The 80,875-nt window shown below is 70.6% G+C and carries 75 protein-coding genes and 2 pseudogenes; 48 read left to right on the plus strand and 29 right to left on the minus strand.

All coding sequences use genetic code 11. From position 1 onward, the window contains the following. Window positions 1-195 precede the first annotated feature (195 nt). The 5 genes from ACZ3TS_RS27130 to ACZ3TS_RS27150 all read left to right on the plus strand — a co-directional run bounded on the left by ACZ3TS_RS27130 (window position 196) and on the right by ACZ3TS_RS27150 (window position 4,834). Window positions 196-1,656: an aldehyde dehydrogenase family protein gene (locus tag ACZ3TS_RS27130; protein WP_467622767.1), complete on the plus strand. Its 1,461-nt coding sequence runs from the start codon at window positions 196-198 to the stop codon at window positions 1,654-1,656. A 127-nt stretch (window positions 1,657-1,783) separates the two neighbouring features. Continuing rightward, on the plus strand, window positions 1,784-2,332 hold the full coding sequence (locus ACZ3TS_RS27135; RefSeq protein ID WP_467622770.1) for a DinB family protein: 549 nt from the start codon (window positions 1,784-1,786) through the stop codon (window positions 2,330-2,332). Window positions 2,333-2,356: 24 nt separating this feature from the next. Continuing rightward, window positions 2,357-2,998: a PadR family transcriptional regulator gene (locus ACZ3TS_RS27140; RefSeq protein WP_467622772.1), complete on the plus strand. Its 642-nt coding sequence runs from the start codon at window positions 2,357-2,359 to the stop codon at window positions 2,996-2,998. A 73-nt stretch (window positions 2,999-3,071) separates the two neighbouring features. Then, window positions 3,072-4,028 (plus strand): ATP-binding cassette domain-containing protein, encoded by a 957-nt coding sequence (locus tag ACZ3TS_RS27145; RefSeq protein WP_467622775.1) that lies wholly within the window; start codon window positions 3,072-3,074, stop codon window positions 4,026-4,028. A 77-nt stretch (window positions 4,029-4,105) separates the two neighbouring features. Further along, a complete protein-coding gene (locus tag ACZ3TS_RS27150; protein ID WP_467622939.1) occupies window positions 4,106-4,834 on the plus strand; it encodes an ABC transporter permease in 729 nt (242 codons plus the stop codon). 72 nt (window positions 4,835-4,906) lie between these two features. Here ACZ3TS_RS27150 and ACZ3TS_RS27155 read toward each other — a convergent pair whose 3' ends face one another. Together ACZ3TS_RS27155 and ACZ3TS_RS27160 are read right to left on the minus strand one after the other, a co-directional pair. Further along, window positions 4,907-6,319: a glutamate decarboxylase gene (locus ACZ3TS_RS27155; protein ID WP_467622778.1), complete on the minus strand. Its 1,413-nt coding sequence runs from the start codon at window positions 6,317-6,319 to the stop codon at window positions 4,907-4,909. A gap of 160 nt (window positions 6,320-6,479) precedes the next feature. Further along, window positions 6,480-7,763 (minus strand): annotated as a pseudogene (locus tag ACZ3TS_RS27160) (ion channel protein). Window positions 7,764-7,906: 143 nt separating this feature from the next. Between ACZ3TS_RS27160 and ACZ3TS_RS27165 the strand changes: the two are divergent. Together ACZ3TS_RS27165 and ACZ3TS_RS27170 are read left to right on the plus strand one after the other, a co-directional pair. Further along, a pseudogene (locus ACZ3TS_RS27165) lies at window positions 7,907-8,670 on the plus strand (MerR family transcriptional regulator); the annotation flags it as partial. Between the two features lie 290 nt (window positions 8,671-8,960). Continuing rightward, the gene (locus ACZ3TS_RS27170; protein WP_467622781.1) at window positions 8,961-9,881 is read left to right on the plus strand and encodes a DedA family protein; all 921 of its coding nucleotides are present in this window, start codon (window positions 8,961-8,963) and stop codon (window positions 9,879-9,881) included. Window positions 9,882-9,907: 26 nt separating this feature from the next. Here ACZ3TS_RS27170 and ACZ3TS_RS27175 read toward each other — a convergent pair whose 3' ends face one another. Then, window positions 9,908-11,695, minus strand: coding sequence for a threonine/serine exporter family protein (locus ACZ3TS_RS27175; RefSeq protein ID WP_467622783.1), 1,788 nt, complete (start codon window positions 11,693-11,695; stop codon window positions 9,908-9,910). A gap of 101 nt (window positions 11,696-11,796) precedes the next feature. Beyond that, window positions 11,797-12,288, minus strand: a complete 492-nt coding sequence (locus tag ACZ3TS_RS27180) for an inorganic diphosphatase (protein WP_234512613.1) — start codon at window positions 12,286-12,288, stop codon at window positions 11,797-11,799. Between the two features lie 79 nt (window positions 12,289-12,367). Between ACZ3TS_RS27180 and dacB the strand changes: the two genes are divergently transcribed. From dacB to folE, 6 genes are all read left to right on the plus strand, one after another. After that, window positions 12,368-14,068, plus strand: a complete 1,701-nt coding sequence (gene dacB / locus ACZ3TS_RS27185) for a D-alanyl-D-alanine carboxypeptidase/D-alanyl-D-alanine endopeptidase (protein WP_467622786.1) — start codon at window positions 12,368-12,370, stop codon at window positions 14,066-14,068. A gap of 94 nt (window positions 14,069-14,162) precedes the next feature. Then, entirely contained in the window at window positions 14,163-15,287 is a 1,125-nt protein-coding gene (locus ACZ3TS_RS27190) for a zinc-dependent metalloprotease (RefSeq protein WP_467622788.1), read from the plus strand. Between the two features lie 191 nt (window positions 15,288-15,478). Beyond that, complete coding sequence (tilS, locus tag ACZ3TS_RS27195; protein WP_467622791.1) at window positions 15,479-16,510, plus strand: tRNA lysidine(34) synthetase TilS; 1,032 nt, start codon at window positions 15,479-15,481, stop codon at window positions 16,508-16,510. Between the two features lie 227 nt (window positions 16,511-16,737). After that, a complete protein-coding gene (hpt, locus tag ACZ3TS_RS27200; protein WP_467622793.1) occupies window positions 16,738-17,298 on the plus strand; it encodes a hypoxanthine phosphoribosyltransferase in 561 nt (186 codons plus the stop codon). A gap of 221 nt (window positions 17,299-17,519) precedes the next feature. Further along, window positions 17,520-19,544, plus strand: coding sequence for an ATP-dependent zinc metalloprotease FtsH (gene ftsH, locus ACZ3TS_RS27205; RefSeq protein WP_467622796.1), 2,025 nt, complete (start codon window positions 17,520-17,522; stop codon window positions 19,542-19,544). Between the two features lie 143 nt (window positions 19,545-19,687). Beyond that, a complete protein-coding gene (folE, locus tag ACZ3TS_RS27210; RefSeq protein ID WP_467622798.1) occupies window positions 19,688-20,293 on the plus strand; it encodes a GTP cyclohydrolase I FolE in 606 nt (201 codons plus the stop codon). Between the two features lie 20 nt (window positions 20,294-20,313). Here folE and ACZ3TS_RS27215 read toward each other — a convergent pair whose 3' ends face one another. From ACZ3TS_RS27215 to ACZ3TS_RS27240, 6 genes are all read right to left on the minus strand, one after another. Further along, window positions 20,314-20,799, minus strand: a complete 486-nt coding sequence (locus tag ACZ3TS_RS27215; protein WP_467622801.1) for a DUF3180 domain-containing protein — start codon at window positions 20,797-20,799, stop codon at window positions 20,314-20,316. An 81-nt stretch (window positions 20,800-20,880) separates the two neighbouring features. After that, entirely contained in the window at window positions 20,881-21,492 is a 612-nt protein-coding gene (folK, locus tag ACZ3TS_RS27220) for a 2-amino-4-hydroxy-6-hydroxymethyldihydropteridine diphosphokinase (protein WP_467622803.1), read from the minus strand. Beyond that, the gene (folB, locus tag ACZ3TS_RS27225) at window positions 21,489-21,848 is read right to left on the minus strand and encodes a dihydroneopterin aldolase (protein ID WP_467622806.1); all 360 of its coding nucleotides are present in this window, start codon (window positions 21,846-21,848) and stop codon (window positions 21,489-21,491) included. The genes folK and folB overlap by 4 nt, the downstream gene beginning before the upstream one ends. Before the next feature lie 260 nt (window positions 21,849-22,108). Next, window positions 22,109-22,612 (minus strand): nuclear transport factor 2 family protein, encoded by a 504-nt coding sequence (locus tag ACZ3TS_RS27230; protein ID WP_467622809.1) that lies wholly within the window; start codon window positions 22,610-22,612, stop codon window positions 22,109-22,111. Continuing rightward, window positions 22,609-23,469 (minus strand): dihydropteroate synthase, encoded by an 861-nt coding sequence (folP, locus tag ACZ3TS_RS27235; RefSeq protein ID WP_467622812.1) that lies wholly within the window; start codon window positions 23,467-23,469, stop codon window positions 22,609-22,611. The genes ACZ3TS_RS27230 and folP overlap by 4 nt, the downstream gene beginning before the upstream one ends. A gap of 598 nt (window positions 23,470-24,067) precedes the next feature. Then, on the minus strand, window positions 24,068-25,903 hold the full coding sequence (locus ACZ3TS_RS27240) for a phosphatidylglycerol lysyltransferase domain-containing protein (RefSeq protein WP_467622814.1): 1,836 nt from the start codon (window positions 25,901-25,903) through the stop codon (window positions 24,068-24,070). A gap of 204 nt (window positions 25,904-26,107) precedes the next feature. On the opposite strand from ACZ3TS_RS27240, the gene ACZ3TS_RS27245 reads away from it, so the two are divergent. Beyond that, on the plus strand, window positions 26,108-27,229 hold the full coding sequence (locus ACZ3TS_RS27245; RefSeq protein WP_467622817.1) for an alpha/beta hydrolase: 1,122 nt from the start codon (window positions 26,108-26,110) through the stop codon (window positions 27,227-27,229). A gap of 448 nt (window positions 27,230-27,677) precedes the next feature. After that, the gene (locus ACZ3TS_RS27250; protein ID WP_467622819.1) at window positions 27,678-29,141 is read left to right on the plus strand and encodes a hypothetical protein; all 1,464 of its coding nucleotides are present in this window, start codon (window positions 27,678-27,680) and stop codon (window positions 29,139-29,141) included. A 70-nt stretch (window positions 29,142-29,211) separates the two neighbouring features. Here the strand turns inward: ACZ3TS_RS27250 and ACZ3TS_RS27255 are convergent, their stop codons facing one another. Then, entirely contained in the window at window positions 29,212-30,555 is a 1,344-nt protein-coding gene (locus ACZ3TS_RS27255; protein WP_467622942.1) for a PH domain-containing protein, read from the minus strand. Continuing rightward, window positions 30,540-31,031: a PH domain-containing protein gene (locus ACZ3TS_RS27260; protein ID WP_467622821.1), complete on the minus strand. Its 492-nt coding sequence runs from the start codon at window positions 31,029-31,031 to the stop codon at window positions 30,540-30,542. The genes ACZ3TS_RS27255 and ACZ3TS_RS27260 overlap by 16 nt, the downstream gene beginning before the upstream one ends. Before the next feature lie 31 nt (window positions 31,032-31,062). Between ACZ3TS_RS27260 and ACZ3TS_RS27265 the strand changes: the two genes are divergently transcribed. Continuing rightward, window positions 31,063-32,214 carry an NADH-quinone oxidoreductase subunit D gene (locus ACZ3TS_RS27265; protein ID WP_467622824.1) on the plus strand — a complete coding sequence of 384 codons (1,152 nt, stop codon included), beginning with the start codon at window positions 31,063-31,065 and terminating at the stop codon, window positions 32,212-32,214. Here ACZ3TS_RS27265 and ACZ3TS_RS27270 read toward each other — a convergent pair. Continuing rightward, window positions 32,179-33,204, minus strand: coding sequence for an SAM-dependent methyltransferase (locus ACZ3TS_RS27270; protein WP_467622827.1), 1,026 nt, complete (start codon window positions 33,202-33,204; stop codon window positions 32,179-32,181). The genes ACZ3TS_RS27265 and ACZ3TS_RS27270 overlap by 36 nt on opposite strands. Window positions 33,205-33,394: 190 nt before the next feature. Here ACZ3TS_RS27270 and ACZ3TS_RS27275 point away from each other — a divergent pair, with 190 nt between their 5' ends. From ACZ3TS_RS27275 to ACZ3TS_RS27285, 3 genes are all read left to right on the plus strand, one after another. Further along, window positions 33,395-34,600 (plus strand): sensor histidine kinase, encoded by a 1,206-nt coding sequence (locus ACZ3TS_RS27275; RefSeq protein ID WP_467622830.1) that lies wholly within the window; start codon window positions 33,395-33,397, stop codon window positions 34,598-34,600. A 68-nt stretch (window positions 34,601-34,668) separates the two neighbouring features. Next, complete coding sequence (locus tag ACZ3TS_RS27280; RefSeq protein WP_467622832.1) at window positions 34,669-35,340, plus strand: response regulator; 672 nt, start codon at window positions 34,669-34,671, stop codon at window positions 35,338-35,340. A 46-nt stretch (window positions 35,341-35,386) separates the two neighbouring features. Then, the gene (locus ACZ3TS_RS27285) at window positions 35,387-36,019 is read left to right on the plus strand and encodes an AAA family ATPase (protein WP_467622835.1); all 633 of its coding nucleotides are present in this window, start codon (window positions 35,387-35,389) and stop codon (window positions 36,017-36,019) included. A gap of 37 nt (window positions 36,020-36,056) precedes the next feature. Here the strand turns inward: ACZ3TS_RS27285 and ACZ3TS_RS27290 are convergent, their stop codons facing one another. Continuing rightward, window positions 36,057-37,163: a DUF5937 family protein gene (locus ACZ3TS_RS27290; RefSeq protein WP_467622838.1), complete on the minus strand. Its 1,107-nt coding sequence runs from the start codon at window positions 37,161-37,163 to the stop codon at window positions 36,057-36,059. Window positions 37,164-37,324: 161 nt separating this feature from the next. On the opposite strand from ACZ3TS_RS27290, the gene ACZ3TS_RS27295 reads away from it, so the two are divergent. After that, window positions 37,325-37,540: a hypothetical protein gene (locus ACZ3TS_RS27295; protein ID WP_467622841.1), complete on the plus strand. Its 216-nt coding sequence runs from the start codon at window positions 37,325-37,327 to the stop codon at window positions 37,538-37,540. A gap of 45 nt (window positions 37,541-37,585) precedes the next feature. Here ACZ3TS_RS27295 and ACZ3TS_RS27300 read toward each other — a convergent pair whose 3' ends face one another. Next, on the minus strand, window positions 37,586-38,737 hold the full coding sequence (locus tag ACZ3TS_RS27300; RefSeq protein WP_467622945.1) for a threonine aldolase family protein: 1,152 nt from the start codon (window positions 38,735-38,737) through the stop codon (window positions 37,586-37,588). A gap of 301 nt (window positions 38,738-39,038) precedes the next feature. Between ACZ3TS_RS27300 and ACZ3TS_RS27305 the strand changes: the two genes are divergently transcribed. The 10 genes from ACZ3TS_RS27305 (at window position 39,039) to ACZ3TS_RS27350 (ending at window position 47,466) form a co-directional block, all read left to right on the plus strand. Beyond that, entirely contained in the window at window positions 39,039-39,959 is a 921-nt protein-coding gene (locus ACZ3TS_RS27305) for a Rossmann-like and DUF2520 domain-containing protein (RefSeq protein ID WP_467622843.1), read from the plus strand. Further along, a complete protein-coding gene (panC, locus tag ACZ3TS_RS27310) occupies window positions 39,956-40,975 on the plus strand; it encodes a pantoate--beta-alanine ligase (RefSeq protein WP_467622845.1) in 1,020 nt (339 codons plus the stop codon). Before ACZ3TS_RS27305 ends, panC begins: the two co-directional genes overlap by 4 nt. Further along, window positions 40,972-42,690, plus strand: a complete 1,719-nt coding sequence (locus tag ACZ3TS_RS27315; protein ID WP_467622847.1) for an L-aspartate oxidase — start codon at window positions 40,972-40,974, stop codon at window positions 42,688-42,690. Before panC ends, ACZ3TS_RS27315 begins: the two co-directional genes overlap by 4 nt. Window positions 42,691-42,695: 5 nt before the next feature. Continuing rightward, on the plus strand, window positions 42,696-43,673 hold the full coding sequence (gene nadC, locus ACZ3TS_RS27320; RefSeq protein ID WP_467622850.1) for a carboxylating nicotinate-nucleotide diphosphorylase: 978 nt from the start codon (window positions 42,696-42,698) through the stop codon (window positions 43,671-43,673). 9 nt (window positions 43,674-43,682) lie between these two features. Beyond that, entirely contained in the window at window positions 43,683-44,480 is a 798-nt protein-coding gene (locus ACZ3TS_RS27325; protein WP_467622852.1) for a type III pantothenate kinase, read from the plus strand. A gap of 197 nt (window positions 44,481-44,677) precedes the next feature. Beyond that, the gene (locus tag ACZ3TS_RS27330) at window positions 44,678-45,334 is read left to right on the plus strand and encodes a hypothetical protein (RefSeq protein WP_467622854.1); all 657 of its coding nucleotides are present in this window, start codon (window positions 44,678-44,680) and stop codon (window positions 45,332-45,334) included. Between the two features lie 98 nt (window positions 45,335-45,432). Next, window positions 45,433-45,612 carry a hypothetical protein gene (locus ACZ3TS_RS27335; protein WP_467622857.1) on the plus strand — a complete coding sequence of 60 codons (180 nt, stop codon included), beginning with the start codon at window positions 45,433-45,435 and terminating at the stop codon, window positions 45,610-45,612. A 166-nt stretch (window positions 45,613-45,778) separates the two neighbouring features. Then, entirely contained in the window at window positions 45,779-46,339 is a 561-nt protein-coding gene (locus tag ACZ3TS_RS27340) for a BlaI/MecI/CopY family transcriptional regulator (RefSeq protein WP_467622946.1), read from the plus strand. Between the two features lie 9 nt (window positions 46,340-46,348). Next, window positions 46,349-46,879 carry an amino-acid N-acetyltransferase gene (locus ACZ3TS_RS27345; RefSeq protein WP_467622859.1) on the plus strand — a complete coding sequence of 177 codons (531 nt, stop codon included), beginning with the start codon at window positions 46,349-46,351 and terminating at the stop codon, window positions 46,877-46,879. 248 nt (window positions 46,880-47,127) lie between these two features. Next, a complete protein-coding gene (locus tag ACZ3TS_RS27350; protein WP_467622862.1) occupies window positions 47,128-47,466 on the plus strand; it encodes a histone-like nucleoid-structuring protein Lsr2 in 339 nt (112 codons plus the stop codon). On the opposite strand, the gene ACZ3TS_RS27355 is transcribed toward ACZ3TS_RS27350, so the two are convergent. Next, window positions 47,445-48,065, minus strand: coding sequence for an SCO3374 family protein (locus ACZ3TS_RS27355; protein ID WP_467622864.1), 621 nt, complete (start codon window positions 48,063-48,065; stop codon window positions 47,445-47,447). The two genes, ACZ3TS_RS27350 and ACZ3TS_RS27355, sit on opposite strands and share 22 nt — an antisense overlap. Window positions 48,066-48,495: 430 nt before the next feature. Here ACZ3TS_RS27355 and ACZ3TS_RS27360 point away from each other — a divergent pair, with 430 nt between their 5' ends. Further along, on the plus strand, window positions 48,496-51,021 hold the full coding sequence (locus tag ACZ3TS_RS27360; protein ID WP_467622866.1) for an ATP-dependent Clp protease ATP-binding subunit: 2,526 nt from the start codon (window positions 48,496-48,498) through the stop codon (window positions 51,019-51,021). Window positions 51,022-51,407: 386 nt separating this feature from the next. Continuing rightward, window positions 51,408-52,103 (plus strand): M23 family metallopeptidase, encoded by a 696-nt coding sequence (locus ACZ3TS_RS27365; RefSeq protein WP_467622869.1) that lies wholly within the window; start codon window positions 51,408-51,410, stop codon window positions 52,101-52,103. Window positions 52,104-52,110: 7 nt separating this feature from the next. Here the strand turns inward: ACZ3TS_RS27365 and ACZ3TS_RS27370 are convergent, their stop codons facing one another. Then, window positions 52,111-52,695, minus strand: a complete 585-nt coding sequence (locus tag ACZ3TS_RS27370; protein ID WP_467622949.1) for a TetR/AcrR family transcriptional regulator — start codon at window positions 52,693-52,695, stop codon at window positions 52,111-52,113. A gap of 180 nt (window positions 52,696-52,875) precedes the next feature. Here ACZ3TS_RS27370 and ACZ3TS_RS27375 point away from each other — a divergent pair, with 180 nt between their 5' ends. The 3 genes from ACZ3TS_RS27375 to ACZ3TS_RS27385 all read left to right on the plus strand — a co-directional run bounded on the left by ACZ3TS_RS27375 (window position 52,876) and on the right by ACZ3TS_RS27385 (window position 55,500). Continuing rightward, complete coding sequence (locus tag ACZ3TS_RS27375; protein WP_467622871.1) at window positions 52,876-54,459, plus strand: MDR family MFS transporter; 1,584 nt, start codon at window positions 52,876-52,878, stop codon at window positions 54,457-54,459. 103 nt (window positions 54,460-54,562) lie between these two features. After that, entirely contained in the window at window positions 54,563-54,997 is a 435-nt protein-coding gene (locus ACZ3TS_RS27380; protein WP_467622874.1) for a helix-turn-helix transcriptional regulator, read from the plus strand. Window positions 54,998-55,053: 56 nt separating this feature from the next. Further along, on the plus strand, window positions 55,054-55,500 hold the full coding sequence (locus ACZ3TS_RS27385; RefSeq protein WP_467622877.1) for a VOC family protein: 447 nt from the start codon (window positions 55,054-55,056) through the stop codon (window positions 55,498-55,500). Window positions 55,501-55,536: 36 nt separating this feature from the next. Here ACZ3TS_RS27385 and cseC read toward each other — a convergent pair whose 3' ends face one another. The 5 genes from cseC to ACZ3TS_RS27410 all read right to left on the minus strand — a co-directional run bounded on the left by cseC (window position 55,537) and on the right by ACZ3TS_RS27410 (window position 60,123). Beyond that, complete coding sequence (cseC, locus tag ACZ3TS_RS27390; RefSeq protein WP_467622880.1) at window positions 55,537-56,877, minus strand: two-component system sensor histidine kinase CseC; 1,341 nt, start codon at window positions 56,875-56,877, stop codon at window positions 55,537-55,539. 8 nt (window positions 56,878-56,885) lie between these two features. Continuing rightward, window positions 56,886-57,590: a two-component system response regulator CseB gene (cseB, locus tag ACZ3TS_RS27395; RefSeq protein WP_467622882.1), complete on the minus strand. Its 705-nt coding sequence runs from the start codon at window positions 57,588-57,590 to the stop codon at window positions 56,886-56,888. A gap of 9 nt (window positions 57,591-57,599) precedes the next feature. Then, the gene (locus tag ACZ3TS_RS27400) at window positions 57,600-58,256 is read right to left on the minus strand and encodes a hypothetical protein (protein ID WP_467622885.1); all 657 of its coding nucleotides are present in this window, start codon (window positions 58,254-58,256) and stop codon (window positions 57,600-57,602) included. Continuing rightward, window positions 58,244-58,783: a SigE family RNA polymerase sigma factor gene (locus ACZ3TS_RS27405; RefSeq protein WP_467622886.1), complete on the minus strand. Its 540-nt coding sequence runs from the start codon at window positions 58,781-58,783 to the stop codon at window positions 58,244-58,246. The genes ACZ3TS_RS27400 and ACZ3TS_RS27405 overlap by 13 nt, the downstream gene beginning before the upstream one ends. Before the next feature lie 389 nt (window positions 58,784-59,172). After that, window positions 59,173-60,123 (minus strand): HhH-GPD family protein, encoded by a 951-nt coding sequence (locus ACZ3TS_RS27410; protein ID WP_467622888.1) that lies wholly within the window; start codon window positions 60,121-60,123, stop codon window positions 59,173-59,175. A gap of 557 nt (window positions 60,124-60,680) precedes the next feature. On the opposite strand from ACZ3TS_RS27410, the gene ACZ3TS_RS27415 reads away from it, so the two are divergent. Continuing rightward, complete coding sequence (locus ACZ3TS_RS27415; protein WP_467622890.1) at window positions 60,681-61,487, plus strand: hypothetical protein; 807 nt, start codon at window positions 60,681-60,683, stop codon at window positions 61,485-61,487. A 7-nt stretch (window positions 61,488-61,494) separates the two neighbouring features. Here ACZ3TS_RS27415 and ACZ3TS_RS27420 read toward each other — a convergent pair whose 3' ends face one another. The 3 genes from ACZ3TS_RS27420 to radA form a co-directional block, all read right to left on the minus strand. After that, complete coding sequence (locus tag ACZ3TS_RS27420) at window positions 61,495-61,854, minus strand: DUF6204 family protein (protein ID WP_467622893.1); 360 nt, start codon at window positions 61,852-61,854, stop codon at window positions 61,495-61,497. 71 nt (window positions 61,855-61,925) lie between these two features. After that, window positions 61,926-63,050 carry a DNA integrity scanning diadenylate cyclase DisA gene (gene disA / locus ACZ3TS_RS27425; RefSeq protein ID WP_467622895.1) on the minus strand — a complete coding sequence of 375 codons (1,125 nt, stop codon included), beginning with the start codon at window positions 63,048-63,050 and terminating at the stop codon, window positions 61,926-61,928. An 81-nt stretch (window positions 63,051-63,131) separates the two neighbouring features. Continuing rightward, a complete protein-coding gene (gene radA, locus ACZ3TS_RS27430) occupies window positions 63,132-64,541 on the minus strand; it encodes a DNA repair protein RadA (RefSeq protein WP_467622897.1) in 1,410 nt (469 codons plus the stop codon). A gap of 282 nt (window positions 64,542-64,823) precedes the next feature. Here radA and ACZ3TS_RS27435 point away from each other — a divergent pair, with 282 nt between their 5' ends. Continuing rightward, complete coding sequence (locus ACZ3TS_RS27435; RefSeq protein WP_467622900.1) at window positions 64,824-66,554, plus strand: RNA polymerase sigma factor; 1,731 nt, start codon at window positions 64,824-64,826, stop codon at window positions 66,552-66,554. A 64-nt stretch (window positions 66,555-66,618) separates the two neighbouring features. Here the strand turns inward: ACZ3TS_RS27435 and ACZ3TS_RS27440 are convergent, their stop codons facing one another. Beyond that, complete coding sequence (locus ACZ3TS_RS27440) at window positions 66,619-67,467, minus strand: DUF3109 family protein (RefSeq protein ID WP_467622903.1); 849 nt, start codon at window positions 67,465-67,467, stop codon at window positions 66,619-66,621. Between the two features lie 71 nt (window positions 67,468-67,538). Here ACZ3TS_RS27440 and ACZ3TS_RS27445 point away from each other — a divergent pair, with 71 nt between their 5' ends. The 4 genes from ACZ3TS_RS27445 (at window position 67,539) to ilvD (ending at window position 72,155) form a co-directional block, all read left to right on the plus strand. Further along, window positions 67,539-68,471: a Ppx/GppA family phosphatase gene (locus ACZ3TS_RS27445; protein WP_467622905.1), complete on the plus strand. Its 933-nt coding sequence runs from the start codon at window positions 67,539-67,541 to the stop codon at window positions 68,469-68,471. A gap of 214 nt (window positions 68,472-68,685) precedes the next feature. After that, window positions 68,686-69,510, plus strand: coding sequence for a sugar phosphate isomerase/epimerase family protein (locus ACZ3TS_RS27450; protein WP_467622907.1), 825 nt, complete (start codon window positions 68,686-68,688; stop codon window positions 69,508-69,510). A 16-nt stretch (window positions 69,511-69,526) separates the two neighbouring features. Then, window positions 69,527-70,156 (plus strand): TetR/AcrR family transcriptional regulator, encoded by a 630-nt coding sequence (locus ACZ3TS_RS27455; RefSeq protein ID WP_467622909.1) that lies wholly within the window; start codon window positions 69,527-69,529, stop codon window positions 70,154-70,156. 145 nt (window positions 70,157-70,301) lie between these two features. Then, window positions 70,302-72,155: a dihydroxy-acid dehydratase gene (ilvD, locus tag ACZ3TS_RS27460; RefSeq protein WP_467622911.1), complete on the plus strand. Its 1,854-nt coding sequence runs from the start codon at window positions 70,302-70,304 to the stop codon at window positions 72,153-72,155. 74 nt (window positions 72,156-72,229) lie between these two features. Here ilvD and ACZ3TS_RS27465 read toward each other — a convergent pair whose 3' ends face one another. Next, window positions 72,230-74,323, minus strand: a complete 2,094-nt coding sequence (locus tag ACZ3TS_RS27465; RefSeq protein ID WP_467622913.1) for a serine/threonine-protein kinase — start codon at window positions 74,321-74,323, stop codon at window positions 72,230-72,232. 182 nt (window positions 74,324-74,505) lie between these two features. Between ACZ3TS_RS27465 and ACZ3TS_RS27470 the strand changes: the two genes are divergently transcribed. From ACZ3TS_RS27470 to proC, 7 genes are all read left to right on the plus strand, one after another. Next, entirely contained in the window at window positions 74,506-74,829 is a 324-nt protein-coding gene (locus ACZ3TS_RS27470; RefSeq protein WP_467622916.1) for an SH3 domain-containing protein, read from the plus strand. 21 nt (window positions 74,830-74,850) lie between these two features. Next, window positions 74,851-75,195, plus strand: a complete 345-nt coding sequence (locus tag ACZ3TS_RS27475) for a hypothetical protein (protein WP_467622919.1) — start codon at window positions 74,851-74,853, stop codon at window positions 75,193-75,195. Window positions 75,196-75,241: 46 nt separating this feature from the next. Beyond that, a complete protein-coding gene (locus ACZ3TS_RS27480) occupies window positions 75,242-75,733 on the plus strand; it encodes an EamA/RhaT family transporter (RefSeq protein WP_467622921.1) in 492 nt (163 codons plus the stop codon). Window positions 75,734-75,847: 114 nt separating this feature from the next. Further along, window positions 75,848-76,624, plus strand: coding sequence for a class I SAM-dependent methyltransferase (locus tag ACZ3TS_RS27485; RefSeq protein ID WP_467622924.1), 777 nt, complete (start codon window positions 75,848-75,850; stop codon window positions 76,622-76,624). A gap of 67 nt (window positions 76,625-76,691) precedes the next feature. Beyond that, window positions 76,692-77,510, plus strand: a complete 819-nt coding sequence (locus tag ACZ3TS_RS27490; RefSeq protein WP_467622925.1) for an ABC transporter ATP-binding protein — start codon at window positions 76,692-76,694, stop codon at window positions 77,508-77,510. Beyond that, window positions 77,507-78,280, plus strand: coding sequence for an ABC transporter permease (locus ACZ3TS_RS27495; protein WP_467622928.1), 774 nt, complete (start codon window positions 77,507-77,509; stop codon window positions 78,278-78,280). Before ACZ3TS_RS27490 ends, ACZ3TS_RS27495 begins: the two co-directional genes overlap by 4 nt. A gap of 164 nt (window positions 78,281-78,444) precedes the next feature. After that, window positions 78,445-79,254, plus strand: coding sequence for a pyrroline-5-carboxylate reductase (gene proC, locus ACZ3TS_RS27500; protein WP_467622931.1), 810 nt, complete (start codon window positions 78,445-78,447; stop codon window positions 79,252-79,254). Window positions 79,255-79,298: 44 nt separating this feature from the next. Here proC and trpS read toward each other — a convergent pair whose 3' ends face one another. Continuing rightward, window positions 79,299-80,297: a tryptophan--tRNA ligase gene (trpS, locus tag ACZ3TS_RS27505; protein WP_467622934.1), complete on the minus strand. Its 999-nt coding sequence runs from the start codon at window positions 80,295-80,297 to the stop codon at window positions 79,299-79,301. After that, window positions 80,294-80,425, minus strand: a complete 132-nt coding sequence (locus tag ACZ3TS_RS27510; RefSeq protein ID WP_467622937.1) for a hypothetical protein — start codon at window positions 80,423-80,425, stop codon at window positions 80,294-80,296. Before ACZ3TS_RS27510 ends, trpS begins: the two co-directional genes overlap by 4 nt. Window positions 80,426-80,875: the final 450 nt, after the last annotated feature.

Below are 80,875 nucleotides of genomic sequence, written 5' to 3' on the forward strand. Positions count from 1 at the left end.
GTCAGTTCTACCGGGGCTCCGCTTCTCACGTCCGGCGTCCTCCCAGATCAGACCCCACTTGCAACTACACCCAGACCCATAACTTCATGGCCTTGCCCTTTAGACACCAGTACGATGACGCGTGATCAGACCGTGACGTGATCACGGGCGTGCGAACCGGTGTCCTGCTTCGGCTGCGAGGGATTGAGGGATCACATGTCGTCCTACTTCACCGATCTGGCTCAGCAGTACATCGGCGGTGAGTGGCGCCCGGGCACAGGCTCCTGGGACATCATCGACTTCAACCCGTACGACGGCGAGAAGCTGGCCGCCATCACGATAGCCACGGTCGACGAGGTCGACGAGGCGTACAAGGCCGCGGCGGCCGCCCAGAAGGAGTGGGCCGCGACCAACCCGTACGCCCGTCGCGTGGTGTTCGAGAAGGCCCTCAGGCTCATAGAGGACCGCGAGGCCGAGATCACCGACGCGATCATCGCCGAGCTCGGCGGCACGCGTCTGAAGGCCGCCTTCGAGCTGCACCTCGCCAAGGAGTTCCTGCGCGAGTCGATCCAGCTCGCGCTGCGCCCCGAGGGCAAGATCCTCCCGTCGCCGATCGACGGCAAGGAGAACCGCCTCTACCGCGTGCCGGTCGGCGTCGTGGGCGTGATCAGCCCCTTCAACTTCCCGTTCCTGCTGTCGATCAAGTCCGTCGCCCCCGCGCTCGCGCTCGGCAACGGCGTCGTCCTCAAGCCGCACCAGAACACGCCGATCGTCGGCGGTTCCCTGGTCGCCAGGATCTTCGAGGACGCGGGGCTCCCGGGCGGTCTGCTGAACGTCGTCATCACGGACATAGCCGAGATAGGCGACGCGTTCCTCGAGCACCCGATTCCGAAGGTCATCTCCTTCACCGGCTCCGACAAGGTCGGCCGGCACATCGCCACCGCCTGCGCCTCGCTCTTCAAGCGCTCCGTCCTCGAACTGGGCGGCAACAGCGCGATCGTGGTCCTGGACGACGCGGACGTCGACTACGCCGTCGACGCGGCCGTCTTCAGCCGGTACGTGCACCAGGGCCAGGTCTGCATGGCCGCCAACCGCGTCCTGGTGGACCGCTCGCTGCAGACGGAATTCACGGAGAAGTTCGTCGCCAAGGTGAAGTCCCTCAAGGTCGGCGACCCGCGCGACCCGGGGACCGTCATCGGCCCGGTGATCAACTCTTCGCAGGCGGAGGCCGTCTCGGGCGCCGTCGAGCAGGCAATTGCCGAGGGGGCGACGGCGCTGGTGCACGGCACGACCACCGACAATCTCGTCGAGCCCTCCGTCCTGACGGACGTCCCCGCCGACTCGGCCCTCCTCCAGCAGGAGATCTTCGGACCGGTCGCCTTCCTCATCCCGTTCGACGGCGAGGAGGAGGCCGTGCGCATCGTCAACGACACCCCGTACGGCCTCAGCGGCGCCGTCCACACCGGCGACATCGAGCGCGGCGTGAACTTCGCCAAGCAGATCGACACGGGCATGTTCCATGTGAACGACGGCACCGTCCACGATGAGCCGCTCGTCCCCTTCGGCGGCGAGAAGCACTCGGGCATCGGCCGACTGAACGGCGAGACGACCCTGGAGTCCTTCACCACGCTCAAGTGGATCTCGGTGCAGCACGGGCGGAGCGGCTTCCCGTTCTGATTTCTCCCGCAGTGCGTTTCCTCGCTCCCACGGGCCCTTGCGGACAGAAGCTGACCGCAAGGGCCCGTAGCGTCGTCGGTGTCAGGCAGGGGACGAACCCGCTGGAACCGACGAAAGGCGGCCGGTCATGGTCACTCATGTGCGTGCGGAGGCGCAGGGCGACGAGCGTGGAGCACTGCTGTCCTTCCTGGAGGAGCAGCGCCGCGGCATCCGCCGGGCCCTGCTCGGTCTGACGGAGGAGCAGGCCGCGAGCAGGCCCAGCGCCAGCGAGCTGTCCCTGTCCGGGCTGCTCAAGCACGTCGCCGAGGTCGAGCAGGGCTGGATCGCCCGGGCCGAGCAGGAGCCGCCGGCGGTCAGGCGCGACGAATCGAACTGGCACGAGTGCTTCCGGCTCATGGGCGACGAGACGGTCGAGTCGCAGCTCGCGTACTGGCAGAAGGTCGCGGACGAGACCGAGGCGTTCATCCGCTCGGTGCCGAGCCTCGACGACACGTTCCCATTGCCGAACGAACCGTGGTTCCCGCCGGACGAGCGGGTCTCGATGCGCTGGCTGCTGCTCCATCTGATCCGCGAGACCGCCCGGCATGCGGGGCACGCGGACATCATCCGGGAGTCGCTGGACGGGAAGACGGCCTTCGAGCTGGTGGCCATGGAGCAGGGCACGTCCTGGGGCTGACCTCGGGCGGCCTACTCTGAACACATGTCAGCGATCCGTCTCCTCGTGCTGGGCGCCGTCCGCCAGCACGGGCGGGCCCATGGCTACCAGGTGCGCAACGACCTGGAGTACTGGGGCGCGCACGAGTGGTCCAACGCCAAGCCGGGCTCGGTCTACCACGCCCTGAAGCAGATGGCGAAGCAGGGACTGCTGCACGCACACGAGGTCGCCCCGTCGACGGCCGGTGGGCCGCCCCGCACCGAGTACGAGATCACGGACCAGGGCACCGGGGAGTTCCTGCGCCTCCTGCGCGAATCGCTGGTCTCGTACGACCAGAAGATGGACATCCAGTCGGCGGCCATCGGCTTCATCGTCGACCTGCGGCGGGATGAGGCGGTGGATCTGCTGAAGGAGCGGATCCGGCGGATCGAGGAGTGGCGGGCCGCCGTCACCGAGCACTACATCCCCGAGGGCGGCCCGGAGCAGCTCGGCCACATCGGCGAGATCATGAACCTCTGGGTCCACACGGCCGACTCCGACGCGGCATGGACCCGGGGGCTCCTCGCACGGATCGAGGGCGGGGCGTACACCTTCGCCGGCGAGGGCGAACCGTTCGTCGGCGTCCTGGCCGAGGGTGAGGAGAACCCGTACGCGACGGGGGAGCGGCATCCGGAGGACAACCGCTAATCAAGTTTGACCAGTGGGTGTAGCGGCGCTACTTTAGGTGCGTAGTCAAGTTTGACTAGCGAAGGAGTGGCCGGTGGCCGACACGACGATCAGCGTCGAAGGAGTACGGAAGAAGTACGGCGGCAGACCGGCACTGGACGGGCTCGACCTGCTGGTCGCGCGCGGCACGGTGCACGGGGTGCTCGGCCCGAACGGAGCGGGCAAGACGACCCTGGTCCGGATCCTGTCCACCCTGCTGCGGCCGGACGGCGGTCGCGTCGAGGTGGCCGGGCACGACGTGATGACCGACGCCCGGGAGGTCCGGTTCCGCATCGGCCTGCTCGGCCAGCACGCGGCCCTCGACGAGGAGCTCGGCGGCCGTCAGAACCTGGAGATGTTCGCCCGTCTCCACCACCTGGGCGCCCGCCGGGCACGCCTGCGCGCCGACGAACTCCTCGGGCGCTTCGGGCTCGAGGACACCGGACGCAAAGCGGTCAAGCGGTACAGCGGGGGCATGCGGCGCCGCCTGGACCTCGCCGCGTCCCTGATCACCGAACCCGAGGTGCTGTTCCTCGACGAGCCGACGACCGGCCTCGACCCGCGGGGCCGGGCCGAGGTCTGGACGGCGGTCCGCTCGCTGGTCGGCGGCGGAACGACGGTCCTGCTCACCACCCAGTACCTGGAGGAGGCCGACCAGCTCTGCGACCGCATCTCGGTGGTCGACCACGGCCGTGTGATCGCCGACGGTACGGCCGGCGAACTCAAGGCGCGCACGGGGGGCGACCGCATCGACGTGGTCCTGCGCGACGCCGGCCAACTGGGCGCGGTCCTTGCCCTGTTGCCCGTCCCCAAGGACGAGGTCTCGGTGGACGCGGACCGCCGCCTGCTCAGCGCCCCGGTCACCGATCGCATGGCGGCGCTCTCCGGAGTCGTACGAGCCCTGGAGGTGTCCGGAATCGAGGCGGAGGACATCGCCGTGCGCCGCCCCACCCTGGACGAGGTGTTCCTGCACCTCACCGGAGAGGACCACCGCGTGAAGGAGGCCGCGTGAGCACGACCTGCGCCACCCCGGGACCGGTCCGCCCCACGGCAGCGCCGGTATCGCACCTTCTCGCCGACTGCGGGACCATGACCCGCCGCGAACTCGCCCACTGGGCCCGGCAGCCGGTCCAGGTGCTCGTCGCCCTGGTCTTCCCCGTGATGCTGCTGCTGATGTTCGGCTATCTGGTCGGCGGTGGCCGCGGCGTCACGAGTGACTACATCGACTACCTCGTCCCCGGCATGCTCGCGCTCACCATGGCCTTCGGCCTGGAGGGCACGATGCTGGCCGTCACCCAGGACCTCGACAAGGGCGTGATCGACCGCTTCCGCGCGATGCCTATGGTCAACGGAGCCGTTCTGGTGGGACGTTCGGCCGCGGACATGCTCCAGTCCGCGCTCGGCCTGGCTGCCCTCACCGGCGTCGGGCTCGCGCTCGGCTGGCGTGCGCACGGGGGGATCGCTGCTTTCTTCGGTGCCATCGGCCTCCTGCTGTTGTTCCGTTTCGCGATGCTGTGGATCGGCATCCACCTGGCGCTGGTGGCCGGGAAGCCGGAGCTGGTGCAGGCCGTGCAGATCCTGGTCTGGCCGGTCGGCTTCCTCTCCAACGCCTTCGCCACCCCCGACTCCATGCCCGGCTGGCTGGGCACGGTGGTCCAGTGGAACCCGATGTCCCAGACGGCGACGGCCGTGCGCGACCTGTTCGGCGGCCCAGGCGGCGAATCCGGGCATGTCTGGTCCGCCGTTGTCTGGCCGCTGGCACTGCTGGCCGTCTTCTTCCCACTGGCGGTACGGAGGTTCGGGCGCCTGAGCCGGTAGCCGCGCCTGGTGTCCTTGTCCCGTGGCCCCGACGGCCGTCCTCGCTGCCGGCGCGGGCGGCCGTTCCGGCCCTCAGTGATGGAAGCTCGTGGACTTGTGCTTGTCGCGGGTCAGCGGGTGCGGCTGCCGTCGCAGCCCGGGCAGCAGGCGGCTGAGATCCTCCAGGAACAGATCGGCGAGGTCCGTGGAGAAGCCGTTGCGGCACACGATCCGCAGGACGGACAGGTCCTCGCGGTTGGCGGGGAAGGTGTAAGCGGGGACCAGCCAGCCGAACTCACGCAGGCGCCGGGAGACGTCGAAGACGTCGAACGCCTTTACGTGCGGTGCGGTGGTGAAGGCCAAGACAGGCAACTCGTTGCCCCGGGTGAGGAGTTCGAAGTCGCCCAGCGCCTCCACCCGCTCGGCGAGGCCCTGCGCCACGTCCCGTGTGGTCTGCTGGACCGCTCGGAAGCCGTCCTGGCCGAGCCGCAGGAACGTGTAGTACTGCGCGACGACCTGGGCTCCGGGCCGGGAGAAGTTGAGTGCGAAGGTCGGCATGTCGCCGCCCAGGTAGTTGACCCGGAAGACGAGTTCCTCGGGGAGCGCCTCCTTGTCGCGCCACAGCGCCCAGCCCACACCCGGGTAGACCAGCCCGTACTTGTGACCGGAGGTGTTGATCGACGCGACCCGAGGCAGCCGGAAGTCCCACACCAGATCCTCGTCGAGGAAGGGTGCGATCATCGCCCCGGACGCGCCGTCCACGTGCACGGGGATGTCCAGGCCCGTGCGCGCCTGGAGGTCGTCCAGGGCCGCGCACAGCTCGGCGATCGGTTCGTACGACCCGTCGAAGGTGGACCCGAGGATGCCCACGACCCCGATCGTGTTCTCGTCGCAGAGATCGGCGGCCGCCTGCGGGTCGAGGTGGTACCGGTCGCCCTCCATGGGCACCTGGCGAGGCTCGACCTCCCAGAAGTTGCAGAACTTCTCCCAGCAGACCTGTACGTTCACCCCCATGACGAGGTTCGGACGGGCGTCCCGGGACGGGTAGCGGTCCGCGTTGCGGCGGGCCCAGCGTCGCTTCAGCGCCATCCCGGCGAGCATGCACGCCTCGCTCGAGCCGGTCGTCGAACAGCCCACGGCGGACTCCGGATCCGGCGCGTTCCACAGATTGGCGAGCATGGCCACGCAGCGGCGCTCCAACTCGGCGGTGCGCGGGTACTCGTCCTTGTCGATCATGTTCTTGTCGCGGCACTCGGACATCAGCCGGTCGGCCTGGTCCTCCATCCACGTCGTGACGAAGGTGGCGAGGTTCAGCCGTGAGTTGCCGTCCAGCATCAGTTCGTCGTGGACGAGTTGATAGGCGACCGAGGGCAGCATCGGTCCCGAGGGCAGGCAGTGCCTGGGCGGCGCCTCGGTCATCTCGGTGACCGGATTCGCCTCCCCGAAGAAGGGGTTCATCGACATGGGGCGCTCGTCGGGCTTCCCCGGGCCGGTGTGGAGCGGCATGGTGTCAGGTCTCCCATCGCGTCGGTGGCGCGCGTCTACTGGTTCATCGGATCCGGATGTCCTGCTGGTTCATGAAGCTCGTTGATCCATGGTTCCCCGCGTCCGGCCGCCCCATGGACACGCCCCTCACCGGTACATCGGACCGGACGGGCTCCACGGTTCACCGGACCGGGGTTCCGTCCGCCCGCAGTTGCATCTGGGGGCGGCCCGTGACCAGGATCCAGGCCGGGAGGGACGCGATGCACAGCAGGGCAAGGATCGACGGGAAGGGCGCCAGCACCGCGGCCGTGAACAGGCTAGCCCTGCCGGGTCACCGCGAGCAGCATGTCCAGCACCCCCGCGGCGACCCCGGGCGCCGGATGCACGGCGGGGACGAGGGCGTGCGCGCACAGCCCGAGCGCGGCGCCGATGAACACGGACGGGAAGATCCGCCCGCCGCGGAACCCGCAGGACCCCGCCACCAGCATGGCCGCCGGCTTCACCGCGGCCGATCGTCGCGAACTGCCCCGCCGACCAGCCGTCCGGATTCCGCGCCAGTTCCGCCACCTCGTCCAGCCCCTTGAACAGCGTGAGACGGCCGCCGAGGGCGCCCCGGAGCCCCAGGATCAGTCCGCCGACCGGAAGTGCCACCATCGGGTGCCGCAGACGCCTGAACGCTCCGTGGACGTGCGGGAAGGCGTACACCGCTGTCATCCCGAGCAGCGCGCCCGCGGAGGCGACCACGAGCACGCTCAGCAGGCCGCCCCAGCCGGGGCGGCCGTAGGGCGGAAGGCCCAGGTCGAACGTCGGCCGGGCCACCAGTGTGGTGGTCAGCGAGCCCGCGGCGGCAGCGATCAGCGGTCCGAACACGTTGTCCCACAGCCGGCCCGGGACCGGCCGCCCGGCCAGCGCCTCGGAAAGCACCAGCGCCGCAGCGACCGGCGTCCCGAACAGCGCGCCGATCGTCGCAGCCTCGGCCAGTGCGAGCCACACGCCGCCCGGCAGCCGAGGCGCGATCCTGCGGCCCAGCCAGAACGCCAGCGCGGCGCTGGACACGATGACCGGGTTCTCCGGGCCCAGGCTGGGACCGCCGGCCAGCATCAGCATGGCCGCCACCAGCAGGCCCGGCACGACAGCGGACGGCAGTGGGGCCCGTCACGGCCAGCCCCACGGTCGCCGCGTCGGGACCCGCGCGCCCCGGTGCCTTCCAGACGAGCAGACCGACCAGGGCGCCCGTCATGGTGAGCATGACGAGCGTCCAGAACACGGAACAGCGACCGACGCCCAGTGCGTCGGGCAGGTCCCGCCACAGGACGTGCTGGAGCCGTTCGGCGAGCCCGCTCACCCCCAGGAAGAGCAGACTGGCTCCCACGCCGACGACGAGTGCCGGCAGGACCAGCGGCAGCAGACCCCGCGCGGGGGTCGCCGGAGTGGTGGCTGCCTGCGGCGCGGTGTCATGGGCCACGGGCTCACCATAAAGGAGCGAATCCGGCATGAAGCATCAAATGTGCTGGTGCGGGCTCGTGCCGCGGCACCCGGCGGAATGGCGCTTGCACCTCACGCGACGTGAGGCTCCAGCCTGAAGCGCGTACCCAGAAGGGAGCGGAAGTGAGCTACTCGGTGGGCCAAGTGGCCGGTTTCGCCGGTGTGACCGTGCGCACGCTGCACCACTACGACGAGATCGGCCTGCTCGTACCCAGCGAGCGCACCCACGCCGGTCACCGGCGCTACGGCGACACGGACCTCGACCGGCTGCAGCGGATCCTGTTCTGCGGATCCTGTTCCACCGAGAACTCGGCTTCCCACTCGACGAGGTCGCCGTCCTGCTCGACGACCCGGACGCGGACCCGCGCGCGCATCTGCGCCGCCAGTACGAACTACTGACCGCCCGGATCGAGAAGTTGCAGAAGATGGCGGCGGCCGTGGAGCACGCCATGGAGGCACGGAAGACGGGCATCAACCTCACGCCCGAGGAGAGGTTCGAGGTCTTCGGGGAGTACGACCCGGAGCAGTACGACGAGGAATCCCGGCGCCGCTGGGGCGACACCGAGCCCTACCGGCAGTCCCGGCGCAGGACGTCCGCCTACACGAAGGAGGACTGGCTGCGCATCAAAGCCGAGGGCACCGGGAACACCAACGCCTTCGTCGCCCTGATGGACGCCGGGGTCGCCCCCGACTCGGAGTCGGCGATGGAACTGGCCGAGCAGCACCGGCAGCAGATCAGCCGGAACTTCTACGACTGCGGCTACGAGATCCACACGGGTCTCGGCGAGATGTACGTCGCGGACGAGCGGTTCGCCGCCGCCTACGAGCAGATCAAGCCGGGCCTAGCGGCCTACCTCCGCGCGGCGACCCTGGCCAACGCGGCACGGGCAATTCCTCGGGCTGCCAGAGGCCGAAGACCTCGTCCATGCCCTGCTCGACAGGGTGGCCGGCCACGTCGTTCGTCGTCACGACCAGCACTCCGCCTGCGGCCGCCGACCGTCGCCGTGGTCCTCGATGCCCAGCGCCCACAGCTTCGGCCCAGTTCCCGCACAGTGCATCCCGAAGACACCGGTGGAACCTGGTGGGCACACCGTGCGTTGATAGCTTTGTCCGGCCACTGTCGTGTCGGCCGCCCGCAGGACGCCGCACTCCCCTCACCCATCAGGAGCCCGGAACCGTGACGATGCTTGCCCTCGGACCGAGCTGGATGGATCCGAACCACCTGTTGGACACCTTCGGAATCTGGGGCCTGCTCCTCGTCGTCTTCGCCGAGTCGGGCCTGCTCATCGGCTTCTTCCTGCCGGGTGACTCACTGCTGTTCACGTGCGGCCTGCTGATCACGTCGAACCAGCTGCACTTCCCCCTGTGGGGTGCCATCGCACTGATCTGCGTCGCCGCGATCCTGGGCGACCAGGCGGGCTACATGTTCGGCAAGAAGGTCGGACCGTCGCTCTTCAACCGCCCGGACTCCCGCCTCTTCAAGCAGGAAAACGTCGCCAAGGCCCACGAGTTCTTCGAGAAGTACGGCCCGAAGTCCCTGGTCCTGGCCCGCTTCGTGCCCGTCGTGCGCACCTTCACGCCGATCATCGCCGGCGTCAGCGGCATGAAGTACCGCTCGTTCGTGACCTTCAACGTCATCGGCGGTGTCCTGTGGGGCGCGGGCGTCACCCTGCTGGGCTCCTGGCTCGGCAACATCGCCTTCGTCAACAAGAACATCGAGGCGATCCTGATCCTGATCGTCTTCGTCTCGGTGATCCCGATCATCATCGAGTTCCTGCGGGCGCGCGCCAAGGCCAGGAAGAACCCGCAGCAGGCTCCGGCCCAGCAGCAGCCGGCCATGGACGACGCGACGACGCAGCTGCGACGCGTGGCGCCGACCTACCAGGACCAGCAGACGTACCGGGGTCAGAACCCGGCGTACGGCAACCAGGGCCAGGCCCATCCGCAAAGCCAGCAGCCGTACGACCCGAACCAGGGCTATGGGCAGAACTACGGCCAGGACCAGCCCTACCCCCAGCAGTACCCCCAGGGCTACCAGCAGCCGCAGCAGTACCCCTACGACCAGGGCTACTCGCAGAACGGCTACCCGCAGAACTGAGCTGCCGGGCGCGCAGGCGCCGGCGCTCAGAAGCCTCGGGTCCGCTTGGCCGCCCGCCGCCCCCTGGCGGAGCCCACCCGCAGGAACAGCCGGAAGATCTCCGACCCCAGGTTCACACCGATCGCGATGGCCATGGCGAGCGAGGCGGCCTTGGCCAGCGACACCAGGCCCTTGTCGACGTTGTTCTGGGCGATCGACAGCAACCCGAAGTACGTCGAGGAACCGGGCAGCAGCGGCCCGATCGCGGCCGTCGTGTACGGCAGCGCGGACGCGAACCGGTAGCGCGACAGCAGCTGCCCGAACAGGCCCACCAGACCTGCGGCGACGGCAGTGGAGGCGACCGGCGAGAGGCCGCCCGGGTAGTGCATCGCGCCGTACACGCTCCAGGCGACGCCCCCGTTGAGGGTCACCCACAGCACGGTGGAGCGTTCCTGCTGGAGCAGCACGGCGAAGGTCAGGGACAGGAGCATGGACGCGGCGATCTGCACGACCGGCCGTTCGGAGAGGTTCAGCGCCGCGTCCGGGTTCAGCTGGGCGCCCAGCTTCACGCCGAAGTACAGCACCACCAGGACGCCGATGACGATGCCCACGAAGAAGTACATGACCTCCAGCAGACGCGCGGCGGCGGTGATGTAGAAACCGGTCAGCCCGTCCTGCACGCCTGCCACCAGGGCCCGCCCGGGCAGCAGCGCGAACAGCCCACCGGTGATCACCGCGGACGCCTTCACGTCCACGTGGGCGACCGTGAGCGCGACGCCGATCGCGGCCGGGGGCATCGCGGCCACCGTGAACTGGTAGAACTCCGGCAGCCCGCGCCCGACGCACAGCCAGGCCAGTCGGTCGCCGAGCATCGCGCCCAGTGCGGCCGCGACGAACACGATCAGATCGCCGCCGACGAGTACGGAGGCCGCGCCGGCGAGCAGCCCGCTCGCCCCGGTCAGCACCCAGCCGGAGTAGGGGTGCCGGTTGCGGCGGATCTCGGCGAGCCGCCGGTAGGCCTCCTCCAGGGAGGTCGTCGTCTCCGGGTCGCTGAGGTCGGCCACGAGCCGGAAGACGGCCGCCAGGCGCGTGTAGTCGGTGGCGCGGCGGCGTACGGTCCGGGACGCCGTCACCGGATCGTCCACCAGGGACGGCTGATACGAGATCGACAGCAGCGTGAAGGTGACGTTCGGCTCGCAGCGGTCCAGGCCGTAGGACCGGCAGACCGCGAACATCGCCGCCTCCACATCCTCGGCACCCTCGCCGCCCGCGAGCAGCAGTTCGCCGATGCGGAGGGTCAGGTCGAGCACGCGCGGCACGGCGGGGCCCGACTCACCCGTCTTCGGCAGGGGCTCCAGCGCGGGCCGCTCGGCCACCGGCATGCGCAGCATCGTGCGCATCCGGTCCTGCCAGGGCGCCTCCTTCGTCAGCTGGACCGTGGGTACCCCGGAGGGCGGTGTGAACGCGAGCGGTGCCTGTCCGGCGCTGTAGGTGCTCGGCGGGCTGAACGCCGACCCCTCCGTCTCGCCGGAGGACGGTTGCGGGATCTCCAGGCCCTCCGGGAGGGCGAACTCGGACGTCGTCTCGGACTCGGCACTTCCCGCCGACGGCACATCAAGACCTTCGGGGACGGCGAACTCCGACGTAGTGGACGAGTCGGTACCGATCCCCGGCGGCACACGGAGGCCCTCGGGAACCGCGAACTCGGACGTCGTGGCGGCATCACTCCCGCCGCGTCCCTCGGTCGCGAACGCACTCCTCGCCTCGTCCGACCGCGGTTTGCGGTCCTCCGCGTCCGGCTCCGCCACCAGCTCCCGCCCTCGCCTTTCGTTCACGTGCTTCCCCTGCGTACCTCCGTACGCCTCAGTATGCGCACCGGTACGCGAACGGGCCGCGTCACCCCGTGAGGGTCACGCGGCCCGCAGGACGACAGGGGTCAGTGACCGCCGTGCTCCTTGAACCGCTTGTAGGAACGCTCGATCTCGGCCTCCGCGTCCGAGCGACCCACCCAGTTGGCACCCTCGACGGACTTGCCGGGCTCCAGGTCCTTGTAGACCTCGAAGAAGTGCTGGATCTCCAGGCGGTCGAACTCGGAGACGTGGTGGATGTCCCGCAGGTGCTCCACACGCGGGTCGGACGCCGGCACGCACAGCAGCTTGTCGTCGCCGCCGGCCTCGTCCGTCATGCGGAACATGCCGATGGCGCGGCACTTGATGAGGCAGCCGGGGAAGGTCGGCTCCTCCAGGATGACCAGGGCGTCCAGCGGGTCGCCGTCCTCGCCGAGGGTGTTCTCGACGAAGCCGTAGTCGGCCGGGTAGCTGGTCGAGGTGAAGAGTCGACGGTCCAGGCGGATACGACCGGTCTCGTGGTCCACCTCGTACTTGTTCCGCGAACCCTTCGGGATCTCGATCGTGACGTCGAACTCCACCGGTGGCTCCTCCATGATCAGCACATAGTTCTGGTGGTTAAGTGTCCCTCACGCAGGCGTGTGATCGCGAAAGGGGCTGGTGGTCGTGCCGGAGCTGAGGGCTTGGCGGGCCGTGCGACCACGTCTCGTGCGGGTGGCACGGGGCGTGAAGCCGCGCCTCGCGCGCGTGGCCCAGGCTGTGAAACCCCGTGCGCGGCGGATCACCGAGGCCGTGAGACCGCGTGTGACACGGCTCACCGGGGTGGTGAAACCGCACGTCGCGCGGGTCGCGCGCGCCGTGCGCCCGCGCTCCGGAGGGCTCACGACCCCGCAGTTGGCGGCTGTCGCCGCCACCGTGGGCCTGGCACTCGCGGCCGCGACCGCGACCGCCGCCGGTCCCTGGGACTCCTCGGGTCAGCGTACGGCCGAGCGCGAACGGGCCGCAGCGTGGGGCCGCGAGGGTGGTGCAGATCACGGACGTGATTCCGGTACGGCGGCCGAGGCACCCGCGCCCGCGCCGAGCGCCGGGGCCGTGCTGGCCGGCCTGGTCGGCGCCGGGAACACCACCAAGTCGGCGCCGTTCGTGCCGAACGTGACCGCCGTCCTCGACAGGCTCCTGGGCGACGGCTCTCTCGGCACCCGGCGCACCGCCGCCGTCGTCGACGTGGCCACCGGCGAACGCCTGTACGGCAAGGGCGCGGACGACGCGCTGACCCCCGCCTCCACCACGAAGATCGCCACGGCCGTCGCCGTGCTCTCCGCGGCCGGCCCCGACCACCGCCTGACCACGCGCGCCGTGCTGGAGCCCGGCACGGACAAGCTGGTGCTCGTCGGCGGTGGCGACCCGACCCTGACCGCCCGCGAGAAGGCCGGGGGTACCTCCCAGCTCGAGCGAGGCCGAGAGCCTGGGGAAGGGTGGGCGAGCCTGCGCACCCTCGCCGACGAGACCGCCGCCGCGCTGAAGAAGCGCCACGTGGCCTCGGTGACCCTCTCCTACGACGCCTCCCTGTTCACGGGTGCGGCGCTGCACCCCATCGGGGAGAACGGCAATCTCGCGCCGGTCACCGGCCTGATGGCCGACGAGGGCCGCACGGACGACTCCACCAGTGGGCCGGCACGGCGCAGTACGGACCCCGCGGGGGATGCGGCCCGGACGTTCGGCGACCTGCTGCGCGACCGCGGCATCAAGACCTCGGCCCCCGGCGCCTCCCAGGCGAAGGCCACGTCCCGTGCGCAGACCGTGGCCTCGGTCCAGTCGCCGCCGCTGTCCGCCGTGGTCGAGCGGATGCTCACCAACAGCGACAACGACATCGCCGAGGCGCTCGCCCGCCAGACCGCCCTCGCCACCGGCGGGCAGCCGAGCTTCGAGGGGGGCGCTGCCGCGATCGCCACCCAGCTCAGGAAGCTAGGACTTCCACTCGGCGGCGCCCGGTTCCACGACGGCAGTGGACTCAATCGCGACGACAAACTCACGGCGGAGCTGCTGACGGACCTGCTGGCGACCGCCGGCTCCCCGTCCCACCCCGAACTCCGCCCGGCTCTGACGGGCCTGCCGGTCGCCGGTTTCACGGGCACTCTCAGCGACCGCTACGAGGACGCCGCCGAACGCTCCGGTGTCGGCGTCGTACGCGCCAAGACGGGCTCCCTGACCGGCGTCAACACACTCGCCGGGACGGTGGTCGACGCAGACGGCCGCCTGCTGGCGTTCGCGTTCCTGACGGACGGCTCGATGGACCAGACGGCGGCCAGAGGGGCGCTCGACCGCGCGGCGGCCGCACTGGCGGGGTGCGGCTGCCGGTAACAGCGGCACCAGCGGCATCACGGGCCCCGTATCGGGGCTCACGCCGGTGCCGTACCCCTCACCGCCCTCGCGCACGAGCACGTACGGTTGACACATGACGAGCATCGGTGGTGCCGAGATGGTCGACTGGAATCTCGCGGTGGCGACCGCGACCCGGCTCGTGCGGCCGGGCCCCGAGGTGAGCCGCGACGAGGCCCGGGCCGTCGTCGCGGAGCTGCGCAGGCACGCGAAGGCCTCGGAGGAACATGTCCGGGGCTTTACTCGTATGGGTGAAGAGGGCGTATACGACACCCCTGTCCTGGTCGTCGACCGTCCCGGCTGGGTCCGGGCGAACGTCGCCGGGTTCCGGGAGATCCTCAAACCCCTTCTCGACAAGATGCAGGAGCGGCGCGGGAGCACCCCCGGCGGAGCCGTCCTCGGGGCCGTCGGCGGCAAGGTCACCGGCGTGGAACTGGGCATGCTCCTGTCGTTCCTCTCCTCCCGGGTGCTCGGCCAGTACGAGACCTTCGCCCCTGCCACGCGAGAACTGCCCGCCGGGGAGAACGGCGGTGGCCGCCTCCTGCTGGTCGCTCCGAACATCGTGCACGTGGAGCGCGAACTGGACGTGCGCCCCCACGACTTCCGCCTCTGGGTCTGCCTGCATGAGGAGACGCACCGCACGCAGTTCACCGCGGTGCCCTGGCTGCGCGATCACCTCGAGGGTGAGATCCAGTCTTTCCTGGAGCAGACCGAGATCGACCCCATGACGGTCCTGGAGCGCATCAGGGAGGCGGCCCAGTCGCTCGCCGGCGGACGCCCGGAGGGGGAGGAGGGCGACGACGGACACTCCTTCGTGGAACTCGTGCAGACGCCCGCCCAGCGGGAGATCCTCGGCCGGCTGACCGCGGTGATGTCCCTTCTGGAAGGCCATGCCGACTTCGTGATGGACGGTGTCGGTCCGGACGTCGTCCCGTCGGTCGCGGAGATCCGCGAGAAGTTCCAGCAGCGCCGCGCCAGGGGCGCCTCCCGTCTCGACCTGGCCCTGCGCAAACTGCTGGGCCTGGACGCCAAACTCAGGCAGTACCGCGACGGTGAGCGGTTCGTGCGGTCGGTCGTGGAGCAGGTCGGCATGGACGGCTTCAATCGTGTGTGGACCTCCCCGAACACCCTCCCGACCAAGGCGGAGATCGCCAAACCGGCGGACTGGGTCGCGCGGGTGCACCGCAAGGCGGAGTCGTGAGCCTCGCGCGAGCGTAGTGAAACGAATCCGGCCGTCGGCAGGCGAACGCCTCGCCAATCACCCGTCCGAGGGACCGTGAGGCATGGGTAGGCGTGCGATGCTCGGGGAACCGCCCGTTTCTGTCACCATCTACACACTCTGAGTGACCGACTTCGGGCTCACCCCCCGAAAACATCAGAAGGGAACCGGACATGGGTCCCCATCCTGCGGTCGCGGCGATACGCCTGGCGGTTCGCCGCGTCCTCCACGACATCCTCACCGAGCAGAGCACAGCGCACACCGAAGATCAGACGCCCCACGAGCCCCCGTTCGCGCCGCTCGTGCTCGTGGCGTGCTCGGGTGGCGCCGACTCCGTGGCGCTCGCCTCCGCCCTCGCCTTCGAGGCCCCCAAGCTCGGCATCCGCGCCGGTGGCATCACCGTCGACCACGGTCTGCAGACCGGCTCCGCCCTGCGCGCGGAAGAAGTCGTCCTGCGCCTGCGCGAACTCGGCCTGGCCCCGGTCGAATCGATCGCCGTGAGCGTCGGCCGCGACGGCGGCCCCGAAGCGGCCGCTCGCGACGCTCGCTACGCCGCCCTGGACGCCGCCGCCGAACGCCACGGCGCCGCCGCGATCCTCCTCGGACACACCCGCGACGACCAGGCCGAAACCGTCCTGCTCGGCCTCGCCCGCGGCTCCGGCATCCGCTCCCTGTCCGGAATGGCCGCGGTCTCGGGGGCCGGTGGCCGTTACCGTCGCCCCTTCCTCCACATCGACCGGCAGACCGCCCGCAATGCCTGCATGGCCCAGGCACTGCCCGTCTGGGACGACCCGCACAACACCGACCCCGCGTACACGCGCTCCCGCCTCCGCCACGAAGGCCTGCCCGCCCTCGAGAAGGCGCTCGGCAAGGGCGTCGTCGAAGCCCTGGCCCGCACGGCGCAGCTCTCCCGTGACGACGCCGACGCCCTCGACGCCTGGGCCAGGCAGGTCGAGGCCTCCGTACGCGACGCCTCCGGCCTCCTGGAGTGCGCCAAGCTGTACGCGTTGCCTCCCGCCGTGCGCCGCCGGATCCTGCGCCGTGCCGCCATCGAGGCCGGCGCCCCGGCCGGCTCCCTCTTCGCCCGTCACATCGAGGAAGTCGACCGTCTGATCACCGGCTGGCGCGGCCAGGGTGCCATCAATCTCCCGGGCAAAGTGGTCGCCCAGCGGCAGGGTGGCAGACTGGTGATTCGGCAAGGCTGAAAACACGCCCCCCGCGGAGGCGCCCGGTCACCCCTTCGGGAGGGACCGGTCAGCCGCGCGAGCGAGTCGAAGGGCGCGCTGCTGTCGAAAGGGAGAGCGCGCTCAGGCCGCGCGGGCCGCAGCTCCAAGCTGCTGCCCCGGCGCGGAGATCCGGGCCCGGCCGACCGTCGACGGCGACGCCGGCACCCGGAGGCGAGCGGGCGACAAGTGCGGGACGACCGAAAGTGATGCGGGTGGACGCGAAAGACATGGGTGCCGACCTCAAGCAGGTACTCATCACCAAGGAAGAGATCGACGCGAAGCTGGCCGAGCTGGCCGCGAAGATCGACGCGGAGTACGCGGGCAAGGACCTGCTGATCGTCGGCGTCCTCAAGGGCGCGGTGATGGTCATGGCCGACCTCGCCCGGGCGCTGTCCACCCCGGTCACCATGGACTGGATGGCCGTGTCCTCCTACGGTGCGGGCACCCAGTCCTCCGGCGTCGTACGGATCCTCAAGGACCTCGACACCGACATCAAGGGCAAGCACGTCCTGATCGTCGAGGACATCATCGACTCCGGTCTGACCCTGTCCTGGCTGATCTCCAACCTCGGCTCCCGCGAGCCCGCCTCCCTCAAGGTGTGCACGCTGCTGCGCAAGCCCGAGGCCGCGAAGGTCGCCATCGACGTCCAGTGGGTCGGCTTCGACATCCCGAACGAGTTCGTCGTGGGCTACGGTCTCGACTACGCGGAGAAGTACCGCAACCTCCCGTTCGTCGGTACGCTCGCGCCCCACGTCTACGGCGGCTGAACTCCTGGGTCCGGCCGCTCTCCAGGGCGGTCGAACCCCCAGGTCCCAGTCCTTTGCGGACGTTCGGGAACCCCAGCGGGTCTGTCGCCGTTGGAGCATGCGTGGACGCTATACCAGCGGTCCCCTGCGGCTTCGGGTAACAATCCTGGGGTACCGTCAGAAGAACTGTCTTTATCAAACTCACTATGGCAGGAGGGACGGGGCGGCACCGCTCCGTATGGATGGACGTGAAGCGATACTTCCGTGGGCCGGTCATGTGGATCGTGCTGGCCGTCCTTGCCGTGGTCGTGTTGATGCAGGTCGTCGGCTCATCCGGCGGCTACAAGACGGTGGACACCGGCCAGGTCGTGGCGGCGATCAATGACAACCGGGTCCAGTCGGCCAAGCTGACCACTGGCGACGAGCAGATCATCAAGGTCTCACTCAAGGACGGCCAGAAGGTCGATGGCAGCTCCAAGATCCAGGCGAGCTACATCGGCGACCAGGGTGTGACCCTGGCCAACACCCTGCAGGACAAGTTCCAGAACAAGCAGATCCCGGACGGTTACACGGTCGCGCCGTCCAAGCAGAACCCCTTCGTCGGGATCCTGCTCTCCCTGCTGCCCTTCGTCCTCATCGTGGTCGTCTTCCTGTTCCTGATGAACCAGATGCAGGGCGGCGGCTCCCGGGTCATGAACTTCGGGAAGTCCAAGGCGAAGCTCATCACCAAGGACACCCCGAAGACGACCTTCACGGACGTCGCGGGCGCGGACGAGGCCGTCGAGGAGCTCCAGGAGATCAAGGAGTTCCTCCAGGAGCCGGCCAAGTTCCAGGCCGTGGGCGCCAAGATCCCCAAGGGCGTGCTCCTGTACGGGCCTCCCGGTACGGGCAAGACGCTGCTCGCGCGGGCTGTGGCCGGCGAGGCGGGTGTCCCCTTCTACTCGATCTCGGGTTCCGACTTCGTCGAGATGTTCGTCGGTGTCGGTGCCTCCCGGGTCCGTGACCTGTTCGAGCAGGCCAAGGCGAACGCCCCGGCGATCGTCTTCGTCGACGAGATCGACGCGGTCGGCCGTCACCGCGGCGCCGGCCTCGGCGGCGGTCACGACGAGCGCGAGCAGACCCTGAACCAGTTGCTCGTCGAGATGGACGGCTTCGACGTGAAGGGCGGCGTGATCCTCATCGCCGCCACGAACCGCCCCGACATCCTCGACCCGGCGCTCCTGCGCCCCGGCCGCTTCGACCGCCAGATCGCGGTCGACCGCCCGGACATGCAGGGCCGTCTGGAGATCCTCAAGGTCCACCAGAAGGGCAAGCCGGTCGCTCCGGACGTCGACCTGTCGGCCGTCGCCCGTCGCACCCCCGGCTTCACCGGCGCCGACCTGTCGAACGTGCTGAACGAGGCGGCGCTGCTCACGGCCCGCAGCGACCGCAAGCTGATCGACAACCAGATGCTGGACGAGGCGATCGACCGCGTGGTCGCGGGCCCGCAGAAGCGGACCCGGATCATGTCGGACAAGGAGAAGAAGATCACCGCGTACCACGAGGGCGGCCACGCCCTGGTGGCGGCGGCATCGCCGAACTCCGATCCGGTCCACAAGATCACGATCCTGTCCCGCGGCCGTGCGCTCGGCTACACGATGGTGCTCCCGGACGAGGACAAGTACTCCACGACCCGCAACGAGATGCTGGACCAGCTGGCCTACATGCTGGGCGGCCGCGCGGCCGAGGAGCTCGTCTTCCACGACCCGACGACGGGTGCCGCGAACGACATCGAGAAGGCCACGACCACGGCCCGTGCCATGGTCACGCAGTACGGCATGACCGAGCGTCTCGGCGCGATCAAGTTCGGCGGCGACAACACCGAGCCTTTCCTCGGACGTGAGATGGCTCACCAGCGCGACTACTCGGAAGAGGTCGCCGCGCTGGTGGACGAGGAAGTCAAGAAGCTCATCGAGAACGCCCACAACGAAGCCTGGGAGATCCTGGTCGAGAACCGCGACGTCCTCGACAACCTCGTCCTCGCCCTCCTGGAGAAGGAGACGCTGGGCAAGGAGGAGATCGCCGAGATCTTCGCCCCGGTCGTCAAGCGCCCGCCGCGGCCCGCCTGGACCGGTTCCTCGCGCCGCACGCCGTCCACCCGCCCGCCGGTGCTCTCCCCGAAGGAGCTGGCACTGACGAACGGGGCGAACGGCGCGACCCCGGCGATCGCCAACGCGACGGAGTCCCTCCCCACGGAGCCGGCTGCGGAGGACCGCCGCGAGAGCTGAACCACGGCTCTGCCGTGGCCTCACCGGCCCGGAATTTCTGCCGCGCTCCCCAGGGTTCTAGCCTGGGGAGCGCGGCATTTCCACAGGACCGCACATGAGACGCGTGATCGGTGCGCGTCACAGGCGCAGGAACGAGGCACCATATGACCGACCCGGTGACGCTGGACGGCGAAGGCACGATCGGCGAGTTCGACGAGAAGCGTGCGGAGAACGCCGTACGAGAACTGCTCATCGCGGTCGGAGAGGACCCTGACCGGGAGGGTCTGCGGGAGACGCCGGGGCGGGTGGCCCGGGCGTACCGGGAGATATTCGCGGGGCTGTGGCAGAAGCCCCAGGACGTCCTGACGACGACGTTCGACCTCGGTCACGACGAGATGGTGCTCGTGAAGGACATCGAGGTGTTCTCGACATGTGAGCACCATCTCGTGCCGTTCAGGGGGGTCGCGCACGTCGGCTACATCCCGGCCGCCAGCGGCAAGATAACGGGCCTGTCCAAGCTCGCCCGGCTCGTGGACGTCTTCGCGCGACGGCCGCAGGTGCAGGAGCGGCTGACGACGCAGATCGCCGACGCGCTGATGGAGATACTCGAGCCGCGCGGTGTGATCGTCGTCGTCGAGTGCGAGCACATGTGCATGTCGATGCGCGGCATCCGCAAGCCCGGCGCGAAGACGATCACCTCGGCGGTGCGCGGTCAGCTGCGTGACGCGGCCACCCGTAACGAGGCGATGAGCCTCATCATGGCGCGCTGAGTCCCGCACCTGCCGCGGCGCTACGACACCGGCGCCGTGCCGTCGTTGTTTTCGTCGTCCTCCGGGAGTTTGCAGACCCGTTCCAGGAAGAAGGCCGCCGCTATGACGGCGATGCCTGCCACCACCGAGAAGCCGGCGTAGATGGCCTGGTCCCGGCGGGTGGGGATGTCCAAGGACTCCAGGAGGAAGACGCCCGTGCCGCCGTACATGCCGGCGACCAGGGCCGCGACCAGGGCGCTCGCCTGGCCGAAGACGACCGCGCGGGCCGCCATCAGGGGGTCGACGCCCTTCGCACCGGGGCGGCGCTCCCGCTGTGCCTTGAGGCGGGCGCGGAGCGAGAGCGCCGTGGCCACCAGGACCACGGCGATCAGGGCGAGGACGATGGGCGCGGCCAGGGGGACCCGGGGCAGTGTGCCCACCGCGTTCCACAGACGGGCGGCCGCCCAGGACAGCACTCCGGCCACCACGAACACCGCTGCCAGCGTCCTGATGCGCAGCTCTCTCACGATGTCCCTTCGTCAGCCCGACACTCGCCCTTACACGGCGGTGGCGCGGGGAGCGATCCCCGGCCCGGTAGACCTTAACGACTACTCGGGCAGCCGGAGTTCCAGATCCGCGCGGGGAGTGACGCCGTCCCGTGTGACGGTGGCGAGCAGGTCGGCCACCGGGCCGCGGCCCGGGAGCTGAGCATCGGGGTCCAAGTCGTACCACGGGACGAGGACGAATGCCCGCTCGTGGGCGCGCGGGTGGGGGAGCGTCAGCACCGGGTCGTCGGAGACGAGATCCGCGTACGCGACGATGTCCACATCCAGGGTGCGTGCGCCCCAGCGCTCGTCCCTCACCCGGTGGAAGGCCTCCTCCACGGCGTGTGCGCGTTCGAGGAGGGAGGAGGGGGGCAGGGTCGTCTTCACGACGACCACCGCGTTGAAGTACGCCGGCTGGCTGCCCGGCGCCACACCCCACGGCTCCGTCTCGTACACCGGTGAGACCCCTTTGACCCGCACGCCCGGTGTGTCCTCCAGGGCGTCGATGGCGCCCTGGAGCGTCTCCAGGCGGTTGCCCAGGTTCGACCCCAGTGAGATCACCGCGCGCTTGGGGTTCTGCAGCGTCGTGTCGGCGGCGTCCACGCGCTCCACCACGGAGGCGGGCACCGGCTGGACGGTCGGGTCGCTCTGACCCCCGGCGAAGTAGGCGGTCATACTCGGCTCCTGGTGATGGTGACGGTCACGTCGTCGAAGGGGACCGTGATCGGTGCGTCCGGTTTGTGGACGCAGACCTCGACCTCCAGGACCGGGGCGTGCTTGAGGCAGGAGAAGGCAATGCGCTCGGCGAGCGTTTCGATCAGGTCGACCGGCTCTCCTTCGACCAAGGCCACGACCTCCTCCGCCACGACGCCGTAGTGCACGGTCTTCGACAGGTCGTCGTCGGCCGCGGCCGGTCGGGTGTCAAGACCCAGGACGAGGTCCACGATGAAGGTCTGGCCTTCCTCGCGCTCCTTGGGGAACACGCCGTGGTGCCCACGGGCTTTCAAGCCGCGCAGCGCGACACGATCCACGCGAATCACTCCTGCAATCGTCGGTAGCGGCAGATCCTCACCGAGTGCGGTCGGTACACCGGCCGCGAACGAATCTACCTGCGGGCACTGCCGGCATTCGCTCACGGGGGCGTGTGCCGGTGTGACCGTCAGGAGGGCTCATCGGGCGTTTCCCCTGGCGAACGCGCCGGCTCATGGGCTGGCGTGCCGGCGTACCCAGGAGTAGGTGATTCCGACCACTATCAGCCGCCTACCCACTCCAGCGGTGACCACCACCCACCTCACGCGGGGGAGTCGTCCTCCTCTTCGTCGGCGGATTCGGCCAGGACGGGGGAGGCGTGGTGCGACCAGAGTTTCCAGCCGTCGGGGGTGCGGCGGAACACGTTGGTGGCGACCACCAGCTGGCCGACGAGCGGGCCCAGCTCGTCGCTGTCCTCGGGGGCCGGGCCGCCGCTGAGGATGTTCTCGGTGCAGGTCACCAGGGCGGTGTCGCCGGTCACGGAGACGTGGACGTCCGTGAGGAAGAACTGGATGTAGTCGGTGTTCGCCATGATCAGTGCGTACGACCTGAGGACCTCGCCGCGGCCGGTCAGGACCGGCCAGCCGGGGTGCACACAGGAGATCACGCCGGAGTCGGCCGGGTCGTGGTACTGCTCGTCGACGCCCAGGTCGGCAGGTGTGAGCCAGAGCGAGGTCAGCTCTTCGAAGTCGCCCCGTTCCATCGCCTCGTAGAAGGCGGTGTTGGCCGCCTCGACCTGTTCGACGTCGGTGTGGGCGGTGCTCACCGGGCTCCTTCGAGGGCGCGTGCGACGCGTACGGCGTCCGCAGTCGCGCGTACCTCGTGCACGCGCACGGCCCATGCGCCGGCGCGTGCGGCGAGCGCGGAGACGGCGGCCGTGGCGGCGTCGCGCTCGCGCGCGGGCGGCGGTGCGCCGTCGGGGCCGGCCAGGATGCGGCCCAGGAAACGCTTGCGGGAGGCGGCCACCAGCAGCGGGTGGCCCAGGGCGTGCAGGCGGTCGAGGTGGGCGAGCAGGGACAGGTCGTGCTCGGCCTGCTTGGAGAAGCCGAGGCCCGGGTCGACCACGATGCGGTCGGGGGCGATGCCGCCCTCCAGGACGGCCTCCACGCGCGCGTGCAGCTCGTCGACGACTTCGGTGACGACGTCCTCGTACACACCTTTGACGTTGCCGCCCTCCAGGAAGCCGCGCCAGTGCATGACCACGAAGGGGGCGCCCGCAGCCGCGACGACCGGGATCATGGCGGGGTCGGCGAGGCCGCCGCTGACGTCGTTGACGAGGGCGGCGCCGGCGGCGAGGGCCTTCTCGGCGACGGAAGCCCGCATGGTGTCGACGGAGATCGTGACGCCCTCGGAGGCGAGTCCGCGGACGACGGGGATGACACGCCTGAGCTCCTCCGCCTCGTCGACGCGGGTGGCGCCGGGGCGGGTGGACTCGCCGCCGACGTCGACGAGGTCGGCGCCCTCGGTGATCAGGTCGAGGCCGTGCTTGACGGCGGCGGTGGTGTCGAACCAGCGGCCGCCGTCGGAGAAGGAGTCGGGGGTGACGTTGACGACACCCATGACCGCGCAGCGGTCCCATGTCGGAAGGCCTGCCACGTGGCCCCGCCCGGTCTTCGTGCTCATACGTTCAGCGTAGGCCCCCGGCCGGTTCCGGTTCGGCTCACGGGGCGGTCAAGGGCAGGTGGGGCGTCGCGGCCGGGTGGGACTCGGTGGTCGGGGCCGGAACGGCCGTACTTGGCGCGGCTCGCTCGGGAACTCCCGGGCCGGGCGGCTCGTGGCGGGCGCTACGGGCTTCCGTGGTTGGTCTCGGGCGGCGACGGGGGGGGTGGCTGGGAACTCGCCGGAGGGCTGTGGGCGGGTCGGCGGCGGTTGGTCTCGGGCGGCGAACTCGCGGGCGGGTGGGAACTTGTCGGAGGGGCTGTGGGCGGGTCGGCGGGGGTGTACGGGCTTTTGCGTCGGGCTGGGCGGTGGTGTCGCGGCCCGAGCGGAATCGCCGGACTGGGTGGCTCGTGGCGGGCGCTACGGGCTTCCGTGGTTGGTCTCGGGCGGCGACGGGGCGGGTGGCTGGGAACTCGCCGGAGGGGCTGTGGGCGGGTCGGCGGCGGTTGGGCTTCTGCGTCCCGCTTCGGCGGTGGTGTCGCGGCCCGAGCGGGATCTCCGGGCCGGATGGGTCGGGGTTCTCGCTCGGGCCTGTCCTGGGCCGCTCGGTGTTCCGCTTCGGTCAGGCGCGGCTCGCGGCGCCGACTCCGCGTTCCGCCACGCCGTGGGCGCAGGGGCGGGGAGCCCGGGCCGTGCCGCGCAGGAGGCGGGGCAGGGCCAGGTTCACGAAGCCCTCCGCCTGCATGGCGGCGAGGCCGATCCGCGGGAGGTCGCGGGAGGAGGCGTACACCACGAAGCGCGGCTCCCAGCGCGGCCGGAACTTCGCGTTGAACTTGTACAGGGACTCGATCTGGAACCAGCGGGAGAGGAAGACCAGCAGGCCCCGCCACGCCCGCAGCACCGGGCCCGCGCCGATCTTCTCGCCGCGTGCCAGCGCCGAACGGAACATCGCGAAGTTCAGCGACACACGCTCGATGCCGAACTTCGGGGCGGCCTGGAGCGCGGCCACGATCAGCAGTTCGTTCATGCCCGGGTCCGCCGAGCGGTCGCGGCGCATCAGGTCCAGCGAGACCCCGTCCGTGCCCCACGGGACGAAGTGCAGGACGGCCTTCAGGTCCCCGTAGGGGCCCGCCTCGGCATCTGCCTTGTGCGCCGTCGCGATCAGGCAGTCGCCGTCGGACGGGTCACCGATGCGGCCGAGCGCCATGGAGAAACCGCGCTCGGTGTCTGTCCCGCGCCAGTCCTCGGCCGCGCGCCGTATGCGGTCCAGTTCGCCCTCGCCGAGGTCACGGATGCGTCGAACGCGGGTCTCGTAACCGGCGCGCTCGATGCGCTTCACCATCTGGCGCACGTTGCGCATCGCGCGCCCGGAGAGGGAGAAATCCGCGACATCCACCACCGCCTCGTCACCCAGTTCGAGCGCGTCCAGGCCGGTCTCCCGGGTCCACACCTCGCCACCCGTCTCCGAGCAGCCCATGACCGCGGGGGTCCAGGAGTGGGCCTTGGCCTCGTCCATGAAGCGTTCGATGGCGCCGGGCCAGGCCTCCACGTCGCCGATCGGGTCGCCGCTGGCGAGCATCACACCCGACACGACGCGGTACGTCACCGCAGCCTTGCCGCTCGGTGAGAAGACCACCGCCTTGTCGCGGCGGAGCGCGAAGTGGCCGAGGGAGTCGCGGCCGCCGTGCTTCTCCAGCAGTGCGCGCAGTTGTGCCTCGTCCTCCTCGGTGAGCCGGGCGGCCGGGTGTTCGGGCCGGAAGGCCAGGTAGATCGTCGTGACCGCGGTCAGCAGGCCGAGCGCCCCGAGCGAGAAGCCCACCGTCCAGGAGGTGTTGCCGGTGTAGTCGACCGGGCCCTCGAATCCGAACATGCCGTACAGGACGTGCTGGATGCGGTCGGATAGGCTGGGGTTGCCCACCATGCGGTGCGGGTGGACGCTGACGATGATCAGGCCGAGGCCCAGGGAACCGGCGCCCATGAGAACGAAGTTGGCGAGCGCGCGCCAGCGGCTGCGCGGGTCGGGCAAGGCCACGAACTCGCCGCGATGGCGCAGCAGCGGCACCAGCAGCGCCACGGCGATGAGGACGCCGACGACCGAGTGGCGGTAGACGTACTCCGCCACGGCACCCGCCGGAAGGAGCACCACGGCCGCGCGCCAGGCCCGGCGTTTGCGCCGCCGCAGCCCGTGCGCGAGGAGCAGCAGAAGGACGCCGGCACTCAGCGACAGGGCCGCCGCGAACGGACCGAGCGAGCCCGGCAGGACCTCGGCCATGCGGTGCATACGGCTGTGCCGGAAGCGCGGGAACACACCCGCGGCGACGTCCAGGACTCCCACGAGCGTGCAGGCCCTGGCGATCAGCGTGGGGACGGCCTCCGGACGCGGGCCGCGGAGTATGCGCCGCACCACAGATCGCTCCGGAACCTCGCCCGACTTTTCCCCATCTATCCTGACAGACATCGCATCCCGTAGTTCTGCGAGAGACCTTGAGCCCGGTGCCGATTCGGGCATCCGGCGACATTGCGCCCTCTAGGACGGTGTCTCGGGGAGAGAGGTTCACTCCCCATCACAAAGCCGGTTCAAAGTCGAAGGAAAGTCCGGGGCAAGGCCGCCCGAAATCGCGGGGCGCTGCAGGGGACGGAAAGCACAGGCAGGGAAAGATCGATGGGTCTCACGAGCAACAAGGTGCTGGTGCTGGCGGTGACGCTTGCTGTGCTGCTGTTCGGCGGCACGGTCTGGTACTGGCCGCGGCTGGCGCGGCGCAACTGGCGGGCCGTCAGCGGACGGGTCGGTCTGCTGTTCGCCACCCAGGTCACGGTCTTCGCGTCGGTCGGGCTGGCCGCCAATCAGGCCTTCGGGTTCTACGCCAGTTGGGCCGATCTGCTCGGACAGGAGAACGGGCAGGGCGTGGTGGTCGACCATGGCGCGGCAGGGGCGAGCGGTGGTCCCCTCCAGGTGGTCGACATGGTGACCGTGCCGGGCGGAGCGCGGCCGCAGGCCGGCGGGCAGATTCAGAAGGTCGACATAGTGGGCCGTACGACGCGTATCGCCTCCCCTGCGTTCGTGTATCTGCCGCCGGAGTACTTCCAGCCGCAGTACCGCACGCGGACGTTCCCCGCGTCCGTCGTACTCACCGGCTACCCGGGTACGGCCGAGGCGCTCATCAAGGGCCTGCACTACCCGCAGACGGCGCACGAACTGGCCAAGAACGGCAGGATGCAGCCGATGGTCCTGGTGATGCTGCGGCCGACGGTGGCACCGCCGCGTGACACGGAGTGCGTGGACATCCCGGGCGGGCCGCAGACCGAGACCTTCTTCGCCAGGGACCTCCCCGACGCGATCATGGCCCACTACCGGGTGGGCAAGAAGCCGGGCAGCTGGGGCGTCATCGGCGACTCCACGGGCGGTTACTGCGCGTTGAAGCTGGCGATGCACCACCCGGACGCGTATGCCGCCGGGGCGGCCCTGTCGCCGTACTACAAGGCGCCGATCGACCCGACCACGGGCGACCTCTTCCAGGGGAACAAGGACCTGCAGAACCGCGCCGACCTGTGGTGGTGCCTCAAGCACCTGCCGGCGCCGGACACCTCACTGCTCGTCACCAGCAGCGAGATCGGTGAGAAGGACTACAAGTCCACGCTCAGGTTCATACGGCAGGTGCAGGCCAAGAAGCTGACGAGGATCTCGTCGATCATCCTCGACAGCGGCGGCCACAACTTCAACACCTGGCGGCGGGAGATCCCGGCGGCGCTGCAGTGGTTGAGCGGGCGGCTCAGCGACCGGTGAGCGGGTGAATGGGCGGCGGCGCCGTCCGGAATTCGAGGCAATCCGAAGGCGGCCGGCTCGGCCGGGGCACCGGCCTGCTTCGGTGTTGTCGCGGGGCGGGTGCGGAATTCGCCGGGTGGGGGAGCACCAAGTCCCTTTACGGGCACGGAAGCGGGGCAGGGAGATCGCGATACCGGCCCGGCGAAAGAAACGATCTTGTAAGGCCGTGCCGTCGGCTTCGCAGGGCTGCCCCGGAACGCGGAAGGGGCTGGCCGGGCCGTGGATGCGCCGCCGGGCGCCCGCGGCGTATCCGGGGCCGAAGGGAATACGAGCGATTGGGGATGTGCCGGATTCGGGGAGGCGGCCGATCCCTTTCCGGAGCCCGTCGGCCGGTGTGAAGAGTTCGAGGTGGCCGTGTTTTTACCGGGCGGGGCACCATCATTCGCCTACGCGCGGTAAGTTTCTGGCCATGCCACGTGGACGTCACCGCCATTCTCCGCCCTTGCACAGGCTGTTGCCTCCTTCGGTGATCGCCGGCGTCTCGCTCGTCTGCGCCGTGGGGCCCTGGCTGTTCACGGAGCCGCTGGTGCTCCGTGGGCTGGCCGCGGGTGCCGCGGTGACGACGGTCGTGGGCGCGGTCGTCATGCGCCACTGGGACGCGGCCGCGGGCAAACGCGTCGCCGACCTCACGCGCGCGCGGGCGAGCGACGAGTGGCGCCACGAGGAGCGGGTCGCCGAACTGGAGACCGACCTCGAGGAGTCGCGCGAACTGCGCACCAAGCTGGAGCAGAAGCTGCGGGCCAAGCGCACCGAACTGGCCAACCTGCGCAACGAGCACGCGGCACTGCTGCGGCGATACGCCACGGCGGAGACGGAGCGCGCGACCGCCCTGGAGGGCCGCCGCCTGCTGGCGATAGAGGCGACGGTTCCCGCGCGCGAACTGCCGCCCGCGGACGCGGACACGCGGGAGGCGCCGGACGCCGCCGACGACGGCACCGACGGTGCGGAGGCCAGGGACCACGAGGACGTCGAGGCTCCGGTCGAGCCGGACACGGGCGCCGAGGCCGAGCCGCCGGCTGCGGTGTTCTCCCCGGAGGGCTCCTCGCTCTTCATGCGGGCCGACTCGGCGCTGGCGCGGCTGACGAACGATGACCCCGACGGCGCGGCACCGGAGGAGACGGACCCGGCCGGCGAGACGGGGAGCGACGCCCCGCAGACGACCGCTGCCGTCGAGGAGAGCGAGACGGACGAGGCGGGCGCCGTCACGGAGAACGGCGACATCGCGGAGCCGGACGCCGCCGCTGAGGACGGCGACGCGGCGCAGGCGAGCGCTGTCACGGACGAGGACGCCGCCCGCGACACGTCGGACAGCCCTGCACGGGGCACCGCCCGCAAGACCTCGCCGACCGCCAGGACCTCCCCCAAGAAGGGTGGTCCCGGCAACGGCGGCGGCAGGAGGCGGAGCTCCGTCGAGCCCGACGCCCCCGAGGCCGGTGCCAAGGGCAGCGGTTCCGCGGAGGAGGGCGAGGCCGGGGGGCAGCCCTCGGCGGTCGCAGGGCAGGAGCACGCGGCCGCCCCTGTCGCACAGCAGCACCAGCCGTCCGTGATCAGGCCCGCGCACGCCACCGGGCACTTCACGGTGCCGACCGCCGTGGCGGTCGTGCCGCCGGCCCCGCGGCGTCGCCCGGCCGTCGAGGGCGGGTTCGACTTCTTCGGCACGCAGAAGTCGCGGGAGACCCTGGAGTCCGTGCAGAACGAGGACCTCGCGGACGTCGTCGGCCAGGAGGCACTCGCGGTGCACAAGGCGGAGTCCGAGTCCGGCTTCAAGCCCGCCGACCCGCAGGCGCACGCCGTCGGCCAGGTCATCGACCTGACGGCCCACGACGAGACGGAGCAGATCGACGTTCAGGGGCTGCGCACCGCGGCGTCCTGAGAACCGGTCGGCACAGGTGAGGGGCGGCGGCACATCACGTGCCGCCGCCCTTCGTCGTCGGGGTCCTCGTCTACGAAGCCATCCACCGGTCCGGCCGGGCGTCGCGGCGCCCCGTGCGCGACCGGTCCGCCTGCGCGTGCAGCAGCGCCGCCGCCTCCCCGGCGTCCCGCAGGCGCGCCGTCACCGTCTTGTTCGCGCCGGTGTCCACATGGACGTCGGCGACTCCCTTGAACCGTTCCCACGGCCCCTGTGTCAGCCGCACGCTCTGCACCTTGGCATGCGGTACGAGGGCCAGGCTGCGGCGCAGCAGACCGTGCCGGGTCGCGAAGACCGTGTCGGTGACGGCGAGTCCGTGGCCGCGCCACCAGAAGGGCAGGCACCAGCCCGCGCGGCGCGGCGGTCGGGCCGGCGAAGCGGGCACGGTCACCCCCGGCAGCACCCGGGCGATCAGCGCCTCGGCGGCCTCGCGCGGGGCGACCGGCACCAGCACCGAGTTGGACGAACCCGCCACGTCCAGCCTGACGTGCACCCAGCCGAGCCGTCGCCACAACAGCGGTTCCACGATGCGTACGGTCTGCACCCGCCCGGGTGGCACGGTCTCATGGGCGCGGTCGAGCAGACCATGGTCCAGACGGAGCCCGTCCGGCGACTCGCCCACCGTCCAGTCGTAGTCACCGGCGAACCGTCCCGCGCTCCTCGTGGCCGCCCCGCCGAGCAGCGGCAGCCCGACGGCGAACACCGTCCACAGGCTGTGGGTACCGAACCACAGCACCGGCGGCACGACGAGCGCGGCGAACAGCGAGCCCCAGGTCGCGCCGGTGAGCAACAGGGAGACGGCCAGCATGCGCGGTGGCACGTGCAGCAGCACCCGTGCCGGCGCCTCGCCGACCTCGTGCGCCGTCTCGGGGGCGAAACCGGCCGCGCGGGCGAGGAGTTCGGCCCGCAGCGCCCGCGCCTCGGCCTGGCCGAGATAGGCGAGTTCATCCTTCTTGTCCGTGCCGATGACGTCGAGCTTCAGCTTGGCGACCCCGGCGATCCGGGCCAGCAGCGGCTGGGTGACGTCGACGGCCTGCAGCCGGTCCAGGCGGATGTGCGCCGTGCGCCGGAACAACAGGCCCGTACGGATGCGCAGTTCGGTGCCGGTCACCGCGAAGTGGGTGAACCACCAGCTCAGAAAGCCGTACAGGGAGGCGGCCGGAACGAGTGTCGCGAGGCCTATGAGGAGTGTGGTCGCGGTGAGCCTCGTCAGTTGTGCCTGGGCCTGGCCCGGGTCGTGCGCGGCCCAGCCGACGACGACGGCGACCGGCGCCCAGGCGCGCCGCAGCGGGGTCAGGGGGTGCAGCCGACGCTCGATGACCTCCCGTCCGCCGGATATGGCGGGCTGTGCCTCGGGCGCGCTCACAGCCCCGCCGATCGGGCCTCGCCCAGCTCGGTCAGCCGGTCCCGCAGCCGTTCCGCCTCGGCCGGGTCGAGACCCGGGATGGAGGCGTCCGTGGCGGCGGCGGCCGTGTGCAGTTGCAGGCTCGCAAGCCCGAAGTGGCGCTCCACCGGCCCGGAGGTGACCTCGACGAGCTGCATGCGCCCGTACGGCACGACGGTCTCCTCGTGCCACAGCACGCCCCGGCTGATCAGCAGGTCGTCGGCCCGCTCGGCGTAGCGCCAAGAGCGCCAGTTGCGGCCCAGCAGCACCCAGCCCCACAGCAGCAGCGCCGCCGGCAGCAGCGCGAACAGGACCCAGACAGGCCCCGCGAGCAGGCCGAGGAGCAGTCCCACGGCAACGGTCAGCAGTCCCAGCCACACCACCAGCAACAGTCGGCGCATCCGCAGCAGCCCCGGCGGCAGCCCTGTCCAGACGGGCTCGCCGTCCCTCCCCGCAGTCCCCGTTTCCATGCCGCAAGCGTACGTACGAGAGACTGTGTCCATGACTCCTACGACGGAGACCATGGTCGGGATCGGCGGTGCCGCGGAGAGCACCGACATGGTGCTCAACATCGGGCCCCAGCACCCGTCCACGCACGGCGTGCTGCGGCTGCGGCTCGTGCTGGACGGCGAGCGGATCAAGAGCGCGGAGCCGGTCATCGGCTATATGCACCGCGGTGCGGAGAAGCTGTTCGAGGCGCGGGACTACCGCCAGATCATCATGCTCGCCAACCGGCACGACTGGCTCTCCGCCTTCTCGAACGAGCTGGGCGTGGTCCTCGCCGTCGAGCGGATGCTCGGCATGGAGGTCCCCGAGCGCGCGGTGTGGATGCGCACGCTCCTCGCGGAGCTGAACCGGGTCCTGAACCATTTGATGTTCCTCGGCTCCTACCCGCTGGAGCTGGGCGGCATCACGGCGGTGTTCTACGCCTTCCAGGAGCGCGAGGAACTCCAGAACGTCATGGAGGAGATCTCCGGCGGCCGCATGCACTACATGTTCAATCGCGTGGGCGGCCTCAAGGAGGACCTGCCCGCGGGCTGGACCGCACGCGCGCGTGCGGTCGTCTCCGCGGTGCGCTCCCGTATGGACCGGTTCGACGACCTGGTGCTCGGCAACGAGATCTTCCGGGGGCGCACGCGTGGCGTCGGCGCCCTGTCACCGGAGGCCGTGCACGCGTACGGCGTGAGCGGGCCGATCGCGCGCGCCTCGGGTGTGGACTTCGACCTGCGCCGGGACGAGCCGTACCTGGCCTACCCGGAGCTCCAGGACACGCTGAAGGTCGTCACCCGGCAGGAGGGCGACTGCCTGGCCCGCTTCGAGTGCCTCCTGGAGCAGACGCACAACGCGCTCGACCTGGCCGACGCGTGCCTGGACCGGCTGGCCGAGCTGCCGCCCGGGCCGATCAACCAGCGCCTGCCCAAGGTGCTCAAGGCGCCCGAGGGCCACACGTACGCCTGGACCGAGAACCCGCTCGGCATCAACGGCTACTACCTGGTCAGCAGGGGCGACAAGACCCCGTACCGGCTCAAGCTGCGCTCCGCCTCGTACAACAACATCCAGGTGCTGACCGAACTGCTGCCCGGAACGCTGGTCGCCGACATGGTGGCCATCCTGGGGTCAATGTTCTTCGTGGTCGGGGACATCGACAAATAGCTCCCCGAGAGAGGCGTCCGGGATTCCGACGGGCTGGAGCAGCCAGCCGAAGTCACCGAGGCCGCCGGGCGCGATGAGTTCGGCGGCGGCCCCGGCCTGTGCGAGGGCGTGCACATAGGCCGTCGGGTTCGTGGACGCGAGCGCCAGCGGAGGGCGTGTGCCGGTGATCCCGAGGGTGCGCAGGGCGGCGCGCTGGGTCAGCAGCCGCGCGCCCGGCAGAGCACACGCGTCCAGCGCCACGTGCGCGGTGATGTCGCAGGAGCCGTCCGGCACGGGGACGGTCTCGCGGCCCGCACGGAATCCGGTGAGCGTCCCGAAGGGCGGCCGGGTCCTCGCGAGGTGCGCGTAGTCGACGGCGACGGCGAGCCCGCGGCCGACGGTGGCGACCGCCTCGGCCCAGGCGGCGTCCCTGGAGAGACCGATCTCGGCGCGGCCGCCTTCGGCGGTCAGCGGCCACCAGCGCTCCAGCCATTCCGCCTCCGCGCCCGCGACCGGCTCCCCGAGGCGCTCGGTGCCGTCCTCCCGTACGAGGACCAGCCGCGGTACTCCGTCGGGGCCGGCCTGCGCGACCTCGACCGGCACGTTGTCCAGCCACTCGTTCGCGAACAGCAGCCCCGTGATCCGCTTCGGGGGCTCGCCGAGCCACTCGATACGGGGATCGAGGCCCTCGGGGCGGTCGGCGATCTCGACGGCGTACGCGCGCGTGCGGGCCGCGACGTCCTCGGGCAGCGCGTCGAGGACACCGGTGACCAGCTCGCCCCGCCCCGCCGCCATGTCCACGAACGCTAGCCCGTCGGGCCGTCCCAGTGCCTCGTCGACCCGGTACAGCAGCCGGGCCACGGCGACGGCGAAGAGCGGCGAGGCGTGCACGGACGTCCGGAAGTGCCCCGCGGGTCCCTCGGGCCGCCGGTAGAACCCGTCCGCCCCGTACAGCGCCTCCTCGGCCGCCGCCCGCCATCCGCGCCACTCGTCGCCGCCCTTGTGTGCCACGGGGTCAGGCTAGGCCGGGTGCCGACACCTCACGCGCCCGGTGTGCGCAACGCGCGCCTCGCGCCCGGGTCCCGCGCGCATGTAACCATTCGGGATCACGGAGCATCCACCTTGCGGAGTACGCGTGTCCGCCCCGGATCGGCCCTCCGGTTGACCCATGCACGCAGTGCGCTTCCCTACTCTGGGTTACGTGCAGCGCCTCTATGACTTCCTCCGCAGACACCCCACGTGGGTCGACGGCTTCTGGGCCGTCGTCCTGTTCGGGCTGTCCTGCGCGAGTCTGACGAACCTCAACGGGGCGGCGGACCACCACGGATCGCTCCCTGCGGGGCTCGCGATCTCCGCCGTCCTGTCCGTGGTCGTCGCGCTGCGCCGCCGCATGCCCGAGAAGATGCTCGTCGTGGCCGCGGCCATGGGAGTCGCCCAGCTGGTCCTCGACCAGCAGCCGATGATCTCCGACTTCGCCATGCTCGTGATCATCTACACCGTCGCCGCGGACGGCGCCCGCTGGGCCTCGCGCGTCGGCCTCATCGGGGGCCTGGTGGCCGGCACCCTGTCACAGGTGCGCTGGACGGACCACCACTCCGGTGCCGTGAGCAACGTGGCGATCGCCGTCTTCCAGACCGTGCCGTTCGCCCTCGCCTGGGTCCTCGGCGACTCCCTGCGCACGCGCCGCGCCTACCTCGCCCAGCTGGAGGAGCGTGCCGCCCGGCTGGAGAAGGAGCGCGAGGCGCAGTCCAAGGTCGCCGTCGCCGCCGAGCGCGCCCGTATCGCCCGCGAGCTGCACGATGTGGTCGCCCACAACGTCTCGGTCATGGTGGTGCAGGCGGACGGCGCCGCATACGTCCTCGACACCGCCCCCGACCAGGCGAAGAAGGCCCTGGAGACGATCTCGGGAACCGGCCGTCAGGCCCTGGCGGAGATGCGCCGCCTGCTCGGCGTGCTGCGCACCGGCGAGCACAAGGAGGCCGGCGAGTACGTCCCGCAGCCCGACGTCGAGCAGATCGACGAGCTCGTCGAGCAGTGCCGCAGCGCGGGGTTGCCCGTCGACTTCAAGGTGGAGGGGACGCCGCGCCCGCTGCCCAGCGGCGTGGAGCTGACGGCGTACCGCATCGTCCAGGAGGCGCTCACCAACACCCGCAAGCACGGGGGCTCCAACGCGGGCGCGAGCGTGCGCCTGGTCTACTTCGACGACGGCCTCGGGCTGCTGGTCGAGGACGACGGCAAGGGCGCCCCGCACGAGCTGTACGAGGAGGGCGGTGCCGACGGCCGGGGCCACGGGCTGATCGGCATGCGCGAGCGGGTCGGCATGGTCGGCGGAACCCTGGACGCGGGCCCCCGCCCAGGGGGAGGCTTCCGTATCAGCGCCCTGCTGCCGCTGAAACCGGTCCACTGACACGTGCCCTTTCGCCCGCCCGCACACCACCCAGCCACTGACCGAAGGCCGACCGGAGGACCCCCGCCATGCCGATCCGCGTGATGCTCGTCGACGACCAGGTGCTGCTGCGCACCGGGTTCCGGATGGTGCTCGCCGCCCAGCCGGACATGGAGGTCGTCGCGGAGGCGGGCGATGGTGTCGAGGCCCTCCAGGTGCTGCGCTCCACCGAGGTCGACGTGGTCCTCATGGACGTCCGTATGCCGAAGCTGGACGGCGTGGAGACCACCCGCCGCATCTGCTCGGAGCCCAACCCCCCGAAGGTGCTCATCCTGACCACCTTCGACCTCGACGAGTACGCGTTCTCCGGGCTGAAGGCGGGCGCCTCCGGTTTCATGCTCAAGGACGTTCCGCCCGGTGAACTGCTCGCCGCCATCCGCTCCGTGCACAGCGGCGACGCCGTGGTCGCGCCCTCCACCACGCGCCGCCTCCTCGACCGGTTCGCGCCGATGCTCCCGGGCGGCACCAGGGAACCGCGGCACAAGGAGCTGGAACGGCTCACCGACCGCGAGCGGGAGGTCATGGTGCTGGTCGCGCAGGGTCTGTCCAACGGGGAGATCGCGGCGCGGCTCGTGCTGTCCGAGGCCACCGTGAAGACCCACGTCGGCCGCATTCTGACGAAGCTGGGGCTCAGGGACCGCGTGCAGGTGGTCGTCCTCGCGTACGAGACCGGTCTGGTACGGGCGGGCGGACATGGTTGAGGCACCGAGTGACCCACGGGAGACGTGCCCCCACTAGGGTCTGCGCATGCTCCTGTGGATCAACGGCCCCTTCGGGGGCGGCAAGACACAGACCGCACACGAGATCCAGCGACGTCTGCCGGGCAGTGTCATCTGCGACCCCGAACACGCCGGCTTCGGGCTGCGCCGCATGCTGCCGCCCGAACTGCGGGGGAACTTCCAGGACCTGGCGTCCTGGCGGCAGGGCGTGGTCGAGGTCCTCGACCTTGCGCTGAGCGGGCACGACGGCGTGGTCATCGTCCCCATGACGCTCACGGACCCGGACTACTTCGAGGAGACGGTCGGCCGGCTGCGGGAACGGGGCCACGACGTACGGCACTTCGCGCTCCTCGCCGAGCGCGAGACCGTACTGGAACGGCTGCGGGAGCGCGGCCTCGGGCACCTCCTCCAGTACGTGGCCGGCAAGGACGCCCCGCTGCGCAGGGAGAGTTGGGCCGTGCAGCAGCTCGACCACTGCCTGGAGCGGCTGCGCGAGCCGGAGTTCGCCGAGCACCTGTGGACGGACCACTCCACGGTGGCCAAGACGGCGGACCGGATCGCCGTGCTCGCCGGGCTGACGCTCAGGCCCAACAACGACGGGGCCCTGCGGACCCGGCTGCGGCAGGCGAAGGTCGGGCTGAAGCATATGCGCTTCGACTGACGGCGGCTTTCGACCGACGACGGCTTTCGTACGGCGGCTACCGGAGGATTCCCTCCAGGAAGTCGCTCCCCAGCCGGGCCACCGCGGTCACGTCCAGCTGGTGCAGGACGTACCGGCCGCGGCGGCGGGTGGTGAGCAGGCCCGCCTTCTTCAGGGCGCTGAGGTGCCGGGATATCTCCGGCGCCGTCATGCCGTGGGACTGGGCCAACTCGCCCGTGGTGAAGGCGCTGCGGGCCAGACTTCGGCACAGGCGCATCCGCACCGGGTGGGAGAGGGCGGCCATCCGCAGGGTCAGCTGCTCCACCGACGGCGGCGCCGCCATCTCCGAAGAGCTGACCGGGTAGTGCAGCGCCGGCTGCCATCCGTAGCGGTGCAGCACCATGAGGTGCGGCCGGCCCAGGCTCGTCGGGACGAGCAGCAGGCCGCCACCCGCCGTGGCGGAGCGTCCTTCGCCGAGCTTGTCCACGGTGATCCGGGCCCCGGCCTCGTCGAGCGTCACCGCGGGTGACACGGACGCAAGCGCCTCGGCCAGGCCCTTGCGGCGCAGCAGGTCCGTCTTGTGGCGGGCGTCCGCCGCGAGCTGGTGGCGCAGCCGGGACCAGGTGTCCGCGAAGAACGCCGCGTCGCAGTCCTCCAGGAACTGCCGCAGCCAGGCCCGGGTCCGCGGCGGGTCGGCCAGCAGCCGCTCGGTGAACAGCAGTTGCTGAGGCCCGCGGGCGGCGGCCAGGTCCAGGGCGCGCCGACGAGCTCCGGCGTCGGCGAGGGCGGCCGGGCCCGGCACGCCGTACGGCAGTGCGCAGGTGAACTCCAGCGCCGCGTCCACGAACTGCTCGTCGCTGAGCTTGTCCAGCAGGTCCAGCTCCTCGGCGAGGGTGGCGCCGGGGAGCGTGTTCCGGCCCGGAATGCCCGCGTACGGCAGGAAGAGGTCCGAGAACGTCATACGCCACAGGAAGTCGGCCTCGCACATCCGGTCGGCGAGATGCGAGTCGAGGCCGGCGGTCACGGTCGTCGCCCAGCCCTGCAGCCCGGGGTGATGACCGGGCTCGGACAACGCGTGCAGGGCCATCCCGAGCTCGGCCAGCGGGGAGGTCACGACGGCGACCCTCTCCCGTCGCAGCCCGGTGATGTCGATGTCCACGCTCATGACACTCATGGTGCACCGTGCCGACGACAACGCGGCCGACGATTGACGACGGTCGTCAATCGGGGCGACGCCCGGCCGGGGCAGGCGCAGGCTGGAGCACGACCGGGGCAGCCGCCGAGCCTACGGATCCCTGTCTCCACGTCCCGAAGAGGCGATCCGCCATGAGCATCCTTCAGGAGTACCTCGACACCTACCGCGCCCGGCGGCTCGGCGAGCCCGCCCCGCCCGCGCCGGGCATCCACGACTGGCAACTCGTCCGCGAACTGCGCGACGAGCACGAGTTCCGCGCCGTCATGGCGGGCCGCCCGGCGCACGGGCGGATACGGGCCGCGCTGGCGCGACGGCTGCACAACCACCGCCCGCATCGGGGCCGCTGAGGGCTTCCGCCAGGTGATGCCGCCTAGGCCAGACCTGGCCCGGACCTAGCCCCCGACCTCCGGCAGTCGCCCCACGAACTCCGTCACCGCCGCCTTCACGTCGTCCGCCGTCCACGCCAGCCCGGCGGCCCGCACGCCGACCTCGGTGAAGGCCAGGTCCGGGCCGCCCCGGTCCCAGGAGTTCGTGAACAGGAGGGTCCCGGTCTCCTCACCCTGCCGGAGGGCGGCCTCCGTGAGGGCGTCGGCGTCGTACGGCAGCCACACCTGGAACTCGTGGGTGTGCGGCTCGCCGGGGTGCACGCGCGCCCACGGCACCCCGGCCGCCGCGAACCCTTCGCGGAGTGCGACGGCGACCACGCGCGCGTGGCGCACGTACTCCGGCAGCCGGGGCAGCTCCCGCTCCAGACCGGCGAGGGCCGACAGCACCGTCGGGAACTGCTGGAAGACCATGCCGCCGTATCGGTGCCGCCAGGTCCTCGCCTCCTCGACGAGCGCCCTGGGACCCGCGACCGCCGCGCCGCCGAACCCGTCGAGCGATTTGTAGAACGACACGTAGACGCTGTCCGCGAGGCCCGCGATCTCGTCCAGCGGGCGGTCGAAGTGGACCGTGGTCTCCCATAGGCGCGCGCCGTCGAAGTGCACCACCGCGTCACGTTCGTGCGCGGCCTCCACGACCTCGGTCAGCTCCTCGAAGCTGGGCAGCAGGAAACCGGCGTCCCGGAGGGGAAGTTCGAGCATCAGCGAGCCGAACGGCTCTCCGAAGTCCCGCACCTCGTCGGCGGTCGGCAGCCTGGGCTCGCCCGTCACGCACACCGGGCGCAACCCGCTGACCTCGCTGAACGCCTTGCGTTCGTGCACTTCGGGGTGGGCGAGCGCATGCAGGGCCACGGTGGGGTTGCCCGTGCGGCCGGCCCAGCAGCGCAGGGCCACCTGCTGGGCCATCGTGCCGGTCGGGAAGAACGCGGCGGCCTCCTTGCCGAGCAGCCCGGCGACCCTCTCCTCCAGCGCCTCGACGACCCCCGTCCCGTAGATGTCGGCGGTCTCGTCCAGGTCGTAGAGGTCCTGCACGCCGTCGAGCAGCGTCAGCCGCTCCCGGAGCGTCCCCAGGTAGCCCGGACGCGCCAGAACGCGCTCGGCGCCCCGGAGCGCGGCGACCCGGCGCTCCCGACGCAGACGCAGGAGCTCCTCCGGCGCCACCGGCCGTTCCTCCTCGCGCCCGCCGTGCGCCGGAGCCGCCGGCCGCACGTCCTGCCCGGTCGTCGGCCCCTCGCCGTGTTGCGTCCTGTGCACCGTATGCCCCTCCACCTTGGTCAACTCGTCCTCACGCCCGGATGATGCCGCGCGTTCCCGCCGCCGGGCACCCTCATTTCCCTGTCCTCCGCGACCTGCTGAAACCCACAGCCTGTGGACGGCCGACCGGCCCGGGACCCAATCGCGTTAACATGACGAGAAATCGTCCGGTACCCAGAGCGGACTGGAACGGGAAGGCCACCGTCGAGTGAGTACATTCCAGCAGCCAGACCCCAAGGACCGCCCGGCGCGGCTCACCGTGGGCGTGGTCGGAGCCGGCCGGGTCGGACCCGCGCTCGCCGCCTCGCTGCAGCTCGCCGGGCACTGCCCGGTCGCCGTCTCCGGGGTCTCGGACGCTTCCAGACGACGGGCGGCGCTGATGCTTCCGGACGTGCCGGTGGTCCCGCCCGCCGAGGTCCTGGACCGTGCCGATCTGGTCCTCCTCACCGTGCCGGACGACACACTGCCCGGTCTCGTGGAGGGCCTCGCCGAGACCGGTGCCGTACGGCCGGGACAGCTGCTCGTGCACACCTCCGGGCGCTACGGAGCGACGGTGCTCGACCCCGCCCTGCGTGCCGGGGCGCTGCCGCTCGCCCTGCACCCCGCCATGACCTTCACCGGCACCCCGGTGGACGTCCAGCGCCTGGCCGGGTGCTCCTTCGGCGTCACCGCGCCCGAGGAACTGCGGCTGGCCGCCGAGGCACTGGTGATCGAGATGGGCGGCGAGCCCGAGTGGATCGCCGAGGAGATGCGCCCGCTGTACCACGCGGCCCTCGCGCTCGGCGCCAACCACCTGGTCACCCTGGTCGCCCAGTCCCTGGAACTGCTGCGCGCGGCGGGCGTCGAGGCCCCCGACCGCATGCTCGGCCCGCTGCTGGGCGCCGCCCTCGACAACGCCCTGCGCTCCGGCGACGCGGCCCTGACCGGCCCCGTCGCGCGCGGCGACGCGGGCACGGTCGCCGCGCACGTCGCCGAGCTGCGCAGGCACGCCCCGCAGACCGTCGCCGGATATCTGGCGATGGCCCGCGCGACCGCCGACCGGGCCCTGGCCCACGGACTGCTCAAGCCCGAGCTGGCCGAGGACCTCCTCGGGGTACTCGCCGACGGGACCGAGGGGAGTGCCCGGTGACCACCACCCTGCTGCGCACCGCCGGCGAACTTCACGCGCGCGTGAAGCACGGCCGCCGGGCCGTCGTGATGACCATGGGCGCCCTGCACGAGGGCCACGCCACCCTGATCCGCGCCGCCCGCCAGATCGCCGGACCGGAGGGCGAGGTCGTCGTCACCGTCTTCGTCAACCCGTTGCAGTTCGGCAAGGGCGAGGACCTCGACCGCTACCCGCGCACCCTGGACGCCGACCTCAAGATCGCCGAACAGGCCGGAGCGGACGCCGTGTTCGCACCTTCCGTGGACGAGGTCTACCCCGGCGGCGAGCCCCGGGTGCGGATCTCCGCCGGACCCATGGGCGAGCGTCTGGAAGGGGCCTCCCGCCCCGGCCACTTCGACGGCATGCTCACCGTCGTCGCCAAAATGCTGCACCTCACCCGCCCCGACGTGGCCCTGTTCGGTCAGAAGGACGCCCAGCAGCTCGCCCTGATCCGCCGGATGGTGCGCGATCTGAACTTCGGCATGGAGATCGTCGGCGTACCCACCGTGCGCGAGGACGACGGCCTGGCCCTCTCCAGCCGCAACCGCTACTTGTCGCCCGACGAACGGCACACCGCGCTCGCCCTCTCGCGAGCCCTGTTCGCGGGCCGCGACCGGCACGCCGCCCAGGAGGCCCTGCGTGCGCGTGCCCGCGAAGTGCCCTCCACACGCGCGCGTGCCGAGGCGCTCAGCGCGATAGGTGAGTCGCGCGCCGCCGCCGACGCGCACGCCGTCGCCAAGGCCGCGCCCGGCGGTCCCGCCGCCGTCCGCGCGGCCGCCCGTCTCGTCCTGGACGAGGCCGCCCATCTGGACCCGCCGCTGGTCCTGGACTACCTGGCCCTGGTCGATCCCTCGGACTTCTCCGAGATCCCCGACGACTTCACCGGCGAGGCGGTCCTCGCCGTCGCCGCCCGGGTCGGGACGACCCGGCTGATCGACAACATTCCCCTCTCCTTCGGAGCCCCCGAGCCCGTCGACCCTCACGGAGCCGCCTCGTGACCAGCACAGGCATACGACTGCACGCGCCCGCACCGGGCTGGTCCATCTCCGCGGACGTCGTGGTCGTCGGCTCCGGCGTCGCCGGCCTCACCGCGGCCCTGCGCTGCGAGGCGGTGGGTCTGAGGACGGTCGTCGTGACGAAGGCCCGTCTCGACGACGGTTCCACCCGCTGGGCCCAGGGCGGCATCGCGGCGGCCCTGGGCGAGGGCGACACCCCCGAGCAGCACCTGGACGACACGCTCGTGGCGGGCGCGGGGCTGTGCGACGAGGAGGCCGTGCGCATCCTGGTCACCGAGGGGCCCGACGCCGTACGCCGGCTCATCTCCACGGGCGCCCACTTCGACACCGACGACGAGGGCGGCATCCAGCTCACCCGCGAGGGCGGGCACCATCGTCGCCGGATCGCGCACGCCGGCGGTGACGCAACCGGCGCGGAGATCTCCCGGGCGCTCGTCGAGGCCGTACGCGCGCGTGGATTGCGTACGATCGAGAACGCCCTGGTCCTGGACCTGCTGACGGACGCCGAGGGCCGGACCGCGGGCGTGAGCCTGCACGTCATGGGCGAGGGCCAGCACGACGGCGTGGGCGCCGTGCACGCCCCCGCCGTGGTCCTCGCGACCGGCGGCATGGGCCAGGTTTTTTCCGCGACCACCAACCCGTCGGTGTCGACGGGCGACGGCGTGGCGCTCGCCCTGCGCGCCGGCGCCGAGGTGAGCGACCTGGAGTTCGTGCAGTTCCACCCGACCGTGCTCTTCCTGGGCCCGGATGCGGAGGGCCAGCAGCCGCTGGTCTCCGAGGCGGTACGGGGCGAGGGCGCCCACCTCGTGGACACGGACGGGGTGCGCTTCATGGTCGGGCAGCACGAGCTGGCCGAACTGGCGCCCCGGGACATCGTCGCCAAGGGCATCATGCGCCGGATGCAGGAGCAGAACGCCGAGCACATGTTCCTCGACGCCCGGCACTTCGGCGCCGACATGTGGGAGCACCGCTTCCCGACGATCCTCGCCGCCTGCCGCGACAACGGCATCGATCCCGTCACCGAGCCCGTCCCGGTCGCCCCGGCCGCCCACTACGCCTCCGGCGGCGTGCGCACCGACTCCCGGGGCAGAACGACGGTGCCTGGCCTGTACGCGTGCGGCGAGGTCGCCTGCACGGGCGTCCACGGCGCGAACCGGCTCGCCTCCAACTCCCTCCTGGAGGGCCTGGTCTACGCCGAGCGCATCGCGGCCGACATCGCAAGCGGCCGGGCGGAGGACGGCCTGCGCACGCGCGTGCCCGAACCCGTCCCGTATCCCGACAGGCCCGCGCACCCGCTGCTCCCCCCGGAGGACCGCTTCACGATTCAGCGGATCATGACGGACGGGGCCGGAGTGCTCAGGTCCGCGCGGTCGCTCCAGGAGGCCGCCGACCGCCTCCAGCGGCTGCACAGCGACGCGCGCGACGCCCTCGACGAGAACGGCAAGACCTCCGAGCCCGGCGTGGACACCTGGGAGACCACCAACCTCCTGTGCGTGGCCCGGGTCCTGGTCGCCGCCGCCCTCCTGCGTGCGGAGACCCGCGGCTGTCACTGGCGCGAGGACCATGCGGGGCGTGACGACACCGCCTGGCGCCGCCACATCGTCGTACGGCTGAATCCGGACCGGACGCTGGCCGTCCGCACCACCGACACCGCAGACTTCCCCCCTACCCGGCAGCACCGTCCCCAGGAGCAGTGACAGAAGTGAGCACCCCCGACCTTCCCCTCGTCCCGAGCGGCGGCTGCGGCGACGGCTGTGCCTGCGGCGCGGACGGCGACGAGGAATACCTGGAGTGCGGGCTCGATCCCGCGCTCGCCCAGATCCTGGCCGACGCCGGACTCGACCCGGTCGAGGTCGAGGACATCGCCAACGTCGCCATCCAGGAGGACCTGGACCACGGCGTGGACGTGACGACGGTCGCGACGATCCCCGAGGACGCGGTCGCCACGGGCGACTTCACGGCGCGCCAGGCAGGCGTGGTGGCGGGCCTCAGGGTCGCCGAGGCGGTCATCTCGGTGGTCTGCACGGACGAGTTCGAGGTCGAGCGCCATGTGGACGACGGGGACCGCGTGGAGGACGGTCAGAAGCTCCTGACCGTCACCGGCCGCACCCGTGACCTGCTCACCGCCGAGCGCAGCGCGCTGAACATCCTGTGCCGTCTGTCGGGCATCGCGACGGCCACGCGCGCGTGGGCGGACGCCCTGGAGGGCACCAAGGCTCGGGTACGGGACACCCGCAAGACGACGCCGGGCCTGCGTTCCCTGGAGAAGTACGCGGTCCGCTGCGGCGGTGGCGTCAACCACCGCATGTCCCTGTCGGACGCGGCACTGGTCAAGGACAACCACGTGGTGGCGGCCGGTGGCGTGGCCCAGGCCTTCAAGGCGGTCCGCGAGATGTTCCCGGACGTGCCGATCGAGGTCGAGGTGGACACCCTGCACCAGCTGCGCGAGGTCGTGGACGCGGGCGCGGACCTGATCCTCCTGGACAACTTCACGCCGGGCGAGTGCGAGGAGGCGGTGGCCATCGTCGGCGGCCGGGCCCTCCTGGAGGCGTCGGGCCGCCTGACCCTGCAGAACGCCAGGGCGTACGCGGACACGGGGGTCGACTTCCTGGCGGTCGGAGCGCTCACGCACTCCTCCCCGATCCTGGACGTCGGTCTGGACCTGCGAGCGGCGGAGTAGGTAGGGCCCATGCTGCTGACCATCGACGTAGGCAACACGCACACTGTCCTGGGCCTGTTCGACGGTGAGGACATCGTCGAGCACTGGCGCATCTCCACGGACGCGCGCCGCACGGCGGACGAGCTGGCGGTGCTCCTCCAGGGACTGATGGGCATGCATCCCCTGCTCGGCGAGGAACTGGGCGACGGCATCGACGGCATCGCGATCTGCTCGACCGTTCCGTCCGTTCTGCACGAGCTGCGTGAGGTCACCCGCCGCTACTACGGCGACGTCCCCGCGGTCCTGGTCGAGCCCGGCATCAAGACGGGCGTCCCGATCCTGATGGACAACCCGAAGGAGGTCGGCGCCGACCGCATCATCAACGCGGTGGCGGCGGTCGAGCTCTACGGTGGCCCGGCGATCGTCGTGGACTTCGGGACGGCGACGACGTTCGACGCGGTCTCGGCGCGCGGCGAGTACGCGGGCGGCGTCATCGCCCCCGGCATCGAGATCTCCGTCGAGGCCCTCGGTGTCCGCGGCGCCCAGCTCCGCAAGATCGAACTGGCCCGGCCGCGCGCGGTGATCGGCAAGAACACGGTCGAGGCGATGCAGGCCGGCATCGTGTACGGCTTCGCGGGCCAGGTGGACGGCGTGGTGAGTCGTATGTCCCGCGAGCTGGCGGACGACCCGGAGGACGTCACGGTCATCGCGACGGGCGGCCTGGCTCCCATGGTCCTGGGCGAGTCCTCGGTGATCGACGAACACGAGCCGTGGCTGACCTTGATCGGTCTCCGGTTGGTCTACGAAAGGAACGTGTCGCGCATGTGAGGGCCTGCGCTCTTGAGGGGCGCAGGCCCCGAAAGGGGCGCGGGGAACTGCGCGACCGGCCACAGACGACCGGCAGCCGCGCCCGAGTCGACACGCCAACGGCGAATAGGCGTACGTCGCCCCCACCTGAGGGAACCGGGAAGCGACACGGACCCCCTGATCGCCCCGTTTTGTCCGATTAGCGGTAGCGTCCCCGCATGCCCACGCCATACGGATCCCGCGGCGGCCTGGCGTTCGGCGCGGAGGAGCTGCACGTGCTCCGCCGTGCCCTCGCCCTCGCCCTCCTCCCCCGCACCGCTTCCGCCGAGGACGTCAAGGACTGCCTCCGCCTCGCCGAGTCCGTCGACGAGGCGGTGCGGGAGGGTGCCCGCCTGAGGGCCTTCCTGCTGGCGGACCTGGCGCGCTACCGTGCCGCCCTCCCCGGCGCCGCCACCGGCTACCTCGCCCTCCTGGAGGACGCCCTCCGGGCCGGCCACCGCCCGGACCCGGACGACCTCGCCGCTCTGCGTGCCCTGCGGGGCACCCCCGCTGCCGCAGCCCTCCTCGACCGCTGCCGAGCCCTCGCCGAACGTGACGTGCGTGCCCACCTCACCCCCCGCAGGGCGGTCATCCCGGCCTCCCGTACCCGTCTCACGGCGCTCCCGGGCGGGCGCGCAGACGCCGCCGAGGAGCCGACCGAGAAGCCCGCCCGCAAACCCGCCGAGAAGCCCGCCGAGAAGCCCGAGAAGCCCGCTCAGCGCCCCGAGCCGGGGACCCCGCGCCCCTCGCGCCCCATCCCCACTCCCGGCGAGGTCTTCCCGCCGAAGCGCAAACCCGGGCCGCCGCACGCGCAGCGGCAGCTCGCCGTCGGCTAGCCCCGCTCCCAGGGGTGCCGTACCCGCCGTACCTGCCCCGATCCGGTAACGCCCACCCGACCGGGATCCATCGGACAGGCCCTGGCTACTCTGGACGCATGGACTACGTCTCCGCGCTCGTGCCGCCGGTCGTCATGGCCGTGTTCTTCATCGGTCTCATCAGGGTGATCGTGAAGACTCAGGGCGGCGCCAACAAGGCCAAGGAGGACGCGGCCGTCGACGCGGCCCTCGCACGCGCGGAGGGCGCCCGCCAGACCACCCGGGACGCCGAGGTCTGATCGGCCCGGTCTCATCGGCGCGGGGCCCGCGCTCCGGGTGTCTTCCCAGGTCACCCAGGCGTACGACTCACGAGTTTTTCGAGTCGTGCGCCCCTTTTGTTGCCGTTTGCCGCATAGTTGCCCGTCCGACAGGCCATTGGCGACATCTCCCACTATTCTGCTGAGCGTGCCTCGCCCCTTGGGAGAACTCGAAGACGCGGTCATGACGCGGGTGTGGAAGTGGAACCGCCCTGTGACCGTTCGAGAAGTCCTGGAAGACCTTCAGCAGGAACGGTCGATCGCGTACACCACGGTCATGACCGTTTTGGACAATCTCCATCAGAAGGGCTGGGTCCGTCGGGAGGCGGAAGGCCGGGCCTATCGATATGAGGCGGTCTCCACCCGTGCCGCCTACGCGGCCGCGCTGATGAACGACGCCTGGTCACAGAGCGACAACGCGGCCGCCGCTCTCGTCGCCTTCTTCGGCATGATGAGCGACGAACAGAGGCAGGCACTGAGTGACGCCGTGCGCATCGTGCAAGGCCCGGAGAGTACCCGTGAGCCCGCGAGTACCGAAACGCCGGCCGCAGGGGATGCCGAATCCCACGAATCCCACGAATCCGGCACACCCCCCGGTCCTTCGGGCGGGAGCAACGACGAGAAGCCCGACGGGAACCCCCGGGAGAACCCCGCGGAGATGCCCGACGAGAAGAACCCCGCCTCTGCCGAGGACAGCACCGGGCGATAGCGTCCGCTCATGCCAGAGAGCCCCGAAGTCACCGCAAAAGCCATCACAGTCCGACGGGCCAGGACGAGCGATGTCCCGGCGGTGCGCCACCTCCTCGACGCCTACGTCCGGCGCGGCATCCTGCTCGACAAAGCAACGGTGACGCTTTACGAGGACATCCAGGAGTTCTGGGTGGCGGAACGCGACGACAACGGTGAGGTCGTGGGCTGCGGCGCCCTGCACGTCATGTGGGAAGACCTCGCGGAAGTCCGCACTCTCGCGGTGACGCCCGGTGCCAGAGGTCTCGGCGTCGGGCACCAGTTGCTGGAGAAGTTGCTGCAGACCGCCCGCTGGCTCGGCGTTCGCCGTGTTTTCTGTCTGACCTTCGAAGTGGACTTCTTCGGGAAGCACGGCTTCGTGGAGATCGGTGAGACGCCCGTCGACACCGATGTCTACGCGGAGCTGATGCGTTCCTATGACGAGGGTGTGGCGGAGTTCCTCGGTCTCGAACGAGTGAAACCGAACACCTTGGGCAACAGCCGGATGCTTCTGCATCTGTGATCGCCAAGGGATCGACCGACTATTCAGCTGTGCTTCAGCCGGACGACCTTGCCCGGGTTCCCTATGTCCGAAACGCGTATCTTTCCGGTCTCCGGGTCGACCGTCGACCTTCGCGGGGGGTTTGTGTTTTTCCAGGAAAAGCGGTTTGCTTTCCGACGTACTGCAGTACTGCATATAACAGGGGACGCGAAACAGGCGGCACAGGCCGCAGACCCTCGGCCCTGAAGTTATCGATGAAAGGAAATCCGGTGGCACAGAAGGTTCAGGTCCTTCTTGTCGACGACCTCGACGGTGGCGAGGCGGACGAGACCGTCACGTTCGCGCTGGACGGCAAGACGTACGAGATCGATCTCACGACCGCCAACGCCGACAAGCTCCGTGGCCTTCTCGACCCCTATGTGAAGGGTGGTCGTCGTACTGGAGGCCGTGCGTCGGGCGGACGTGGCAAGACCCGCGCCGCAGCTTCCGGTGGCAGCCAGGACACCGCGCAGATCCGGGCCTGGGCGAAGGAGAACGGCTACGAGGTCAACGACCGCGGTCGTGTCCCGGCGTCCATTCGCGAGGCCTACGAGAAGGAGAACGGCTGAGCGCACGAGCGCCGCAGCCGGACCCGATGGCACTGTGTCGCCATCGTGTGGACCAGCCGCACCAGATCGGGGGCGCCCCCGCCGCCCCGCACGGCCGACAGCGTCGGCAGCAGGAGTTCCACCTCGCACTCCGGCTCAGGGGGCCGCAGCCAGACGGCGGCCCCCTGTGAATCGTTCCGGCTCAGGGGAAGCGGCCGGGATCCCGGGGTGCCGGCCCGGCCCGGCGGCACTGCCGCCGAGGTGAATCCAGGCGGTGGCGGGGCCTCGATGTGCCCGCCCGCCCCGGTCGCCGTGAGATCGAGGGCCAGAGCGCCCCAGTCCAGCCAGTCGAGCAACCCCGGCAGCTCCTCTGCGCTGCCCGCGGCCACGAGCAGCTGCATGCGCCGGTCGCACAGCGCCACCGGGGACGCGGGTCCCAGATGCCGCAGCGCGGCGAATCCGGCCTCCGCGGGGAGTTCCAGGACGTCGAAGCGCACGCCCGTGACCAGCCGCACCGGCTCTCCGGGCAGGGTCTCCCAGCCCAGCTCCTCCTCGTACCAGTGGCGCACCGCACCGCTCGGGTCGAGCGCTCTTCGGGGGAGAGGCACCGTGTGGACCATGTCAGGAGCAACAGTGGAAGTCGACTCAGGGTTACGCTGGGTTGCAAAGTGGTTGCGCAGAGTGCCCAAATAGGGGGCGTGCGGGGGTGTCCGCCAGCGCAAGGATGTTCGCCCGTAGCGGAGGGAACCGGTGCGCGCGGCATGGAGTGTCAGTGCGTACGGGTAAGACATCCCTAGTGGGAGGGGCCGTGGTGCAGGAAAGGCCGTCTCACGTTCGCCATCGGCGTACTGGCGAGTGGGGTAACTGCCTGGCCTGCGGGAACATCGTCTCGCACCATCGGGTTGAGGTAGATGTCGGCGTTCGAGGTCAGGAGGCCAAGGACGGTGTCGGCAGTTGGAATGAGCGGTCCCCGCTTGCGGGACTAAGCTGCGGAAGGACAGGGAGGGGAGCGTCCCCTTACTGCCTGACCGCTCTGAGGAGCGATTAACGATGTTCGAGAGGTTCACCGACCGCGCGCGGCGGGTTGTCGTCCTGGCTCAGGAAGAAGCCCGGATGCTCAACCACAACTACATCGGCACCGAGCACATCCTCCTGGGCCTGATCCACGAGGGTGAGGGTGTCGCCGCTAAGGCCCTGGAGAGCCTCGGGATTTCGCTCGAGGCGGTCCGCCAGCAGGTGGAGGAGATCATCGGCCAGGGCCAGCAGGCGCCCTCGGGTCACATCCCCTTCACCCCCCGTGCCAAGAAGGTCCTGGAGCTGTCGCTCCGCGAGGCCCTTCAGCTGGGCCACAACTACATCGGCACGGAGCACATCCTGCTCGGCCTGATCCGCGAGGGCGAGGGCGTCGCCGCCCAGGTCCTGGTCAAGCTGGGCGCAGACCTCAACCGCGTCCGCCAGCAGGTCATCCAGCTGCTGTCGGGCTACCAGGGCAAGGAAACCGCCACCGCGGGCGGCCCGGCCGAGGGCACGCCCTCGACCTCTCTCGTCCTGGACCAGTTCGGCCGGAACCTCACCCAGGCCGCTCGTGAGTCCAAGCTCGACCCGGTCATCGGGCGCGAGAAGGAGATCGAGCGGGTCATGCAGGTGCTGTCCCGCCGGACCAAGAACAACCCGGTCCTCATCGGCGAGCCCGGCGTCGGCAAGACGGCGGTCGTCGAGGGCCTGGCGCAGGCCATCGTCAAGGGCGAGGTGCCCGAGACCCTCAAGGACAAGCACCTCTACACCCTCGACCTGGGTGCGCTGGTGGCCGGCTCCCGTTACCGCGGTGACTTCGAGGAGCGCCTGAAGAAGGTGCTCAAGGAGATCCGCACCCGCGGCGACATCATCCTGTTCATCGACGAGCTGCACACGCTGGTCGGTGCGGGTGCTGCCGAGGGCGCCATCGACGCCGCATCGATCCTGAAGCCGATGCTGGCGCGCGGTGAGCTGCAGACCATCGGTGCGACCACGCTCGACGAGTACCGGAAGCACCTGGAGAAGGACGCGGCCCTCGAGCGCCGCTTCCAGCCCATCCAGGTCGCGGAGCCGTCCCTGCCGCACACGATCGAGATCCTGAAGGGCCTGCGCGACCGGTACGAGGCGCACCACCGCGTCTCCATCACGGACGAGGCCCTGGTTCAGGCCGCCACCCTGGCCGACCGCTACATCTCGGACCGCTTCCTGCCTGACAAGGCGATCGACCTGATCGACGAGGCGGGTTCCCGGATGCGCATCCGCCGGATGACCGCTCCGCCGGACCTCCGCGAGTTCGACGAGAAGATCGCGGCCGTCCGCCGGGACAAGGAGTCCGCGATCGACTCCCAGGACTTCGAGAAGGCGGCTTCCCTCCGTGACAAGGAGAAGCAGCTGCTCGCCGCGAAGGCCAAGCGGGAGAAGGAGTGGAAGGCCGGCGACATGGACGTCGTCGCCGAGGTCGACGGCGAGCTGATCGCCGAGGTCCTGGCCACGGCCACGGGCATCCCGGTCTTCAAGCTCACCGAGGAGGAGTCCAGCCGCCTGCTCCGCATGGAGGACGAGCTTCACAAGCGGGTCATCGGCCAGGTGGACGCCGTCAAGGCGCTCTCGAAGGCGATCCGCCGTACGCGGGCCGGTCTGAAGGACCCGAAGCGTCCGGGTGGTTCGTTCATCTTCGCGGGCCCGTCCGGTGTCGGTAAGACCGAGCTGTCCAAGGCGCTGGCCGAGTTCCTGTTCGGTGACGAGGACGCGCTGATCTCCCTCGACATGTCGGAGTTCAGCGAGAAGCACACGGTGTCGCGTCTCTTCGGTTCGCCCCCCGGATACGTGGGCTACGAAGAGGGCGGTCAGCTGACGGAGAAGGTGCGGCGCAAGCCGTTCTCGGTGGTCCTCTTCGACGAGGTCGAGAAGGCCCACCCGGACATCTTCAACTCGCTGCTGCAGATCCTGGAGGACGGTCGCCTGACCGACTCCCAGGGCCGCGTCGTGGACTTCAAGAACACGGTCATCATCATGACGACCAACCTCGGCACCCGGGACATCTCCAAGGGCTTCAACCTGGGCTTCGCGGCCCAGGGCGACACGAAGTCCAACTACGAGCGCATGAAGAACAAGGTGTCGGACGAGCTGAAGCAGCACTTCCGGCCCGAGTTCCTCAACCGCGTCGACGACGTGGTCGTCTTCCCGCAGCTGACCCAGGACGACATCCTGCGGATCGTCGACCTGATGATCAGCAAGGTCGACGAGCGGCTCAAGGACCGGGACATGGGCATCGAGCTCGCCCAGTCGGCGAAGGAGCTGCTGGCGAAGAAGGGCTACGACCCCGTGCTGGGCGCCCGGCCGCTGCGCCGCACGATCCAGCGAGAGATCGAGGACACGCTGTCCGAGAAGATCCTCTTCGGGGAGCTGCGTCCGGGCCACATCGTGGTCGTCGACACGGAGGGCGAGGGCGACTCCAAGACCTTCACCTTCCGCGGTGAGGAGAAGTCGGCACTGCCCGACGTTCCGCCGATCGAGCAGGCGGCCGGCGGCGCGGGTCCGAACCTGAGCAAGGAGGCGTAACCCTCCGGGTTCGCCGAAAAGGGGCTGCCCCGGGACCTTGGTCCCGGGGCAGCCCCTTTTTCAGGTCCTCTTTTCGGGTCCTCTTTTCGGTCCGCGAAGCGGGCAGCAGCAGGGGCGCCCAGTGACATGCCGCACACGTGCGACAGAGGGTACTAGGCACCATAGTCGGGTGCCTATGCGAACAAAAGGGACTTTCCGCCCGCCCTTCTGAGGTGAGTGCCGGGAATCTGCCTCGTCAGGCGATTGCCGTATATCTGCCTCTCATGTCAAGTTTCCTGGATCTTTATGAATACATACGAAGTGTCGTCGTAGATCACGAATTTTGGGGTTGATTGGTGCACCGGTTACCAAGAGATGGTCAAGAGTCCCCGACCTCTGAGGTTCTGATGCCGAAGCGCACCCTGCCCTTTTCGACCCGTACGTTCCGATGCCGCTCCCGCGTCGCCGCTCTGGCGGCCGGTGTGGGGGCCTCGGCCGTGCTCGGAGTCGGGGTCGCGGCCGCAACCGGTACCACCGAGGGCAAGCCCGCCACCGAGGCCGTCGCGGCGAAAGTGCCCGCCGGTACCGGCAAGGTGAAGGCTCCCGCCCGTCCCGCTGAGCCGAAGGCTCCCGCCCGTCCCGCTGAGCCGAAGGCTCCCGCCCGTCCCGCAGCGGCGAAGCCCGTCTCCTGGGTCGGCCCGGTCAACCGCTACACGCTCTCCGCGAGCTTCAACCAGTCCGGCGGCATGTGGAACTCCACCCACAGCGGTCAGGACTTCGCCGTCCCGAGCGGGACGGACGTCGTGGCCGCGCACGGAGGCACGGTCGTCAAGGCCGGCGGCTACGGTGCCGGCGACGGACCCGCATACGGCAACGCCGTCGTCATCAGGCACGCGAACGGCACGTACTCCCAGTACGCCCATCTCTCGCGGATCCACGTCAGGGTCGGCCAGGCCGTCGCCACCGGGCAGCGCATCGCGTGCTCCGGCAACACCGGCAACTCCAGCGGGCCGCACCTGCACTTCGAGATCCGTACCAGCCCGAACTACGGGTCGGCAGTCGACCCCGTCGCCTTCCTGCGCTCCAAGGGCGTGAGGGTCTGAGGCTCCCCTACGACGAGGGCGTGTCCGTATGCGCCTGCGTCACCAGGTCGATGGCGACCTCCAGGACGGCCTTGCGCTTGTCCTCGGGGTCGCCCTCGACCTCCTGGAGGACGAACATCCCTGCGTGCATCGTGAACAGCGCGCTGATGCAGCGGACCTGGTCGGTCAGTGACGCGTCCGGGTCCCTGATGATGTCGCGCATCACCAGCATGCGGTCCTTGAACTGGTTGCCGATGCTCAGTTCCCGGACCGTGGCCTGGTTCTCCTGCATGAAACGGAACAGCGGGGCCGCGCCGGCCAGTGCGTCGCTGTAACGGCGCAGTACCTCCTGCTTGGTCTCCAGGCTGTGCGGCTGCGCCTTGCCCCACTCGATCAGCTCGTCCATCGGTCGTGACAGGTCCTCGAAGAGGCTGACCAGGATCTCTTCCTTGGTCTTGAAGTGGTAGTAGAGCGCCGCCTTGGTGACGTCCAGGCGCTCGGCGATCTCGCGCAGCGACGTCTTCTCGTAGCCCTGCTCGGCGAAGAGTTCGAGCGCCACGTCCTGGATGCGCTGGCGGGTGTCCCCGCGTCGCTGCCGCTTGGTGCCGTCCATGGTGGTGCCGCCCATCGTTGCTCCTCGCACTCCCGGAAACCTGTGTGCCGGCCGCTGGCAGACCCGCCGAAACTTACTTGACGCCCGGCTAGTTTCGGGACTACCTTCCCTCAGTGTAGCCAACTAGCCGGACGGCAAGTAAGTGGCCGAGCGGCACGCAGTACCAGGGGAGTGGGGAACATGGCGGACAATGCGGTACCGGCGCGAGCCGAGAAAGAACCACGGAGCGTGCGGGTCGTCCTGCTCGCGCTGATGATCACCATGATGCTCGCGATGCTCGACAACATGATCGTGGGCACCGCGATGCCGACGATCGTGGGCGAGCTCGGCGGGCTCCAGCACCTCTCGTGGGTGGTGACCGCGTACACGCTCGCGACCGCCGCCTCCACCCCGCTGTGGGGCAAGCTCGGTGACATGTTCGGGCGCAAGGGCTCCTTCATGACCTCGATCGTGATCTTCCTGATCGGGTCGGCGCTCAGCGGCATGGCGCAGAACATGGGCGAGCTCATCGGCTTCCGCGCAATCCAGGGCCTCGGCGCCGGTGGCCTGATGGTCGGCGTCATGGCCATCATCGGCGACCTGATCCCGCCGCGGGAACGCGGCAAGTACCAGGGCATGATGGCCGGCGTCATGGCGCTCGCGATGATCGGCGGACCGCTGGTCGGCGGCACCATCACCGACCACTGGGGCTGGCGCTGGGCGTTCTACATCAACCTGCCGCTCGGCGTGGTCGCCCTGCTCGCCATCAGCGCCGTACTGCACCTGCCGAAGAAGCGCTCCAAGGCGGGCATCGACTACCTCGGCGTCGTGCTGCTGACCGTGGGCATCACCTCGATCGTGCTGGTCACCACATGGGGCGGGAGCGAGTACGACTGGACCTCGGCGCGGATCATGGAGCTGATCGGGATCGGCGTCGCCGCGCTCGTCGGATTCGTGTTCTGGCAGACCAAGGCCGCCGAGCCGGTCGTGCCGCTGCACATCTTCCGCAGCCGCAACTTCTCGCTGATGTCCGTGATCGGGTTCATCACCGGCTTCGTGATGTTCGGTGCGGTGCTGTTCCTGCCGCTGTACCAGCAGTCGGTGCAGGGCGCGTCCGCGACCAACTCCGGCCTGCTGCTCCTGCCGATGCTGGGCGCGATGCTCGTCGTGTCGATGATCGCGGGACGGGTCACCACCAACAGTGGCCGGTACAAGGTCTTCCCCGTGGTCGGCAGCGTGCTGATGATCGTGGGCCTGTTCCTGCTCGCGCAGATGGACACCGGCACGAGCCGGTTCACGTCGGGTGTGTACATGGCCGTCCTGGGCGCCGGCATGGGCTGCCTGATGCAGATCACCATGCTGGTGGCGCAGAACAGCGTCGAGATGAAGGACATGGGCGTCGCGTCCTCGTCCACCACCCTCTTCCGTACGCTCGGTTCCTCCTTCGGCGTCGCGATCATGGGCGCCCTGTTCAACAACCGGGTTCAGCACGTCATGGCCGAGCGGGCGGGCGCCCTCGGCTCGAAGATCACCGAGCAGTCCGCGCAGCTGGACGCCAAGAGCCTGGAGAAGCTGCCGGCGGCGGCCCGCGAGGCCTACCAGCACGCGGTGTCGGCGGGTACGCACTCGGCGTTCCTGCTGGGCGCGGTGGTGGCCGTGGTTGCGCTGGTGGCCGCGGTGTTCGTGAAGGAGGTCCCGCTGCGCGGCGCGGGGCCGGACAAGCAGGCCGGGGATGCGGCTGGGGACGCCGTGGACGCGCAGCCGACGGTTGCAGAGGCCGTCTGACTCGCCCCCCTCAGCCCGAAGGCCCCCGGAGTTGTCCGCCCCGGGGGCCTTCGCCCGTCCACGGCACGGTGCGTTGTCAGGGCAACATGGCAGCATCGCAAGCATGGACAGGATGCGGCAGCTGCGGCTGGCCAAGGACGCGATGGACCGGGAGTGGGCCGACCCGGACCTCGACCTCGATGCCGTCGCCGCACACGCCGGGTACTCGCGCTATCACTTCATACGGGCCTTCAAGGCGGCGTACGGCGAGACACCCGGCCAGTACCTGACGCACCGGCGGATCGAGCGGGCCGAGGACCTCCTGCGCACGGCGAACCTCTCCGTGACAGAGATCTGCCATCTCGTGGGGTTCAGCAGCGTCGGGACGTTCTCGGCGCGCTTCAAGTCCTGGACCGGGCTCACCCCCAGCGAGTACCGGTCCAGGCACGTGGGCCGCGGCGCCGCCCTGATACCCGGGTGCTACGCGATGCTCTGGGCCGGTGGCTTCCGGCCCGGCGCCGACCGGGAGCGACAGAGCAATTCCGGAGAAGCGCCCTGACACCCCGGCTGCCTACCGTGGCTTCGCAAGCAACACCCGCGCATCGGGAGAAGGACATGATCAAAGGCCTCGCCATCACGACCGTCTGGGTCCTCGACCAGGACCGGGCGAAGGAGTTCTACACGCAGAAGCTCGGCCTCGAGGTCCGCACGGACATGACCATGGGGGAGGGCGGTATGCGCTGGCTGACCGTCGGCGCCCCCGACCAGCTCGACGTCGAGCTGACGCTCATGGTGCCGGGGCCGCCCGCGATGGATCCCGAGTCCGCCGAGATGATGAAGAGGCTCGTGGCCAAGGGAGCCCTCGGCGCCGGTGTGCTGGCCACCGACGACATCCACGGGGACTACAAGAGGCTCAAGGACCGCGGCGTGGAGTTCCTCCAGGAGCCGCAGGAGCGTCCGTACGGCACCGAGGCGCTCTTCCGCGACGACTCCGGCAACTGGTTCTCCTTCACCCAGCGCCGGGAGGGCGGCCTGGACCTGGACAAGGAGTGGGCCGGCTAGGTCCGGGGAGACCCGCCGCCGGGGCAGTTCTCCGGGTCAGCCGCCGGACGGCGGCGGCATCGGGAAGCTCCCGGTGTCCGTCGGCGCGTGCTCCGGCAGCCACAGCACGGCAACCGCGCCCTCGGCCGGTACGTCCTCCGGTACCCCGTCCGCCCGGACGTTGCGGAACGTCAGGCGCGCGCCCAGCACCCGCGCCTGGCCCGCCGCGATCGTCAGGCCCAGACCGTGGCCGGCGCCCGAGCGGTCCGAGCGGCCCGTACGGAAGCGCTGAGGACCGTCCGACAGCAGCTCCTCCGGGAAGCCCGGGCCATGGTCGCGTACCCGGATGACCCGGCCCTCGACCGACACCTCGATCGGCGGCTTGCCGTGCCGTGCCGCGTTGGCGAGCAGGTTGAACAGCACGCGTTCCAGGCGGCGCGGGTCGGTGGTGACCTCCGACTCGTGGATCACCCGGACCTCGATGTCCGGGTCTTTCACGGCCACCCGCCGGGTGACGAAATCGCCGAGCAGAAGGTCCTGCAGCTCGGCCCGCTCCGAGGCGCCGTCCAGCCGGGCGACCTCCAGGACGTCCTCCACCAGCGTGCGCATGGCCTTCGCACGGTCCAGCACCAGTTCGGTGGGGCGGCCGGGAGGGAGGAGCTCCGCCGCAGTGAGCAGGCCGGTGACCGGGGTGCGCAGCTCGTGCGCGATGTCCGCCGTCACCCGGCGTTCCGCCTCCAGACGCTGCTGCAGCGCGTCCGCCATCGCGTCCACCGCCCGCGCCAGGTCGTCGGTCTCGTCGCGCACGACGCCGCCGATCGCGTCCCGCACACGGACGTCGCTCTCGCCCGCGGCGACCCGGTTCGCCGCGGCCGCCGCCTTGCGCAGCCGTCGCGACAGCTGGCCGCCGATGAGCACACCGACCGCCGAGCCGCCGAGCACGACCGCGATCGAACCGATGATCAGCGCCTGGTCGAGGTCCTTCATCACTTCGGCGCCGCGGTCCGTGAAACGGGTGTGCAGGGACAGCACCCGGCCGTCCTTCAGCGGCAGAGCGGCCCAGATGTCCGGCACGCCGTGCGCGCCCTCCGACACATAGGTGGCCCGCCTGCCCTCCGCGACCTTTTCCAGCAGGTCCCGCGGGATGGTCGGGTCGTCGACCTTGACCCCGAAGGCCCGGGTGCGCCCGGACTCGTACATCCGCTGGGCCACCTGAATCCGCTCGTCGGCGAGGTCACGCGAGTTGTTGAGCATGGAGACGCTCGCCGCGTTGTGCACGACCAGGCTCAGCGCGATCGCGACCATCGCGCCGACCAGGGCGATCGCCGCACTGAGCTTCCACCTCAGGCCCGTGCGTATGGCGTCGTCCGGGATCAGACGTCCGAGAATCCCCCGCATGCTCCCGCTCAGGCCTTCAACTTGTAGCCGAAGCCGCGGACCGTCTCGATCCGGTCCTGTCCGATCTTCGTGCGCAGCCGCTGCACATGGACGTCGACGACCCGGGTGTCACCGCCCCAGCCGTAGTCCCACACGCGTTCCAACAGCTTGTCGCGCGACAGCACCGTGCCGGGCGTGGAGGAGAACTCCAGCAGCAGCCGCATCTCGGTCGGCGTGAGCGCCACCGGCTGACCCGAGCGCCGTACCTCCATGCCGTCGGTGTCGATCTCCAGGTCGCCGAAGGTCAGTACGCCGCCGTCCACCGACGTGGCGTCCTCGGCCCCCCGGTCGGCGCCGCTCGCGTGCCCGAAGCGGCGGAGCACCGCACGGATGCGCGCGACCAGCACGGCGCCGTCGAACGGCTTCGTCACATAGTCGTCCGCGCCGGCCTCCAGGCCGAGCACGACGTCGATGGAGTCGGCGCGCGCGGACACCATGATCACGGGCACGGTCGACTCGTCGCGGATACGGCGGCACAGGCTGACGCCGTCCAGGCCAGGGACCATCACGTCCAGCAGGGCGATGTCGGGACGGCGGGCGCGGAACGCCTCCAGGCCTGACAGCCCGTCAGGCATGGCGGTGACCGCGAAGCCGTCCCGCTCCAGCGCGAGCTGGGTGGCCTCACGGATGACGTCGTCGTCCTCGACGAACAGGACGTGGGTCTGCTCTGCCATCCGCTGCTCTCAGTTTTTGGTCGGGGCGGCCGTGCCGCCGTTGCCCACCGCGTTGCTGTATTCGTTGCGTATCCGGGACTCCTCGGTGAAGTGGTCCGTCCTCCAGCTGTAGGTGATCACTTCCTCGGTGGAGGGATACGACACCGGGTCGCCCTTCTCGTACGTCTGCTGGGTCACCACCAGGTCACCGCGGTCTATCTCCGCGTAGACCGGCGGCTCCTCGGCCTTGAACACATTCTGGTACCTGTGGTTCTTCATCTGGTACACGTACGACCCCACGCCGACGGCGTCATGGCAGGTCATGACGTTGACCAGGATGTCGCTCACGGTCCCGTCGGTGAGATTGCCGTAGGACACGTCGATCGGGTACTCGTCGGCCACGCAGGGCTTCAGGTCCTGCTTGACCGCCTTCGCGACCTCGGGATCGTCCTTGACCAGCTTCACCACGTCCAGCCGTCCGGGCTCCTCGGTGGTCGGTGAGGCCGAGGGGGTGGCGGAGCCCGCGACCACTGAGTTGCTGCCCGCCGGACCCTCGTCCCGTGCGCCCGTACCGCCGGTGGCGCAGGCGGAGACGAAAAGCCCGAGGACGGCGATCGTGGCAACCGCCGCGATCGCCGCCTTGAGGGCCCCGCTGGGCCGTATGGCCCCCGTGCCTAGGCCGCGCAACGCTCCCGCTCCTCACGCTCCAGCGCGCGTGCGTCCAGGTCGCGGGCCTCCAGCTCCTCCCGGAGCCGGGCGAGCGCCCGGTGCAGCGTGCTCTTGACCGTTCCGGCCGACATGCCGAGGGCGGCGGCCGTCTCCTCCGTGGACATCTGCTCCCAGTGTCGCAGCACGACGACACTGCGCTGCTTCGGAGCGAGCACCTTCAGAACGTCCATCAGCAGGGCGCGGTCCGCGTGCTGCTCGGCGGAGTCGTCGACGGACGCGTCCGGAAGCTGCTCGGTGGGGACCTCCTCGAGCCTGCGGGCCCGCCACCACTCGGTGCGCGTGTTGATCATCACGCGGCGCAGATAGGCGTCCGCCAGACGCTTGTCGGCGATACCGTCCCAGCGGCCGTACGTGCGCACCAGCGCGGTCTGCAGCAGGTCCTGGGCATCGGTGGGGTCCGGAACCAGCCGACGGGCGCTGCGCAGCAGCGCGTCCTGCCGGGTGCGGACGTACTCCTCGAACTCGAGCACCTCGCCCTGCGCCATTCCAACCGCCTCCGTTCCCCGTTTCCGACGTGCCCTTCGGCTGCGTCCCACAGCCGGGTGCCGGTTCTCCACGACCTCGGTCGCCCGTGTGCCGCATCGTCCTCGGCACGCATATGAAGTTACGGAGGAGTTGTCACGGGGGTGTCCGAGGCAGCCTTCGGTGAGCGCTCGGCCGTCCGTCGGTTGTGTAACGGATGTCGGAACGAGCTAAGGGCAGACGGGATTTGGTGCGGGTATGGGGTGATTTGTCCAACAGGTGGGCGGCGGGCTTCGTGACGGAACGAGGAGGCCGCTGTGCGGTGATGAGCCGCGGGCTGTGAAACGGCTGAGTGCCGGATGTGCGGACCGTCCGGGCGCGGCGGGCCGCGCGCGCCCGGACGGTGCCCGGGTCAGGTGAGCGGAAGGCGGTAGAGGCCGCCGGGGAGGGGTTCCACCAGGCCGTCGGAGACCAGGCCGTCCAGGGCGCGGGCGCGCTGTACCGGCTCGTCCCAGACCCGGTCGAGGACGGACTGCGGCACCGGGCTCACGGCCTCCCGCAGCACCGCCAGGAGCCGACCGCGTACCTGGCGGTCCGTCCCCGCGTACGTCTGACCGCGCCGCGGCGGGCCGTCGTGCTCCGGCTTCCCGGCCAAGCGCCAGGCGCACTGCGCGGCGATCGGACAGCGGTGGCAGGTCTCGTTCTTCGCCGTGCAGATCAGGGCGCCCAGCTCCATGGAGGCGGCGGCCCAGCGGGACGCCGTGCGCTCGTCGTCGGGCAGCAGCTCACGGGCGAGCCTGCGCTCCGCGGCGGTGGTGGCGTTGGGCGGGTACTGCGCACCGGTGATCGCGCGGGCGAGGACACGGCGCACGTTGGTGTCCAGGACCGGGTGCCGCTGGCCGTACGCGAAGGAGGCCACGGCCGCGGCCGTGTACTCGCCGATGCCGGGCAGCGCCAGCAGCTGGGCGTGTTCCGTGGGCACGTCGCCGCCGTGCCGTTCCGTTATGGCCACGGCGGCACCGTGCAGGCGCAGGGCGCGGCGCGGATAGCCCAGGCGGCCCCAGGCCCGGACGGCCTCGCCGGGGGGTTCCTTGGCCAGGTCGGCGGGGCGCGGCCAGCGGGCGAGCCACTGCTCGTAGACGGGCAGGACGCGGCTGACCGGCGTCTGCTGCAGCATGAACTCACTGACCATCACGCCCCACGGGCCGGCCTCCGGGCGCCGCCAGGGGAGATCGCGGGCGTGCTCGTCGAACCAGGCGATCACCGGGCCGTGCAGTGCCCCTCCGGGGGCTTGGCCGGTGGAGGCGTCGGTGGTGTCGTCGGTCTGGGCAGGGGCGGGAGTGGGGGTGGTGGGTGCAGTCATGACGACTGCGATCCTGCCACGTGAGGGGTGGCAGGGTGGGGGACCGGCTCGGGTCGGAGTGGTTGTGTCGGTGGACGTTGCCTCCAGGTGTTCGGGTGTTCGGGTGTTTGGGGTTCGGGTGTTCGAGCGGAGGGTGGACGGCGGCGGACGAAGGGCGGGCGTTCGACGATCGCCTGCACGCCGTGGTCCGCAGAGGGGTGGCCAGGGACCGGGTCGGCTCCGTCTGGTTTCACATCCCGCGCGAAGGCCGTTCGGTGGAGCGGACGTCGGCGGACGCGCGCCGGACGGAGCACGCCACGCCCACGTCCCGTCCGCTCCCGCGCATGCATGGCGGCGCGCGCACCTTCCGGCCGCCGGCGGCCGGATATGGAAGCCCGGGCACAACGGTCTCTCGCCGGTGGCCACGCCCCGTCGTCCGAAGGCGGTCGGTGCGGAGGGCCCGATGTGGGTCCTCGCCCCGCGAGAGGCGCCCGATGCAGGATGATGATCCGGAAAAGTTGGGCTCAGGGCGGCGGGTGGGGCAAGGCCCCGGGCCGATCTCTCGTACAGTTTGCGCCGTGGGATCTCTGCGCAATCCGGTCGGGCCGCTTCCCTCCTCCATCTACTGGCGACGGAGGGCCGTACTGCTGTCTGTGGTCGCCCTGTTGACGCTGCTCATCGTGTGGGTGGTCACCTCCTCCGGCGGTGGGGGGAAGAACGACGCGGACGGCTCGAACGGCAAGCACCCCACGTCCTCGATCACGCCGGGTCCGTCCGGTACCGGGCCGGCGATCAGCCAACACCCGGGCGGGCGCGACGAGTCGAGCGGCAGCGACGGTTCGGGGCCGTCGTCCGGGGCGTCGGGATCAGGGGACTCCGGCGGCACGGGCAGCGGGCCCGGCGGGTCGGGCGACGGGGGGAACGGCAGTGGCGGCGGCGGTTCCTCGGGCGGTCGGCTACCGGCCGGTTCCGGAACCTCTTTGCCCAACTGCACGTCGAGCGCGATCCAGTTGACGCTGAAGAGCGAGCACAACACGTATGCCCCTGGAGAGATCCCCACGTTCGAGCTGATCGCCAAGAACTCGTCGGGCAGTGACTGCAAGGTCGACCTCGGCCCGAAGAGCGCGGTGTTGACGATCACGCAGGCCGGCAGTGACAACGACGTGTGGTCCTCGGCCGACTGCCCGAGCGGCTCGGGAAGCGTGCTGTTCCGCGTGCCCGGGAACGACCAGGTCACGTACACGGTGAAGTGGGACCGCAAGCAGAGCGTCCCCAACTGCGCGACGCCCCCTGCGGTTTCGGCGTCGGCGGGCACCTACCTGGTGGAGGCGCAGGCCTCCGGTTTCCCGAAGGCCCAGACGTCGTTCGTCCTGTCGAAGGACTGAGCGCGGGTCACGAGGACGATTCGGTGATCGCCCGGCGCTGACGCTTGCCGAGCGGCGCCTGGGAGAGGTCCTCGGCCTTGCTGCGGAGGTTCTTGTAGCCGTAGCCGCGTTCGTCGAGCCAGGCCTTGGCGGCCTCTTCGGCGTGTTCCGTCGCGGTCAGGATGTCCTCCTCCGCCTCACCCGAGTCCAGGAAGCGGAAGGTGAAGGCGGGGCGGGCGGTGAGGTCGTAGCTGAGGTGGCCCTCCGGGGTGAAGGCCGCGCGCAGCACATCGTGCTCCGCGGCCCGTTCCAGGAGCTCGGCCCGGTGTCCGGCGTCGAGGCCGTCGAAGACGCCGCGGACCGTGATGCGAAAGGTGCGGATGCTCATCCCTCGAACGTAGACGCGGGAGAGGTGCGTCTCCACCGAGTTTTTCGCAGCCCGTCATGGGCGTCCGTCGGCTAGACGTAACGCTCGAGGATCGACGACTCCGCCAGGCGCGACAGTCCCTCCCGCACGCTGCGGGCCCGGGCCTCGCCGACGCCGTCCACCGTCTGGAGGTCGTCCACGCTCGCCGCGAGCAGCTTCTGCAGACCGCCGAAGTGCTCCACCAGACGGTCGATGATGGCGCCGGGCAGCCGCGGGACCTTCGCCAGCAGGCGGAAACCGCGCGGGGACACCGCCGAGTCGAGGGTTTCGGGGGAGCCGGTGTAGCCCAAGGCGCGGGCTACGGTGGGAAGTTCGAGAAGCTCGGCATGGCTCAGCGCGTCCAGCTCGGACAGCGCCTCCACGACCGTACGGGAGCGCTTCGCGGTCGGCTCGGGCACGTAGTCGCGCACCACCAGCTCCCGCTCGGGTTCCACCCCGGCGATCAACTCGTCCAGCTGGAGGGCGAGAAGACGGCCGTCCGTGCCCAGTTCGACCACGTATTCAGCGATTTCGGTGGCGATGCGACGGACCATCTCCAGTCGCTGCGAGACCGCGGAGACGTCCCGGACCGTCACCAGGTCCTCGATCTCCAGCGCGGACAGCGTGCCCGCCACCTCGTCCAGGCGGAGTTTGTAGCGCTCCAGGGTGGCCAGTGCCTGGTTGGCGCGGGACAAGATCGCCGCCGAGTCCTCCAGGACACGTCGCTGTCCGTCGACGTACAGCGCGATCAGGCGCATCGACTGCGAGACGGAGACCACGGGGAAACCGACCTGCTTGCTCACCCGGTCCGCCGTGCGGTGACGCGTGCCCGTCTCCTCCGTCGGGATCGTGGGGTCGGGGACCAACTGCACGCCGGCCCGCAGGATTTTCGACAGGTCCGAGGAGAGCACGAGCGCGCCGTCGAGCTTGCACAGCTCCCGCAGCCGGGTGGCCGTGAACTCGACATCCAGGACGAAACCACCCGTGCACATCGTCTCGACGGTCTTGTCAGAGCCGAGCACGATGAGACCGCCGGTGTTGCCTCGCAGGACCCGCTCGAGGCCGTCGCGCAGGGGCGTGCCGGGTGCCACGGCGCTCAGTGAGGCGCGCATCAGGCCATCGGCACCGGAACTCCCGCCGGACTTTCCGGGAGCTGCTGCCCGGTCGTTGGCTGCCACTGCACTCCTCCGGTCGCAGGTTCTGGGGCGCTCCCGTGTCGCACACTCGGTTCGTACGGACGGGCGAGACCAGGGCAAAGTCTACCGGCGGTCCTCCTCGTCCCGTGGGGCCTCTCGACGACGGGAGCGTGGAAGGACCCGCAGGGCGTCCCCTATGTCCGCCACTTCCAGCACCTTCATGCCCGACGGGACCTTGCCCGGGTCGGCCGGTACGAGCGCGTGCGTGAAGCCCAGACGGTGTGCCTCGGCCAGTCGGCGCTGGACCCCCGTGACCCTTCTGACCTCGCCCGCGAGTCCCACTTCGCCGATCGCCACCAGGTTCTTGGGCAGCGGGGTGTCGCTCGCGGCGCTCGCCAGCGCCAGCGCGACCGCCAGGTCGGCGGCCGGCTCCGAGAGTTTCACCCCGCCGACGGTCGCGGAGTAGATGTCCCGCTTGCCCAGGGCGCTGATCCGGCCGCGCTGCTCCAGGACGGCGAGCATCATCGAGACGCGGGAGGTCTCAAGACCGGATGTGGTGCGCCGGGGGGAGGGGATCTGGGAGTCGACGGTCAGCGCCTGGACCTCTGCCACCAGGGGGCGGCGGCCCTCCAGGGTGACGGTCAGACAGGTGCCGGGCACGGGCTCGTCGCGGCGGGTCAGGAACAGGCCGCTCGGGTCGGCGAGGCCCGTGATGCCTTCGTCGTGCAGTTCGAAGCAGCCGACCTCGTCCGTGGCGCCGTAGCGGTTCTTGACGCCCCGTACGAGACGCAGGCGCGCGTGCCGGTCGCCCTCGAAGTGCAGGACGACGTCCACGAGGTGTTCGAGCAGGCGCGGGCCCGCGATCGCGCCGTCCTTGGTGACATGACCCACGAGGAGGGTGGCCATGCCGCGTTCCTTGGAGGCGCGGATGAGAGCCCCGGCGACCTCCCGTACCTGGGCCATGCCGCCGGGAGCGCCGTCGATCTCGGGGGAAGCTACGGTCTGTACGGAGTCGAGGACGAGGAGTGAGGGCTTCACCGCGTCCAAGTGACCCAGTACGGCCGCGAGATCGGTCTCCGCCGCGAGATAGAGGTGGTCGTCGATGGCCCCGATGCGGTCGGCGCGCAGGCGCACCTGGCTCGCCGACTCCTCGCCCGTCACATAGAGCGTGCGGTGCTCGTCGCTCGCCGCTTTGGCCGCGACGTCCAGCAGGAGCGTGGACTTGCCGACGCCGGGCTCCCCGGCGAGGAGCACGACCGCGCCCGGCACGAGCCCGCCGCCGAGGACGCGGTCCAGCTCGGGCACACCGCTGGAGCGGGCGGTGGCCTGCCGCCCGTCGACCTGGCCGATGGGCACGGCGGAGCTCGTCACCCGGCCCGGCGTCGTCGTGCGCACCGCGGGCGCGCCGTACTCCTCGACCGTCCCCCAGGCCTGGCACTCGGGGCAGCGGCCGAGCCACTTGGCCGTCTGCCAGCCGCACTCGGTGCAGCGGTAGGACGGCCGGTCCTTGGTGGTCTTCGCACGGGCAGCCATGGAGGAAACCGTAGCGGGGCCCACTGACACAGCGGGCACGCGGCGGCCATGACGGCGGCGGATGCGACGTAGGTCATGCGGGACGGGCCCCGCGGGGGCGGGTGCCGGCAGGACAGCGAGTTCATCGGCGGCCGTCGTCCACACTCCCGCCGCAGCCGACCTGGGCGAGCCGCGGAACCGGCCGTTCGTGGCCCCTTATGAGGGATCGTTTCACCCGTACGGAGTAAAAGTGCGCAAGGGGGCAGAAGGCACCACCCGTCGGCGCCTACGGTCGCACAGGTGATGAGCAGCAGGCCGGAGACCTCCACGCACGCCAGCGGCGCACACCCGGCGCGTAGAGACACGCGCAAGCGGGGCAGGGCGCCTCGTGGCGCGAACACCCGCACAGCGGCGCAGCGCCCGTCCGCGCGCTACGACCCCTACCTGGACGGCCTCTTCACCTACTGCCTGTCCGTGCTCTGCGATCACGACGCGGCGACCGCCGCCCTGGGGGACGCCCTGGCGTTCGCCGAGCGCCGCGGCACCCGCGGCTCGCAAGCCTCCGACGAGCGCCGCGCCTGGCTGTACGCCCTCGCCCGCTGGTCCTGTCTGCGTCGGCTCGCCGAGGCCCGGCGCCGCCGCCAGGCCGGCCACGCCGCCGGGCGGGACCGCGGCCCCCGCGCGCACAAGGAGGTCGCCGACCGGCGCGCCGCCGAAGCGGCCGGAGCCGTCCCCGTCTCCGAGGAGACCCAGGAGGAGCGCCGCCGGGAGCTGGCCCGGCTGGCCTGGCCGGAGGCCGCCGGCACCACCCCCGAGCAGCGCGAGGCGCTCGAACTCGCCGTACGCCATCAGCTCGCCCCCACCGAGGTCGCCGCCGTGCTCGGCATGGACCTCGCCGCCGCCCGCGAACTCCTCGCCTCCGCCGCCTGCGAGGTGGAGCGCACCCGTGCCGCCCTCGCCGTCGTCGAGACCGGTACCTGTCCGAGCGTCGCCCGCCTCACCGGCGACCACCAGCTCGTCCTCAGCGCCACCCTGCGCCGGGAACTCGTCCGGCACGTCGACGACTGCCCACGCTGCCGCCGAACCGCCGAGCGTGCGGTTCCCGGTGGCTGGCCCGGCACCAGCGTCACGCCCGCCGCGCTCCCCGTCCTCGAGGCGCCCCGTGCGGCCCTGGAGGTCGCCCTGGCGCATGCCTCCCGTGCCCGTGGCGGTGTTCCCCGCTTCGACCGGCGCGGGTTCCCCATGGACCCGAAGGACCACGCGGCCCGCCGTGACCGGCTGCGCGCGCGTGCCGTCACGACGACCGTGGTCGCCACCGTGGTCGCGGCCCCGGTGCTCGCCCTGTGGGCCGCCTACCGCGGCCCCCTCACCGGCGAGGGCGCCGACGGACGCACCGCCACCGCACGCGGGGTGCACGGCCCCGAGACGCTCGGCGGCGAGGGCGCGGGCGACTACGAGAACGCGGGCAACGCGAGTGCGAGACCAGGCTTCCGTTTCGGCAAGGACGGCCGCGCGCCCGACGTCTCCGTCGAGGTCATCGGTGTGAAGACGGGCACCCCCGGGGCGGGACACCTGGCGGTGGCAGCCCGAAACGACGGCACCACGACCCTCATCACAGTCACGGCGTCCGGAGATTCACCGGTGCACTGGTCCGCGTCCACGGGCGTCCCCTGGCTCTACATGAACCGGTCATCGGGCACCCTCGCACCGGGCGAATCGTTCACGATCCGGGTGTACGTCGACCACCTCCGCGAGCCGTCCGGCGCCTGGCACGCGCGTGTGGCGGTGGCCCCGGCGGGCGCCGTGGTCACGATCAGCGGTCGTGGGCCGACGGGCCCGTCCGACCCCCGGCCCACTCCTGTTGACCCCACTCCCTCCGAGCCCGCGCCGAGCGATCCGCCCTCGAGCAGCCCGGATCCCACGCACGGCGATCCGACCCCGACGGATCCGCCGTCCACGAGCCCGTCTCCTTCCGACCCGCCGTCCTCCACCCCGTCCCCCACCGACAGCGGCACCTCGAGCCCGTCCTCATAGGCCGGTCGACCGTGAGCGTGGGACGGGACACGAGCGGACGAGGGCGACGGCCCCGGCACGTCCTTCAGTCCACCGGATCCGCGGGGTGCGGCGCCACCAGCGGAAGCTGCGAGGCCAGACGCTGCTCGCACAGCTCGACCAGGCGGTCGTACCCCGCCTTGCCCATGAGCTCGGTCAGCTCGGCCCGGTACGAGACGTACACCGGCTCGCCCGCGCCGTGCGCCGACGTGGCCGACGTGCACCACCAGTGCAGGTCGTGGCCGCCCGGCCCCCAGCCGCGGCGGTCGTACTCGCCGATGGACACCTGCAGCACCCGGGTGTCGTCGGGCCGGTCGATCCACTCGTACGTCCGTCGGATCGGCAGCTGCCAGCAGACGTCCGGCTTGGTCTCCAGCGGCTCGCGGCCCTCCCGCAGCGCCAGGATGTGCAGCGAGCAGCCGGCGCCGCCCGGGAACCCGGGACGGTTCTGGAAGATGCACGAGCCCTGGTACGGCCGGGTCTGCCGAGAGCCCTCGTCGTCCTCCGCGACCCAGCCGGTCCTCTGGCCCACGTCGTGGTTCTGCCAGATCTCCGGCGTCAGCCGTGCCACGTGCTCGGCCACCCGCTTCTCGTCGTCCTCGTCCGAGAAGTGCGCTCCCAGCGTGCAGCACCCGTCGTCCGCGCGGCCCGCCTGGATGCCCTGGCAGCCGCTTCCGAAGATGCAGTTCCAGCGCGAGGTCAGCCATGTCAGATCGCACCGGAAGACCTGCTCGTCGTCGGCCGGATCCGGGAACTCCACCCACGCGCGCGCGAAGTCGAGCCCCTTCTCGTCGCTCACCTTCGGGGCCTTCTTGGACGTGGACGCCTTCGCCTGCGAAGAATCCTTCGATCCCCTGGAGGATTTGTCGGGCTTCGCCTTTTTCGTCTTTGGCACGCATCCAGGGTAAGTGGCCCCGGACAGCATCAGGGACTGAGGATCGTCGTACTGGCAGTAGCGTTCCGTACATGAGACTCGGTGTCCTCGATGTGGGTTCGAACACGGTGCATCTGCTGGTGGTGGATGCACACCCCGGTGCACGCCCCCTGCCTGCGCACTCGCACAAGGCGGAGCTGCGGCTCGCCCAGCTCCTCGACGACAGCGGGGCCATCGGCCCGGACGGGGTGGACAAGCTGATCGCCGTCGTCCTGGACGCCCTACAGGCGGCCGAGGACAAGGGTGTCGAGGATTTGCTGCCGTTCGCCACCTCCGCGGTGCGCGAGGCGAGCAACGCGGACGACGTCCTGGCCCGGGTCAAGGACGCCACCGGCGTCGAGCTCCAGGTGCTGACCGGCGCGGAGGAGGCAAGGCTGACCTTCCTCGCGGCCCGCCGCTGGTTCGGATGGTCGGTGGGCAAGCTGCTCGTCCTGGACATCGGCGGCGGCTCGCTGGAGATCGCGTACGGCATCGACGAGGAACCCGACGCCGCAGTGTCGCTGCCGCTGGGCGCGGGCCGGCTCACCGCGGGCTGGCTGCCCGGGGACCCGCCGGACCCGGCCGACGTGAAGGCGCTGCGCCGCCATGTACGGACGGAGATCGCGCGCACGGTCGGGGAGTTCAGCCGCTTCGGGGTGCCCGACCACGTGGTCGCCACGTCCAAGACGTTCAAGCAGCTCGCCCGCCTCGCCGGGGCGGCGCGATCCGCCGAGGGGCTGTACGTGCAGCGGCAGCTGAAGCGGGAGTCCCTGGAGGCGTGGGTGCCGAGGCTCTCCGCGATGACGGCCGCCGACCGCGCGGACCTCCCGGGTGTCTCGGACGGCCGTGCGGGCCAGCTCCTCGCCGGGGCGCTGGTCGCGGAGGGCGCGATGGACCTGTTCAGGGTGGAGGCGCTGGAGATCTGCCCGTGGGCGCTGCGGGAGGGCGTGATCCTGCGGCGGCTCGACCACATGGCGACGGGCTAGGGCCGGCCCCGGGGACCGACGGCGGAAGACTTCCCGCCACCCGCCGTGATCCCGTCGACCCCGCGGCCCGGCCGACGGGTGCCGCGGGAGTCCGGGCGGAGCGGGCCCGCGCGCAGGTCCGGGGCAGGGACATCCGGCCGCTGTGCCCCTTCCCACACCCCTCGCACCGCAACGGGCCCTCCATGGCAATGCGGTGCCCCGTACCCTGTCCTTCGTGGCAGAACCAGTGGTACGCATCCCGGATGCGAAGGTCGCCCTGTCGACGGCCTCCGTCTATCCGGAGTCGACGGCGACGGCCTTCGAGATCGCCGCGCGCCTCGGGTACGACGGGGTCGAGGTCATGGTGTGGACCGATCCGGTCAGCCAGGACATCGAGGCGCTGCGTCGGCTCAGCGACTACCACCAGATCCCTGTTCTGGCCGTCCACGCCCCCTGTCTGCTCATCACGCAGCGCGTCTGGTCCACCGACCCGTGGGTCAAGCTCCAGCGCGCCCGTGCGGCCGCGGAGAAGCTCGACGCCGGCACGGTCGTAGTCCACCCGCCCTTCCGGTGGCAGCGCCAGTACGCCCGCGACTTCGTCGACGGCATCTGGCGCATGGCGAACGAGACGGATGTGCGGTTCGCCGTAGAGAACATGTATCCGTGGCGCTACCGGGACCGCGAAATGCTGGCGTACGCCCCCGACTGGGACGTCACGAGGGACGACTACCGTCACTTCACGATAGATCTCAGCCACACCGCGACGGCCCGGACGGACCCCCTGCACATGCTCGACCGCATGGGCGACCGCCTCGGCCACGTCCACCTCGCCGACGGCAACGGCTCCAACAAGGACGAGCACCTCGTCCCCGGCCGCGGCATCCAGCCCTGCGCCGAGGTCCTGGAGCGGCTCGCGCTCACCGGCTTCGACGGGCACGTCGTCATCGAGGTCAACACCCGCCGGGCCATGTCCGGTGCCGAGCGCGAGGCCGACCTCGCGGAGGCTCTCGCCTTCACGCGCCTGCACCTGGCGTCGGCCGTGAAGGTGCCGCGCGGGTGAGTGAGGTGTTGTGCCGGTGAACAGGACGACCGGAGCGGGTCCCGTCCGCCGCGGCAGGGGACGGCCCAGTCGTACGGAGACGGCGGCGGCCCCCGCCACCCGGGACCGGATCCTGCAGGCGGCGCGCGAGGAGTTCTCCGAGCGCGGCTACGAGAAGACGTCCGTGCGCGGCATCGCCAAGGCCGCCGGTGTGGACTCCGCGCTCGTGCACCACTACTTCGGCACCAAGGAACAGGTCTTCGAGGCGGCCATCGAGGTCGCCTTCGCGCCGGCGCTGAACGCGCCGACCGCGCTGGCCGAGGGCCCGCTGGACGGGGTCGGCGAGCGGCTCACCCGCTTCATCTTCGGTATATGGGAGAACCCCACCACCCGCACGCCCCTGCTGGCGATCGTCCGCTCGGCCGTGAACAACGAGACCGCGGCCGCCGTCTTCCGCCGCCTCATCGCCGCCCAACTGCTGCGCCGCATCGCCGCCCAGCTGGAACCACCGGACGCGGAGCTGCGCGCCGAGCTCGCGGCGGCGCAGCTCGTGGGTTGTGCGATGCTCCGGTACGTGATCAAGGTAGAGCCACTGGCGTCGGCGGACATGGAGCAGATCATCGCGCGGGTGGCGCCGGTGGTGCAGGGGCACCTGACCGGAGCGTGAACCCCACGGGAGCCGGATCGCCGAGACACGCATCCCGCATTCCGGACACTCCGTCCCGACCTCTGGATGACCGGCGTACGCTCGTTACCGGTCAGAAGTCTCTGACGACCGTCTCTGACGAGAGTCTCCGAAGGAGCGAGCGACGATGCCTGAGCTGAGGTCCCGCACAGTCACCCATGGCCGCAACATGGCGGGCGCCCGCGCCCTTATGCGCGCCTCCGGGGTACCCGGTGCGGACATCGGCCGGAAGCCGATCATCGCGGTCGCCAACAGCTTCACGGAGTTCGTGCCGGGCCACACCCACCTCCAGCCGGTCGGCCGGATCGTCAGCGAGGCGATCAAGGAGGCGGGCGGCATCCCGCGCGAGTTCAACACGATCGCCGTCGACGACGGCATCGCGATGGGCCACGGCGGCATGCTCTACAGCCTGCCCTCCCGCGACCTGATCGCGGACAGCGTGGAGTACATGGTCGAGGCCCACTGCGCCGACGCCCTGGTCTGCATCTCCAACTGCGACAAGATCACCCCGGGCATGCTGATGGCGGCCCTGCGCCTGAACATCCCGACGGTCTTCGTCTCCGGCGGCCCCATGGAGTCCGGCCGGGCCACCCTGGTCGACGGCACGGTCCGCACGCTCGACCTGATCGACGCGATCGCCGACGCCGCCAACGACAAGATCTCCGACGAGGACATCCTCCGTATCGAGGAGAACGCCTGTCCGACCTGCGGCTCTTGTTCCGGCATGTTCACGGCCAACTCGATGAACTGTCTGACCGAGGCGATCGGCCTCTCCCTTCCCGGCAACGGCTCGGTGCTGGCCACCCACACGGCCCGCAAGGCGCTGTACGAGGACGCGGCCCGCACGGTCATGGACCTCACCCGCCGCTACTACGAGCAGGACGACGAGACGGTCCTGCCGCTCAACATCGCCACCTTCGCGGCCTTCGAGAACGCCATGGCCCTCGACATCGCGATGGGCGGCTCCACGAACACGATCCTGCACCTTCTGGCGGCGGCCCAGGAGGCCGGCGTCCCCTTCGGCCTGGCGGAGATCGACGAGGTCTCGCGCCGGGTCCCGTGCCTGGCGAAGGTGGCCCCGAACGTCGCCAAGAACCGCACGTACTACATGGAGGACGTGCACCGCGCCGGAGGCATCCCGGCCCTCCTCGGCGAACTGCACCGCGCGGGCCTGCTGAACGAGGACGTCCACGCGGTCCACAGCCCATCCCTGGCGGACTGGCTCAAGACGTGGGACGTCCGCGGCGGCTCCCCCTCCCAGGAGGCGGTGGAGCTGTGGCACGCGGCTCCGGGCTGTGTCCGCTCGGCCGAGGCCTTCTCCCAGTCCGAGCGCTGGGAGTCCCTGGACGACGACGCGGAGAACGGCTGCATCCGCTCCGCCGAGCACGCGTACTCCAAGGACGGCGGCCTGGCGGTCCTCAAGGGCAACCTCGCGGTCGACGGCTGCGTGGTCAAGACGGCGGGTGTCGACGAGTCCATCTGGACGTTCGAGGGCCCCGCGGTCGTCTGCGAGTCGCAGGAGGAGGCCGTCCAGAAGATCCTTACCCAGCAGGTCAAGGAGGGCGACGTCGTCGTCATCCGGTACGAGGGCCCCAAGGGCGGCCCGGGCATGCAGGAGATGCTGTACCCGACCTCGTACCTCAAGGGCCGGGGCCTCGGGAAGGCCTGCGCGCTGATCACGGACGGCCGCTTCTCCGGCGGCACGTCGGGCCTGTCGATCGGCCACGCGTCCCCCGAGGCGGCCTCGGGCGGCACGATCGCCCTGGTCCAGGACGGCGACCGCGTCCGCATCGACATCCCGAACCGCACGATCGAGCTGCTGGTGTCCGACGAGGAACTTGCCACCCGTCGCGACGCCCTGAACGGCGTCTACGCCCCCGCGAACCGCGACCGCAAGGTCTCTGCGGCCCTTCGCGCGTATGCCGCGATGGCGACGAGCGCGGACAAGGGTGCGGTGCGGGACGTTTCCAAGCTGGGCTGAGGTCTGCGTCTTGCCGGGCTGAGGCCTGCACTTCGGGAGGGCCGCTTCTTCGGGGGTGGTCCTTTCGCAGGTAGTCAGTTCGACGGGTCGCGGGCGTCCACAGCGAAGACGGTGCCGTCGGGGGCGGTGGCGTAGACGTGGCCGTCGGCGATGACGGGTTCGGGCAGGGCGGCCACCACCTGGCCCGTGTTCGTGCCGAGGCGCGCCGGAGTCTGCCCGGCGAGTGTTCCCTTGCGGGCGTCCACGGCGAGCAGGCGTCCGTCCGCGGCGCTGATGTAGACGTGACGGCCGTCGGTGACCGGCGCCGAACCTCGGCTCACCGACGTCTCGATGTGCCACAACTGCTTGCCCGTTGCCGTGTCGACGGCCTCCAGGGATCCGCCGGTGGCGAGCAGGTAGACGACGTCACCGTGCACGGTGGCGTGGACGCGCTGGCCGGAGACGGGCAGCGCCACCCTGCGCGTCGACTTGGTCCGAGGGTCGTAGCGGACCACCGCCTGCGTGTCCCCGTAGATGTTGTCGAGCGCGAGGAAGAAGACGGAACCGCCGACGGCCCCGATGGGCTGCAGAGAGCCTTTCAGCCGGGCGTCCCAGCGCACATCCCCCGTAACGGGATCCACGGCGGTGACGTGCGTGCTCGCCCCGTCTCCGGAGGCGCTCGCCATGTACGCCAGCGGATCGCCGACGAAGGAGGAGAAGACCGGCGCGCTGTGGCCCGGCGTCGTCCGGGTCCACTTCGGGTCTCCGGAGGCGCCGTCCACGCCGGTGACGGTGCCGTCCGCGTGGGTCAGCAGGAGCATGCCCCCGGCCTGCTGTGCCCAGTTGTACGCGGTCACCTTCCGCTCCCAACGCGTCCTGCCCGAAGAGGGGTCGAGCGCTTCCAGTCGCCGGCCGTGGTCGGCGAGGGGCTGCACGAGACCACCCGACAGGACCGGCGGAACGCTCCAGCGTGTCGTGGCGGCGGGGTGGCGCCACAGCACACCGCCGTCGGACGGATCGAGGGCGAACACCATGCCGGTCCGGGCACAGAGCAGCTTTCCCGCTCCGTACGAGCACCGTGTCGCCCCTTCCTTTCCGGACACGGGCTTCGCCGTCCACGCACGGAACGCAGAGGCAGTACTGGGCGCCGTGCCCTTCGAGGGAGCTGGTTCCTCACCGAGCAGCTGAACCGAGGCGAGCACACCGCTCGCCACGAGGACGAGGGCCCCGGCGACGAGAGGAATCTTCGTGCGCAGGCTGCGCCACTTGCCGGGGCGCTGTGACTCCGCGACGCGGGGCCCGGGAGGCGGCGTGTCACCGCCCGTCCGCTGCGCCGGTATGAAGGCCTGCGTGTCGTACGAAGCCGCGACCGACCGCAGTTTCTGCATCAGCTCGTCCGGAGTGGGCCGTTCCTCCGGCTCCTTGGCAAGACAGCGCAGCACCAGCGGCGCGAGATCCTCCGGTACGCCGGTCAGGTCCGGCTCGTCGTGCACGACCTGGTAGGCGACAACGTACGGACTGTCGGAGTCGAACGGACCCCGCCCTGTCGCGGCGTGCACCAGCACGGATCCGAGGGCGAAGACGTCGGCGGCGGGTCCGACCTCCCGCGGCCGACGGAACTGCTCGGGCGCCATGAAAGGAGGCGTGCCGATCAACCTGCCGGTCTCCGTGCGCAGTTCGCTGTCCTTTGGCCGAGAAATGCCGAAGTCGATGACCTTCGGGCCGTCCTCGGCAAGCAGCACATTGCTCGGCTTCAGGTCGCGATGCACGACTCCGACCCGATGGATGTCGCGCAGCGCCTCGGCCAGTCCCGCCATCAGACGGCGCAACTGGGCAGGAGGCATCGGGCCGTTCCGCTTCACATGGTCGGAGAGAGTCGGACCCGGAATGAACAGCGTGGCCATCCAGGGCCGTTCGGCCTCGGGATCTGCGTCGACCACGGACGCGGTGAAGGCACCGCTCACCCGTCGCGCCGCGGCCACCTCCTGCCGGAACCGCCCCCTGAACTCGGGATCCCGGGCGAACTCGGCATGCACGACCTTCACCGCGAGCTTCATCCCGGATGCGCTCCGGGCCAGATGCACGACGCCCATGCCCCCCGAGCCGAGACACGATTCGAGGCGGTAGTGACCGGCATACTCGGGAAGTTCCGCTTCCGCGCCCGCTCCGGTGTTCTGCTGTGGCGCCATGGGACCACCCCCGTGCTGTTCGTCCGCGCGCGCGACTCAGGGAGCCTAGTCGATGACTCGTACGAGACCGAGGCGGCTTGCTAGCCTCCGTGTGCAAGTTGCGCACATGTGTTTCGTGGCGTGCTTCAGGGGAATCAACGAGACCCCATGGCAGTCATGGGGTTCAACGGGGGAGGTTTTTCATGTCTGTTGACCGCGTCGAAGCGGCTGAGAGCGGCGAGGAGGAGGCCGTCACGACGGCCGCCGCGGCGGCGGCCCTGCGCTACTACTCGGTTGCGCCGGGCGTCCGTCTCAATGTCCGCCGCGGGCCGGGGACCCAGTACGGCATCGTCCGCATCCTGCCCGAAGGTGCGAAGGTCCCGATCTTCTGCCAGACGCCGGGTACGACGGTGTCGGGCTATTACGGCACGTCGAACATCTGGGACAACATCGACGACGGCGAGTTCGTCTCGGACGCGTACGTGAACACGGGCAGCGACGGCTACGTCGCCTCCCGCTGCGGCTGACCCTCGACCCGAAGGATCCCGATGACTTCCCGGAGACGTAGATCCGTCCTGCTCGCCGGCGCAGCCGGAGCCCTGCTCATGGTGGTGGGCTCGGCCGCCACGGCGAACGCGGCCGCGCTGCGCTACTACGACGTCGCCCCGGGCGCCCGTCTCAATGTGCGCAATGGTCCCGGCACCGGTTACAGCATCGTGCGTGTCCTGCCCGAAGGCGCGAAGGTCCCGATCTACTGCCAGACCCCGGGTACGACGGTGTCGGGCTATTACGGCACGTCGAACATCTGGGACAACATCAGCGACGGCGAGTTCGTCTCGGACGCGTATGTGAACACGGGCAGCGACGGCTACGTCGCCTCACGTTGCGCCTGAACCGGACGGCGGCGGGGCCCCGGGCAGCCGGAGTGATAATCGACGCGTGAGCGATGAGAACCGCACTCCGGACACCCCCAGGGGACCCCGCCCCGAACCCATCCGCTTCTTCGGCACGACCTGGGTGGATCACGACGGCGGCTACGCGGCCCGCCGTGTCGGTGTAGCGGTGGGGTCGCTCGCCGCCGCCGCGGCTGCCTGTCTCGTCCTGCGCTTCGCTTACCAGGGCCTCGAGATCGCCGATATCGGCAAACCGGTGACCCTGCTGGTCGTCGTCATGTTCGCGGTATGCAGCGCGCTGGCGTTCAGCAGCACCTGGGGAGCCTTCACCAAGCGCCCCGACCCCGAGCGGCAGGCCTCCCTCCGCGGCCTCCTGGCGATCGGTTTCATAGGCTCGCTGCTCGCGTATTTCTTCCGCTCACTGAGCGAGGCCCCCGGCGAGAAGCTCCACCGTGAGGAGTACGAGAAGTCCCGCGCCGCCCATGAAAAGCGCGCGTCCCGGCGTACGCGCAACCCGTCCCGCAAGCGTCGCTCCTGACCGGCGGGCGCGGCCCGGCCGGTACCGCTCGGGCAGGCCCGGGCCGCGGGACCCCTGCCCTCCCACCGGCGATACCCGCTCTCCCCGGCACCCGGGCCCGGCCATCATGGGCGTATGAGCGCCACATCCCGCTCCACTCGAGCCCGTTCCTTCAACGCCGCCGCGGCCCAGTACGCCGCGAACCGCCCCTCCTACCCGCCGGCCCTCTTCGACGTCCTGGAAGAGCTCGCCGACCGCCCCCTCACCGGCGCCCGCGTGGCGGACATCGGTGCCGGCACCGGTATCGCCACCGCCCTCCTCAAGTCCCGCGGCGCCCAGGTCCTCGCGGTGGAGCCCGGCGACGGCATGGCGGCCCAGTTCCGCCGCACGCTCCCCGCCGTCCCCCTCCTGCGCGGCGACGGCAACGCCCTCCCGCTCGCCACCGCCTCCACCGACTTCGTCACCTACGCCCAGGCGTGGCACTGGACCGACCCCGCCCGCGCTGCACCGGAGGCCCTGCGGGTGCTGCGCCCGGGCGGCGCCCTCGCGCTGTGGTGGAACACCGACGCCCAGGACGTGCCGTGGATCGGCGAGCAGGCGGACCGCATCAAGCGGTACTTCGGTGCCGAGTACGCCTCCAAGAGCGGCGCCGGCGGCATCCGTACCGAACTCGCCTTCGCAGGCGCGCCCGAGGTGCCGGCCCACACCCATCGCGTCGTCCGTTGGAATCGCTCGGTCTCCGTGGACACCCACCTCGCCAACATCGGCAGCCATTCGATCTTCCTCGTGCTCGGCGCGGAGGGCACGGGGGCCTTCCTCGCCCAGGAACGGGAACACCTCCTCAAGGTCTTCCCGGACGGCCTCGTCGAGGAGGTCTACGACGTCGTGCTGATCGTGGCGAGGCGACCCTAGGCACGCCGAGGCGGCCCGGGGCCCCACCCGCTTGACGGGCCGCCCCGTCGCGCGCAATATTCATCGCATGATGAATATCAGTCGTCCGCGCCCGCCGGACCACCCGGAGCCGGGACACGCGACCCCCGGCATCCGTGCCGAACACCTCACCGTCGTACGCGGCCCCCGCAAGGTCCTGCGCGGCCTCGGCTTCACCGTCCCGCGCGGCCGGATCACCGGACTGCTCGGCCCCTCCGGGTGCGGCAAGTCGACCCTCATGCGCGCGATCGTCGGCACTCAGGCCAAGGTGAGCGGCACCCTGGAGGTCCTCGGCCGCCCCGCCGGAGACGCCTCCCTGCGCTCCCGCATCGGCTACGTCACCCAAGCGCCCTCGGTCTACGACGACCTCACGGTCCGCCAGAACCTCGACTACTTCGCCGCCGTCCTCGACCCCGGCCGAGCCGCCGCGGACCGCCGCGGTGCGAACGTCACCCGGGCCATAGCCGACGTCGACCTCACCACCCACGCCGACGCCCTCGCCGGCAACCTTTCAGGCGGCCAGCGCAGCCGCGTCTCCCTCGCGGTCGCACTCCTGGGCACCCCGGAACTCCTCGTCCTCGACGAACCGACGGTCGGCCTCGACCCCGTCCTGCGCCGCGACCTCTGGACCCTCTTCCACACCCTCGCGGCCGACCGCGGCGCCACGCTCCTCATCTCGTCCCACGTCATGGACGAGGCCGAGCGCTGCCACCGCCTCCTGCTGATGCGCGAGGGCGAGATCCTCGCCGAGGACACCCCCGAGGCCCTGCGCACCCGGACGGGAGCCGAGACGGTCGAGGAAGCCTTCCTGCACCTGGTCGACGAAGCGGCGGCCGAGCAGACGGCCGGAAAGGAGACGGTCCGATGACCGCGACGACCCCGCACCCGACCGGGAGTCCCCTGACGCTCTCCCGTACGACGGCGACGGCCGCCCGCGTCCTGCGCCAGCTCCGCCACGACCCGCGCACGATCGCGCTGATGATCGTCATCCCGTGCCTGATGCTGCTCCTGCTGCGCTACGTCTTCGACGGCAGCCCGCGCACGTTCGACTCGATCGGAGCCTCGCTACTCGGCATCTTTCCGCTGATCACGATGTTTCTGGTGACGTCGATCGCGACCCTGCGCGAACGCACCTCCGGCACCCTGGAACGCCTCCTCGCGATGCCGCTCGGCAAGGGCGACCTGATCGCCGGCTACGCCCTCGCCTTCGGCACCCTGGCGATCATCCAGTCGGCCCTGGCCACCGGCCTCGCGGTCTGGTTCCTGGGCCTGGACGTCACAGGCTCCCCCTGGCTGCTGCTCCTGGTGGCCCTCCTGGACGCCCTGCTCGGCACGGCCCTCGGTCTGTTCGTCTCCGCCTTCGCGGCCTCTGAATACCAGGCGGTCCAGTTCATGCCCGCGGTGATCTTTCCTCAGCTCCTCCTCTGCGGCCTGTTCACCCCTCGCTCCGTCATGCACCCGGTGCTGGAGGCGATCTCGGACGTCCTGCCCATGTCGTACGCGGTGGACGGCATGAACCAGGTCCTCAAGCACACGGACATGACGGCGACGTTCGTACGGGACGCGTCGGTCGTGGCGGGCTGCGCACTGCTGGTACTGGGCCTGGGGGCGGCAACGCTACGACGCCGGACGGCCTGACGATCCGGCGGAGCCCCGGGGAGGGGCTGGGGCGGGGCGGGGGCGAGAACCCTCTACGGCGCCCCGGAACCACCCACGTCCGCCCACCGGACACCCGAACCATGCCGGCGAACCCGGTGCGAGGATGAACCCGGACGACGCAACCCCCGGAGGGCACCCGCACCATGACCCAGAAAGTCGCAGTCCTCGGCACCGGAAAGATCGGCGAAGCCCTGCTCAGCGGAATGATCCGGGCCGGCTGGACCCCCGCCGACCTCCTGGTCACCGCCCGCCGCCGGGAACGGGCCGAGGAGCTCCGCACCCGTCACGGCGTCACCCCGGTCACCAACGCCGAGGCCGCGAAGACCGCCGAGACGCTCATCCTCACGGTCAAGCCCCAGGACATGGGCACACTGCTCGACGAACTCGCCCCGCACGTCCCCGCCGACCGTCTGGTCATCAGCGGCGCCGCCGGCATCCCCACCTCCTTCTTCGAGGCACGCCTCGCCGCCGGCACCCCGGTCGTCCGCGTCATGACGAACACCCCTGCCCTCGTCGACGAGGCCATGTCCGTCATCTCCGCCGGCAGCCACGCCACCGAGGCTCACCTCACCCACGCCGAGGAGATCTTCGGCGCCGTCGGCAAGACGCTCCGCGTCCCCGAGTCCCAGCAGGACGCCTGCACCGCCCTCTCCGGCTCGGGCCCGGCGTACTTCTTCTATCTGGTCGAGGCCATGACCGACGCCGGGATCCTGCTCGGCCTGCCCCGCGACAAGGCCCACGACCTGATCGTCCAGTCCGCGATCGGCGCGGCGGTGATGCTGCGCGACAGCGGCGAGCACCCGGTGAAGCTCCGCGAGAACGTCACCTCGCCCGCGGGCACCACGATCAACGCCATCCGTGAACTGGAGAACCACGGAGTGCGTGCCGCGCTGATCGCCGCGCTGGAAGCCGCCCGGGACCGCAGCCGCGAACTGGCGTCCGGCAACAACTGACCCACAGGCCCACCGCCGGGAATTGGGCGGTGGGCCTGTGGCCTTCACACAGCCGGAAGCAAGCCGATCGCCCGGTACGCGGCGTCCACCCGCGGCCTGGCCATCCCTCTCGCCCGCTCGGCTCCGGTCCGCAGCACCTCGTCCACATACCCGGGGTCCGCGCACAGCGCCCTGTGCCGCTCCTGAACCGGCCGCAGCAGTTCGACCACGGCCTCGGCGGTGTCCTTCTTCAGCGCGCCATAGGACTGGTACGCACCGCTGAGGTCCTCGGGATTCCGCCCCTCGCACGCGGCCAGAATCTCCAGCAGGTTGGCCACCCCCGGGCGTGCCTCCCGGTCGTAGACGACGTCCGACCCGCTGTCGGTCACGGCCCGCATGACTTTCTTCCGCACCACATCCGGCTCGTCGAGCAGATAGACGATCCCCGGTCCCGAGTCGTCCGACTTCCCCATCTTCGACATCGGTTCCTGAAGGCTCATGACCCGGGCAGCGACCTCCGGACGGGTCGCCCGAGGCACCACGAACGTGTGCCCGTACCGCTGGTTGAACCGCACCGCCAGGTCCCGCGTCAGCTCCACGTGCTGCACCTGGTCGTCCCCCACGGGAACCTCATCGGTCCCGTACGCCAGGATGTCCGCCGCCATCAGCACGGGGTACGTCAGCAACGACAGCCGCACGCTCCCGCCCCGTTCCCGCTCCCGCGCGGCCTTCTCCTTGTACTGGATCATCCGCCGCATCTCGCCGTCGGTGGCCACGCACTCGAGCAGGTACGACAGCCGGGCGTGCTCGTCCACATGGCTCTGTACGAACACGGTGCACAGCTCCGGGTCGAGCCCGGTGGCCAGCAACAGTGTCGCCGCCTGCCGACTGAGCCGGCGCACCCGCGCCGGATCGTGGTCCACGGTCAGGGCATGCAGGTCGACGACGCAGAAGAGCGCGTCGGCCCGGTGCTGGTCCACGTCGGCCCACCGCCGCATGGCGCCCAGGTAGTTCCCCAGCGTCAGATGCCCGGTCGGCTTGATCCCGCTGAACACCCGTGTCATCTCTCCACCTCCAGGTCGGGGCCGTTGCCACCGGTCGGCCGCCCCTCCTGGAGGGAGATACGAGAACGGCCGCCGAGGCGGCGGCCGTTGAACGCATACGTGAGTCCGGCCGCCTTCAGGCGGCCCACCACTGCTGGTTACACGTACGCGAAGTCATGAGGAAGAGAGTACGCCTCCCGGAGCCCACATGGAGGAGGTTTGACACGCCCCCACTCGATGCGTAGTGTTCTCCGGGTTGCCCGACGTGAGCGCCGACCACGGTCGGTCCCCGGGCGGCCATTCCGCAAGTACCTACCGACAATCGGCGAGGCTTCGTCGTGCGTATAGGCATGCGTATTTTCGGAATGAGGAATCCGCGTTCGAACTTCTGTGAGGACGCAGCCCCCGATTAGCTCGGGAGCCGGGAATCCGCTAAAGTCTCACTCGTCGGAACGGCCAAGCGGCCGGGAAGACAACCCGCTCCGGCCGGGAATCGGATCGAGAAAAGATCTGATAGAGTCGGAAACACCGAAGGGAAGCGCCCGGAGGAAAGCCGCGAGAGTGAGTCTCTCGGGTGAGTACAAAGGAAGCGTCCGTTC

Source organism: Streptomyces sp. NPDC022910 (assembly GCF_055561075.1).

Bases quoted from the DNA above. Each gene is read 5' to 3' on its own strand.
- ACZ3TS_RS27130 (WP_467622767.1), top strand. From the start codon at position 196: ATGTCGTCCTACTTCACCGATCTGGCTCAGCAGTACATCGGCGGTGAG.
- ACZ3TS_RS27135 (WP_467622770.1), top strand. From the start codon at position 1,784: ATGGTCACTCATGTGCGTGCGGAGGCGCAGGGCGACGAGCGTGGAGCA.
- ACZ3TS_RS27140 (WP_467622772.1), top strand. From the start codon at position 2,357: ATGTCAGCGATCCGTCTCCTCGTGCTGGGCGCCGTCCGCCAGCACGGG.
- ACZ3TS_RS27150 (WP_467622939.1), top strand. From the start codon at position 4,106: ATGACCCGCCGCGAACTCGCCCACTGGGCCCGGCAGCCGGTCCAGGTG.
- ACZ3TS_RS27155 (WP_467622778.1), bottom strand. From the start codon at position 6,319: ATGCCGCTCCACACCGGCCCGGGGAAGCCCGACGAGCGCCCCATGTCG.
- ACZ3TS_RS27190 (WP_467622788.1), top strand. From the start codon at position 14,163: ATGACGAGCATCGGTGGTGCCGAGATGGTCGACTGGAATCTCGCGGTG.
- tilS (WP_467622791.1), top strand. From the start codon at position 15,479: ATGGGTCCCCATCCTGCGGTCGCGGCGATACGCCTGGCGGTTCGCCGC.
- hpt (WP_467622793.1), top strand. From the start codon at position 16,738: ATGCGGGTGGACGCGAAAGACATGGGTGCCGACCTCAAGCAGGTACTC.
- ftsH (WP_467622796.1), top strand. From the start codon at position 17,520: ATGGACGTGAAGCGATACTTCCGTGGGCCGGTCATGTGGATCGTGCTG.
- folE (WP_467622798.1), top strand. From the start codon at position 19,688: ATGACCGACCCGGTGACGCTGGACGGCGAAGGCACGATCGGCGAGTTC.
- folK (WP_467622803.1), bottom strand. From the start codon at position 21,492: ATGACCGCCTACTTCGCCGGGGGTCAGAGCGACCCGACCGTCCAGCCG.
- folP (WP_467622812.1), bottom strand. From the start codon at position 23,469: ATGAGCACGAAGACCGGGCGGGGCCACGTGGCAGGCCTTCCGACATGG.
- ACZ3TS_RS27240 (WP_467622814.1), bottom strand. From the start codon at position 25,903: ATGTCTGTCAGGATAGATGGGGAAAAGTCGGGCGAGGTTCCGGAGCGA.
- ACZ3TS_RS27245 (WP_467622817.1), top strand. From the start codon at position 26,108: ATGGGTCTCACGAGCAACAAGGTGCTGGTGCTGGCGGTGACGCTTGCT.
- ACZ3TS_RS27250 (WP_467622819.1), top strand. From the start codon at position 27,678: ATGCCACGTGGACGTCACCGCCATTCTCCGCCCTTGCACAGGCTGTTG.
- ACZ3TS_RS27260 (WP_467622821.1), bottom strand. From the start codon at position 31,031: ATGGAAACGGGGACTGCGGGGAGGGACGGCGAGCCCGTCTGGACAGGG.
- ACZ3TS_RS27265 (WP_467622824.1), top strand. From the start codon at position 31,063: ATGACTCCTACGACGGAGACCATGGTCGGGATCGGCGGTGCCGCGGAG.
- ACZ3TS_RS27280 (WP_467622832.1), top strand. From the start codon at position 34,669: ATGCCGATCCGCGTGATGCTCGTCGACGACCAGGTGCTGCTGCGCACC.
- ACZ3TS_RS27285 (WP_467622835.1), top strand. From the start codon at position 35,387: ATGCTCCTGTGGATCAACGGCCCCTTCGGGGGCGGCAAGACACAGACC.
- ACZ3TS_RS27290 (WP_467622838.1), bottom strand. From the start codon at position 37,163: ATGAGCGTGGACATCGACATCACCGGGCTGCGACGGGAGAGGGTCGCC.
- ACZ3TS_RS27295 (WP_467622841.1), top strand. From the start codon at position 37,325: ATGAGCATCCTTCAGGAGTACCTCGACACCTACCGCGCCCGGCGGCTC.
- ACZ3TS_RS27325 (WP_467622852.1), top strand. From the start codon at position 43,683: ATGCTGCTGACCATCGACGTAGGCAACACGCACACTGTCCTGGGCCTG.
- ACZ3TS_RS27330 (WP_467622854.1), top strand. From the start codon at position 44,678: ATGCCCACGCCATACGGATCCCGCGGCGGCCTGGCGTTCGGCGCGGAG.
- ACZ3TS_RS27335 (WP_467622857.1), top strand. From the start codon at position 45,433: ATGGACTACGTCTCCGCGCTCGTGCCGCCGGTCGTCATGGCCGTGTTC.
- ACZ3TS_RS27345 (WP_467622859.1), top strand. From the start codon at position 46,349: ATGCCAGAGAGCCCCGAAGTCACCGCAAAAGCCATCACAGTCCGACGG.
- ACZ3TS_RS27355 (WP_467622864.1), bottom strand. From the start codon at position 48,065: ATGGTCCACACGGTGCCTCTCCCCCGAAGAGCGCTCGACCCGAGCGGT.
- ACZ3TS_RS27360 (WP_467622866.1), top strand. From the start codon at position 48,496: ATGTTCGAGAGGTTCACCGACCGCGCGCGGCGGGTTGTCGTCCTGGCT.
- ACZ3TS_RS27365 (WP_467622869.1), top strand. From the start codon at position 51,408: ATGCCGAAGCGCACCCTGCCCTTTTCGACCCGTACGTTCCGATGCCGC.
- ACZ3TS_RS27370 (WP_467622949.1), bottom strand. From the start codon at position 52,695: ATGGACGGCACCAAGCGGCAGCGACGCGGGGACACCCGCCAGCGCATC.
- ACZ3TS_RS27375 (WP_467622871.1), top strand. From the start codon at position 52,876: ATGGCGGACAATGCGGTACCGGCGCGAGCCGAGAAAGAACCACGGAGC.
- ACZ3TS_RS27380 (WP_467622874.1), top strand. From the start codon at position 54,563: ATGGACAGGATGCGGCAGCTGCGGCTGGCCAAGGACGCGATGGACCGG.
- ACZ3TS_RS27385 (WP_467622877.1), top strand. From the start codon at position 55,054: ATGATCAAAGGCCTCGCCATCACGACCGTCTGGGTCCTCGACCAGGAC.
- cseC (WP_467622880.1), bottom strand. From the start codon at position 56,877: ATGCGGGGGATTCTCGGACGTCTGATCCCGGACGACGCCATACGCACG.
- cseB (WP_467622882.1), bottom strand. From the start codon at position 57,590: ATGGCAGAGCAGACCCACGTCCTGTTCGTCGAGGACGACGACGTCATC.
- ACZ3TS_RS27405 (WP_467622886.1), bottom strand. From the start codon at position 58,783: ATGGCGCAGGGCGAGGTGCTCGAGTTCGAGGAGTACGTCCGCACCCGG.
- ACZ3TS_RS27410 (WP_467622888.1), bottom strand. From the start codon at position 60,123: ATGACTGCACCCACCACCCCCACTCCCGCCCCTGCCCAGACCGACGAC.
- ACZ3TS_RS27420 (WP_467622893.1), bottom strand. From the start codon at position 61,854: ATGAGCATCCGCACCTTTCGCATCACGGTCCGCGGCGTCTTCGACGGC.
- radA (WP_467622897.1), bottom strand. From the start codon at position 64,541: ATGGCTGCCCGTGCGAAGACCACCAAGGACCGGCCGTCCTACCGCTGC.
- ACZ3TS_RS27435 (WP_467622900.1), top strand. From the start codon at position 64,824: ATGAGCAGCAGGCCGGAGACCTCCACGCACGCCAGCGGCGCACACCCG.
- ACZ3TS_RS27445 (WP_467622905.1), top strand. From the start codon at position 67,539: ATGAGACTCGGTGTCCTCGATGTGGGTTCGAACACGGTGCATCTGCTG.
- ilvD (WP_467622911.1), top strand. From the start codon at position 70,302: ATGCCTGAGCTGAGGTCCCGCACAGTCACCCATGGCCGCAACATGGCG.
- ACZ3TS_RS27465 (WP_467622913.1), bottom strand. From the start codon at position 74,323: ATGGCGCCACAGCAGAACACCGGAGCGGGCGCGGAAGCGGAACTTCCC.
- ACZ3TS_RS27470 (WP_467622916.1), top strand. From the start codon at position 74,506: ATGTCTGTTGACCGCGTCGAAGCGGCTGAGAGCGGCGAGGAGGAGGCC.
- ACZ3TS_RS27475 (WP_467622919.1), top strand. From the start codon at position 74,851: ATGACTTCCCGGAGACGTAGATCCGTCCTGCTCGCCGGCGCAGCCGGA.
- ACZ3TS_RS27485 (WP_467622924.1), top strand. From the start codon at position 75,848: ATGAGCGCCACATCCCGCTCCACTCGAGCCCGTTCCTTCAACGCCGCC.
- ACZ3TS_RS27490 (WP_467622925.1), top strand. From the start codon at position 76,692: ATGATGAATATCAGTCGTCCGCGCCCGCCGGACCACCCGGAGCCGGGA.
- ACZ3TS_RS27495 (WP_467622928.1), top strand. From the start codon at position 77,507: ATGACCGCGACGACCCCGCACCCGACCGGGAGTCCCCTGACGCTCTCC.
- proC (WP_467622931.1), top strand. From the start codon at position 78,445: ATGACCCAGAAAGTCGCAGTCCTCGGCACCGGAAAGATCGGCGAAGCC.
- trpS (WP_467622934.1), bottom strand. From the start codon at position 80,297: ATGACACGGGTGTTCAGCGGGATCAAGCCGACCGGGCATCTGACGCTG.